This is a genomic window from Streptomyces sp. NPDC047981 (genome assembly GCF_040653315.1).
In the GTDB taxonomy this organism is placed as follows: domain Bacteria; phylum Actinomycetota; class Actinomycetes; order Streptomycetales; family Streptomycetaceae; genus Streptomyces.
This window is the reverse complement of record NZ_JBEZNQ010000021.1, coordinates 1-114,242: the sequence shown is the minus strand read 5'-3', so window position 1 is coordinate 114,242 and position 114,242 is coordinate 1. Positions and strand designations below refer to the sequence as shown.

89 protein-coding genes, 1 tRNA gene and 1 pseudogene are annotated in these 114,242 nt (G+C 72.4%); 46 read left to right on the top strand and 45 right to left on the bottom strand.

Annotated features, from left to right (window positions below; translation table 11 throughout):
* Nucleotides 1–111: 111 nt before the first annotated feature.
* The 6 genes from AB0E14_RS15480 to AB0E14_RS15455 all read left to right on the top strand — a co-directional run bounded on the left by AB0E14_RS15480 (nt 112) and on the right by AB0E14_RS15455 (nt 14,239).
* Nucleotides 112–384, top strand: a complete 273-nt coding sequence (locus tag AB0E14_RS15480) for a YkvA family protein (RefSeq protein ID WP_362416870.1) — start codon at nt 112–114, stop codon at nt 382–384.
* 288 nt (nt 385–672) lie between these two features.
* Entirely contained in the window at nt 673–1,158 is a 486-nt protein-coding gene (locus AB0E14_RS15475; RefSeq protein WP_362416845.1) for an SRPBCC family protein, read from the top strand.
* A gap of 371 nt (nt 1,159–1,529) precedes the next feature.
* Nucleotides 1,530–4,406: a LamG-like jellyroll fold domain-containing protein gene (locus tag AB0E14_RS15470; RefSeq protein ID WP_362416842.1), complete on the top strand. Its 2,877-nt coding sequence runs from the start codon at nt 1,530–1,532 to the stop codon at nt 4,404–4,406.
* Nucleotides 4,407–4,595: 189 nt separating this feature from the next.
* The gene (locus tag AB0E14_RS15465; protein WP_362416839.1) at nt 4,596–11,684 is read left to right on the top strand and encodes a ricin-type beta-trefoil lectin domain protein; all 7,089 of its coding nucleotides are present in this window, start codon (nt 4,596–4,598) and stop codon (nt 11,682–11,684) included.
* A gap of 100 nt (nt 11,685–11,784) precedes the next feature.
* Nucleotides 11,785–12,648, top strand: coding sequence for a hypothetical protein (locus AB0E14_RS15460; protein ID WP_362416836.1), 864 nt, complete (start codon nt 11,785–11,787; stop codon nt 12,646–12,648).
* 685 nt (nt 12,649–13,333) lie between these two features.
* Nucleotides 13,334–14,239 carry a peptidoglycan-binding protein gene (locus AB0E14_RS15455; RefSeq protein WP_362416833.1) on the top strand — a complete coding sequence of 302 codons (906 nt, stop codon included), beginning with the start codon at nt 13,334–13,336 and terminating at the stop codon, nt 14,237–14,239.
* A 47-nt stretch (nt 14,240–14,286) separates the two neighbouring features.
* On the opposite strand, the gene AB0E14_RS15450 is transcribed toward AB0E14_RS15455, so the two are convergent.
* Complete coding sequence (locus tag AB0E14_RS15450; protein WP_362416830.1) at nt 14,287–16,308, bottom strand: calcium-binding protein; 2,022 nt, start codon at nt 16,306–16,308, stop codon at nt 14,287–14,289.
* Between the two features lie 325 nt (nt 16,309–16,633).
* Here AB0E14_RS15450 and AB0E14_RS15445 point away from each other — a divergent pair, with 325 nt between their 5' ends.
* Entirely contained in the window at nt 16,634–17,794 is a 1,161-nt protein-coding gene (locus AB0E14_RS15445; RefSeq protein WP_362416827.1) for a hypothetical protein, read from the top strand.
* 19 nt (nt 17,795–17,813) lie between these two features.
* Here AB0E14_RS15445 and AB0E14_RS15440 read toward each other — a convergent pair whose 3' ends face one another.
* Genes AB0E14_RS15440 through AB0E14_RS15400 form a run of 9 tightly spaced genes read right to left on the bottom strand, consistent with a single transcriptional unit; the run spans nt 17,814 to nt 25,949 of the window.
* The gene (locus AB0E14_RS15440; RefSeq protein WP_362416824.1) at nt 17,814–18,665 is read right to left on the bottom strand and encodes an amidohydrolase family protein; all 852 of its coding nucleotides are present in this window, start codon (nt 18,663–18,665) and stop codon (nt 17,814–17,816) included.
* Nucleotides 18,665–18,976, bottom strand: a complete 312-nt coding sequence (locus AB0E14_RS15435) for an L-rhamnose mutarotase (protein ID WP_362416821.1) — start codon at nt 18,974–18,976, stop codon at nt 18,665–18,667. Before AB0E14_RS15435 ends, AB0E14_RS15440 begins: the two co-directional genes overlap by 1 nt.
* Nucleotides 18,973–19,689, bottom strand: a complete 717-nt coding sequence (locus AB0E14_RS15430; protein ID WP_362416818.1) for an LUD domain-containing protein — start codon at nt 19,687–19,689, stop codon at nt 18,973–18,975. The genes AB0E14_RS15435 and AB0E14_RS15430 overlap by 4 nt, the downstream gene beginning before the upstream one ends.
* Nucleotides 19,686–21,152 (bottom strand): lactate utilization protein B, encoded by a 1,467-nt coding sequence (locus AB0E14_RS15425; protein ID WP_362416815.1) that lies wholly within the window; start codon nt 21,150–21,152, stop codon nt 19,686–19,688. Before AB0E14_RS15425 ends, AB0E14_RS15430 begins: the two co-directional genes overlap by 4 nt.
* Complete coding sequence (locus AB0E14_RS15420; protein WP_362416812.1) at nt 21,149–21,889, bottom strand: (Fe-S)-binding protein; 741 nt, start codon at nt 21,887–21,889, stop codon at nt 21,149–21,151. Before AB0E14_RS15420 ends, AB0E14_RS15425 begins: the two co-directional genes overlap by 4 nt.
* 2 nt (nt 21,890–21,891) lie before the next feature.
* Nucleotides 21,892–22,878, bottom strand: coding sequence for an aldo/keto reductase (locus tag AB0E14_RS15415; protein ID WP_362416810.1), 987 nt, complete (start codon nt 22,876–22,878; stop codon nt 21,892–21,894).
* A 59-nt stretch (nt 22,879–22,937) separates the two neighbouring features.
* A complete protein-coding gene (locus tag AB0E14_RS15410) occupies nt 22,938–23,693 on the bottom strand; it encodes an SDR family oxidoreductase (protein WP_362416808.1) in 756 nt (251 codons plus the stop codon).
* Nucleotides 23,690–25,051 carry an enolase C-terminal domain-like protein gene (locus AB0E14_RS15405; protein WP_362416806.1) on the bottom strand — a complete coding sequence of 454 codons (1,362 nt, stop codon included), beginning with the start codon at nt 25,049–25,051 and terminating at the stop codon, nt 23,690–23,692. Before AB0E14_RS15405 ends, AB0E14_RS15410 begins: the two co-directional genes overlap by 4 nt.
* 46 nt (nt 25,052–25,097) lie before the next feature.
* On the bottom strand, nt 25,098–25,949 hold the full coding sequence (locus AB0E14_RS15400; protein ID WP_362416804.1) for a fumarylacetoacetate hydrolase family protein: 852 nt from the start codon (nt 25,947–25,949) through the stop codon (nt 25,098–25,100).
* A 301-nt stretch (nt 25,950–26,250) separates the two neighbouring features.
* On the opposite strand from AB0E14_RS15400, the gene AB0E14_RS15395 reads away from it, so the two are divergent.
* Nucleotides 26,251–26,952, top strand: coding sequence for a FadR/GntR family transcriptional regulator (locus AB0E14_RS15395; protein ID WP_362416801.1), 702 nt, complete (start codon nt 26,251–26,253; stop codon nt 26,950–26,952).
* A 42-nt stretch (nt 26,953–26,994) separates the two neighbouring features.
* Here AB0E14_RS15395 and AB0E14_RS15390 read toward each other — a convergent pair whose 3' ends face one another.
* The 4 genes from AB0E14_RS15390 to AB0E14_RS15375 form a co-directional block, all read right to left on the bottom strand.
* Nucleotides 26,995–27,789, bottom strand: a complete 795-nt coding sequence (locus tag AB0E14_RS15390; protein WP_362416798.1) for a helix-turn-helix transcriptional regulator — start codon at nt 27,787–27,789, stop codon at nt 26,995–26,997.
* 74 nt (nt 27,790–27,863) lie between these two features.
* Complete coding sequence (locus AB0E14_RS15385; RefSeq protein WP_362416795.1) at nt 27,864–29,543, bottom strand: extracellular solute-binding protein; 1,680 nt, start codon at nt 29,541–29,543, stop codon at nt 27,864–27,866.
* A 70-nt stretch (nt 29,544–29,613) separates the two neighbouring features.
* Nucleotides 29,614–30,480 carry a carbohydrate ABC transporter permease gene (locus tag AB0E14_RS15380; RefSeq protein ID WP_362416867.1) on the bottom strand — a complete coding sequence of 289 codons (867 nt, stop codon included), beginning with the start codon at nt 30,478–30,480 and terminating at the stop codon, nt 29,614–29,616.
* Nucleotides 30,481–30,554: 74 nt separating this feature from the next.
* Entirely contained in the window at nt 30,555–31,412 is an 858-nt protein-coding gene (locus AB0E14_RS15375) for an ABC transporter permease subunit (protein WP_362416864.1), read from the bottom strand.
* A gap of 525 nt (nt 31,413–31,937) precedes the next feature.
* Here AB0E14_RS15375 and AB0E14_RS15370 point away from each other — a divergent pair.
* Nucleotides 31,938–32,918: a hydroxyacid dehydrogenase gene (locus AB0E14_RS15370; RefSeq protein WP_362416860.1), complete on the top strand. Its 981-nt coding sequence runs from the start codon at nt 31,938–31,940 to the stop codon at nt 32,916–32,918.
* Nucleotides 32,915–34,186 (top strand): alpha-L-fucosidase, encoded by a 1,272-nt coding sequence (locus tag AB0E14_RS15365; protein ID WP_362416792.1) that lies wholly within the window; start codon nt 32,915–32,917, stop codon nt 34,184–34,186. The genes AB0E14_RS15370 and AB0E14_RS15365 overlap by 4 nt, the downstream gene beginning before the upstream one ends.
* A gap of 97 nt (nt 34,187–34,283) precedes the next feature.
* On the opposite strand, the gene AB0E14_RS15360 is transcribed toward AB0E14_RS15365, so the two are convergent.
* Nucleotides 34,284–36,677, bottom strand: a complete 2,394-nt coding sequence (locus AB0E14_RS15360; RefSeq protein WP_362416789.1) for a polysaccharide lyase 8 family protein — start codon at nt 36,675–36,677, stop codon at nt 34,284–34,286.
* A gap of 379 nt (nt 36,678–37,056) precedes the next feature.
* On the opposite strand from AB0E14_RS15360, the gene AB0E14_RS15355 reads away from it, so the two are divergent.
* The 4 genes from AB0E14_RS15355 to AB0E14_RS15340 all read left to right on the top strand — a co-directional run bounded on the left by AB0E14_RS15355 (nt 37,057) and on the right by AB0E14_RS15340 (nt 42,767).
* Nucleotides 37,057–39,984 (top strand): hypothetical protein, encoded by a 2,928-nt coding sequence (locus AB0E14_RS15355; protein WP_362416786.1) that lies wholly within the window; start codon nt 37,057–37,059, stop codon nt 39,982–39,984.
* 99 nt (nt 39,985–40,083) lie between these two features.
* Nucleotides 40,084–41,370 carry a Gfo/Idh/MocA family oxidoreductase gene (locus AB0E14_RS15350; protein ID WP_362416783.1) on the top strand — a complete coding sequence of 429 codons (1,287 nt, stop codon included), beginning with the start codon at nt 40,084–40,086 and terminating at the stop codon, nt 41,368–41,370.
* A gap of 198 nt (nt 41,371–41,568) precedes the next feature.
* Complete coding sequence (locus AB0E14_RS15345) at nt 41,569–42,225, top strand: GNAT family protein (protein WP_362416780.1); 657 nt, start codon at nt 41,569–41,571, stop codon at nt 42,223–42,225.
* 35 nt (nt 42,226–42,260) lie between these two features.
* Nucleotides 42,261–42,767 (top strand): barstar family protein, encoded by a 507-nt coding sequence (locus tag AB0E14_RS15340; RefSeq protein ID WP_362416777.1) that lies wholly within the window; start codon nt 42,261–42,263, stop codon nt 42,765–42,767.
* A 73-nt stretch (nt 42,768–42,840) separates the two neighbouring features.
* Here the strand turns inward: AB0E14_RS15340 and AB0E14_RS15335 are convergent, their stop codons facing one another.
* Nucleotides 42,841–43,422, bottom strand: coding sequence for a TetR/AcrR family transcriptional regulator (locus AB0E14_RS15335; protein WP_362416774.1), 582 nt, complete (start codon nt 43,420–43,422; stop codon nt 42,841–42,843).
* 97 nt (nt 43,423–43,519) lie between these two features.
* Here AB0E14_RS15335 and AB0E14_RS15330 point away from each other — a divergent pair, with 97 nt between their 5' ends.
* A complete protein-coding gene (locus AB0E14_RS15330) occupies nt 43,520–43,942 on the top strand; it encodes a VOC family protein (protein ID WP_362416771.1) in 423 nt (140 codons plus the stop codon).
* 81 nt (nt 43,943–44,023) lie between these two features.
* On the opposite strand, the pseudogene AB0E14_RS15325 reads toward AB0E14_RS15330, so the two are convergent.
* From AB0E14_RS15325 to AB0E14_RS15310, 4 genes and pseudogenes are all read right to left on the bottom strand, one after another.
* Nucleotides 44,024–44,164, bottom strand: a pseudogene (locus AB0E14_RS15325) (phosphotransferase); the annotation flags it as partial.
* Nucleotides 44,165–44,372: 208 nt separating this feature from the next.
* Nucleotides 44,373–45,728, bottom strand: coding sequence for a hypothetical protein (locus tag AB0E14_RS15320; RefSeq protein WP_362416768.1), 1,356 nt, complete (start codon nt 45,726–45,728; stop codon nt 44,373–44,375).
* A gap of 49 nt (nt 45,729–45,777) precedes the next feature.
* Nucleotides 45,778–46,737 carry a terpene synthase family protein gene (locus AB0E14_RS15315; RefSeq protein ID WP_362416765.1) on the bottom strand — a complete coding sequence of 320 codons (960 nt, stop codon included), beginning with the start codon at nt 46,735–46,737 and terminating at the stop codon, nt 45,778–45,780.
* On the bottom strand, nt 46,734–47,768 hold the full coding sequence (locus AB0E14_RS15310) for a hypothetical protein (protein ID WP_362416762.1): 1,035 nt from the start codon (nt 47,766–47,768) through the stop codon (nt 46,734–46,736). The genes AB0E14_RS15315 and AB0E14_RS15310 overlap by 4 nt, the downstream gene beginning before the upstream one ends.
* Before the next feature lie 116 nt (nt 47,769–47,884).
* On the opposite strand from AB0E14_RS15310, the gene AB0E14_RS15305 reads away from it, so the two are divergent.
* Entirely contained in the window at nt 47,885–48,157 is a 273-nt protein-coding gene (locus AB0E14_RS15305; protein ID WP_362416759.1) for a hypothetical protein, read from the top strand.
* Nucleotides 48,158–48,181: 24 nt separating this feature from the next.
* Here AB0E14_RS15305 and AB0E14_RS15300 read toward each other — a convergent pair whose 3' ends face one another.
* Nucleotides 48,182–49,021 carry a GntR family transcriptional regulator gene (locus AB0E14_RS15300; protein ID WP_362416756.1) on the bottom strand — a complete coding sequence of 280 codons (840 nt, stop codon included), beginning with the start codon at nt 49,019–49,021 and terminating at the stop codon, nt 48,182–48,184.
* A 283-nt stretch (nt 49,022–49,304) separates the two neighbouring features.
* Here AB0E14_RS15300 and AB0E14_RS15295 point away from each other — a divergent pair, with 283 nt between their 5' ends.
* The 8 genes from AB0E14_RS15295 (at nt 49,305) to AB0E14_RS15260 (ending at nt 61,993) form a co-directional block, all read left to right on the top strand.
* The gene (locus tag AB0E14_RS15295; protein ID WP_362416753.1) at nt 49,305–51,488 is read left to right on the top strand and encodes an alpha-galactosidase; all 2,184 of its coding nucleotides are present in this window, start codon (nt 49,305–49,307) and stop codon (nt 51,486–51,488) included.
* 225 nt (nt 51,489–51,713) lie between these two features.
* Complete coding sequence (locus tag AB0E14_RS15290) at nt 51,714–52,811, top strand: substrate-binding domain-containing protein (protein ID WP_362416750.1); 1,098 nt, start codon at nt 51,714–51,716, stop codon at nt 52,809–52,811.
* A 126-nt stretch (nt 52,812–52,937) separates the two neighbouring features.
* Entirely contained in the window at nt 52,938–54,248 is a 1,311-nt protein-coding gene (locus AB0E14_RS15285; protein WP_362416747.1) for a sugar ABC transporter substrate-binding protein, read from the top strand.
* A gap of 119 nt (nt 54,249–54,367) precedes the next feature.
* Complete coding sequence (locus AB0E14_RS15280) at nt 54,368–55,369, top strand: sugar ABC transporter permease (protein ID WP_362416743.1); 1,002 nt, start codon at nt 54,368–54,370, stop codon at nt 55,367–55,369.
* Complete coding sequence (locus tag AB0E14_RS15275; RefSeq protein WP_362416740.1) at nt 55,366–56,301, top strand: carbohydrate ABC transporter permease; 936 nt, start codon at nt 55,366–55,368, stop codon at nt 56,299–56,301. Before AB0E14_RS15280 ends, AB0E14_RS15275 begins: the two co-directional genes overlap by 4 nt.
* Nucleotides 56,302–56,390: 89 nt before the next feature.
* Nucleotides 56,391–57,368, top strand: coding sequence for a hydroxyacid dehydrogenase (locus AB0E14_RS15270; RefSeq protein ID WP_362416857.1), 978 nt, complete (start codon nt 56,391–56,393; stop codon nt 57,366–57,368).
* A gap of 165 nt (nt 57,369–57,533) precedes the next feature.
* Nucleotides 57,534–60,419, top strand: coding sequence for a glycoside hydrolase family 2 TIM barrel-domain containing protein (locus AB0E14_RS15265; RefSeq protein WP_362416737.1), 2,886 nt, complete (start codon nt 57,534–57,536; stop codon nt 60,417–60,419).
* Between the two features lie 80 nt (nt 60,420–60,499).
* Complete coding sequence (locus AB0E14_RS15260; protein ID WP_362416735.1) at nt 60,500–61,993, top strand: HAD-IA family hydrolase; 1,494 nt, start codon at nt 60,500–60,502, stop codon at nt 61,991–61,993.
* 38 nt (nt 61,994–62,031) lie between these two features.
* Here the strand turns inward: AB0E14_RS15260 and AB0E14_RS15255 are convergent, their stop codons facing one another.
* The gene (locus AB0E14_RS15255) at nt 62,032–64,461 is read right to left on the bottom strand and encodes a polysaccharide lyase 8 family protein (protein WP_362416732.1); all 2,430 of its coding nucleotides are present in this window, start codon (nt 64,459–64,461) and stop codon (nt 62,032–62,034) included.
* A gap of 282 nt (nt 64,462–64,743) precedes the next feature.
* Here AB0E14_RS15255 and AB0E14_RS15250 point away from each other — a divergent pair, with 282 nt between their 5' ends.
* On the top strand, nt 64,744–66,804 hold the full coding sequence (locus AB0E14_RS15250) for a phosphocholine-specific phospholipase C (protein WP_362416729.1): 2,061 nt from the start codon (nt 64,744–64,746) through the stop codon (nt 66,802–66,804).
* Between the two features lie 115 nt (nt 66,805–66,919).
* Nucleotides 66,920–67,777 carry a DUF817 domain-containing protein gene (locus AB0E14_RS15245; RefSeq protein WP_362416726.1) on the top strand — a complete coding sequence of 286 codons (858 nt, stop codon included), beginning with the start codon at nt 66,920–66,922 and terminating at the stop codon, nt 67,775–67,777.
* Here AB0E14_RS15245 and AB0E14_RS15240 read toward each other — a convergent pair.
* The gene (locus tag AB0E14_RS15240) at nt 67,681–70,608 is read right to left on the bottom strand and encodes a hypothetical protein (RefSeq protein WP_362416723.1); all 2,928 of its coding nucleotides are present in this window, start codon (nt 70,606–70,608) and stop codon (nt 67,681–67,683) included. The two genes, AB0E14_RS15245 and AB0E14_RS15240, sit on opposite strands and share 97 nt — an antisense overlap.
* 155 nt (nt 70,609–70,763) lie before the next feature.
* On the opposite strand from AB0E14_RS15240, the gene AB0E14_RS15235 reads away from it, so the two are divergent.
* Nucleotides 70,764–70,837 (top strand) — tRNA-OTHER (locus AB0E14_RS15235).
* A 70-nt stretch (nt 70,838–70,907) separates the two neighbouring features.
* Nucleotides 70,908–71,282: a hypothetical protein gene (locus AB0E14_RS15230; protein WP_362416720.1), complete on the top strand. Its 375-nt coding sequence runs from the start codon at nt 70,908–70,910 to the stop codon at nt 71,280–71,282.
* A gap of 90 nt (nt 71,283–71,372) precedes the next feature.
* On the opposite strand, the gene AB0E14_RS15225 is transcribed toward AB0E14_RS15230, so the two are convergent.
* Nucleotides 71,373–74,075, bottom strand: a complete 2,703-nt coding sequence (locus AB0E14_RS15225; protein ID WP_362416717.1) for a hypothetical protein — start codon at nt 74,073–74,075, stop codon at nt 71,373–71,375.
* 125 nt (nt 74,076–74,200) lie between these two features.
* On the opposite strand from AB0E14_RS15225, the gene bla reads away from it, so the two are divergent.
* Nucleotides 74,201–75,124: a class A beta-lactamase gene (bla, locus tag AB0E14_RS15220; RefSeq protein WP_362416714.1), complete on the top strand. Its 924-nt coding sequence runs from the start codon at nt 74,201–74,203 to the stop codon at nt 75,122–75,124.
* Between the two features lie 54 nt (nt 75,125–75,178).
* Here the strand turns inward: bla and AB0E14_RS15215 are convergent, their stop codons facing one another.
* Nucleotides 75,179–76,813, bottom strand: coding sequence for an amidohydrolase (locus AB0E14_RS15215; RefSeq protein ID WP_362416711.1), 1,635 nt, complete (start codon nt 76,811–76,813; stop codon nt 75,179–75,181).
* A 53-nt stretch (nt 76,814–76,866) separates the two neighbouring features.
* Nucleotides 76,867–77,499 (bottom strand): TetR family transcriptional regulator, encoded by a 633-nt coding sequence (locus tag AB0E14_RS15210; RefSeq protein ID WP_362416707.1) that lies wholly within the window; start codon nt 77,497–77,499, stop codon nt 76,867–76,869.
* 69 nt (nt 77,500–77,568) lie between these two features.
* Here AB0E14_RS15210 and AB0E14_RS15205 point away from each other — a divergent pair, with 69 nt between their 5' ends.
* Nucleotides 77,569–78,996: a cytosine permease gene (locus AB0E14_RS15205; RefSeq protein ID WP_362416704.1), complete on the top strand. Its 1,428-nt coding sequence runs from the start codon at nt 77,569–77,571 to the stop codon at nt 78,994–78,996.
* 73 nt (nt 78,997–79,069) lie between these two features.
* Here AB0E14_RS15205 and AB0E14_RS15200 read toward each other — a convergent pair whose 3' ends face one another.
* Both AB0E14_RS15200 and AB0E14_RS15195 read right to left on the bottom strand, forming a co-directional pair.
* Nucleotides 79,070–80,254, bottom strand: a complete 1,185-nt coding sequence (locus AB0E14_RS15200; RefSeq protein ID WP_362416701.1) for an amidohydrolase — start codon at nt 80,252–80,254, stop codon at nt 79,070–79,072.
* A complete protein-coding gene (locus tag AB0E14_RS15195; RefSeq protein WP_362416698.1) occupies nt 80,251–81,720 on the bottom strand; it encodes an MFS transporter in 1,470 nt (489 codons plus the stop codon). Before AB0E14_RS15195 ends, AB0E14_RS15200 begins: the two co-directional genes overlap by 4 nt.
* A 296-nt stretch (nt 81,721–82,016) precedes the next feature.
* On the opposite strand from AB0E14_RS15195, the gene AB0E14_RS15190 reads away from it, so the two are divergent.
* On the top strand, nt 82,017–83,015 hold the full coding sequence (locus tag AB0E14_RS15190; RefSeq protein ID WP_362416695.1) for an Lrp/AsnC family transcriptional regulator: 999 nt from the start codon (nt 82,017–82,019) through the stop codon (nt 83,013–83,015).
* 73 nt (nt 83,016–83,088) lie between these two features.
* On the opposite strand, the gene AB0E14_RS15185 is transcribed toward AB0E14_RS15190, so the two are convergent.
* Both AB0E14_RS15185 and kdpF read right to left on the bottom strand, forming a co-directional pair.
* The gene (locus AB0E14_RS15185) at nt 83,089–85,896 is read right to left on the bottom strand and encodes an ATP-binding protein (protein WP_362416854.1); all 2,808 of its coding nucleotides are present in this window, start codon (nt 85,894–85,896) and stop codon (nt 83,089–83,091) included.
* A gap of 41 nt (nt 85,897–85,937) precedes the next feature.
* The gene (kdpF, locus tag AB0E14_RS15180) at nt 85,938–86,027 is read right to left on the bottom strand and encodes a K(+)-transporting ATPase subunit F (RefSeq protein WP_362014401.1); all 90 of its coding nucleotides are present in this window, start codon (nt 86,025–86,027) and stop codon (nt 85,938–85,940) included.
* A 202-nt stretch (nt 86,028–86,229) separates the two neighbouring features.
* On the opposite strand from kdpF, the gene AB0E14_RS15175 reads away from it, so the two are divergent.
* Complete coding sequence (locus AB0E14_RS15175) at nt 86,230–86,715, top strand: SRPBCC family protein (protein WP_362416692.1); 486 nt, start codon at nt 86,230–86,232, stop codon at nt 86,713–86,715.
* A 119-nt stretch (nt 86,716–86,834) separates the two neighbouring features.
* Here the strand turns inward: AB0E14_RS15175 and AB0E14_RS15170 are convergent, their stop codons facing one another.
* On the bottom strand, nt 86,835–87,416 hold the full coding sequence (locus AB0E14_RS15170) for a DM13 domain-containing protein (RefSeq protein WP_362416689.1): 582 nt from the start codon (nt 87,414–87,416) through the stop codon (nt 86,835–86,837).
* Complete coding sequence (locus tag AB0E14_RS15165; protein ID WP_362416686.1) at nt 87,406–88,893, bottom strand: glycosyltransferase family 87 protein; 1,488 nt, start codon at nt 88,891–88,893, stop codon at nt 87,406–87,408. Before AB0E14_RS15165 ends, AB0E14_RS15170 begins: the two co-directional genes overlap by 11 nt.
* Nucleotides 88,894–89,007: 114 nt before the next feature.
* Here AB0E14_RS15165 and AB0E14_RS15160 point away from each other — a divergent pair, with 114 nt between their 5' ends.
* Nucleotides 89,008–90,150 carry a molybdopterin-dependent oxidoreductase gene (locus AB0E14_RS15160; RefSeq protein WP_362416683.1) on the top strand — a complete coding sequence of 381 codons (1,143 nt, stop codon included), beginning with the start codon at nt 89,008–89,010 and terminating at the stop codon, nt 90,148–90,150.
* Entirely contained in the window at nt 90,150–90,545 is a 396-nt protein-coding gene (locus AB0E14_RS15155) for a hypothetical protein (protein ID WP_362416680.1), read from the top strand. The genes AB0E14_RS15160 and AB0E14_RS15155 overlap by 1 nt, the downstream gene beginning before the upstream one ends.
* Here AB0E14_RS15155 and AB0E14_RS15150 read toward each other — a convergent pair.
* From AB0E14_RS15150 to AB0E14_RS15140, 3 genes are read right to left on the bottom strand one after another with little or no spacing between them, the layout of a single operon-like run.
* On the bottom strand, nt 90,524–91,210 hold the full coding sequence (locus tag AB0E14_RS15150; RefSeq protein WP_362416677.1) for a methyltransferase domain-containing protein: 687 nt from the start codon (nt 91,208–91,210) through the stop codon (nt 90,524–90,526). The two genes, AB0E14_RS15155 and AB0E14_RS15150, sit on opposite strands and share 22 nt — an antisense overlap.
* Nucleotides 91,207–91,908 carry a DUF2064 domain-containing protein gene (locus AB0E14_RS15145; protein ID WP_362416674.1) on the bottom strand — a complete coding sequence of 234 codons (702 nt, stop codon included), beginning with the start codon at nt 91,906–91,908 and terminating at the stop codon, nt 91,207–91,209. The genes AB0E14_RS15150 and AB0E14_RS15145 overlap by 4 nt, the downstream gene beginning before the upstream one ends.
* Nucleotides 91,905–92,651: a glycosyltransferase family 2 protein gene (locus AB0E14_RS15140; protein ID WP_362416671.1), complete on the bottom strand. Its 747-nt coding sequence runs from the start codon at nt 92,649–92,651 to the stop codon at nt 91,905–91,907. The genes AB0E14_RS15145 and AB0E14_RS15140 overlap by 4 nt, the downstream gene beginning before the upstream one ends.
* A 116-nt stretch (nt 92,652–92,767) precedes the next feature.
* Here AB0E14_RS15140 and AB0E14_RS15135 point away from each other — a divergent pair, with 116 nt between their 5' ends.
* Together AB0E14_RS15135 and AB0E14_RS15130 are read left to right on the top strand one after the other, a co-directional pair.
* Nucleotides 92,768–93,610, top strand: a complete 843-nt coding sequence (locus AB0E14_RS15135) for a response regulator transcription factor (RefSeq protein WP_362416668.1) — start codon at nt 92,768–92,770, stop codon at nt 93,608–93,610.
* Nucleotides 93,611–93,613: 3 nt separating this feature from the next.
* Nucleotides 93,614–94,726, top strand: coding sequence for a HAMP domain-containing sensor histidine kinase (locus tag AB0E14_RS15130; protein ID WP_362416665.1), 1,113 nt, complete (start codon nt 93,614–93,616; stop codon nt 94,724–94,726).
* Here AB0E14_RS15130 and AB0E14_RS15125 read toward each other — a convergent pair.
* From AB0E14_RS15125 to AB0E14_RS15110, 4 genes are all read right to left on the bottom strand, one after another.
* The gene (locus AB0E14_RS15125; RefSeq protein ID WP_362416662.1) at nt 94,701–95,756 is read right to left on the bottom strand and encodes an NAD-dependent epimerase/dehydratase family protein; all 1,056 of its coding nucleotides are present in this window, start codon (nt 95,754–95,756) and stop codon (nt 94,701–94,703) included. The two genes, AB0E14_RS15130 and AB0E14_RS15125, sit on opposite strands and share 26 nt — an antisense overlap.
* A 269-nt stretch (nt 95,757–96,025) precedes the next feature.
* Entirely contained in the window at nt 96,026–96,754 is a 729-nt protein-coding gene (locus tag AB0E14_RS15120; protein WP_362416659.1) for a VOC family protein, read from the bottom strand.
* Between the two features lie 133 nt (nt 96,755–96,887).
* Nucleotides 96,888–97,496, bottom strand: a complete 609-nt coding sequence (locus AB0E14_RS15115) for a TOPRIM nucleotidyl transferase/hydrolase domain-containing protein (RefSeq protein WP_362416656.1) — start codon at nt 97,494–97,496, stop codon at nt 96,888–96,890.
* A gap of 127 nt (nt 97,497–97,623) precedes the next feature.
* Nucleotides 97,624–98,844 carry a cytochrome P450 gene (locus AB0E14_RS15110; protein ID WP_362416850.1) on the bottom strand — a complete coding sequence of 407 codons (1,221 nt, stop codon included), beginning with the start codon at nt 98,842–98,844 and terminating at the stop codon, nt 97,624–97,626.
* A 255-nt stretch (nt 98,845–99,099) separates the two neighbouring features.
* Between AB0E14_RS15110 and AB0E14_RS15105 the strand changes: the two genes are divergently transcribed.
* Both AB0E14_RS15105 and AB0E14_RS15100 read left to right on the top strand, forming a co-directional pair.
* Nucleotides 99,100–101,172 (top strand): discoidin domain-containing protein, encoded by a 2,073-nt coding sequence (locus tag AB0E14_RS15105; protein WP_362416653.1) that lies wholly within the window; start codon nt 99,100–99,102, stop codon nt 101,170–101,172.
* Nucleotides 101,173–101,251: 79 nt separating this feature from the next.
* Complete coding sequence (locus tag AB0E14_RS15100) at nt 101,252–101,854, top strand: TetR/AcrR family transcriptional regulator (RefSeq protein ID WP_362416650.1); 603 nt, start codon at nt 101,252–101,254, stop codon at nt 101,852–101,854.
* Here AB0E14_RS15100 and AB0E14_RS15095 read toward each other — a convergent pair.
* Nucleotides 101,821–102,459 carry a TetR family transcriptional regulator gene (locus AB0E14_RS15095; protein ID WP_362416848.1) on the bottom strand — a complete coding sequence of 213 codons (639 nt, stop codon included), beginning with the start codon at nt 102,457–102,459 and terminating at the stop codon, nt 101,821–101,823. The two genes, AB0E14_RS15100 and AB0E14_RS15095, sit on opposite strands and share 34 nt — an antisense overlap.
* A 112-nt stretch (nt 102,460–102,571) precedes the next feature.
* Between AB0E14_RS15095 and AB0E14_RS15090 the strand changes: the two genes are divergently transcribed.
* A complete protein-coding gene (locus AB0E14_RS15090) occupies nt 102,572–103,513 on the top strand; it encodes an oxidoreductase (protein ID WP_362416647.1) in 942 nt (313 codons plus the stop codon).
* A 78-nt stretch (nt 103,514–103,591) separates the two neighbouring features.
* Nucleotides 103,592–103,810, top strand: coding sequence for a DUF6296 family protein (locus AB0E14_RS15085; RefSeq protein WP_362416644.1), 219 nt, complete (start codon nt 103,592–103,594; stop codon nt 103,808–103,810).
* Between the two features lie 39 nt (nt 103,811–103,849).
* Here AB0E14_RS15085 and AB0E14_RS15080 read toward each other — a convergent pair whose 3' ends face one another.
* Nucleotides 103,850–104,617 (bottom strand): NPP1 family protein, encoded by a 768-nt coding sequence (locus AB0E14_RS15080; protein ID WP_362416641.1) that lies wholly within the window; start codon nt 104,615–104,617, stop codon nt 103,850–103,852.
* Between the two features lie 151 nt (nt 104,618–104,768).
* Entirely contained in the window at nt 104,769–106,259 is a 1,491-nt protein-coding gene (locus tag AB0E14_RS15075; protein WP_362416638.1) for an MFS transporter, read from the bottom strand.
* A gap of 131 nt (nt 106,260–106,390) precedes the next feature.
* Between AB0E14_RS15075 and AB0E14_RS15070 the strand changes: the two genes are divergently transcribed.
* From AB0E14_RS15070 to AB0E14_RS15060, 3 genes are all read left to right on the top strand, one after another.
* Nucleotides 106,391–106,852 carry a MarR family transcriptional regulator gene (locus AB0E14_RS15070; RefSeq protein ID WP_362416635.1) on the top strand — a complete coding sequence of 154 codons (462 nt, stop codon included), beginning with the start codon at nt 106,391–106,393 and terminating at the stop codon, nt 106,850–106,852.
* Nucleotides 106,853–106,874: 22 nt separating this feature from the next.
* Entirely contained in the window at nt 106,875–107,636 is a 762-nt protein-coding gene (locus AB0E14_RS15065) for a transporter substrate-binding domain-containing protein (RefSeq protein ID WP_362416632.1), read from the top strand.
* A gap of 89 nt (nt 107,637–107,725) precedes the next feature.
* Nucleotides 107,726–107,911 carry a DUF1272 domain-containing protein gene (locus AB0E14_RS15060; RefSeq protein ID WP_362416629.1) on the top strand — a complete coding sequence of 62 codons (186 nt, stop codon included), beginning with the start codon at nt 107,726–107,728 and terminating at the stop codon, nt 107,909–107,911.
* A 50-nt stretch (nt 107,912–107,961) separates the two neighbouring features.
* On the opposite strand, the gene yidD is transcribed toward AB0E14_RS15060, so the two are convergent.
* From yidD to AB0E14_RS15045, 3 genes are all read right to left on the bottom strand, one after another.
* The gene (gene yidD / locus AB0E14_RS15055; RefSeq protein ID WP_362416626.1) at nt 107,962–108,399 is read right to left on the bottom strand and encodes a membrane protein insertion efficiency factor YidD; all 438 of its coding nucleotides are present in this window, start codon (nt 108,397–108,399) and stop codon (nt 107,962–107,964) included.
* A 77-nt stretch (nt 108,400–108,476) separates the two neighbouring features.
* Nucleotides 108,477–110,561, bottom strand: coding sequence for an elongation factor G (gene fusA / locus AB0E14_RS15050; RefSeq protein ID WP_362416623.1), 2,085 nt, complete (start codon nt 110,559–110,561; stop codon nt 108,477–108,479).
* Nucleotides 110,562–110,918: 357 nt separating this feature from the next.
* Complete coding sequence (locus AB0E14_RS15045) at nt 110,919–111,989, bottom strand: enoyl-CoA hydratase/isomerase family protein (protein WP_362416620.1); 1,071 nt, start codon at nt 111,987–111,989, stop codon at nt 110,919–110,921.
* A gap of 173 nt (nt 111,990–112,162) precedes the next feature.
* Between AB0E14_RS15045 and AB0E14_RS15040 the strand changes: the two genes are divergently transcribed.
* From AB0E14_RS15040 to AB0E14_RS15030, 3 genes are all read left to right on the top strand, one after another.
* Nucleotides 112,163–113,191, top strand: coding sequence for a ketoacyl-ACP synthase III (locus tag AB0E14_RS15040; protein WP_362416617.1), 1,029 nt, complete (start codon nt 112,163–112,165; stop codon nt 113,189–113,191).
* A complete protein-coding gene (locus tag AB0E14_RS15035) occupies nt 113,188–113,931 on the top strand; it encodes a glycosyltransferase family A protein (protein ID WP_362416614.1) in 744 nt (247 codons plus the stop codon). The genes AB0E14_RS15040 and AB0E14_RS15035 overlap by 4 nt, the downstream gene beginning before the upstream one ends.
* The coding region (locus AB0E14_RS15030) for an AMP-binding protein (RefSeq protein WP_362416611.1) at nt 113,931–114,242 on the top strand (312 nt) is incomplete at its 3' end. The genes AB0E14_RS15035 and AB0E14_RS15030, both read left to right, overlap by 1 nt.

Sequence of the window (114,242 nt, the reverse complement as noted above, 5' to 3'; positions counted from 1 at the left end):
CAACAGGCACCGAACGTCTACGAACAGCAGTCAGCTACTCTGACACTTGCCGCATAACGACACGAACAGGTGTCCACCTTTTGGGGACAAGGCCCCAACACCTTCTGGCTCATTGCCGTGGTTGTTCTCCTGGTCGTGGTGGCAGGGTTCGCGATTTCCCTTCTCGTACGCGTCTTCCAGGCGCGCAAGCTGATCGTGGACGCGGGTGTCCCCTTGCAGTCGAAGGCGCTGTTCTGGGCCGCGGTGGTCTACACGATCTCGCCGATCGACCTGATTCCGGATCCGGTCTATCTGGACGACATCGGCGTCCTTCTGGTGGCCCTGAAGGCGCTGCACGCGGCGGCCGCCAAGGCGGGGGCGGACCGCAAGGGCCTGCCGGGCTGAACGGCGCCCGGACTCGGGCAGAAGCAGGTGGGGCGGGACCGTGCAGGCGTATCCACGACGTCGTCGGGCACGTGGCGGTGGCCTCGCTCCATGAGGTGGCGCGTTCGGGCGCCCGGCAGCTCCCGCTCGGGGCCACGTTCGCATTCCCCGATCGGCCCACGGCCTGCGGACGTCGCCAGAAAGACGAGGGCGACGACGCAGGAGGCCCGCCCCTCCACCGTGCGTAAGCTGATCAATACGTACCGAGAGATTTGTCCCATATCCGGAAGGAAAGGAATAGCGCTCCCCATGAAATACACCGTCTCCATCGAGATCGCCCAGCCGCGGGAGAGGGTGGTCCAGCTGCTCGCCGACCCGGCGCAGCTGCCGAAATGGCTGCGAGGTCTGGTGCTTCACGAGCCGCTCAGTGGGGAGCACGGGCAGCTCGGCACGACATCGCGTGTCGTGCTGCAGATGGGCCGGCGGAAATTCGAGTGCACGGAGACCATCACACGCCGGGAACCTGAAGACCTGCGTGAGATCTCGGCTGTGAGCGTCGTTCATTTCGACCGCGAGATCGTCGGCGAGGGCATGTGGAGTGCCGTGCGCGACCGGCTCACCGAAGGCGGACCGGAAACGACGCTCTGGGAAAGCGAGAACGAATACCGGTTCAGCGGCCTCATGATGAAGCTCGTCGGAGTTCTGATGCCCGGCGCATTCCGCAAGCAGTCGCTGCAGCACATGCAGGACTTCAAGGCGTTCGCCGAGCAGGGCAAGGACGTACGCGGGGCATGACCCGGACAACCCTCACGGCGATTTCCCCGTAATCCCGGCCACCCCCAGCGGCCCCGCGTGCTGCTCGTGTCCACGTACCACCGGCAGGGTCGCCGTGGCGGGGGCGGGCGGTCGAGCCTGGCGCGGCGGCGGAGGCGAAACTTCCGTTTTGGGTACGTCAGTTGAAGGCTGAAGCAGTCTGCGAGGCCTTTGCGGGTTCGAGTGTTTAAGATCACTTCGCGATGATTCAGGTTTATCTGATCTTGAGCGAATTCGACTGATTTCTTACCCCTGGCTGGCTGGATCTTGGCCACGTTAGGTTCCCCTTCACATTGCTTTCACAGCCCGTACACAGGTGGCTCGTGAAGAGCTGCCGGGGGGAAGGACAGCGCGTGACTGCGCAATTCAAGGGGGGCCGGTGGCTGGGCGTACTGCTCGGCTCCGCGCTTGTGATGGGGATGGCGGCACCCGTGGTGTACGCCGAGGAACGGGAGCCTGCGCTTCCCGACGTCAACTCCGTGACCCAGGAGGCCGTTCAGGCGGCGAAGGAGACCGGTCGCCCGGTCGAGGACATCTCGCAGCGCGGCGTCGCCGAGCGGGTCTTCGCGGAACCGGAGGGCGGCTTCACCGCCGAGTTCTCCGCCGCGCCCCGCTGGGTCCCGCGGGGCGACGGGAGCTGGCAGGACCTCGACACCACGCTGGAGGTCAAGCCGGACGGCTCGGTGGGGCCCAGAGCGGCCCTGATCGACGTGGAGTTCTCCGGCGGCGGGGGCGACCCGCTGGTGGAGGTCGCGGACGCCGGCCGCAGCGCAGCCCTGAAGTGGCCGAAGGACCTGCCGGAGCCCGTCCTCGTCGGCGACGTGGCCGAGTACAGGGCGGTCTTCCCCGGCGTCGACCTCCAGATGAAGGCCACCGCCGAGGGCTTCCAGCAGGTCCTCGTCGTGCGCACCGAGGCGGCCGCGGCCGACCCCGCCCTGGCCGGCATCCGCCTGGAGCAGGACAACGACGGCCTGAAGATCGGCGAGAACGCCGAGGGCGGGCTGCTCGTCAGCGACGGCACCACGGGCGAGGTCGTCTTCTCCGGAGGCACCCCGCTGATGTGGGACTCCGGCAGCGAGACAGCCGCGTTGGCCGCCCCGGCGGGCGTCGTGAAGGACGCCCTCCTGGAGGACCCCGCCGCGGCCCCGATGCCCGGCGACGACCAGGCCGAGGTCGCCATGGAGGTCGACACCCGGTCCGTCACCCTGAGGCCGGACCCCGAGCTGCTCGCCTCCGCCGACGCGGCCGACCTCCCGCTGTACATCGATCCGCCGCTGGCCGTGGAGAAGCCCACCGCCCCCGGCAAGCGGTCCTTCTACACCTGGGCGAACAGCGACTCGCCGAGCACCGAGTACGCCAACTTCGACGACGACAAGGGAGTCGGCCGCTGCACCAGCGGCGGCTGCGGCTCCGCCTACGTCGGCCGGATGTACTTCGAGTTCAACCTCGATGGCTGGGAGAACCGGAAGATCTACGACGCCACCTTCAGCGTCTACGAGACCTTCTCCTACTCCTGCAGCCCGAGCTGGGTGAACCTCCACCGCGTCGACGAGACGAAGCTCTCCACCGCCACCAACTGGGGCAACAAGCCCGCCGACGGCGACCTCATGGGCGACCGCCACGTCGCCTACGGCAACGAGCAGTTCGGCTGCGAGAACGGCACCGTCAACTTCAACGACAACCCGGAGGAGACGAACGAGAACCTCACCGCCAGCGTCCGCTCGAAGGCGGCCGCGGGCGGCTCGATCGCCTTCTCCCTGCGGGCCGCCGACGAGGACGCGGCGGGCGGCTGGAAGCGGTTCAAGGGCGACAGCGGCACCCTCCGGATCTACTACAACACCCTCCCCGGCAAGCCCTCCGGCGAGAAGACGACCAGCCCGACCACCGCGTGCGTCACGGGTTCCGGCCGCCCCTGGGTCAACCAGAACGACACGACCCCGGTGCTCACCGTCACGGCCGCCGACGCCGACCCGCACAACATCAAGGTCACCTTCCAGGCCTGGGACATGGTGCCGAACGCGGACGACGTCAAGGTGTACGGCGACCTGGTGACCGGCTACGAGCCGGACGGGGCCTTCGAGAAGGGCATTCCCGGCGGCCAGCTCAAGCACGGCCACACCTACCACTGGCACGCCCAGGCCAGCGACGGCATCGACGCGGGCCCGTGGTCGGACTGGTGCGAGTTCGGTGTCGACACCGAGGACCCCGACAAGCCCGCCGTCGCCCTGCCGCCGACCGAGGACATCAAGGCCGGCCAGTCCATGCCCTTCACCCTCAAGGCGAACGGCAACAAGGACTCCGTGTACGGCAACGACGTCCAGTACTACCTGTGGGGACTGAACGACTCCACCCCGGCCGCCAAGGTCGATCCCGCGGCCCTCGGGGCCGACGGAGCCGCGTCCGTGGCCATCCCCAAGTTCGGGCTGCACACGCTGTACTTCCAGAGCGTCGACCGCGCGGGGAACGCCAGCACGGTCGAGAAGGTGACCTTCCAGGCCGGCCGGAGCTGTGCCGACCCCTCGGCCGAGTCCTGCACGGTCGGCTCGTACCGCTTCGACGAGACGGCCGGCACGGTCGCCGCCGACTCCTCCGGCGTCGGTACGGACGACAAGGCCCCGCTGACGGTCAGCGGCGGCTCCTGGGTGGCGGGCGCGGATCCCGCGGCCGCCACGGACAAGGCCGTCCGGTTCGAGGGAGCCGCCACCGGCCACGCCACCGGTCCCAGCCGGGTCGACACCAGCAAGAGCTTCACCGTCTCGGCCTGGGCGAAGGTCACGGACGCCACCGCGAACCGGGCCGTGGTCAGCCAGTCCGGCTCGGTCGGCAACGGCTTCTCGCTCTACTGGTCCACCACGTACGGCTGGACCCTCGCCCGGCACCGGCTCGACTCCGGCACCGAAGCCGCGCGCGCGTACGCCGGTCTGGCCCAGAGCACGCCGCACGTGGGGAAGTGGACGCACCTGGCCGGTGTCTTCGACCCGACCAGGAACACGATCACCCTCTACGTCAACGGCGAACAGGCCGGCGTCGACCACGTCATCCCGTCCGCCGACGGAGGCACCACGTGGGACCCGACCAAGACCTGGAACGCCACCGGGGGGCTCCAGGTGGGCCGGGCGAAGTGGGCGGGGGCCTTCACCGACCCCTTCAAGGGCGACATCGACGACGTGCGGGTCTACCCCACCGTCCTCGAGCGCAGTGACATCAGCCGCCTCGCGTCGCAGAGCTGAGCTGATCCGCAGTAACGACCACACCGCGCCGCGCACGGTCGCGCGGCGCGGTGGACAAGGACGGGCCGCCCTCATCCGGGGCGGCCCGTCGGGGGAGGCACGACGCCATGCCGTCGTGCCCTGAACCGGCCCCGTGGACCGCGGTGGCCGTTGAGGAGACGCACACAGATGCGCAACGGAGCAAGGGGCTTGCGAGCCCGCAGCGCCTTCCTGAGAAGGAGCGGCAGATCGACGGCCTGGGGGGTGGTGGGGGCGCTCGCCCTGACCCTCCTCCAGGCCCCTGCGGGGCTTGCCGCCGACGCCGTGGACGAGAGCGCGCGGGAGCAGCGCCGTCCGAAGACGGCTGCCATGAAGTCGGTCGACGTCACCGCGCTCGCCTGGGAGAAGGGCGGGGCGAAGGACGCCGCCGCTGTGGCGTCGGCCGTCCCGTACGCGAAGCCGGTGTGGCCGGCCGCCGGGAGGGGTGTGGCCGAACTCCCGGTCGACGGCCTGCGTGCGCAGGCCCTGGCGGGCAAGCTCACCGCGGCCGAGGCCGCCGTCGAGGAACCGGCGGGCAGCCTCCCGGTCCGGATCGTCACCCCGGCGGCCGTGCGGGGCAAGCTCGCCGCGGCCGGCGCCGACGCGCGCGCGGCCGGTGTCCGGGCACTGGACGCCCAGGTACCCGACCGCGTCGCCGTCGAGGTCGTGGACCGGGCCAGGACGAAGAAGGCGGGCGTCGACGGCCTGCTGCTGACCGTCGGTCGCGCCGACGGCGAGACCGCGGCCGGCCGGGTCACCGTCGAGATCGACTACAAGGCGTTCGCGGCGGCCTACGGCGGCGACTGGGCCTCGCGTCTGCGCGTCGTCCAGCACACGCCCTGCCTGGTCACCTCGCCCACGCCGGGCTCGTGCGCCGACGGCACGGTCCTGAGGACGTCCAACGACCGGAAGAACGGCACGCTCACCGCCGAGGTCGCCCTTCCCGAGGCCGTACCCGCCAAGGCCGCGCTCGCCGAAGGCGGCTTCCTCAAGGGCGGGGCCGCCGGGGCTCCGACCGCCCGCTCCGCCGCAGCCGCACCGGCCGGCGGGGTCTCCGTCCTGTCGGTGTCCGCCGGCGCCTCGGGCAGCTCCGGCAGCTATGCGGCGACCTCGCTGACCCCCTCGGGAACCTGGTCCGTGTCGGGCAACTCGGGCGCCTTCACGTGGCAGTACCCGATGCGGGTGCCGCCGTCGATCGCGGGCCCGTCCCCGCAGTTGTCCCTCGCCTACAGCTCCGGCAGCGTCGACGGCCGCACCTCCGCCACCAACTCCCAGACCAGCTGGGTGGGCGAGGGCTTCGAGCTGTCCCAGGGCTACATCGAGCGTTCGTACCGGTCCTGCAAGGACGACGGGCACGACACCGAGGGCGAGGAGAAGTACGACCTCTGCTGGCACTCGGACAACGCCACCATGTCCTTCGGCGGTCGCAACGGCGAGCTGGTGAAGAAGTCGGGCGCCGACGCGAGCCGCACGCTCGACGGCAACCCGGACATGAAGCTCGAAGGCACATGGCGTCTGAAGACCGACGACGGCACCCGCGTGGAGCGTTGGTCGGGCGGCTTCAACACCGGTGAGAGCAAGGAGTTCTGGGTCGTCACCACGACCGACGGCACCCGCTACTACTTCGGCCGCGCCAAGCGATCCGCCGCCGACGCCGAGTCCCAGGAGTCCGCCTGGCAGGTACCGGTGTACGGCGACGACTCCGGCGAGCCCTGCCACGGGTCCACCTTCAAGGACTCGCGCTGCAACCAGACCTGGCGCTGGAACCTCGACTACGTCGTCGACGTCCACGGCAACTCCATGACGCTGTACTGGGACAAGGAGACCAACCGCTACGGCGCCATGCGCGACGACGTCTCGGTCGCGTACGACCGGGGCGGCCACCTCAAGCGCATCGAGTACGGCGAGCGCGAGGGCAGCGACCTCACCACCGACGCCCCGGCGCGGGTGGTCTTCGGCGTCGCCGAGCGCTGCGACGGCGCCGCCGCCGACTGTGAGCCCGGCGACCTGAAGCAGGACACCGCCACCCGCTGGCCCGACGTCCCGTTCGACCAGATCTGCACGGACACCGACTCCTGCAAGGAGCAGTGGTCCCCGGCCTTCTTCTCCCGCAAGCGGCTGACCTCCGTCACCACCCAGGTCCTGAAGTCCGGCAGCTACAGCCCGGTCGACACATGGACGCTCGACCAGTCCTACCCGGCCACCGCCGACACCCAGCCGCGGTCGCTGTGGCTGAAGAGCGTCACGCACACCGGTCAGTCGGGCGGCCAGACCAGCGAGGGCCTGAAGACCGTCTTCTACGGCGTCAAGAACACCAACCGGGTGCACGCCGAGGCCCAGGACCGCGACCCGATGTACAAGTGGCGGATCCGCGCCATCCGCTCCGAGAGCGGCGGCGAGGTGGCGGTCACCTACAAGCCGGTCGAGTGCACCGTCGGCGACCTGCCGACCCCGCACTCCAACACCAAGCGGTGCTTCCCCTCCTTCTGGTCGAAGGAGGGCGCGATCGGCGAGAACGAGGACTGGTTCCACAAGTACGTCATCGACACGGTCGTCGAGGACGACCGCACGGTCGCGGGCCTCAACAAGACCACGTCGTACGAGTACTACGGCGGCGCCGCCTGGCGTTACGACGACAGCGAGCTGGCCAAGAGCAAGAACAAGACCTGGAGCCAGTTCCGGGGATTCCAGACGGTCCGCACCGTCACCGGCGACGCCGGCACCGCGCAGCTCAGCACCGAGGGAACCTACCTCCGGGGCATGGACGGCGACCGGACGAACGGCGACGGCGGCAGCGAGGACATCTGGGTCACCGCCTCCGACGGCACCCGCGTCGAGGACAAGGAGCGCCTCCAGGGCTACCTCCTGGAGTCCCGCACCTACTCCTCCGTGCCCGCCGCCACCGTGGCCGACCGCGCGGCCAAGGAGATCAAGGGCTCGGTCAACACGCCCTGGATCTCGGCGCCGACCGCGACCGAGGGCAAGGACGAGGCCACCCTCGTCGGTACCGACCGGATCGACACGCGCACCGCTGTCACGGGCGGCATCCGCCGTACCGCGATCGATCACTCCTACGACACGTACGGCATGATCTCGTCCTCCTCCGACCTCGGAGACGTCGGCGAGGACAAGGCCAACGGCAACACCGCGGACGACTCCTGCACCCGCTACGAGTACGCCCGCAACACCGACAAGACCCTGCTGACGCTGGTCAAGCGCGTCCACACGGTCGCGGTCGGCTGCGCCACCACCCCGAGCTACCCCGGTGACGCGATCTCCGACGTCCGTACCCTGTACGACGACCTCGCCTACGGCGCGGCCCCGGTCAAGGGGGACGCCTCCTCCAGCCAGCGGGTCACCGGCTACAACGGCTCCACCCCGGTCCTGCAGACCACCGGCACCACCGACTACGACGTCCACGGCCGCGTCACCGCGACCCACGACGCCAAGAACAACCGGACCTCCACCTCCTACACCCCCGCCACCGGTGGTCCGGTCACGGGGATGAAGGTCACCACCCCGCCCGCCGCCACCGGCGGCACCGGGCAGAGCACCACCTCGGTCGTCGACCCGTCCTTCGGGCTCGTCACCGCCACGGTCGACGCCAACAACCAGCGCACCGACCTGGCCTACGACGCGCTCGGCCGGCTGACCAAGGTGTGGCTGCCGGGCCGGGCCAAGGCCACCGACGTCCCCAACACCGAGTACGCGTACGACATCAACGCGGACGCGGCGAGCGTCGTCACCACGAGGACGCTGAAGCCCAACGGGAACGTCGCGGTCGCGCACAAGCTGTACGACGGGCTGCTGCGCGAGCGCCAGACCCAGAGCCCCACCCCCAACACCGGGCGGGTGCTCAACCTCGTCGAGTACGACTCGCGGGGCCTGGCCGTCGTCCAGCACGGCCCGTTCTACAACCTCGACTCCCCCGGCACCACGGTCGTCGAGCCCCAGCACGCGGTCGGCGGGAACCCGCCGGCCACGGAGACCGTCTACGACGGCGCGGGCCGTGCCACGGCCACCGTCTTCAAGGTCGGCGGCGCCGAGAAGTGGCGCACGCGCACCGTCTTCCACGGCGACTGCACGGACAGCGACCCGCCCACCGGAGGCACCCCGACCCGCGTCTGCACCGACGCCCAGGGGCGCCGGGTCTCGCTCACCGAGTACGAGTCCCCCTCCGTCTCCGGCACCGGGCGCACCACCACCTACGCCTACGACAAGGCCGGCCGCCTCGCCTCCGTCAAGGACGCCACGGCCAAGAACGAGTGGAAGTGGACCTACGACGCGCTCGGCCGTCAGCGCACCGCTGACGACCCGGACAAGGGCGTCACCACGCTGGCCTACGACGAACTGGACCGCCTCGCCACCGCGACGGACCCCCTCGGCGTCCCCGTCAGCTACCACTACGACAACATCGGCCGCACCACCAAGATCACCAAGGGTGGCGAGACCCTCAACTCCTGGGTCTACGACACCCTCCCCCACGGCATCGGCCGCGTCACCTCCTCCTCCACCTTCAGCGGAGGCAGCGAGTACAAGTCCGTCGTCAACAGCTACGACATCAACGGACGCCCCACCTCCACCGAGCTGATCGTCCCGGCGGCCGAGGGCAAGCTCGCCGGCACGTACACCACCACCGCGACCTACAAGGCCGACGGCTCGGTGGCCGGCGTGACCCTGCCGGCAGCGGGCCCGCTCCCGTCCGAGAAGATCACCACCGGCTACGACCTCACCGGCCTGCCGGTCTTCACCTACGGCACCACCGACTACGTCCGGGAGACCCGCTACTCGAACTTCGGTGAGACCGAACAGCTCACCCTCGGCGTCTCCAGCGCCGCCAAGCAGACGTGGCTGACCAACTTCCACGAGGACGGCACCCGCCGCCTCACCGGCAGCCGGATCGACCGCGAGTCCATCGCCACCCCCGACGTCGACGCGACCTACGTCTACGACGCGGCCGGCAACATCACGACCATCGCGGACGCGCCCTCGGGCAGGACCGCCGACGTCCAGTGCTTCCAGTACGACTACCTGCGCCGGCTCAAGACGGCGTGGAGCCAGACCGCCACCGGCTGTGCGGCGCCCCCGGCGGCGAACAGCGCCGTCGGCGGCCCGGCGCCGTACTGGCACTCGTACGAGTACGACACCGCGGGCAACCGCACCAAGGAGGTCCGCAACCCCGTCAATCCGGCGGCCGGCGGCGCCTCCGCACTGCGGGTCACCACCACCGCCCAGCCGCCCGCGCCCGGCTCCGACCGCCCGCACGCGCTGCCCACCGCCACGGTCACCACCGAGACGGTGAACAGCGCGGGAGCGGTCACCGCCCGTACGGACACGGCCCAGAGCCACGCCTACGACGCGGCCGGAAAGACCGTCCGCCGCACGAAGGCGGCCACCGCGCTGACCCCGGCCGTGGACCAGTTGCTGCGCTGGGACGCCGTCGGCCGCCTCGCCGGCACGTCCAAGGCCGGGGAGAAGGGCGCGGTCACCGGCAACGGAGGCCTCTGCCTGGACCTCAAGGGCGGGGCCACCGCCTCCGGCACCGCGATCCAGGGCCTGGCCTGCGCCTCCGGGAGCACCGCCCAGGCCTGGGAGCTGACCAAGGACGAGCTGCTCACCGCCCTCGGCGTGTGTGCCGTCCCGAACGGCACCACGAGTGGCAGCGCTGTCCTCGCCCGTCCCTGTTCCGCCGGGGACGCCACGCAGAAGTGGAAGATCCAGGACAACGGCTCCGTCAAGCACACCGCCACCGGCCTGTGCCTGACGCTGACCACGGCCACCGGTGGCACGGCGGCCACCGCGGTCACCTGCTCGGCCTCCGCGACGCAGCGGTGGAGCTTCGCCAAGCACACGACCAACGTCTACGGCTCCGACGGCAACCGTCTGATCCGCAAGGAGTACGGCAAGGCGACGCTGTACCTCGGCACCACCGAGCTCACCGTCGACACCAAGAGCACCGGCGCCGCCACGGACGACACACTCAGCGCCGTCCGTTACTACAGCCACGGCGGCAAGACCGTCGCCGTCCGCACCTCCCCCACGCAGGTGCACTGGCTGGCCGGCGGCCTCAACGGCACGGCCGAGCTCACCATCGACGCGGTGGCCGCCGGCCAGACCGTCGTCCAGCGCCGCACCCTGCCCTTCGGCGAGGTCCGCGGCACCAACCCGTCGGCGTGGCCCGGACAGCACGGCTTCGTCGGGGCGGTCAACGACCCGGGCTCCGGCCTGGTCCATATGGGCGCCCGTCAGTACGACCCGGCCCTGGGCCGGTTCCTCTCGGTCGACCCGGTCCTGGACCTGTCCGATCCGCAGCACCTGAACCCGTACGCGTACGGGCGCAACAACCCGGTCATGTTCCCCGACCCCACGGGCCTGTGGTGGGGCTGGTCGGACTGGGGTCACGCGGCGCTCGACGTCGTCGGCCTGGTTCCGGTCGTGGGCGAGGCGGCCGATGTCGCCAACGGCCTCTGGTACACGGCAGAGGGCAACTACGTCGACGCGGGTCTGTCCTTCTCCTCCGCGATCCCGATCGTCGGATACGGCGCGAGCGCGGCCAAGGGCGCGAAGTACGTCGACGAGGGCGTCGACGCGATCCAGGCGGTCACCAAGACCACCGACAAGGCCGCCGACGCGAAGGGTGCCGCAGGCGCTGCCGACAACGTCACCCCGCCGGCCGCTCCCAAGCCGAAGGAGGCTCCCAAGCCCGACCCGCCGGCCAAGCCGAAGGACGACGCCGGCGACGGCGCGGGCACCAAGGGCGACGGCGCCGGCGGCAAGAAGGACGGTGGCGACGACGGCGCCGGTGGCGGTGGCGGGGACGGCGGGGAGACCCTGTTCCGCGGCACCACCAAGAACTTCGGCGGATCGCCCGGCACGAAGCAGAGCGGTGCCACCCCCTCGACCTGGCACCCCGGAGTCGCCACCGCGTACGCGGTGCACTCCGCCAGTCGGGGCGCCGACGCGGTCGTCCACGTGATTCCCTCGTCGAACCTCCAGCGGGCCGGAATCGAGACCGAACGCTACTGGGGCTCCCTGCCGCAGGACCGTGAGGTGGTCATCAACGCGCTGCCCGGCGATGTGGCGAACGCCGCCTCGCTGTCCATTCCCGTGGACCGGGCACGGGAGATTCTCAGTGGAATCGGAATCGATATCCCGGCACACCTTCCTGATCCGAAGTCGCTCGACGAGTTCTTGAAAATCGAACTGCCGGACATGACACCCGGGCAGATATCCGACTTCGTTCAGCAGGCGTCCCGATGATAGGCTGAACAGCCTGACTCCCCGGCCGTGCGGTCGTCCTGCGAGGACCGCACGGCCGGTCTTTTGTCCACCACCATGTGACGTGAGGGCGTAAGGGTTGATGAAGGAAACGGATGTCCGGGAGGGCGGTTTCCCCGAAGGGGATTTCTCGCACCGCCTGCGGGAACTGTGGACCAGGTCCGGCGTGTCGGTCGAGGGCCTGCTGGCCTTTGGTCGCAGGCCTCGGGTCGGTGGCGCGGACTGGTCCGAGGCGGAGGTCCGTTCCTGGCTGGACGGCACTGCCCTGCCGGTCAAGGACTGGCAGTTCCGACTGCTGGTCGCATACCTGGAGTCGGCAGCGCGATCCCGCGACGAGGGATACGTCAAGAATTCCGTGGAATTCTGGTACATGCTGTACTGGAAAGCCGTGGAAGTGCGCCACGGAGTTCCTCCCAGAAGGCGTTCGGGAACTCCCCCGCGCACACCCCGGGAGCGTGACCTGGGAGGCTCCCTCATGCTCCTCAGGGAGTGGCGCTGGGACAGCGAATGGTTCTCCGCCCTGCGGGACCTCGACAATTTCGAGCGCGTCCCCGAACACGTCGCCACGCCCCTCTGGGGATATCTGCAGCGGCACGCACACGGCCTGCCCGTGGCCTACGCGGACGGAACGGTCGACCCGTCCGGCGCCCTCTTCGGTGACGAGGAGCTGGAGCGGGCGCACGAACGGCTGGACGCCGAGGTCCAGCGGTTCGCGACCCACTCCGACGCCCTCGTGTGGGAGGACCCGGACCGCCCGGAGGTGCTGGTCCTTCCCACCTCCCTCGAGGGGCGCGACGAGGCCGCCCGCGGCATGCGGACAGCGGTCGACGGCATCGTCGCGGCGTACTTCGCCCTGGTGGAACTCATCAGGGCCCGACACCTGGTCGACGACGCCTTCCGCTTCGAGCCGACCGAACACGGCGCTCTCGCCGCGTTTCCCGTCTGACGCTCCAGCAGTCGACCTGGGGACCCGACCGTCACCCCTGCGCTGTCCGCCAGACGGTGCCGGAAGCGTCGTCCCTGTACGCGAGGTGACCGAGCGGTAGGGCAGGCAGACTCGCCAACGACGGATCACGCTCCAGCAAGTGCGCCGCGTGCATCAGGCGCGGGCGCCCGAACCAGCGTGGCTCCACAGCCGAGAACGCCTGCCGGTCGCCGTCCTCATCGAGGTGGACACGCACGACCGGCTGCCCGCGATACACGCGCCCGGACACGAAGACAGGGTCGCCGGGAGACAGAACTCGCCCCGGGCCGCACGCCTCGTGCGCTTCGTCCGCCATCCGCCCTCCCTGACTGAAGGGCCTCATCTCAGCACACGCCTCGGACACGGACACCCTCGGGTCGGCACCCGGAGGGCCACTCTTTCCCCCTGTCGAGGGGGAAGTTCAACTCTCCTTCTCAAAAGTTCTCTTGAGGATTCGACGCCCCGCACCCCCTCAAGAGGTGACGTGCGTCACTTATTAAGGGTTGTTTAAGAATCAACGTCGCGACTGTCCCGTTTCTCGCGATTTCTACGCTGCGGCCACAGTTGACGCCTACCTTGAGTGTCAGTCAAAGTCTCCCCATCTTCCGCCCGAACATCCGCGGATCTGCCACATCACCCACCACTTCTCCGTACCTGGAGCATCCGCATGCGCAACAGGACTGCCCTGACCACAGCAGTCACCTCCAGCGCCCCTGAGCCGGAGTCACATCCCCCGCAGGACGACCTCGTCTTCGGGAAGGTCGCATGGCCCGGCGGTCCCGGTCAGGGGGCCCGCACGCAGGACGTCGAGCTCTTCGACGGGGAGCTGACGCCACCGCGCGGGGCTGCCGACTCCGGGCCGCCGCGCGCACGTCATGGCGCCGGGAAGCCCCGGCACGTAAGGAAGGCGTCCCGGCCGCGGAGGACCGCGTCGGCGGCCGAACGTGACGACAGGGCCGGCCTGTCGCTCCCGCTGCTCCTGTCGGGCGCGCTGGCGGCGGGGATCGGTTTGACCGTGGGCCTGACTTCGGGGCTGGGCCAGGCGCGCCCGGACAGTCTGTCCCTCACGATGCCCGACCTCCCGCCCCCCAGCACGACCCCGGCCGCCGAGCCGCCGACCATCACGCTCGTGTCCCCTCGACCGCCTACGACGACCGTCGCTCCGACGTCCTCGCCGGCGACGGACAGCCCGCGCACTCCGGCGAGGACATCGTCCACTTCCCGCACCCCGCCGCCGGCTTCCCTCACCCATAGGCCCACGCCGAGCCCGACGCGCAGCTCCGCACCGGCCGGACGTACTCCGGACACCGACGTCATCCAACTGGGCAGCTCCGGACCCGAGGTCGACGACCTGCAGCGTCGCCTCCGCCACCTTCATCTGTACCTGGGCTCGGTCGACGGCATCTTCAGCGAGTCGGTGGCAACGGCTCTGAGCCGCTTCCAAACAGCCCGTAACATCCCCGAGGCGCGAGGCGTCTACGGTCCTCTGACGCGCGCTGCCCTGTACGCCGAGACCAGTCACGACGACCGGGACGACTGGGGTGGGGACGACTGGACCGGCTGGGACGACTGACCCGCGCTCGGGGCGTGGGCCTGTTCGTCGACTATGGGCCTATGGGCCTACGGGCAGTTGTAGCGGTAGTCGTTCGCGTCGGTGGTGCAGGTGTCGAGGCCGGAGCCGCCGTCGACGGCGTCGTTGGCGCCCACGCCGTCCTGGGAGTTGAGGTTGTCGTTGCCGCCTTCGCCGGCGAGCCAGTCGTTGCCGGACTGGCCGAACAGCCGGTCCGTGCCGGTGCCGCCGCTGATGTAGTCGTTGCCGGCTCCGCCGTAGATCGTGTCGTTGCCGCCGTGGCCGTAGACGGTGTCGTTGCCACTGAGCGCGCAGATCACGTCGCCCGCGGCGGTGCCGTTGATCGTCTCGGTGGCGCTGGTGCCGACGATGGTGCAGCCACGAGCGTTGTTGACGGTGGTCGAGGCGTTGGCGTGGTTGTTGGCCTGGTTGGGGTCCTCCTGGACCGACCCGGCGACCACCCAGTCCGTCAGGGTGCCGGTCGCGCGCGGCTCGGCGACCACGGCGACGGTGGCCGAGGCGCCGGGGGCGATGTTCCCGAGGCTGCAGTTCATGGTGGTCGGGTTGACGGTGCAGGGACCGCCCTGACTGGGGGTGGCCGACAGCAGAGTGCCCGACCCGCCGGTGAGGGTGTCGGAGACCGATACCCCGGCGGTCGTCGTCGTGCTGTGGTTGGTCACCCGGATCGTGTACGTCACCGTGTCACCGAGACTGACGGTGGCGGGCCCTGTCTTGGTGACGGAGATGTCCACGGTGGGCGGAGGCGGGGTGTCGTCGATCCGATAGCGGACCACGGCCTGGTTGTCACCGTCCTGGCCGGACACGACGATCTTCCCGTCGGACTGCAGCGCCACGGCGTAGGCCTCGTCGAAGAACGTCGAGATGTCGGTGGTCACCAGGCCGTCACCGTGGAAGGTGGTGTCCAGGGATCCGTCCGTGGTGTAGCGGGCGACCGCGAGATCAAGGTTTGCGCCGCCCACCACCACGATCTTGCCGTCCTCCTGCAGGGCCATGTCGTGTCCCACCGCGGAGCTCGCACCGAAGGCGGTGGTCACGGTGCCGGTGCCGCCGCCGAACGCCGGGCTCAGGTACCCGTCCTCGTCGTAGCGGGCCACGGCGAACCGGGATGCCGTCCCGCTGCCGCTGGACCCGGCGGCCACGAACCCTCCGGGTACTTGTTCCACGCTCCGGATCTCGTTCCCGAACGCGGTGGCCACCTTGCCGTTGTCACCGAAGGACGCGTCCGTCCCCCCGAACTCCTGGAAGAAGCGCATGAGTCCGAAGCCGGCCGGGCTCGAGCCGGCCGCGAGATACGCTTCGCCGCCCGCCGGCGTCAGGTCGTAGATCGCCGAGCCGCCGCCGACGTACGTGAAGACGGTCTTCCCCGAGCCGTCGTCGCCCCAGGGGGCCTCGGGGGTACCGGTGGAGCTGAAGGCCGCGACCATCGCGTTGCCGCCCAGCGCGCCGCCGATGATGATGCGGCCGTCGGTTCCGTTGATCACCGTGTTGGCGACGCTCGACGCGGTCGACCCGAGTCCGGTGACGAGCTTGCCGTCGCCGGAGAACGTGGTGTCCAGGGAGCCGTCCATGGTGTAGCGCGCCATCGCCACCTGCGGCACGAAGGTGTCCGCCGGCCCGCTGCTGCCCACGACGAGGAGCCCGCCGGTGCTGTCCTGCATCAGCGCCCGGGCCTCGTCGTGGCTGCCGGCGTCGAAGTCGGTGAAGACGACGCCGTCGCCGCCGCCGAACGTCGTGTCCCGGCTGCCGTCGGCGTTGTGCCGCACGAGGATGAAGTCGTAGGGCTGCTCGAAATCGGAGCCGCTGCCGAGCGTGACGATCTTGCCGTCCGCCTGCACGAGCACATCCGAGTTGAACTCGGCGTTCGCTACGTCGACGGTGACCTTTCCGTCCCCGCTGAAGCCCGGATCCAGGTCGCCCGGGACTGCCGTCGCGACGCCCGGCAGGCTCAGGGCGAGTGACAGGGCGAGGCCCGTGACGAGTGCGGCGCGGGCACCGCCACCGTGCCGGCTTCCTCTCCGCACCGTTCCGACATCGGCCATGGTTGTGGACATCTGAACCTCTCCGCCTCCGGCCGCCCCGCGGCCGGTCACCGCCAGTGACGGCCCTCAGCTTCCGGCCACCGTCGGCGCAGGAACGGAACGGCTCGCGACACTGGGCCCGCTGGGCGAGGGGAGCCCACTCGTGTGGGTGAGAGGGCTTGCCGGACACGGCCGCCCTGCGCGCTGAGGCGCACCACGCAGGGAGCCGACCCACAATCGATCACTACGATCGAAAGTTCTCTACTGAACGGTTGACTTCGATCGCAACGATCGTATTGTTCCTATGACCGTACGAGGCCGGGGAGTTGATACCCCGGATTCCCCTCAGGAGGACACATTGCAACGTCGCAAGGTCCTGACCACATGTGCGGGCGCGGTCGGCGCGCTCGTGCTTGCTGTTCTTCCCGGCACGGTTCCGCTCGCGGCGGCGCAGAGCGCGGCCGCGGGGTTCACCGTGTACACCAACGAGCGGGGCGCTCATCCGACCGGGCAGCCCCAGTACGGCGCCACGAAGGCCACTGTCGTCTACGACGTCTTCGCCTACCGCTGCGACGCGGCCGGCTGTACCTCCAACGGCGGGGCGCTGCCTTCGCAGGCCACGTACGAGGCCAAGGTCAAGGAGTACATGGGCGCGGGGCAGTTCGGGGGTGAGGCGACCGCGCCGGTCGTGCTCGACTTCGAGGACATCGAGCTGACGCAGGTTCCCACGGGGCAGGCGGCGACCCACGCCTACAACCTGTGGCGGCAGTTGCTGACGTGGACCCGCAACGCGGCTCCGCAGGCGCCGATCTGCCACTACGGCTACGACTGGCAGACGCGCAACCAGGAGCTGATCAAGCAGCTGCACGACGACGACCTGCTCGACTGCTTCGCCCCCCGGGCCTACTTCGACGACGGCCAGTCGTTGGCGGCCTGGACGAGCCGGTTCGACGCGTCGATCGCGCGGGACCGCGCGATGGCGCCGGATCACCCCATCTACCCCTACGTCAACCCGGTCTCGTTCCCCTCGGAGACGTACCAGCCGGGCAACAGCTGGGCCCATGTGATCCAGCAGGTCAAGGCGAAGGCCGACGGTGTCGTGGTCTGGGAGGCCGGCGCCGAGAACGCCGACGCCTGCCCCTGGGTGTCGCAGCACTCGTACGAGATGGGCGTCATCACGGGAACCGGCAGCAGCGGCCCCCTCCGGGCCACCGCCACTCCTCCGAGCGGCAACTGCACCGTCTCCCGCGGCGCCCAGGTCCCGATCCCCGTCACGATCACCAACACCTCGGGCTCCACCACGGCCGCCACGCAGATGCAGTCCATCGGAGGGCAGTCGCCGGGGGTCGGCACCTACGGCACCGGCTGGCAGTACTGGAACGTCCCCGCCCTCGCGCCGGGTGCGACCTTCCACACGACGCTGTACCTGAACATCGACGCGTCCCAGGCCACCAGTACGGTGCTGCTCCACCTCAGGACCGGTCTCAGTGACACGCGTCTGGCGCTGATCGTGATGTGACGTGCCCCCGCCGGGCCGCTCACCCCAGGCCGTACACGCGCTTCGCCGTGCCGGAGAGGACCGCCGTCCGCTCCGGCTCGGTGAGGTCCGCCGTCAGCTCGTGTGCCGTCGTCACCACCTCGCCGTACGAGCTCGCCAGGAGGCAGACCGGCCAGTCCGAGCCGAACATCAGGCGGTCCGGGCCGAAGACCTCCAGGGCCGTTTCGGTGTACGGGCGCAGGTCGTCGAGGGTCCAGGAGTCCCAGCGCGCCTCGGTGACCAGGCCCGAGAGCTTGGCCGTCGTGTGGGGCAGGGTGGCGAGGGCGTGGAGGTACTGGGCCCAGCTGTCCCGTTCGCCGGTGGCGACGGGAGGCTTGCCCAGGTGGTCGAGGACGAAGGTGAGGTGCGGCAGAAGGAAGGCCGCCGAGGTCGCCGCGGGCAGCTGGTGGGGCCGGATCACCAGGTCGTAGGCGAGGCCCGCCGAGGCCACGGCTTCCAGGCCGCGCAGGACGTCCCGCCGCAGGATCCACAACGGGTCGGGCTCGCTCTGGATCTGGTGACGGATGCCCACCAGCTTGTTCCCGCCCGGCAGTTCACGGAGGCGGGCGAGTTCCTCGGCCACGTCGGGGGCCGTGAGGTCGGTCCAGCCGACCACACCCCCGACGAGGTCGTGGGCGCCGGCCAGGGCGAGGAGTTCCGGTGTCTCCTCCGCCGTCGTGACCGTCTGGACGAGAACCGTCGATGTCACACCCGTCGCGCCCGCCTCCGGCGCGAGCTCGGCGAGGGTGAAGTTCCGTCGCAGCGGCGTCATGCCGTCGTCCGCGAGCCAGGGTTGGTCCCGCGCGCCGAGGTCCCACACATGGTGGTGGGCGTCCACGATGCCTCCGTGCATCACAGCTCCCAGACGACGGGCAGGCCGGCGTCCGCGCCGTCGGCGCTGTAGTCGTGGGCGACGTCGAGCAGCTCGGCCATGCGGGCCTGCCAGGCGATGTTGACCGGGAGGTGCTCCAGGGCGGCGAGGAGCCTCGTGTAGTCCTCGCACTCCAGGACGTGGAAGAGGTCGGTTCCGCTGCGCCAGATCGTCCAGGACGTGGCTCCGGCCGCGCGGAGGGCCCGGGTCAGTTCCTCGGGGACCGCGCGATGGGCGTCCTCGTACGCGGTGACGCGGTCCGGGCGGACCCTGGTGTGCAGGGCGACTCTCATGACGGCTCCTCGGTGGATCGGGCGGCGACTGACGGCTCCTCGGCAGGCCGGGCCGCGACTGACGGCTCCTCGGCGGATCGCGCGGCGACGACGATGACGTCGAGGGTGCGGGGGCCGTGGACGCCCTCGATCCGGTCGAGTTCGATGTCGCTGGTGGCGGACGGTCCGGAGACGAAGGTGAGCGGGGCGGTGGGGTCGAGGCGGGACAGCGCTTCGGGGACGTCTCCGACGATCTGGTCCTCGCGCACCACGCAGATGTGGTGGTCGGGGAGGAGGGAGAGGGCCCGGCGTCCCTGTCCGGGGCCCGCGTCCAGGATCACCGTGCCCGTGACGGCGATCCCGACGGCCGCGGTGGTGAGCACCGCGGCCGCCGCGTCCAGGGCGACCGGGGAGAGCGGCGGTACGTCCCCGAGGCGGGTGAAGCGGCCCTGGGGCAGGAGCCTTTCGGGGAAGCCGGGCGGTACCACGACGCCGCCTGGGGGTCGCTCGGCCAGGGCCGCCGCGATGGTGCCCGCCACCTGCGCCCGTGTCGTGCGGATGACGGACGCCCCGTGGCCGGCGACGCGTTCCACGAAGAGGGCCACGGGGTCGGGCGCCGTGGAGACGGCGCGGTAGTCGCGGGGAACGTCGTCGCCGTCGGGTGTCTCGCTCGCCGGGACATCCGCCAGGGCCTGCGCGATGCGGGCCAGTACGGCCTCTCTCGTACTGCTCATCCCTCGCCTCCTTCTCTCGCGCGGCGGCGCCACCAGCTCCGGAAGGACTCGGCGGGCGGCACGGGCGTGTCGCGGGTGTCGGACCATCGGGAGAGCGGGCCCGGAAGTCGCCGGATCAGGCCGCGGCGCCCCCACAGCCGGGCCGCGAACCCGGCGGCCCGCCCGAGCCGTCCGAGCCGGGTGGGTGAGCGCAGGACCATCGCCGCCGCCCCCATGGCCAGGGACTCGGCCGTCGGCAGGAGCCGGGCGGCCGCCTTCGCCTCGACGGCCCGGGCCCGCAGATGGACCAGGACCTCGGGGATGTCGATGCGCACCGGGCACGCGTCGTAGCAGGCGCCGCAGAGCGTGGAGGCGAACGGCAGGGTGTCCGCGTGCTCGACCCCGACGAGTTGCGGGGTGAGCACCGCGCCGATCGGGCCCGCGTACACCGAGCCGTACGCGTGGCCGCCGGTGCGCTCGTACACGGGACAGACGTTGAGACAGGCGGAGCAGCGGATGCAGGACAGGGTCTGCCGTCCGACGGTGTCCTTCAGGGTGGCGGTGCGGCCGTTGTCGAGCAGGACGAGGTGGAAGTCCTGCGGCCCGTCCCCCGGTGTCACACCGGTCCACATCGAGGTGTACGGGTTCATCCGCTCGCCGGTCGAGGAGCGGGGCAGCAGCTGGAGGAAGACGTCGAGGTCGGCGAAGGAGGGCAGCACCTTCTCGATGCCCATGACGGTGATCAGGGTCTCCGGCAGGGTCAGGCACATCCGGCCGTTGCCCTCGGACTCCACGACGCACACCGTGCCCGTGTCGGCGGCGGCGAAGTTGGCGCCGGAGACGGCGACCTTCGCGCGCAGGAACTTCTCCCGCAGATGCAGCCGCGCCGCCTCGGCCAGCTCGCGCGGGTCGTCGGTGAGTCCGGCGGGGGCCGGCCTGCCCCACTTCCCCATCTCCCGGCGGAAGATCTCACGGATCTCGGCCCGGCCGCGGTGCAGGGCCGGAACCAGGATGTGCGAGGGCCGGTCGTCGCCGAGCTGTACGACGAGTTCGGCGAGGTCGGTCTCGTACGCACGGATGCCGGCGGCGTCCAGTGCCTCGTTGAGGCCGATCTCCTGCGTGGCCATCGACTTGATCTTGAGGACCTCGGTCTCGCCCGTGGCTCGGACCAGCTCGGTGACGATGCGGCGGGCGTCGGCGGCGTCGGACGCCCAGTGCACCTGGCCGCCCGCCCGGGTCACGGACTCCTCGAGGCGCAGGAGATGGTGGTCGAGGTGGCGGAGCGTGGTCCGTTTGACGGCCTCGCCGGCTTCGCGCAGCCGCTCCCAGTGGCCGAGTTCCGCGGTGGCGGCGAGGCGCCTGTCGCGGATCGTGGTCGTCGCCCGGCGCAGGTTCGCGCGGAGTCGGCCGTCGGCGAGGGCGGAGCGTGCGGCGTCGGGGAAGCCCGGTGCGCCGAGCCATACGACGTTGTCGGCGGCGGTCATCGGGGGTCTCCGTCCGTCGAGGCGAGGATCTCGGCGAGGTGGCGGGTGCCGATGCCGGTCCGCAGCCGGGAGAGTCCGCCCCCGATGTGCAGCAGGCAGGAGTTGTCCCCCGCCGTGAGGACCGCGGCGCCGGTCTCCTGCACGTGCCGCATCTTGTCGGCGAGCAGGGCGTGGGAGGTGTCCGCGTTCTTGAGGGCGAAGGCGCCGCCGAAGCCGCAGCAGGACTCGGCCGCGGGCAGCTCGACGAGGTCGATGCCCCGGACGGCCCTCAGGAGCTGCAGGGGACGGTCGGCGACCTTGACCATGCGGAGCGAGTGGCAGGTGGGGTGGTAGGTGACGCGGTGCGGGAAGTACGCGCCGACGTCGGTGACGCCCAGGACGTCGACGAGCAGCTCGGACAGCTCGTACACGCGCGGGCCGATCCGTTCGGCCTCGGCGGCCAGGCCCGCCTCGCGGTGCTCCCGGGCGACCTTCGTGTGGTGGTGGCGGATCGTTCCGGCGCAGGACGCGGAGGGGGTCACGATGGCGTCGTGGCCGGCGAACACCTCGGTGAAGCGGCGCACCATGGGCAGGGCCCGCGACCGGTACCCGGTGTTGATGTGCAGCTGGCCGCAGCACGCCTGGGCCTGCGGGAAGTCGACGGTGTGGCCGAGCCGTTCGAGGAGGGTGACCACGGCCCTGCCCGTCCGCGGGAACATCGTGTCGTTGAAGCAGGTGACGAAGAGGGCGATGCGCATGGTCAACGCTCCCCCGGCAACGGGACGTCGGCCGGCAGCAGGCCCTCGGCGCGCAGCTCGGCCCACACGTCGGCGGGGAGGGGGCGCGCGAGCTGCTCGGCGGCGTCGCGGACCTCGTGTCCCGAGCGGGCGCCGACGAGGACGCTCGCGACGGCCGGATGGCCGAAGGGGAAGCGCAGGGCGAGGGCGCGCAGGGGCACGCCATGACGTTCGGCGACGGCCTTCAGGCGCAGGGCGCGGGCCAGGACCTCGGGCGGCGCGGTGGTGTAGTCGTAGGTCGCTCCGGGCCGGGGGGCGGCGAGGAGCCCGGAGTTGAAGACGCCGCCGATCACGACGCTCTTGCCGCGGGCCGCGGCCTCCGGCAGGAGGCCGGTGAGGGCGCTCTGGTCGAGGAGGGTGTACCGGCCGGCGCACAGCACCACGTCGACGTCGGTGTCGCGGACGAAGCGGGTCAGCATGGCGGTCTGGTTCATCCCGGCGCCGATCGCGCCGATCACGCCCTCCGCGCGCAGCCTCTCCAGCTCCGGATACGCCTTCTCGAACGCTTCCCGGGCGTGGTCGTCGGGGTCGTGGAGGTAGACGACGTCGACGCGGTCGTGGCCGAGGCGCAGCAGGCTCTCGTGGATGCTGCGGCGTACGCCCTCGGCGGAGAAGTCCCAGACGCGGCGCTGCGTGGCCGGCACGGCGAACCCGTTGGCCAGGTCGTCGCCGCCGCCGGTGGCCGGCCGGAGGAGACGGCCGACCTTGGTGGACAGGACGTACGTGTCCCGGGGTCGGGTGCGCAGGGCGGCGCCGAGGCGTTCCTCGGAGAGGCCGAGGCCGTAGTGCGGGGCGGTGTCGAAGCACCGGATGCCCGCGTCCCAGGCGGCGTCGACGGCTCCGGCGGCCTGTGCCACGTTGACCGGCGCGTACAGGTTGCCGATGCCGGCGGCGCCGAAGGAGAGCGCGGTGACGGTGACCTTGCCGGTGCCGAGGGGGTGGTGTCGCACGGAGGCGGTGCCTTTCGCTCGGTTCGGTGCCGGGTTCCCCGCTCGGCTCATGGGCCCGCTCATTTCTCGGCCGGGCGCATGCGGAGTCCCTGCATGCCGCCGTCGACGGCGAGCGCCGTGCCGGTGACCGACGCGGCGGCGGGGCTCGCCAGGTACGCGATGGCGGCGGCGACTTCGCCGGCCGTGACGAGACGGCCGGTGGGCTGGCGTGCCTCAAGGGCCGCCCGCTCCTGGGCCGGGGCGTCCGCGGCGTCGAGGAGCCTGCCGACCCAGGGGGTGTCGACGGTTCCGGGGTTCACACAGTTGACCCGGATGCCCTCGCGGACGTGGTCGGCGGCCATGGCGAGGGTCAGGGAGAGGACCGCGCCCTTGCTGGCGCTGTACAGGGCCCGCTGCGGCAGTCCGGCGGTGGCCGCGATCGAGCACGTGTTGACGACCGCGGCGGCTCGGGACGCGCGCAGGTACGGCAGGGCGGCGCGGGTCGTCCGGACGATGCCGAGCACATTGACGTCCAGGACCCGGTGCCACTGCGCGTCGTCGTTGTCCTCGACGGTCCCGAGGGCGCCGACGCCGGCGTTGTTCACCAGGATGTCGATGCCGCCGAGGGTTTCGGCGGCCTCGGCGACCGCCGACCGTACGGCGGTGTCGTCGGTGACGTCGGCCCGGTGACCGACGAGGGGTGCGGGCAGGCCTTCGGGCGCGCGGTCGAGTACGGCGACGGTGGCGCCGCGCGCGGCCAGCAGTTCGGCGGTGGCCAGGCCGATGCCGGAGGCGCCGCCGGTGACGACGGCCCGCAGGCCGGTGAACTCGCTCATGCGGGGCTCCCTTCGCGGGTGGGGCGGGTGGGGTCTGCGGTCGCCAGGTCGGCGCTCCAGAAGGTGCCGTCGGGGTACGCGTACTCCTCGATGGAGCGCGGGTGCATCTCGCTGGAGAAGCCGGGGACGAGCGGGGCCCGGTAGTGGCCGGCCCGGATCTCCACGGGGGTGCGGAAGTGTTCGTGGAGGTGGCCCACGTACTCGACGACCCTGTTCTCGGTGGTGCCGGACAGGGCGACGTAGTCGAACATCGACAGGTGCTGGACCAGTTCGCACAGGCCGACGCCGCCGGCGTGCGGGCAGACCGGTACGTCGTGGTGGGCGGCGAGCAGCAGGATGGCCAGGTTCTCGTTGACGCCGCCGACGCGCGCGGCGTCGATCTGCAGGATGTCGATCGCGCCGGCCTGCAGGAGTTGTTTGAAGACGATCCGGTTCTGTACGTGTTCGCCGGTGGCGACCTTGACCGGTGCGACCGCCCCGCGTACGGCCGCGTGGCCGAGGATGTCGTCGGGGCTGGTGGGCTCCTCGATCCAGTAGGGGTCGTACGCGGCGAGCGCCTTGGTCCACTCCACGGCTTCGTGGACGTTCCACCGCTGGTTGGCGTCGATGGCGATACGGATGTCGGGGCCGACGGCGGCGCGGGCGGCGCGCAGGCGGCGGATGTCGTCCGCGAGGTCGGCGCCGACCTTGAGCTTGATCTGGGTGAAGCCCTCGGCGACGGCGGCGCGGGCGAGACGGCTCAGCTTCTCGTCGGAGTAGCCGAGCCAGCCGGGTGAGGTGGTGTAGGCGGGGTATCCGTGGGCGCGGAGCGCGGCGGCGCGTTCGGGGGCGTCGGTTCTGCCGCGTCGGAGCAGGGCGAGGGCGTCCTCGGGGGTGAGGGCGTCGGCGATGTAGCGGAAGTCGATCTGGGAGACGAGCCAGGCGGGTTCGGCGTCCGCGAGGAACTGCCACAGCGGCTTGTCCGCGCGCTTGGCGGCGAGGTCCCAGACGGCGTTGAGGACGGCGCCGATGGCCATGTGCATCACGCCCTTCTCCGGTCCGAGCCAGCGCAGTTGGCTGTCCCCGACCAGGTCGCGGCTGAGCGAGCCGGGGTCGGCACACAGCTCGGCGACGGGGCGCCCGACGACGTGCGGGCGCAGTGCGTCGAGGGCGGCGACCTGGACTTCGTTGCCGCGGCCGATGGTGAAGGTGAAGCCGTGCCCTTCATGGCCGTCGGCCGCGTCGGTGCGCAGGACGACGTAGGCGGCGGAGTAGTCGGGGTCGGGGTTCATGGCGTCGGAGCCGTCGCGCTCCCGCGAGGTGGGGAAGCGGATGTCGTAGGTGTCGACGGCGGTGACGCGGGCGGTGGATGCGGTCATGTGGGGCCTCTCAGGGACCTCGCGGGCCGGCGGGCGCTCGCGGACGTCAGGCTTGGGCGAAGGTCTGGCGCTGGCTGCCGAGTCCGTCGACGGACAGCTCGACGGTGTCTCCGGGGCGGAGGTACGGGGTGCCGGGCAGGCCGAGGGCCACACCGGCGGGTGTACCGGTGTTGATGACGTCACCGGGCTCCAGAACCATGTAGTTGCTCAGGTACGCGACGAGGTGGCCCACCTGGAAGATCATGTCGCGGGTGGTGCCGTGCTGGCGCCGGACTCCGTTGACGGTCAGGCGCAGCCCGAGGTCCTGCGGGTCGCCCACCGCGTCGGAGGTCACCAGCCACGGGCCGAGCGGGTTGAAGGTCTCGCAGGACTTGCCCAGGTCCCACTGGGGCGAGTAGTCGAGCTGGAACTCCCGCTCGGAGACGTCGTTGCTGATGGCGTATCCGGCGATGTGGCGCAGGCCCTCCTCGGCGCTCTCCAGGTAGCGGGCCCGGCTGCCGATGACGACCGCGAGTTCCACTTCCCAGTCCGTCCTGGCCGAGCCGCGCGGGATCAGCACGTCGTCGTAGGGGCCGACGACCGTTCCGGGATCCTTCATGAAGACGACCGGGCGGGTCGGGACGGGCGCGCCCGTCTCCCGTGCGTGGTCGCGGTAGTTGAGGCCGATGCAGACGACCTTCCCGGGCCTGGCGACGGGGGCGCCCACGCGCAGGCCCCTCGGGTCGAGTTCGGTGAGCCCGCGCTCCTCGACGGCCGCCCGGGCGCGGGCAACTCCGCCCGAGGCGAAGAACGTTCCGTCGATCTCTTCGGCGACGGGCGTGAGGTCCCACACCCGGCCGTCGTCGGTGCGTACGGCCGGCCGTTCGGCGCCGGGGGCGCCCAGGCGCATGAGTTTCACTGGCGGGTCTCCTCACAGACGGGGGAAGGGGGTGGGGCCGCTGCCGCCCGAGGGACGGTCGAGCGGTGGGTCACGGCCCCACCCGTGCGCGGGACCCGTGGTCACGGCCGCGCGGAGCGGCGGCTGCCGGACGGGCCGGATCCCGGGCCGGGGCTCAGGCGGAACGCCCTCGGCCACCTAGATTTATCAGACCAATTGACGTCCACGACACCCCTCATGCAGAGAAATTCCCCCTTCACAGGTGGAGTGGTCCGACCACTTGGCTGACTAGACTGCCCGAATCGGACGAGGGAGGGAATCGGTGGAGGAGCGCACCCCGGCGCGGGGAACCGTGACCCAGCGGGCCATCGAGCAGATCAAGGCGATGATCACCGAGGGCGAGCTGAACCCCGGGGACCGGCTACCCACGGAACGGGACCTCGCCGCTCAGTTGGGCCTGTCCCGGAGTTCTATGCGGGAGGCGGTCCGCGCGCTAACGGTCATGGGCGTCCTGGAGGCGCGGCACGGCTCCGGGATCTACGTGCGGGGCCTCGGGGCCGAGGACCTGCTGGAGACCTTCGGTGTCGTCGCCGACCTCTCCCGCGGCGAGCAGCTCGTCGAACTCCTGGAGGTCCGGCGCGTCCTGGAGTCCACGGCCACCGCGCTGGCGGCCGCCCGGATCGACGAGGAGCAACTGGCCGCGGTGACCGCGCACCTGACGGCGATGGAGGAGGCCGAGGACCCCGAGGAGATCCTCGCCCACGACCTGGCCTTCCACCGGGCCGTCAACGCGGCCTCGGGCAACGGGACCATGGCCGCCATCCTCGAAGGTCTGTCGACCCGGACGTTCCGGGCCCGCGCACGGCGAGGCTACGCCGAGGACGGCGCGTTCGAGCGCACCCGCCGTGAGCACGCGGCCATCCACCGCGCCCTCGTCGCACGCGATCCCGAGGCGGCACGCGCGGCCGCGGCGGCTCATGTCGGCGAGGTCGAGGAGTGGCTGCGGTCCCACGTGGAGCGGTGAGTCCCGACGCGGTGAGAACGGACCAGTAGCCCGCACCGGCCCTTATCCGGCCCGCACCCCGCGCGGGGAGGCACCCAGTTCGCGTCGGCAGGCCTTGTTGAAGGCCTGCAGATCGTCGATGCCGACGGCCGCCGCCACCGCGGGGATCGACAGGGTCGATTCCCGCAGCAGGTGCCGTGCCCGCTCCATGCGCCGCTGCCGGATGTACGCCACGACGGTGGTGCCGGTCTCGGCGCGGAAGAGCCGCAGCAGGTGGTTGTGCGACACGCCCGCGGCCCGCGCCACCTCGGGGACGAGGAGCCGCTCCGCGAGATGCGACTCGATGTGGGCGACGGCGGCGGCGAGCGAGGCGTGCGGGCCCTTCTCGCGTCCCGCCGGCTCGGCGAGTTCGGCCAGCTCCCACAGCACGGACCAGACCTCCGCGTCGGCACGGCGCGGACTGCGCGGAGCCAGCGCGATGGCCCGCAGGAGCAGCTCGGAGAGATCCGGGGTCCGCGCACCGGCGTCCTGGACGACGGGCACGTCGGCCCTGTCGCCCGCGCCGGGCAGGCGCAGATGGGCGTACAGGTGCTCGGACCGCCCGCGGTAGCGGTAGCGCACCTCTGCTCCTGGCGGCACGAGGCTCACATGACCGGGCCTCACGACGTGCAGGACGCCGTCGACGACGAGTTCCGCGGTGTACCGGTAGAGGTGCAGCTGCCACAGGTCCGGAAGCCGGAAGACGTCGACCCGATTCGTCGTGCCGTGGACCCCCACACCGAGGCTCGCCACCTGCGGCGGCTCGTCCAGCGGTACGGCGACCGTCCGCCCGGTCCGGATCCAGAATCTCTCAGGCACGGCGAAAATCTACCAGTGGTTGCGGAGACGGGTCCGAGCCACGGGAGGCTCGGACCCCTACCCGTCCGGCGGGGTCAGCTGCCGGCGGCCGCGTACTCCTCCGCGAGGGAATCGGCCGCCTTCGCGCCGCCCTTCGCCTTGAACTCCTTGACCACGGCGTCCCACTCGGAGAGGCTTCGCTTCCCCGTGACGACGGCGTTGATCGCGTCCTCGCGCTGCTTGACCAGACCGCGCTCGCTGTTGGCCCAGGCGTTGGAGCGCAGTCCGTAGTGGACGCTCGGCACGCCGAGCGGGATCATCTCCTGCTGATAGGCGTGGTAGCGCCGGGTCGCCTCGGGCCGGTCGGCGAGGTACAGCGGCTGCGGCGGGCCGGCGATGAAGGTCAGCGGGAGGGTGGCCGGGCCGTCGCCGCCGTCGGCGGCAAGCTTGGTGACCACGGGGCCGCCGTCCTTGCCCCGGGTGAAGTGGGTTCCCTCCACTCCGTGGTTGACGAATTCGTACTCCTTCGTGCCGAACGGGGCGGCCAGGTAGTTCATCACCCGCAACAGCAGCTCGATGCGCTCCTTGGGCGCCTTCTTGAGCACGGTGTAGCCGTAGATGCCGGAGCCCAGCCAGTGCTTCGGGGAGGCCCCGTTGGCCGGCTTGAAAGGCCTGGCCAGATCGACGGTGAAGCCGTCCTTGACAGCGAGCACGGCACCCTTGAATCCGACGAAGGCGTTGGACTGCGCGTAGGTGGTGCCGTTGTAGAACTCCAGGCTGTACGCGCCGCCGTCCACGCTCAGGGCGTCGCGGCGGAACACGCCGGCCTTCTGCCAGGCGACCATCTGCTCCAGACCGGCCTTGAACTCGTCGGTCTCGATGTAGTTGACGAAGGCGCCGTCCTTGACCGACCAGATGTTGGGCGAACCGTGGTTGGCGATGTACGAGTTGAAGCCGAAGGCGCCGATCTGGGAGGCGCCGAGCCCGTACTTGCCCTTGACGCTGAGCTGCTTCAGGCCCTTGGTGAAGGAGTCGACGTCGAGGCCGCCGACCTCGGGCACCCAGATGCCCGCCTCCTTGAACTTGTCCTGGTTGGCGATGAGACCGTGCCCGATCAAGGGGCGTTCCACCGGGACGCCGTAGAGCCTGCCCCCGAACCGGCCGGCGGCCTTCCAGGCGTACGGCGGGATGTTGGCCAGGTTCGGGTACTCCTTGACGGCGTCGCCCGAGAGGTGCTCGGTGAGGTCGGCGCACTTGCTGAGGACGAACTGGGCTTCGTTCGGGGCGGCGACGACCTGGAGGATGTCCGGCATCTCGCCGCTGGCCATCAGGGTGGCGAGCTTGGTCTCGTACTCCATCGCGGGGACGACCGTGAGTTCCAGCTCGACGCCGAGCGCCGCCTCGACCGCCTGCCAGAACCTGTTCTTCTCCCGGGGCACCGGCGTGGAGCTCCACGACAGGAACCAGGCCGTGATCTTCCTGCCGTCGCCGGGCTTCTCCTCGACGGACTGCGCCAGTTCCGACGGGTAGGTGAGGTAGCCGGCCTGTACGCCCTGTTCGGTGCCCGCGAGGTCGGGCTTCGGGCCGGCGAACGGGACGTGCGTCGGGAAGGGCGCCAGGTCCTTGCCGCTGTTGCCGGCGTCGGTGCGGGCCGTGCCGGAGGTGGAACAGCCCGTCAGCGACACGCCGGTGGCGGTCAGGGCGGTGCCGATGCCGATGGTCTGCAGAACTCTTCTGCGCGATACGCCGGTGCTCGTGCGAGTGCTCGTGCTCATGAGGACGTCCCTTACTGAAGACCCCGAAGGCGGGGAGAGAGGTTTCGGGTGGTGCGGAGCCGCGGGGAGGTCAGCTCTTGATGGCGCCGGTGAGGACGCCCTTCGCGAAGTAGCGCTGGATGAAGGGGTAGACGCAGAGGACGGGCACGGTGGCCACCATCACGATCGCCATCTTGATCGTCTGGGGCGCCTGGACGAGCGTCTCGTCCACGGCCTGCGACTCGGCCAGGCCGTTGCCCTGGGTGACGTAGCCGCGCATGACCGTCTGCAGCGGCCACATCGCACTGTCGTCGAGGTAGATCACGCCTCGGAAGAAGTCGTTCCAGTAGCCGACGGCGTAGAAGAGACCGACGACGGCGATGACCGCCTTGGAGAGCGGGAGGACGATCCGGAAGAGCGTGCGGATCTCCCCGGCGCCGTCGAGCCGGGCGGCTTCGTACAGTTCCTCGGGGATCCCCTGGAAGAAGCCGCGCACGACGACGAGGTTGAAGGCGTTGATGAGGACGGGCAGGAAGAGCGCCCAGTAGGTGTTGCGCAGCCCGAGCGTGTGGACGACGAGGAAGCTCGGGATGATGCCGGGCGGGAAGAGGAAGGTGAAGAGGATGAGCAGCATGACCGGCTTGCCGCCGACGACACCGGGCCGGGCGAGCGCGTAGGCGAGGAACACGGTGCAGGCCAGGCTGAGCGCCGTTCCGACGAGCGCGACGCCCGCGGAGACGAGCATGGCGTGGGTGGTGTTCTCGTTGGCGAAGACCTTGGCGTACGCCTTCAGGGTCCACTCGTCGGGCCAGAAGGCCCAGCCCCCGTTGGCGACGATCTGCCGGTCCGGGGCGAAGCTGGTGGCCAGGACCGTCCAGAAGGGGACGAGGACCATGGCCACGGTCAGCGCCAGGGCGAGGATCTTGGCGACCCGGGTGACGGGTCGGGGCTTCTCCATCCAGGCCGGCCGCTGGTCGCCCCTGCCGGAGGTCCGGGCGGGCCGGACGGGCGTGCGGTCGTCGAGGTCCGTGCTCACCGGTACACCCCCTGCTCGCCCATGCGGTGGGCGATCTTGTTCGCGGCGAAGACGAGGACGGCGGCGATCACGCCCTTGAACAGGGCCGCCGCCGCGGCGACGCCCCACATGCCGTCGGTGACCGCGTGGTAGTAGACGTAGGTGTCGATGACCTCGGCCGTCTCCGGGCCGAAGACGTCGCGCTGCAGCAGGATCTGCTCGAAGCCGACGTTCAGGATCTCGCCGAGCCGAAGGATCAGCAGCAGCACGACGATCGGGCGGATCGCCGGAAGCGTGACGTGCCAGAAGCGGCGCCAGGGTCCGGCCCCGTCGATGGCCGCCGCTTCGTAGAGCGCCTCGTCCACGTTGTGCAGCGCGGCGAGGAAGATGATGGTGCCCCAGCCGCAGTCCTTCCAGATCAACTCGACGACCATGAGCGGCTGGAAGGCCGCCGGGTTGCCGAAGACGTCGATCAGATGGTCGCCGTCGTCCTCGCCGAGCAGGCCGTTGAGGAGTCCGTCGCCTCCGAGGACCTGGGTGAACAGCGCGACCACGATGACCCACGAGATGAAGTGGGGCAGGTAGACGACGCTCTGGACGAACCTGCGCACCCGACCGAGGCTGACGCTGTGCAGGAGCATGGCGAGGGCCAGCGGCAGCGGGAAGAAGAAGACGATCTGGAGGAACGACAGGGACAGGGTGTTGAAGGCGGCGGCCCAGAAGGCGCCGTCGCCGAAGAGCGCCTCGAAGTTCGCGAGGCCCACCCAGGGGCTGCCGTCGATGCCGAGGAACGGCACGTAGTCCTTGAAGGCGATGACGTTGCCGAACATCGCCCCGTAGTGGAAGACCAGGAAGTACAGCACGCCCGGAACCATGAGCGCGAGGAGGGCGCGGTCCCTGCGCAGCCGGTGCCGCAGGCCCCGGGGCCGTGGCCCCGCCGCTTTCGGAGGGCCGGCGGCGCGCGGCTGTCGGTGCGCCTCCCGGTCCTTGAGTGTCACGGACATGCAGCTCCCCTCTCCATTCCGCCGTCTCCAGGCCGAGGCGCGTCGGCCCGCAGCGCACACCTCTCCCTGCGAGAGAGGAATGGGCAGGGGTACGGACGCGGTCGAGCGGCGCGCGGCGCGCGCTCGCGTTCGGCTCCGGTGGGACGTGGGTTTCCGCCTGTCCCGGGCGGCTTGTGACGACAGCGCCCGGGCTTCATGACCAGCCCGGTGCGATGAGTCGAATACTGACCACCGAGACGATCGTAGTCAAGGGGGATCGATCCATCGATCACAATGATCGATCTTGACGATCGATTAATCGATCCCTAGGGTCACGCCATGACCGCCATGCTGCCGCACAGCCATCCGGCGCACGAGCGGACGGCGACGCCTCGCCGTCCTCGGCTCCTTCTCGCCATGGCCCCCGACCTGGCTCCCTCGTTGCTCGACGAACAGACCCTGAGCCGGCTCGCGCGGCTCGCCGAGGTCGACACCGGTCTGGTGACCGACGACTTCAGCCGCGCCGATGTCCTCAGCGCGCTGCGCGACACCGAGATCCTCCTCACCTCCTGGGGCTGCCCCGAGCTCGAGAGCTGGGTCCTCGACGCCGCCCCGCGCCTCAAGGCCGTGGTCCACGCCGCCGGTTCGGTCCGCGGACACATCACCGACGCCTGCTGGGACCGCGGCATCGCGGTGTCCTCCGCCGCGGCGGCCAACGCCCTTCCGGTGGCCGAGTTCACGGTGGCCGCCGTCCTCTTCTCCAACAAGCGCGTCCTGGAGGTCCGGGACGAGTACCGCCGGGTGCGCGGCGAGCAGGACTGGCGCGCCCGCTATCCCGACGTGGGCAACTTCCGGCGCACGGTCGGGATCGTGGGGGCCTCGCGGATCGGGCGCCGCGTCGCCGAACTGCTCGCCCCGTACTCCTTCGACCTCCTCGTCCACGACCCGTACCTGCCAGCGGAGGAGGCGGAGCGGCTCGGACTGCGCCCCGTCACCCTCGACGAGCTCTGCGCCGTCTCGGACGTCGTCACCCTGCACGCGCCGGAGAGTCCCGAGACCCGGCACATGATCGACCGGCGCCGGCTGGCTCTGATGCGGGACGGCACCACGTTCGTCAACACCTCGCGCGGTTCGCTCGTCGACCAGGAGGCCCTCACCGAGGAGCTGGCCACCGGCCGCATCAGGGCCGTGCTCGACACCACCGAGCCCGAGCACCTGCCCGCCGACTCCCCTCTCTACGACCTCTCCAACGTGCTGCTCACCCCGCACTTCGCGGGCTCGTTCGGCACGGAACTGCGCAGGATGACCGAACTGGCCCTGGCGGAGGTGGAGCGGTACGCGGCCGGGCTCCCGTTCGCCCATCCCGTACGGCGCGAGGACCTGGAGCGTTCCGCGTGACCATGCAGCCCTGGTTCACCGAGGCCAAACTCGGCGTCTTCGTCCACTGGGGGATCTACGCCGTGGACGGCGTCCCCGAGTCCTGGTCCTTCTTCGGCGGGGACATGTCCCGCGACGCGTACATGAAACAGCTCAAGGGCTTCACCGCCTCCCGCTACCGCCCCGAGGACTGGGCGCGCCTCTTCGTGCGGGCGGGGGCGAGGTACGCGGTGCTCACCACCAAGCACCATGACGGCGTCGCCCTCTGGGACACGGCGCGCACGGACCTGTCCGTCGCCGCCCGCAGTCCCGCGGCGCGCGACCTGGTCGGCCCGTTCACCGAGGCGCTGCGCCATCACGGCCTACGGGTCGGGCTCTACTTCTCCCACTCCGACTGGAGCCACCCGGACTACCCGACCGTCCGGCCGTCCGTCCTCCAGCGCCCCTGGGTGGACAACCGCTTCGCGATGCCCGCGCCCGGCCGGGAGGAACCCGAGCGCTGGGAACGCTTCCTCGAACAGGTGCACAGGGGGCAGATCCGGGAACTCCTCTCGCGCTACCGGCCCGACCTGCTGTGGTTCGACGGCGCCTGGGAACGGGACGAACGCCAGTGGCGGATGAAGGAGCTGCGCGAGGAGATCCTCCGGCTCCGGCCGCGAACCGTGCTCAACGGCCGGATGCTCGGCCACGGGGACTACGCGACCCCGGAGCTCGGCGTGCCGATCGTCCCGCCGGAGGGCCCCTGGGAGCTGTGCTACACGATCGGCGACGCCTGGGGCCACCAGCCCGGGGACACGGCGCACAAGTCGGTGCCCGAACTCGTCCGGGTGTTCGCCGAGACCGTCGGCCACGGCGGCAATCTGCTCCTCAACACCGGTCCCCGGGAGGACGGCACGATCCCGCCCGATCACGCCGAACGCCTCGAGGGCCTGGGGCAGTGGATCCGCCGCAACAGCGAGGCCGTCCACACGACGGACCGCGGTCTGCCCTACGGACACCACTACGGCCCCTCGATGCTCGCCCGCGACCGCCGCACCCTGTTCCTGGTCTGCTTCGACCCGCCGCGCGGCTTCGTCGAGGTGCGGGGCCTGCGGAACGCCGTCCGGCGGATCGCCGTGCTCGGTACGGGGGAAGAGCTGGGCCACCGCGTGGTCGGGGGCTTCCCGTCCCACCGGGTTCCCGGAGTCGTACGCATCGACGCCCCGACCCTCTGCGACCCGCACGCCACGGTCCTCGCCCTCGAACTCGACGGCGAGATCGAGCTCTACCGCGGGCAGGGCGCGGGCTGACCGCCCGAGAGCCGCCCGACTCACCGAGAGCCCGCCCAGGCGGCGATCCGGCGATCCGGCCGGCTCTCGGTGAGTCGGCCGGTCCGGGGCAGCGCGGTCAGCCGAGGGTGACCGTGATCCGTTGGGTCGCGCCCGCCTTCGCCGAGGTGTCCACCCGGAGCCTCAGGGTGGAGCCGGTGGCGAGGACGGTGACGGAGGGGTCCTGGGAGACCACGCCGGTCACCGCGCGGTTCCAGGTGATGTCGAGGCTGCCGACCGTCTGCGTCGGGTTGGCGACGCAGACGGTGGCCGTCGTGCCGCTCTCACGGACCATGACCGAGGCGGCCCCGGTGGCCGTGAGGGTCCCGACGGTGCCGCTGCCGTAGAAGTTGACGCCCGTGAAGCCCAGCGAGGGGACGCGGATGCCTTGGTGGTTGCCGGTGTTGGCGAGCACGCTGAGCCAGCCGGTGTCGGCGGAGCGGGCCGCGGTGGCCGTGCTGTCGGCACCCGGCATCAGGATGTAGGCGTAGCCGGCGCCCGTCGGGTCGGTGCCGTGGTCGAACCAGAGCGTCATATAGCGGCGGGTGAAGGGGGTCGTCGAGCCGGAGAGCCCGTTGATGTCGCTCCAGGCTCCGGTGCGTTCCTGCCGGAGCGCCTTGACGGTGGCGCCGCCGGGGAAGACGTACCCGCCCATGCCGCCGAGCGAGGCCCAGCGGGCGCCCGTCAGGGTGGCCGACCAACCCTGGGTGGCCGGCATGGCGGCACCGTCGACCGTGAGGGTGTGCGTGCCGGTCGCGCCGAGGTTGCGGTTCTCCACGATCGACTCGACGCCCGTGCCGTCGGCGCAGCCGATGCCGGCGCCGAGGCAGACGACCGCGTCGTCGAGGAAGAACCAGGACTTGCGGCCGGCCAGGGTGGACTGGAGGCCGCGGATGTCCATGCCGAGTGCGGCGTACGTTCCGTCGCTCGTGCCGCCGGCCCAGGTCGAGGACGGTCGGGGGGCGCCGAAGTCCCCGCCGGCGCCGTCGGCGAGCGGCTTCTTCGAGACGGTGGTGCCGGGGAGCCGGCACGGGTCGACGGTGGGCCAGAAGGCGTCGCTGAACTGGCCGAGGGTGGAGTCCTTCCACCAGGAGAGCATGCCGGAGCCGGTGTGCCAGCCCCGCTTGTTCTCCAGGTTCCCGAAGGCGTAGAAGGCGACGCGGGTGGACGACATCGACAGGCAGGCGGCCCAGTTCGGGCGGCGGTGGGTGGCCCGGTCCATCGAGCCGAAGACGCGGTGGCCGACGGGTTCGGCGACGGCGGTCAGCGTGGTGTCATCGCGCGCCGACTTCAGCCGGGAGAGCGATGCGATCTCCAGGGACGGGTTCGTCTCCAGGGTGAGGTAGTAGTCGCGCTGGAGCCAGCCCTTGACCATGCCGCGCCAGCGGGTCCGCTCGGTGGCGCTCGCGCCCATGGCGAGCACCAGGAGGGATGCCATGACGCCCTGCCCCCGGGCGTGGTCGCCGCCGGCGAAGCCGTTGGTGGCCCCGGCGGAGAGGCCCCGGCTCACGGCCCGTCCGCTCACCGCGTCCATGAGCAGGCCGTGGTAGACGAAGGGGGCGAAGGAGCGCTCGACGGAGTCGAGCATGAGCTGCTTGTTCGGGTCGGTGATGTCCCAGGAGGAACCGCCGAGCAGGGCGAAGAGCCAGGCGAGGCCGCTGAGCAGGACGGCGCCGTACGAACCCGTGTAGGGCGTGTGACTGTGCTGGATGAACGAGCCGTCACGGTAGAAGCCGTCGCCCGAGGTGACGTACGGGAAGACCGGGGAGAGCCCGTCGCGGGCGCGGGCGATCTTCGCGGAGTTCTTGCCGATGACTCCGCGCACGGCGACGACCTTGCAGAAGTCGACGCGGTTGGCGCTCTCGCTGTGTGGGGCGCCCACGTCGAGCTGGCTGTCGGGCACGAAGTGGTCGACGGCCGCGCAGAAGGCGGTGATCTGCGCGGCGGAGAGGCTGTCGTACATCAGCACGCAGGTGTCGAGGAGCGCGCTCGGGGCGCCGATCTGGGCGTTCCACCACCAGTTGGTGCTGGGCAGGGTGAACGAGGCGTGGTAGACGCCGTCGTGGACGTGCTGCAGCCCGGCGACGACGTCGGCGGCGAGTGAGACGTCGCCGGTCAGTCCGGTGCCTGGCTGCGCGTGGGCGAGTGCCATGGTCCTGAGCCGGTTGTAGGTGGCGGTGACCGGGTCGCCCGCGAAGGAGGCGTAGGGCAGGTCGGGCCAGAGCGAGGAGCTGGACGGAGCCATCGCGTCGCGGAACGAGGCGGCCTTGGTGCCCAGCTCGGTCAACCGGTCGGCGAAGAGCGGGTCGCTCGCGCTGAAGCCCGTACCGAGCAGGAGTTCGCGCGCCCTCAGGCGGAGCGTGTCGTAGGCGTCGGCCGCGAGGGCCGGAGGCGCCCCGATGAAGCCGATCGCGAGACCGGTGCCCATCGCGGCGGACAGAAAGGTACGGCGGGACCATGACGGCGTTGTCATGCGGGGGCCTCCGGCGGTGTGCGGTGCGGCGGACGGGAGGTTTCGGAGCTTCTTCAGCGCGTCTTCAGCGCGTTGAAATGGTGACGACCGCTCCGATCGGAGTCAATGGAAAGGATCGTATTTCCGATCTTTCGATCAGAGTGATCGATATAGACTGCCCGGAGCCGGCCGGCACTCCCGTGCGCGTGACCGCGTAGCCACCAGGAGATTGGTCGGGCCTCTTGTGGTCAACTCCGGGGATCAGCACGCTCAATCAGGGCATTACTCGCCCAACGAGCCTGAATCATCGGACCACTTGCCGTTCGCCGTCTTGACCTGGTTCTCGCGGCGCCCCTAGCCTCGCCGCCACGTAATCGATAGCGCGACGTTCGGAGCAGCGATGTCCCCAGCCCTCCCGTCCCGTCTCGGTCGCGCCGCCGTTGTCGGCGCGGCGGTCGCAGGGACGCTCGCCGTGCCGGTTCCCGCGCCGGCCCACGCCGAGGCCTCCCACGCCGAGACCGCCACGAACCCGGTCGTCAACGGCGACTTCGAGCAGGTCGCGGCCGACGGCACGATCGTCGGCTGGCCGCAGAACGAGACGCGCGCGAGTGGCCGCGCCCAGATCCTCGAGGGCGCGGGCCCCGACGGCAGCCGGGCGCTCGCCCTCGACCTCGGGAACGCGGACGACAAGGCGGCGATCGGCCAGGACGTCCCGATCCCCGACACCGGCACGTTCCGCGCGTACCGCATCACCTTCGACGAGCGTGCGATCGACCTGCGCGGCTACGGCGGTGATCTGTGGGCCCGCGGTTTCGGCCACGACGCCCTCGTCGGCCGTGTCTCCGGCGATACGCGCTGGCGCAGAGCGAGTGCCGTCGTCCTGGCCCGCCCGGGCGCCCCGACCGTCAATCTGCTGCTCGCCCTGGAGCGGAGCACCGGCCGTCTGCTCGTCGACAACGTCCGTGTGGAGCGCGTGGCGGGCGATGTCGTGGGCGCCAACGTCCAGCCCACCGGAGCCGTCCAGCTCACCTGGAACTTCGGCACGCTCGCCCAGCCCCCGGCCTCGTACGAGGTCCACCGCTCCCCCGACCCCCGCTTCACGCCGGGGCCGAAGTCCCTGATCCGCGCGGTGCCGGCAGCGTGGACGGCCGAGGACGGCTCGGGCCGTCCCGGCAAGCGGTACACGTACAAGGTCGTCGCCCTGGCCGCCGACGGCACGCGCCTCGCGACGACCGGCGCCGAGACCGTGACCCTGCCCTCCCGCTTCCTCGACGAGCAGCGGACGGACGTGCTGACCGCGACCGCGACCGGGCCCGCGACCGGCCAGGGAGCCCGCCTGGCATGGCGGTCGAAGGCGGGCGGCGGGACTCCGTTGACGCTGTACGCGGGCGGCCCGGAGGTGGCCGAGGGCAGGCTCACCGGGGCGCGCAAGCTCCGCACGTGCGGCGCGGACTGCGCGACGACCGGCGCGCTCACGCTGTCGGCCGAGGACCTCGGGGGCGCGACCGGGTTCGCTCTCGCCGGGCGCCACGGCGAGGTCCTCGCCACCGCCAGCCTCGGCAGCCTCGCGCACCCGAGGATGGGTGTCACGGCTGAGCGGCTCACGGCGATCCGCGCCGCGATCCAGCGGAGCGGCACGCCCAGGTCGACGTACGACAGTCTGGTGAGCCGGGTCGCCAAGGGGCTCGCCGGCTACAACTACCGTCCGGGCGAGGCGCAGGCGGCGCTGGCGCATGACGCCGCCCTCCTGTACCAGGTCACGCTGGACCCGGCGTACGCGGCGATCGCCCATCAGGCGGTCGTCGAGTCCGGGCGGACCATGCCGTTCGTCAACGGCACCGCCCACGCCGGGGCCGCCGCTCTGGAGACCGCCAACGCCGCCACTCCCCTGGCCACCGCCTACGACTGGGCGTACCAGGCGTGGACGGACGAGCAGCGGGCCGAGGCCCAGCAGGTGCTCCAGCGGGTCGCCGCCTATCTGGAGGTCGCTTACCACCCGAACTTCGCCCTGCCGACCAAGCAGAGCAACTGGACCGCCGTCGTGCGGGGCGCCGAGCTGACGCTCCGTCTCGCGGTGCGCGGCGACGGGCCGTTCGACCTGCAGGAGGAGCGGATCCCCCAGCTGGTCGACGACCTCGGCCGGCACCTGGACACGGCGTACGCGGACAGCGGCTGGGACCAGGAGGGGCTCGACTACTTCGGCTACGGTCTCGGGGTCGGGGCGCCGGGAGTCACCGGCTCGCTCGACGCGGGCATCGGCGCGCTGAAGGAGAGGTGGCAGCGGCCTGCGTTCGCCAACCTGCTGCTGCACGGGGTGTCCGCGCAGCAGGACAGGGCGCGGCTCCAGTGGGGCGTCGCCACGACCACCGGCGCCGTACCGATACCCGGCCTGGTCTTCACCCAGGTGCCGGCCGATCAGCGTGCGGCCTGGCTCTGGCAGTACGAGCGCACGGTCGGCGCCGGGGGCGGTACGTACGGGCTGCTCCACTACCCGTACGGGGTGGCTCCGCAGGACCCCGACGAGGGTCCCGAGGACGTCCGGGCCGCGCTGCTCGACGACCAGGTCGGCTCGTACCTCTTCCGGAGCCGGTACCACGACAAGGACGACGTCCTGGTCGGGGTGCAGAACCGCAACGAACAGCACATCGGCTGGGGCGGTGCGGACACCTTCGCGCTGTCGCTCGTCGGCCAGGACGTGACGTGGGCGCAGCAGCCCGCGAAGAACACCGCGAAGACGGAGCTGTTCTCGAAGCCGCTCGTCGACGGCCGGCCGGAGCCCCTCGCGGGCCTGGGGCGGACGCTGGAGTCGCGGGCGTACGCGGGTCAGGGCGGCGGGTTCGTCTCGCTGGACGGCAGCGGGAACTACGGCCTCGGCACGGCCCGGCGGGACATCGCGGTGGACCTGCGTCCGGTCGGCGGGGCCGACTCCGTCGTCGCGGTCCACGACACCTTCGCCGACACCGCCGCGCACACGTACGCCTGGCAGCTCTCCCCGGAGGCGGGTACGTCGATCACGTTCGGCGAGGTCGAGTCCGGGACGACGACGTTCCTCTTCAGAAAGGGCGACGGCTGGCTCAAGGGGTGGATCCTCGACACCGACGGCGCGGAACTTTCCGTGGACAAGGGCGCGTTCAGAGTGACGCGGAGCGGCACGGAGGTGGACTTCCGTATCGTTCTCGCGGTCGGCAGCGGCACCACGGTGCCCACGGCCTTCGCGGAGGGCGGCAGGCTGGTGCTCGGCGAGGCGGAGTTCGACCTGGACGACCTGAGGGGCCACCTCCCGGCCGCGTCGAGTGCGCGGACGGGTGCAGCCACGCGGGTCCGGTAGCGCGGGGCGCCTCACGCTCTGTCGGAAGGGCTCATGGGGCACTACGATCCCCGACGTGCAGCAAGCGCTTTCTATGGACCCGAGTAGGGAGAACGTCGGATGTCGCCTGTCACTCTTGCCGTCGTCGGCGCCGGAGACCGCGGGACCGGTCACGCGGCCTGGGCCCTCGCCCACCCCGAGCGGGCGAAGGTCGTCGCGGTGGCCGAGCCGCGCCCGACGCGGCGGCAGCGGTTCGCGGACGCGCACAAGCTCGATCCCGCGGCGGCGGTGGACGACTGGCGGGTCCTTGCCGCGCGTGGACGGATCGCCGACGCGGTGCTGATCTGCACCCTCGACCGCGACCATCTCGAACCGGTCCTCGCCTTCGCCGCGCTCGGCTACCACATCATGCTGGAGAAGCCGATGGCGCTGACCGAGGACGAGTGCCGCGGGATCGTCGACGCGGTGGAGAACGCGGGAGTCACCCTGGCCGTGGGCCACGTCCTGCGCTACACCCCCTACACCCGGGCCCTGAAGGACTTGCTCGACTCCGGGAGGATCGGGGACCTGGTCAGCGTCCAGCACCTGGAGCCTGTCGGATTCTGGCACCAGGCCCACTCCTTCGTGCGGGGCAACTGGCGCCGCGAGGACGAGGCGACCTCCATGCTGATGGCCAAGTCCTGCCACGACCTGGACTGGCTCCAGTACGTGCTCGGCGCACCCCCGGTCCGTGTCTCCAGTTTCGGCCGGCTCTCCCACTTCCGCGCCGCGAACCGGCCCGCGGGCGCGGCCGACCGGTGCCTGGACTGCTCGGTGGAGGCCGACTGCCCGTACTCCGCCAAGCGCGACTACGGCGACCGCCTCGCCCAGGGCGGCCACGGCTGGCCGCTGAGCGTGGTGGTCGACGAGTTCACGCCCGAGGCGCTGGAGACGGCCCTGCGGGAGGGCCCGTACGGGCGGTGCGTCTACGGCTGCGACAACGACGTGGTCGACCACCAGGTCGTGGCCATGGAGTTCGCCTCCGGCGCGACGGCCACGTTCACCATGACGGCCTTCACCGAACAGGCGGACCGGCAGACCCGGATCTTCGGCACGCGCGGCGAACTCCACGGCGACGGGAGGACGTTGCGGGTGTACGACTTCCTGACCCGCACCGAGGAGACCATCGACGTGTTCGGTGAGGGGTCGATGGACGCCGGAGGCGGTCACGGCGGCGGTGACGCGGGGCTGATGGACGCCTTCGTCGCGGCCGTCGCGACGGGCGACCCCGCTCTGGTGAAGTCGGGCCCGCAGGAGTCCCTCACCAGCCATCTCACCGTCCTCGCGGCCGAGCGTGCGCGCCTCGGCGGCACCGTCGAGACGGTGCACCGCCCGGCACCCGCCGCCACGGGCCCGGCCGTGCCGTGACCGGTTCGCCGGACGACGCCGACGGGGGCAGGCGGTTCCCGTAGCGCCTGCGCGGGTTCGTCCCACGCAGGCGCGGGCGCAGGCCCGGCGGGGGCGGGTGCGGGGCACGGATGCGGCGCCCGGCACCTGGGCGCCGCCGCCTGCCGCTCGGGCGGAAATGGCTGGTCCGAGGGCCACGGGGGCTCGTAGCATGCGGCCATGGCCGAGGAAGTGGCGGAAGAAGTCGCCGAAGAAGTGGCGGAGCGTGTGGCCGGGGAGCAGTCGGCGGCAGGGGACGCGGAAACGCCCCGTCAGGTGTGCTGGCGGGGCAGGGGTGTCGCCTTCGCGCCGCTCGACGTCGACGACGCGGAGTTGATCCACCTCTGGCGGGCCGACCCCGTGGCCGCGCACGAGATCGGCATGTGGCCGCGTGCCCTCTCCGCCGTACGCGACCGGATCGAGCGCGACCGCGACGAGCACGATCGTGACGACTTCCTCGTCCTGCTCCCCGACGGCACGCCGATCGGCCACATCGCCCTGTTCGACCAGGACCTGGTCGACGGCACCGCCGAGATCCTGCTGATGCTCGACCCCGATCACCGGGGCCGGGGCCTTGGGACGGCCGCCGTGGACGCGCTCGTGGACCTCGCCTTCGGCGAGCTGCCCATGCACCGCGTGCAGGCCGTCACGCACACCACCAACACCGCGGCGCTCGACGTCCTGGCGAGGGCCGGATTCGTCCAGGAGGGAGTACGACGCTCCGCCTGTCTGCACCGGGGCCGACGCTACGACGTCGCGGTCCTCGCCCTGCTCCGGGACGAGTGGCAGGAGTTCACCCGGTCCCGTTCCTGGGACGTACCGCACGCGGGCGGGTGACCGTGTTCGACCTCAGCAGACCCAGGTCCCCCTGGGTGGTGTTCGGCCCGCGGGGCGCCGCCGAGATCGAGGAGCAGGTGGCGGCGCTGGAGGCGGCCGGCGGCAGGTCGTACCACCTCCAGGCCCGGGACTTCACCGACATGGTGAGCACCTGCGACGCCTTCGCGGCCGCCCTCGGCTTCCCCGGCTACTTCGGCCGGAACTGGGACGCGTTGGTCGACTGCCTCGACGACCTGCACGGGCACCACACCGGCGGCGTGGGAATCGTCGTCGTCGTCCACGGCGCCGACCTCCTGCTCGACTCCGCGGACCTGAAGGTCCTGCTGGCCTCGCTCTGCCTGGCGGCGGACCGCGCCAACACGGAGGTCGATCCCGACGGTTGTCCGCGGGACGTTCCCGTGGTGATCGAACACTTCGTCTTCCTGCTGGACCAGGTGGCGGCCGAGCGTTTCGCCGTGCGGATCGAGGATCCGGACCTGGTGGTGGAGACGGGCGCCGGCTTTCTCACCGTGACCCTGAACCTCGCGGTCTGGCGGCCCTGACGGGAGCAGGCCCTGACGGCCCAGGCCCCCACCGGTGTCCGGCCCTTGACCCGCGTCAGGCCGCCGACCCGCGTCAGCCTGGAGTGCGCAGCCCGGCAAGGAGCCGGTCGAGTGCCGCCTCCACGGACCGCGGATCCCCACCCCTCGCGATCCAGAGCGCGCCCTCGTTCATCGCGCCCGAGAGGAGCCGGGCCAGGGCCTCCACCGGCTGATCGGCGATGACCCCGGCCTCGGCGAGCGCTGCGAGGGCTTCGGCGAGGTGTCGGGCGGACGACTCCTCGTCGAGGGCCCGCCACTCGTCCCAGCCCAGCACCGTGGGCGCGTCGACGAGCAGGATCCGCCGGACCGCCGGGTCCGTGCCGGCTGCGAGGAAGGCCCGGCAGCCGGCCCGGAGTTGCTCCCAGAGGTCCTCGTACCGCTCGGCCTCGGTCGCGACCCGCTCTCCCAGTTCCTGCTGGACCTCGGCGACGACGGCCCGGAAGAGGCCCGCCTTGCTGTCGAAGTGGTGGTAGGCGGCGCCCTTGGTGACCCCGGCGGCCCGTGCCACCTCGGCCAGTACCACGTGGTGGTACCCGTCGGCCGCGAACCGCCGCCTGCCTTCGGCCAGCAGCGCCTGCCGCGTGGCCGCGCGTTGCTCCGCCCGGTTGACCGCCATCGTGCGCACCGCCCTTTCGCTTTCGCGTACCGAAGGTATGCTAGTCCACATGGTTCACATACCCTGGGTATGTGAAGGAGATCTGGAGGGTTCTGCCATGACCAAGCTCAGCGGCTTCTACCCGGTGCTCGCGACCCAGGACGTGGGAGCGGCACGCGACTTCTACACCCGTCACTTCGGGTTCGAGGTGACCTTCGAGGCGGACTGGTACGTGAGTCTGCGCCGCCCCGACGCACCTCAGTACGAGTTGGCCCTGCTGCAGCACGCCCACCCGACCGTCCCCGAAGGCCATCGGGTCGCGCTGCGGGGCGGGCTGCTCCTGAACTTCGAGGTGGACGACGTGGACGCCGAGCATCGGCGGCTCGTGACGGAGGCCGGCCTTCCCGAGGTGCTGCCCCTGCGGACCGAGGAGTTCGGCCAGCGGCACTTCATCCTCGCCGCCCCTGACGGCGTGCTGATCGACGTCATCACCGTCGTCCCGCCCAGCGAGGAGTACGCCGCCCAGTACACCGGCTCCTGACGCGCGATGGCCGACGACCGAGCCGGGTCGGGTCGGGTCGGGTCGGGTCGATCAGCTGCCCGTCCTGGCGACGAGGCGCCTGAAGTCGATCACGCCGCAGCAGGTGCCGTCGGCGGTGAGGACGTTGGCCGGATGCAGGTCGCCGTGGAGCCACACCGCCGGGCCCGCCCAGGCGGGCGCGGCGACGGCGTCCTCCCTCACCGCACGGACGCCGTCCGGGTCGGCGGGCCGTCCGAGCTCCGCTTCGTGTTGACCGGGTGGAGTATGGCGGATCGATTCTTCAGGTGGATCTCGCCCGCGCCGTCCGGAGAGGTGCCCGGAGGCGGCGCCGGGCCCGTACACAGGTGCCGTGGATGACCCCTTCTGCCTCGCAGCGCTACTCGCCCTTCCCTCAGGGGACGACCCGCCCGCGCCCCCGCTCCCGCTCCCGTCACCGTCGCCGGAGATCTCGTGCCCGGTCCAGGATCGCGGCGGCGTGCCGTTGCCGCTGGTGGGGCCGCAGGCGGCGGACGAGTTCGGCGAGGGCCTGGTCCACCTGGCGGGAGTGGAGGTGGGGGTAGTGGTCGAGGAAGCTGCTCCAGTGGCCGCAGGCCACGTCCAAGTGACCGATTCTCAGGAAGGATTCGGCGAGCCGGGCCTGGGTGAGGGCGACGGGCCGGTGATCGCCGGGTGGCCGGTGTGCGAGGGCTGACCGCAGGGCCGCTCTGCCTTCGGACTCGTCCCCGAGTGCCTGGAAGACCTCGGCCCGCTGGTAGTGGAGACCTGAGCGCGGATACGCGGTGAAGGGAGCGCCTTCATGGACCGCGCGTTCGTGCAGCCGGGCCGCGTCCGCCAGGTCGGCGAGCGCGTCCCCGCGCTCGCCGCGATGGGCCGAGGTGAGCGCCCGCTGGGCCAGCAGATAGCTGCGGACGGTCGGATCAGCCTCGTCTCCATGGACGGTGAGCGCGGCGTGTGCCAGGACGTCCGCGTGCCGGCGGTGCAGCAGCCTGAGCGCCTGCGAGCTCATGGCCCGCAGTGTGATGGCGTACTGACGGCGGTCCCCCACCTCCCGGGCCAGGGACAGGGCCGACGAGAAGTAGCGCTGCGCCAGCCCGTCGTGTCCCGCGTCCGCGGTCATGACCGCGAGCAGATGCACCAGTTGGGCGACCGCGACCCGTGCTTCGCCGGACAGCCGGTCCGGCCCGGTGGCGCCCAGGACGCGTCCGGCGTCGTCACCGATGTAGGCGGCGAGTGCGCTGCGCGCGTGCGCGCCGCCGTGACCGCGGCTCAGCACCGCGTACACCCGTGCCATCTCCCGCAGCAGCCGCACGTCCTCGGGAAGGACACGGCGGACGACGCCGCTCGCCGCGGACGGTGGTGGCGCGCCGGGCGTGCGGCCGCCCGGAAGGGGCGGAGCCGTCGGGGTGTATCCGGAGCGGGTCAGAGCGGCGCGCTGCTCGGGAAGCGCCTCCGCCCGGCACAGGGCGATGAGACCGAGCGCCGCCGAGGCTGCCCCGGCGCCGGGATCGAGCACCGGTTCCCCCGGACGTGCGTCTGCCGCAAGACCGGTCTCCGCCGAGAGGACCAGGCGGCCGACTCGCCGGCTGAAGGCGGCGGCGACCAGATCGGGAACCGGTGGGCGGGGCCGGGACCCCGTGAGCCAGTGGGCCACCGACGTACGGTCGTAGCGCAGGCGCAGGCCCTGGGCCGCGCCCAGGGCGTTGACGGCTCGTGCCAGCTCTCCCCCGGTCCAGTCGGCCTCACCGAGCAGCGCGGCGAGCAGTCCGTTGGCCTCACGACGTGCCACGCACCCTCCCTCCGGCCGCCGGCGGGTACCCACAGGGCTCTTGCCCGTATCACCCGGCACTGATGTCGGGGATGGCGTACAGCTCACGGAGCCGTTCCCGGCTGCCGGGGTAGCGGTCCGTCAGGTGGCGGACGCTGTCCAGGTTGCCGTTGGTCTGGCGCCGGATCAGTTCGACGCGGTCGCGCAGTCGCGGCTCTGTCCGGCCGTGCTCGGCCAGGAGCCGGGTCGCGCGCGTGGCGAACCGCTCGACGTCCTGGCGGTACTCCTCCACCAGGTGCCGGACGGCCGCGTCGCGCGAGCCGAGGGTCGGTTCGAGGAGCAGCACCGAGTTGATGTCGACGACGTGGGCGTCGTCAGCGCGTCGTGCCGCGTCGCGGTCGAGAGAGCCCAGGTCGTTGGCGAGCACGACCATGTGGGCCGACAGTTCGGGCAGTCCGCTCAGGTCCAGCGCCTCCTCGACGTGGGCGGGGAGGTGGAGGCCGAGGGCGGTGGTCCAGCACTCCAGGAAGAGGGGCACCAGGATCGTGTGCCGCCGGTACGGCCAGTAGGTCGCGAGGGTCAGTTCCTCCGGGTCGAGCGACTGCTCGTCCCGGGCTCGCGACGCCCAGGTGCGGAACGTCTCCTCCAGTCGCCCTGTCGGGATCCCCTTCCGGTGCAGGGTCCCCAGGATGGCGCGGGCGCAGGCGACTCCCTCGTTCGGCTCGTCGGCGGCTCCCGTCGTGAGGAACCGTACGAGTGCCTCGTTCTCGGCCAGCGTCACGTCCTCCACCAGGAACACGAACAGGACGAGGAGGCCGCCGGCGTCCACCTCGTGGCCGTCGAGGCCGGTCGTCGGGCGGGGCGGGGCGCAGTACGCGTCGTACGTGGCGGCCAGATAGGCCCCTCGTTCGTGGTAGCTCCTGCCCCGGGCGCAGGTGCAGTGCCGCAGCGACCAGGCGAGCAGCTTCTGCGCGGTACGGCGGTGGGGTTCGTCGAGGTACTCCGGCCGAGCGGCTGCCGCGGCGGTCATGGTCTCGCCCCTTGCAGGGCGCGTACGGCGAAGACGGTCGTCAGGTGCGGTGAGCCGAACCAGAGCGGTACCCGCCCCATCCGGAAGTAGCCGTGGGCGGGCCACGATCCGTCCTCCCGCTGCCGCGCGGCGAGTTCCTCGCGCCACGCGGGCGGGGAGCCGAGTCCGATGTCGTCCGCGGCGATCGTCAGGAGCGCGAGATCGAGCGCGCTTTCCGGTTCGACGTGGTTCAGGGCGGCGGCGAGCGGGGCCGACAGCGCGTCCGCGCACCGCGCGCACCGTCGGCACACGCGGGCGGCGGCGTGCAGGAAGGCCGCGGGAGACGGGTAGTAGCGGGTGCCCGTCCGGTAGTCGCCGGAGGTCAGATGGTGGCGGAGATACGCGAGGGTGGCGAGGGAGGCATCGGGGTGACCGGTCACGAGGTGAAGGGTGGCCAGCACGTTCGCGCAGGCGACCGCGTCGTGTTTGCGGCCGCGGGGCGGGGCGTCGGGTTCCGTCGTGTCGTCCCAGTACACGAGGAAGACGCCCTCGTGGAGCGGGCCGTTCGGCGTCCCGCTCCCGAGGCCGACGGCGGACCGGAGAAGGTCCTGGACCGTTGCCAGGAAGCGGCTTTCGGGCATGAGTCCGTGCTCGAGGAGGGCGCCTGCCGCGACAGCCGTGCAGTCCGTGTCGGCGGCGAAGGCCGGAACTGCGGGAAAGAACGCGAAGCGGTTCCCCCGGCGCGCCCCCTCCACCTGCCGGGCCACGTCCCCCAGGAACCGTCGCTCGGCCGGGGCCGTCGCGCGCGGGAGCACGGACAGCGCGAGCATCGCGGAGAACGCCTCGTCGCCCAGGGCGAACCCGGGGACCGTGGCGTCCCGCTCGCGCAGCAGCCGGGGCGCGGCGGCGGGCGGCGCGATCTCCGCGAGGAGAGGGTCGAAGGAGGGGTCGCAGGAGCACAGTGCGGCGGGCATGCCGTTCGGGGAGGCGGAGAGGAAGGCCCACCCCCGGGCGGCGGAGGAGAGGATGTCACGGTGGGGGTGTCGCAGCATGAGGGGCCCCGGGTTCGCGGCGGGGGCGGGTGTTGTTCGTTATATGCCGCGCGCTCCCCCGGGTGGAAGGTGCCCGGTGGGGTCTGGTCGTTGAACGTGTTGAATAGGATCCCGCCATGTCGTTGATCTCGACCACCGCCGCCCGGCTCGCCGCAGCCGTCGACGGCCGACGCCGTGACGGAGTCACGCTGGTCGCGGTCGACGGGATGGGCGGATCGGGCAAGTCGTCCTTGGCGGCGGCCCTGGCGGAGTCGTACGGTGCCGCCGTGGTCCACGGCGACGACCACGGTCCGATCGACTGGGAGTCGCGCTGGCGTCTCGCCGAGGAGCACTACCTGGCGGCGACCCGTCCCCGGGAGCGAGCCGATGTGGTGGTCCCCGGGCACTGAACCAGAGCCTGTTGCGCCAGTGGATCAGGAGTCGTGGTCGGCTCGGTCGTCCGGGCCGGTCGGTGGCGCCGGGTGGATGTCGTGGGTGAGCGGGCACGGGCCGGTGTGCGCCAGGGTGATCCGTTGCCAGCCGCTGGGGAACGTGACGTCGGTGAGGGCGAGGAGTCGGCCGCGCTGGTCGTGCAGGTGGCGGCGGATGGCCAGTTCGGGTGAGGACGGAGTGGCGGATTTCGGTTCGGGGCGCGTCACGGTGACCGCTTCCGTGAGGGTCGGGCGGAGCCCGGAGCGAGTGAGCCAGTGGTGGAGCAGTCGCAGGTCGGGGTCGATGACCGGTAACCGCGTGACGTACCGGCCGAGTTCGGGGATCTCCAGGGCGGCCGCCGGCGCGAAGTGGGTGACGGACTCGTGTGTCAGCCGTCCGGACGCGTCGACGCCACGCTGGTGGTAGGTCAGCGCCGGGCGGGTGCGCAGGATGCCCAGGGCGTCGGCCACGGCCGGCGGGACCGGCGCGCTGAAGAGGCGGCCTTCGTGGCCGGTGTCGGCGGTTGCCATGGGAAACGCGGGGCCGGCTCCGTCCGCGCCCGCGGGTCCCGGGCGCTCGACGGGCGGCGCGCCGACGGGCGGGACGCTGCCGTTCACGTAGGTGCCGCGGCGGTCCGTCACCACGATTCCCCGTTGCCGAAGCCACTGGAGGGCGGCCCGAACGGTCTGTCTGTTGACGGCGAACGTCTCGGCGAGCGCGCGCTCGGCGGGGAGTCTGGTGTGGACGGGCATGTGGCCCTGCGCGATCTCCCGCTCAAGGTGCGCGGCGATGCGCAGGTATGCGGGGGTGGGTGCGGGCCGGTGGTGGAGTGGGCGGGACACGACAGCGTCACCTCACGGAATGTGATGGTCCGGGCGCGGTGCGGCATCAAGCTAGCATTGGTCTACACCTTTGAGTCAAACCCTCTGCGCCCCACCCCGAGAGCGCCCTGGGAGTGCCCCGAGAGCTCCCGGGGGGGCACCCGGTGAGCCTCGACGCTCCTTCGCCTGGGTCACCCTAGCGTTGGACATTGTCTGAACCTGCGCGAACCTGATAGAAAATGCGCGCTCCTGATTGTTCGTGGGATTGGCGGGGCCTCTACGCCCCCATCGCCCGGAGGAATACATGAGGCTCGCACCGCTTCCGCTCGCACCGCTTCCGCTCGTGCTCGCGGCCGCAGGCTCCGGCCTGGTCCTGGACGTCGCCGGCCCCGCGCTTCCCCGCGTGCTGCACTGGGGTACCGCCCTGGACCCGGACGCCGACGGTGCCGCCGCCTTCGCCGCGAGCGGCGCGGGTGCGGCGGACGACGCCCGCGCGGCGGGCGGCGGGGTGACGCGCGGAGTGCCCCTCGTACCCCTGCAGTCCCTGGGATGGCCCGGGCGACCCGGCGTCCGCGGAGACCGCGCCGGGCGATGGCCGCACCTGCGCCCCCTGTTGACCGAGCCCGTCACGCACACGTCCGACGGCGGCGGGTCCGTCGTGACCGCGCGCGCCGCGGACACCGCGGCCGGGGTCGGCCTCACCTGCGAACTGCGGCTCACCGCCCAGGGCGTGGTCAGCATCAGGCACACGGTGACCAACACCGGCGACGATCCTTGGGCGGTGGCCGCGGCACGCCCCTCCTTGCCGCTTCCCGAGGAGGCCGTGGAACTCCTCGACCTCACCGGCCGCTGGGGGTTCGAACGCGCGCCGCAGCGCTCCCCGTTCGTCCACGGTCTCCATCTGCGCGAGACACACCAGGGCCGGCCCGGGCACGACTCCGCCACCCTGCTCGTGGCCGGCACCGCCGGATTCGGCTTCCGGCACGGACAGGTGTGGGCCGTGCACGTGGCCTGGAGCGGGGAGAGCGAGCACGGCGCCGAGCGCTCCGCCGGTCACCACGGCCTGCTGTCCGGCGGTGAGCTCCTGGCCCCCGGTGAGGTGCGGCTCGCGCCGGGCGAGTCGTACGTCTCCCCCTGGGTGTACTTCGTTCACTCCGACGAGGGCCTGGACGGCATCGGCGACCGGCTCCATCGGATGCTGCGCGCCCGCCCGCACCATCCGAGAACGCCCAGGCCGGTCGTCCTCAACACCTGGGAGGCGGTCTACTTCGACCACGACCTCGACCGGCTCAAGGCCCTCGCCGACCGGGCCCGCCAGGTCGGTGTCGAGCGGTTCGTGCTCGACGACGGCTGGTTCCGCGGGCGTCGCGACGACAGCGCAGGACTCGGCGACTGGTACGTGGACGAGAAGATCTGGCCGAACGGCCTGCATCCGCTCACCGATCATGTCCGGGCTCTGGGCATGGACTTCGGGCTGTGGTTCGAGCCGGAGATGGTCAGCCCCGACTCCGACCTGGCCCGCGCCCGTCCGGACTGGCTCCTCGCCGCACCCGGCAGGCTGCCCGAGCCGCACCGCAAGCAGCACGTCCTCGACCTCGCCCGCCCCGAGGTGTCCCGGCATCTCGCCGAGCGGATCGACGCCCTGCTCACCGAGTACCCCATCGCCTACGTCAAGTGGGACCACAACCGCCCACTCGTCGAGGCCGTCCACGACGGCGCGGCCGGGGTCCACCGCCACACCCGGGCCGTGTACGCGCTCATCGACCGCATCAGGCGGCTCCACCCCAAGGTGGAGATCGAGTCCTGCGCCTCCGGCGGGGGCCGCGTCGACCTCGGGATCATCGAGCGCACCGACCGGGTGTGGGCCTCGGACACCAACGACCCCGTCGACCGCCAGCACATCCAGCGCTGGACCGGACTGCTGCTCCCACCCGAACTGGTCGGCAGCCACGTCGGCCCGGCCACCGCGCACGTCACCGGCCGCACCACCCGGCTCGGCTTCCGCTGCGCCACGGCCCTCTTCGGCCACGCCGGCATCGAATGGGACCTCACCGGGTGCACCGACGCCGAACTGGGCGAACTCACCTCGTGGATCGCCCTCTACAAGCGCCGGCGCGAGCTGATCCACACCGGCACCACCGTCCGGGCCGACCACCCCGACCCCGCGGCCCTGCTCCACGGCGTCGTCTCCGCCGACGGCGACCGCGCCCTCTTCTGCTACGCCCGGACCGGCACGTCCGTCGCGGACACTCCCGTACGCCTGCGCCTGCCGGGGCTCACCGCCGACGCCGCGTACCGGGTCACGCTCACCCCCGAACTCACCCCGCACACCCCGATTCCCGGCCCTCTCGCGACGACCGGCGTCACGACGACCGGGCGCGTCCTCGGCGTGGTCGGGCTCTCGGTGCCGCGCCTCGCGCCGGGCGACGCGCTGGTGCTGGACGTGGAACGGCTCCGGCAAGGACGGCGGAAAGGAACGAGGACATGACGGCGGAACGGTCGAGTGAGCTGCTGGGGTGTCCCCGCGATGCCCGGCTGCTGATCGTCGACTGCGACGACTTCGGGAGGTATCCGTCGATCACGCCGCCGTGATCCAGGCCGATGGCCGCCAGGGAGTGTGAGCCACCGCATTCTGATCGATTCGATCACAATCGATCGATACGCTGGGTGGAGAGGCGTAGGGTAGCGCCTCCCAAGCGATCCAGGGGGAGCCATGCGGCATCACGTCGACCATCGCCACGATCGGGTACTCGAACTCGTCCGGGCGCGCGGCAGTATCCGGGTCACCGAGCTCGCGTCCGAGCTGGGTGTCTCGCCGGTGACGCTGCGGCGGGACGTGGAGGCGCTGGCCGCGCAGGGCAAGGTGCAGCGCATGCACGGTGCCGTGGTCTGGCCGGGTGAGACCGCCGCGCGGGCGGAGGAGCCGGAGACGGGCGGCGTGGTGATCGGCATGATCGTGCCGACGACCTCGTACATCTTCGGGGACGTCGTCCTCGGTGCGCGCAAGGCCGTCGAGGCCCAGGGGGGCCGGCTGGTGCTCGGTGTGTCCGGTTATGTCGACAGCGAGGATCCTGTGCAGGCGGAGCATCTGCTCGCCAGCGGGGCCGAGGGGCTGCTCGTGGCTCCCAGCTGGTTCGGCGGGGTGCCCTCGGACGGACAGGAGGAGTGGCTGTTCGCCTGCGGGGCGCCGACGGTGCTGGTGGAGCGTACGGCGCCGGCCGTCAATCCGGCGGCCACGCTCGACCGGGTACGCACGGACCGCGCGCACGGCGCCGCGCTCGCCGTGAACCATCTCGCGTCCCTCGGCCACCGTTCGGTCGCGGCGGTGCTGCAGGAGGGTCCGCACGCGACGGGCATCACGGACGGGTACCTCACCTCGGTGCGCTCACTGGACCTGAAGACCGTGCCCGGCTCGCCGTTCGCCCGGGGCTCCGGCACGGAGTACGACGAGGTGACGGAGTACCTCGTCGAGGCCGTCCGGCGGCACGGGGTCACCGCGGCCCTGGTGCACAGCGACGAGGACGCGATCGTGCTGGTCCCGCGGCTGCAGGCGCGCGGCATCAGCGTTCCGGAGGACCTCGCGCTCGTCGCCTACGAGGACGAGGTGGCGGCGCTCGCCGACGTACCGCTCACGGCGATCGCGCCGCCCAAGCAGGCGGTCGGCGAGCTGGCGGCGAAGCTGCTGCTCGAACGCCTTGCCGAGCGGAGCTCGGGGAGCGAGCCCGGCCCGGGCCAACACCTCGACCTGCTGCCGCAGTTGAGGATCCGTGCCTCCTGCGGGGGCGACCGGGGAGCATCGAGCGCAGGCTGAACTTCTTGATCGTAACTCGATCGTTTTGATTGTCTTGTGCGTTTGCTCTTGACGGTGATCGAGTTGGCGAAAAGGATGTGCTCCGTTCGCCTCTCTCCCCGTCGAGGTCTTCGTAGGAGCCGTGCCATGTCGCGCAGTTCACGCTCGTTCCGTATAGCCGCCACCGCCACCCTCGCCGCACTCGGCCTGCTCGCCACCGCGTGCGGTGGCGGCGAGGGCGGCTCGTCCGACGCCGGCTCCGACGGCAAGCCGGTCACCATCACCTACTGGACCTGGACCGGTGGCGCCAAGGCCACCGTCGACGAGTTCAACAGGACCCACAAGAACATCCAGGTCAAGTTCACCGAGATCCCCGGTGGCGCCGACGGCTACAGCAAGCTGTCCAGCGGCGTGAAGGCGGGCAACGCGCCCGACGTGGCGACCGTCGAGTACCAGATGGTCCCCGAGTTCGCGAGCCAGGGAAACCTCGTCGACCTCACCGAGCACGCCGGTGACACCGTCAAGGAGAAGTTCCCCAAGCCCATCCAGGACCTCGTCACCTTCGGCGGCAAGACCTGGACCGTCCCGTTCGACGCGGCGCCGCAGGTCTACTACTACCGGACCGACCTGTTCAAGAAGTACGGCATAGAGGTCCCCAAGACCTGGGACGAGTTCCGGGTCGCGGCCGAGAAGGTCAAGAAGGCCGACAAGAACGTCCGCCTGGCGAACATGCCCAAGTCGGACCCCGCCCTGCTCGCCTCGCTCTCCTGGCAGGCCGGCGGCAAGTGGTTCAGCACCCAGGGCGACGCGTGGAAGCCCGGCGTCGACGACGCCGCCTCGAAGAAGGTCGCCGCGTACTGGGACGGCCTGGTGAAGGACGACCTGGTCCAGAGCTACACCGGTTACAGCCCCGAGGAGACCAAGGCCCGGGTCGAGGGCACGACCCTCTCCTTCCTCGGCGCCTCGTGGTCAGCGGCCGGCATGAAGACCAACCTCCCGGACCTGGCGGGCAAGTGGGCCGCCGCCCCCATGCCGCACTGGGGCACCCCGGCCAGCGGCAACTACGGCGGCAGCTCCTACGGTGTCCTGAAGGGCAGCAAGAACGTCGCGGCCGCGGCCGAGTTCATCACGTGGCTCACCACCAACGGCGACGCGGTCAAGGCCCGTCTCAGCGACCCGAAGAAGCCCAGCAGCGCCCTGCCGGCCAACCCGGAGATGCGGGCGGTGGCCGCCGCGAAGTTCGACACCGCGTACTTCGGCGGCCAGGACCTCTACAAGCTGGCCTCCGAGCAGGTCGACACGATCGTGCCCGGCTGGACCTGGGGCCCGAACCAGATGGACGTCTACACCGCCATCCAGGACGAGAGCGCCAAGACCGGCTTCGCCGGTGGCGTCACGGCCGGCCAGGCGAAGGCCAAGTCGGGCATCCAGGAGCGCGGGCTGAAGCTCGCCGAGTGAACCCGGTGGGGCCCGGCCGGTCCCTGACCCCGGCCGGGCCCCACCGACCCAACTCGTCCGAGCCAGAGCCCCAGACCTCCTCCCCCGGACCCGCAGCGCCCACCCGCCAAGGAGCACCCGTGGCAGCACCCCTCGCGAAGGCCGCGCCCCCGCCCGCGACCGGCAGCACCAGAGCCGACGGCAGCGGCAAGCGCGCCGGCCGCACCGGCCGTGCCCGTAACGCCAGTTCACCGATCAGGCGCAACCAGCGCGCCGCGGCGGCCCTGTTCATCGTCCCGTTCTTCGTCCTCTTCGCGGCCATGACCGCGGCGCCCATCGCGTACGCCGTGTGGATGAGCCTCTTCAGCGAGAAGTCGTCCGGACTCGGCTTCGGCGGCACCGAGCGGGCGTTCGCCGGCATCGACAACTACCTCACGGCGTTCTCCGACGCGGGATTCCGCGAGTCGTTCCTGCACATCGCCGCGTACTGCACGCTGTACATCCCGGTGATGATCGGCGGGGCGCTCGCCCTCGCGCTGCTGATCGACTCGGCCGTGGCCCGCGCCCGGCGCTTCTTCCAGCTGGCGCTCTTCCTGCCGCACGCCATCCCCGGCCTGATCGCCTCGATCCTGTGGATCTACCTCTACACCCCGGGGCTCAGCCCGGTCCTCGACTGGATCGAGGCCGCCGGCGGCACCTGGGACTTCTTCAGCAACGACCACGTGTACTCGTCCATCGTGAACCTCACGGCGTGGCAGTGGATGGGCTACAACATGATCATCTTCTACGCCGCCCTGCAGGCCGTCCCCCGCGAACTCATCGAGGCCGCCGACATCGACGGTGCCGGGCCCGTCCGCACCGCGCTGCAGATCAAGGTGCCCATGATCGCCTCCGCGGTCGTGATGGCGGTCCTGTTCACCTGCGTCGGCGCGATCCAGCTGTTCACCGAGCCGAAGTTGCTCAACCAGCGCGGCACCGCCGCGGTCGACACCGAGTGGTCGCCCACGATGTACATCTGGAAGACGGCCTTCGTCCAGCACGACTACGGGCTCGCGGCCGCCGCGTCCCTGCTGCTCGCCGCGCTCGGCGTCGTCCTGTCGTTCATCGTCACCAAGATCGGAAACCGGTGGAAGGCGGCATGAGTACACACACGGTCACCCAGGAACCCGCGGCCGCCGCAACCCGCACGGGCGGTGCCGGCACCGCGGTGAAGCGCCGCGACCCGCGCCGCAAGCGCCCGGGGAGCCTGCTCTCCAAGGGCGTCGTCAACGGCGTGCTGCTCCTCGCCTCGTTCTACATGCTGATGCCCGTCAGCTGGCTGCTCTTCGCCGCCACCAAGGACCACGGCGACCTCTTCTCCACCGGCGGCTTCACCTTCGCCGACTTCAACCTCTTCTCCAACCTCGCCGACGTCTTCACCTTCAACGACGGCATCTACCTGCGCTGGCTCGGCAACAGCGTGCTCTACTCGGTGGTCGGCTCGGCCGCCTCGACGCTGCTCTGCGTCGCCACCGGCTACGCCTTCGACAAGTACGAGTTCCGTGGCAAGGAGAAGCTGTTCGGGGTCGTCCTCGGCGGGCTCCTCGTCCCCGCCACCGTGATCCAGCTGCCGATGTACCTGCTGGCCTCCGAGGTCGGCCTGGTCAACACGTACTGGGCGCTGCTGCTGCCCGCCCTGGTGAACCCGTTCGGCGTCTACCTCGCCCGGGTCTTCTCCGAGGGGTACGTGCCGAACGAGGTCCTCGAGGCCGCGCGGGTGGACGGCGCCGGTGAGGTGAGCATGTTCGCCCGGATCGCGCTGCCGATGCTCTCCCCCGGCTTCATGACCATCTTCCTGTTCTCCTTCACCGGAAGCTGGAACAACTTCTTCGGTGCGCTGGTCATGCTCAACGACGACAAGCTGTACCCGGTCAACCTCGGCCTGTTCATGTGGAACAGCACCACGCAGCTGCAGCCCGAGTTCTACTCGCTCGTGATCACCGGCTCGCTCGTCGCCGTCGTCCCGCTCATCATCGCCTTCATCTGCCTGCAGCGCTTCTGGCGCTCGGGCCTCACCGCCGGCGCGGTCAAGTGACCGTGCCCGTAACGGAAGGCTCCGTCCTGAACGAGGACCACACCCCCCACGGTGTCGCCGCCCCGCAACGCCCGCGCACCCTGCTCGCCATGGGGGCCGGCATCCACGCCCAGCTCCTCGCCGAGGGCGCGCTCGACCGGCTGGCGCAGGTCGCGGCCGTGGACACCGGCCGCTTCGTCCCGGACTTCGCCGACGTCGAACCGGCCGCGCTCGCCGAGACCGAGGTGCTGTTCACCCACTGGGGCGCCCCGCTGCTCACCGCGGACGCGCTGCGCGCCATGCCGCGGCTGCGGGCCGTCATCCACGCCGCCGGGTCCGTCAAGCACCATGTCACCGAGGCGGTCTGGGAACGCGGCATCGCCGTCTCCACGGCCGCCGGGGCCAACGCCCTGCCGGTCGCCGAGTTCACCCTCGCCACGATCCTCGCCACCGGCAAGCGGATCCTCGACAGCGCCCGGGCCTACCGCGAAGCCCGCGGCCAGGTGCACCTGCTCGAGTACTTCACCGGTCACGGCAACCACCGCCGGACCGTCGGCATCGTCGGCGCCTCGCGGATCGGCCGTCGCGTCCTGGAACTGCTGCGACCGTTCGACTTCGAGGTCCTGCTGTACGACCCGTACGTCGACGCCTCGGAGGCCGAGGGGCTCGGCGCGCGGTCGGTGGAGCTCGACGAACTGGTGCGGCGCAGCAGCGTGGTCTCCATCCACGCCCCCCAGCTCCCGGAGACGCGGCACATGTTCGACCGGCGGCGGCTCGCGCTGCTGCGGGACGGCGCGACGCTCGTCAACACCGCGCGCGGCTCCCTCGTCGACACCGCCGCCCTCACCGAGGAGCTGTCGAGCGGCCGCATCCACGCCGTGCTCGACGTCACCGAGCCCGAGGTGCTGCCCGCCGACTCCCCGCTCTACACGCTGCCCAACGTGCTGCTCACCCCGCACATCGCGGGTTCCCTGGGCAACGAGCTGGTGCGCATGACCCATTGGGCGACCGACGAGGTGGAGCGTATCGCCCAGGGCCTGCCCCTCGCGCACGGTGTCGGCCCCGACGAACTCTCCCACTCGGCCTGACCCCCGCGGGCCCGAGGCACGCGGCTTGACCCCTCGGGCCCGAGGAACTCGGCCTGATCCCCGCGGGCCCGGGGCCGGCGGCCTGCCCCCTCGGGCCCGCGTCCCGCCGTCCCGCCTCCCTCCTTCCCGAGCCCTTCCGTCCCGCAGACCACACAGGACACAGCGATGCACCAGCCTCCGGACACCCGTTACGTCGAGGACCGCAGCCCCGGCAGCGGCCGGCTGACACCGCGGGCCGCGTTCCGCTCGGACGCCCCGGCCGTCCCCCTGGACGGCGAGTGGCGCTTCCGGGCCGCCGCCGGGCTCGGGGACCTCACCGCCGGCTTCGAGGACCCCGCCTTCGACGACGGCGCCTGGGACACGCTGCCCGTGCCGTCCTGCTGGCAGCTCCAGGGCGTCGGGTCCCCCGCGTACACCAACGTCACCTACCCGTTCCCTGTCGACCCGCCGCGGGTGCCCGAGGAGAACCCGACGGGCGAGTACCGCAGGGAGTTCACGCTCCCGGACGAGTGGCCGGCCGGCCGGGGCGTGCTGCGCTTCGACGGCGTCGACTCCTGCTTCGCGGTCTGGCTCAACGGCGTCCGGCTCGGCGACGGCAAGGGCAGCCGGGTCCCCACCGAGTTCGACGCGACGGACGCCCTGCGGCCGGGCCGCAACGTCCTCGCCGTCCGCGTCCACCAGTGGTCGGCGGGCAGCTATCTGGAGGACCAGGACATGTGGTGGCTGTCCGGGATCTTCCGTCCCGTGCGGCTGCTGTCCCGTCCCGAGGGCTGCGTCGAGGACTACTTCGTCCACGCCGACTACGACCACACCACCGGCATCGGCACCCTGTCCGTCGAGACCTCGGCGCCGGCCCGGCTCTCCGTGCCGGAACTCGGCCTCGTCGACGCCGACCCGGCGGGCCCGCACACCTTCGCGGAGGTCGAGCCGTGGAACGCCGAGCAGCCGAGGCTCTACGAGGGCGAGCTGACCGCGGCCGGCGAGCGCATCCCGCTGCGAATCGGCTTCCGGCGGATCGTCGTCGAGGACGGCCTGCTCAAGGCCAACGGTCGGGCCCTGCTGCTGCGCGGCGTCAACCGGCACGAGTGGGACCCGGAGACCGGGCGGACGCTGTCGCACGAGACGATGCTGCGGGACGTGCTGCTCATGAAGCGGCACAACATCAACGCGGTGCGCACCAGCCACTATCCGCCGTCCAGCGAGTTCCTCGACCTGTGCGACGCGTACGGGCTGTGGGTGGTCGACGAGTGCGACCTGGAGACCCACGGCTTCGAGCTGGTCGGCTGGCGCGGCAACCCGAGCGACGACGCGCGGTGGCGGGACGCGCTGCTCGACCGGATGCGGCGGGTGGTGGAGCGCGACAAGAACCATCCGAGCATCCTCATGTGGTCCCTCGGCAACGAGAGCGGCACGGGGGAGAACCTGGCCGCGATGGCGGAGTGGACGCGTACGCGCGACGCGTCGCGCCCCGTCCACTACGAGGGTGAGTGGGACAGCGGCTACGTCGACGTCTACAGCCGGATGTACGCCGACCACGCCGAGACCGAGCTGATCGGCCGGGGCGAGGAGCCGCCGACGCGGGATCCGGCGCTCGACGCGCACCGGCGCGGGCTGCCGTTCATCCTGTGCGAGTACGCGCACGCCATGGGCAACGGGCCGGGCGGCCTGAGCGAGTACCAGCGCCTGTTCGAGACCTATCCGCGGCTGCAGGGCGGCTTCGTCTGGGAGTGGATCGACCACGGCATCGCGCGCCGCACGGCGGACGGCCGGGTGTTCCACGCGTACGGGGGCGACTTCGGCGAACCCGTGCACGACGGGAACTTCGTCGCCGACGGCCTGGTCTTCCCCGACCGCACGCCTTCACCGGGGCTGGTCGAGTACAAGAAGGTGATCGAGCCGGTCACCATCGGGTTCGGCGCCGACGGACGGAGCGTCACCGTCCGCAACGGCCATGACTTCCGGGACACGGCACATCTGCGCTTCCGCTGGCGGGCCGAGGACGAGGGCGAGATCGTCGCGGAGGGCGTGCTCGACGTCCCCGTGCTGCCGCCCGGCGTAGCCGTGAGTCTGCCGGTGCCGGCGCTGCCGCCGGTCAAGGACGCCGAGCGGGCCCTGACGGTGGTCGCGGAGCTCGCCGCCGACGAGCCCTGGGCAGGGGCGGGCCACGAGATCGCGTTGGGCCAGACCGTCCTCGCCCCGGCAGCTCCGGAACCGGTCCCGGAGCGCCTGCTTCCGGCGGTCGCGGGGCGGGGTGGCCGGCTCGTCCTCGGGCCCGCCGCCTTCGACGCCCACAGCGGGCGGCTGCTCGCCGTCGGCGCTGTCGATGTCGGAGGGCTCGGGCTCGATCTGTGGCGGGCACCGACCGACAACGACCGGCTGGGTGACCGGATCGCCGACCGCTGGCGCGCCGCCGGTCTGCACCGGCTCACCACCAGAACCCTCGGTGTGGAGTCGACGGCCGAAGGGCTGACGGTCCGCACCCGGACGGCGCCCGCGGGGGCCGACCACGCGGTGAACGCGACGTACCGCTGGCGTTCGGACGGCCGCTCGCTGTGGCTGGACGTCGTCGCGGTTCCAAAGGGCGAGTGGCCCTGTCCGCTGCCCCGGTTCGGCCTCGGTCTCTCCCTGCCCGGCCGGCTCGACACGGTGGACTGGTACGGCCTGGGCCCGGGCGAGGCGTACCGGGACAGTACGGCGGCGGCGCGGCTCGGCCGCTTCCGGCACAGCGTCGACGCGCTCCAGACCCCTTATGTGCGCCCGCAGGAGAACGGCAACCGGCGTGCGGTCCGCCGGGCCCTGCTGACCGGCGCGGGCGGCGGCCTGGAGATCGTCGGCCTGCCCTCGTACGACCTCACGGTCCGCCGCTGGACCAGCGCGGAGCTGGACGCCGCCCGGCACACCACCGACCTGGTGCCCGGTGACCGGCTGCACGTCAATGTGGACGTGGCGCACCACGGCATCGGCACCGCGTCCTGCGGTCCCGGCCCGTTGCCGCAGCACGCGCTCGACGCGGGACCGGTCGCGTTGCGGCTGGTCCTCCGCTCTGTCTGAACCTCACCCGGTGGGCCCCGTTCCTCGCCGGAGCGGGGCCCACGCTCTGTCGCCTCACGCCGTACGAACCGGAGGAACCCATGTCCGTCGCCGCCCGCCGCCGCGTCCTCGTGGTCGGCATCGACGGGGTGCGTCTCGACACGCTCAGCCGCCTCGACACCCCTCACCTGGATGCCCTCGCCGCGTCCGGGTTCCTCGCGCCGGTCCTCGTCGAACCCGGTACGCCCACCATGTCGGGGCCGTGCTGGGCGACGATCGTGACCGGCGTGAGCGTGGACAAGCACGCCGTCTGGAGCAACGACTTCAGCGGCAACCGCCTCTCCGTCTTCCCCGACTTCACCACGCGGCTGCGGGAGGCCGGCCGGCGCACCTACGTGGCAGCCGCCTGGGAGCCGCTCGTGACGGTGGCGAACGGCGGTCCGCTGTTCCGCGGTCCCGGGAGGCTGAGTCATGTCGCCCCCGCCGCGGACGACTGCCCGGGCTGGGAGGAGGCCGACGAGCTGGTGACCGCCGACGCCGTGCGGGTGCTCGCGGAGCAGGATCCCGAGGCGTCCTTCGTCTATCTGGGCGCGGTCGACGAGACGGCCCACATCCTCGGCTGCGGCCCGGAGTACGAGCGGGCGGTCGTCCGCGCCGACGAGCGACTCGGCCGCCTTCTCGCCGCGGTCCGAGGGCGCGCCGGATACGCCGAGGAGGCCTGGACGATCCTTGTGGTCACGGACCACGGCCACCGTGACGAGGGGGGCCACGGCGGGCGTTCGGAGCTGGAGCGCACCGCCTGGATCGCCTGTGCGGGACCCGACGTCCCGGCCGGCGCGCCGGTCGGGGAGCTGCGTCACCAGGACGTCGCCGCCCAGGTTTTCGCGTCGCTCGACTGTTCCCCGGACTCGCACTGGACCCTGGACGGCCGGCCGTTCGCCGTCGAGCCGCGGGCCGTCCTGCTGGACATGGACGGCACGCTCGTCGACACCGAGGCGCTGTGGTGGCGCACCGCGCGGGAGGTGGCGGAAGGTCTCGGCCACCCCTTGACCGACGCGGACACCGCCGCGGTGGTGGGCCGCTGCGTGGAGGACACCGCGGTCCACCTGTGGCGGGCCTCGGGCACCGGGCGTCCGCTGGGCGCCGTCGTGGCCGAGCTGGACGCCGGGTTCCTCGCGGCGGTCCAGGAGGAGGCGACCGCCCTCCCGGGCGCTCTGGAACTCCTCGGCACGTTGCGGGACATGGGCATCCGGGCGGCGCTGGTCACCGCCTCGCCGCGGCCCGTGGTGGAGTCCGTGCTCAAGCTGCTCGGGGCCGAGTCGTTCCAGGTGACGGTGACGGCGGACGACACGGACCGCACGAAGCCGCACCCCGAGCCGTATCTGGCCGCGGCGCGGGCCCTGGGCGTCGATCCCGCGAGCTGCCTCGCGGTGGAGGACAGCCCGGTGGGCATCGCCGCCGCGGAGGCCGCGGGCTGCCGGGTCGTCGCCGTTCCCTCGCTCGTCCCGGTCGAGGCGGCCCCTGGCCGGCGGGTCCTGACCGGCCTGCAGGAGCTGGTGGAGCTGCTGCGGGCCGGTCGGGCGCCTCGCCCGTAGGTGGGGCCCGGGCGCCACCGCGCCCCGGCCCTACCCGCTCAGCCGAGCCTGACGGTGACCTTCTGGGTGGCGCCGGAGGTGCCGCTCAGGTCGCCGAAGGTGAGGGTGAGGGAGGAGCCGGTGGACGATCCGGTGACCGTCGACGGCTGGGAGGTCACGGCGGTGACGGCCCGGTTCCAGGTGAGGGTGAGGGCGGTCTGCATGCGCATCGGGTCGCTGACGCAGATGACCGCGGTGCCGTCGCTCTTCTCGGTGATCATCACGCAGCAGGGTGCGCTCGCGGTGAGCGTCCCGACGGTTCCGCCGAACCAGAAGTTGACCCCGGTGAAGCCCAGCGAGGGCACCCGTACGCCCTGCTGGTTGTCGGTGTTGGCGAGGATCTGCACCCAGCCGGTGTCGGCGGCGCGGGCGGCGGTCTGGGTGGTGCTCGCGCCGGGCATGAGGACGTAGGCGTAGGTGCCGTTGGTCGGGTTGGTGCCGTGGTCGGCCCAGAGGGTCAGATAGCGGCGGGTGAGCGCGGTGGTGGCCATCCCCCGGTTGATGTCGCTCCACCGGCCGGTGCGCTCCTCGCGCAGCGCCTTGACGGTCGCGCCGCCGGGGAAGACGTAGCCGCCCATGCCGCCGATGTGCGCCCATGTCGCGCCGGTCAGGGTCTCGGACCACGGGTGGCTGACGGGCTTCACGGTGCCGTTGACGGTGAGGGCGTGGGTGCCGGTGGGGCCGAGGTTGCGGTTCTCGACGACGGATTCGACGGCGGTGCCGTCGGTGCATTTGATGCCGGCGCCGAGGCAGACGATCGAGTCGTCCAGACAGAACCAGGACTTCTTGGCCAACAGGGTGCTCTGGAGGCCCTTCAGGTACTGGCCGATCGCGGCGCGCGTGCCGTCGGTGGCGCCGCCGACCCAGTTGACGTCCGGCTTGGACGCGCCCCAGTCGCCGCCCGCCGCATCGGCCAGGACCTTGCGCGAGGTGGTGGTCCCGGGCAGGCGGTAGGGGTCGACGGTGGGCCAGAAGGCGTCGCTGTACTGGCCGTTGGCGTAGGTGTCGCCCCACCAGTAGAGCATTCCGGAGCCGGTGTGCCAGCCCCGCAGGTTCTCGCCGTTGCCCGTCTCGTAGTACGTGATCCGCTTGTCGGCCATGCTGATCGAGGCGGCCCAGCCGGGGCGGCGGTGGGTGGCCCGAGCCATGGAGGGGAAGAGCCGGTGCCCGGTGGGTTCGGCGAGAGCCGTGACGGAAGTGTCGTCGGCCACGGACTTCAGGCGGGCGAGGCTCACCAGGCCGAGGGAGGGGTTGCTCAGCGGCGGGCTGTAGTAGTCGCGCTGGATCCAGCCCTTGACCAGACCGCGCCAGCGGGCGTTCTCGGCGGCGCTCGCGCCCTGCCCGAGCAGCACGATGGAGGAGAGGATGCCGTGGCCGCGCAGGTGGTCGTCGGCCTGGATCTGGTTCGGGTCGCCGGCCGAGATCCCGCGGCTCATGCCGCGCCCGGAGACGTTGTCGATGATGAGCCCGTTGTAGAGGAACGGCGCCCAGGCGTTCTCGACGGCGTCGAGGACGATCTGCCGGTTGGGGTCGGTGACCGCCCAGCTGGAGCCCGCGAGGAGGGCGAAGAGCATGCCGAGGCCGCCGATGTAGGCGGCGCCGTAGGTGCCGGTGTAGGGAACCGAGGTGTGCTGGACGAAGGACCCGTCGGTGTAGAGGCCGTCGCCGGAGGTGACGTACGGGAAGACGGGCGAGAGGGCGTTCCGGGCCAGGGTGATCTTGGCGGAGTTGTCGCCGACGACTCCGCGCAGGGCGACGACCCGGCAGAGGTCGACGCGGTTGGCGCCGGTGCTGGTGCCGGTGTAGCTGCCGATGGCCGAGTCGGGCACGAAGTGGTCGACGGCACGGCAGTAGTTCGCGATCTGGGTCGCCGTCAGCTGGTCGTGCAGGAGCACGAGGATGTCGAGGAGGGCCTGGGGGGCGCCTATCTGCCAGTTCCACCAGTTGCCGTAGCGCGTCTGGCCCTCGTTGTAGATCCGGGCGTACATGTGGTCGAGGCCGGTGACGATCTCGGCCGCCAGGGAGGCGTTGCCGGTCAGGCCGGTGCCCGGTTGGCTGTAGGCCTGGGCCAGGGTGAGGAGCCGGGAGTAGTTCTCGTTCATCTTCGCCGAGTAGCCGAACGACTCCTGGTCGGTGTCGGGCTCGGGGTCGGTCCACACCGCGTCTGGCCACAGGGATCCGGTGGCCGGCGCCATCGTCGCCCGGAGTTCGGCCGCGCGGCTGCCGAGTTCGGTCAGCTTCGTCCTGAACGGTTCGGCGGTGGGGCTGAAGCCCTCACCGAGTATCAGCGTGCGCCATTTCGCGCGCAGGGTGCCGAACTCGTCGGCGGCCAGCGCCACTCCCGTGAACGGCGGGCTCGCGGTGAGTCCGAGGGCGAGGGCGGCACCGGTGGCGGTGAGGAAGCCGCGGCGGGACCAGACAGCTGTCATGGGGGCTCCAGGGGGGCGCTGGAAACGAGTCATGGCTGGCCGGTTTTAGCATGCAGGCGCTCAATCGATCCATAGCGGTGACGAAGTTGAGCGTTACGATCGCTCTTCCGCTCACCGCGCGCCGCCGCTAGGGTCGTCCGCGCCCGGGTTTTCGCGAGTTGTACAGCCAAGTTTTGGGCAAGCATCGCCATGCGGTCCCCGGAGAGCGCTGTCCTTGGTGCGCTCTTCAGCTTCTCGTCACCCACCCATCGGCTCCACCTCACCCGCAGAGGTCATCACTCCATGACGGAACTCAACCGCCGCAGGTTCCTCCAGATCGCCGGCGGAACCGCCGCGGCCGGCATGCTCAACGAGAGCATCGCGCGCGCCGCCGCCATCCCGGCACAGGTCACCACGGGCACGATCCAGGACATCGAGCACGTCGTCGTCCTCATGCAGGAGAACCGGTCCTTCGACCAGTACTTCGGCACGATGAAGGGCGTACGCGGCTTCGGTGACCCGCGGCCCGTCCTCCAGGACAATGGCAAGTCGGTCTTCCACCAGTCCAACGGGACGAAGGACATCCTCCCGTTCAACCCCCAGGTCAGCGACCTGGGCATGCAGTTCGTGACGGGCCTCAACCACGACTGGGCCGGCGGCCAGGCGGCGTACAACAAGGGCAAGTACGACAAGTGGGTGCCGGCGAAGACCGACGTCACCATGTCGTACATGAACCGGAGCAACATCCCGTTCCACTACGCCCTCGCCGACGCGTTCACCGTCTGCGACGCGTACCACTGCTCCTTCATCGGCGCCACGGACCCGAACCGCTACTACCTGTGGTCCGGTCACACCGGCAACGACGGCACGGGCGGCGGACCGGTCCTGGACAACGCCGAGGCCGGGTACGGGTGGAAGACCTACCCGGAGCGCCTGGAGGCCGCGGGGGTCTCGTGGAAGGTCTACCAGGACATAGGCGACGGCCTGAACGCCGCCGGCTACTGGGGCTGGATCAACGACGCCTTCCGCGGCAACTACGGTGACAACTCCCTGCTGTACTTCAACACCTACCGCAACGCCCAGCCCGGCAGCGCCCTGTACGAGAAGGCCCGCACCGGTACGAACGTCAAGGCGGGCGACGGGTACTTCGACCGGCTGCGCGCCGACGTCGCGAACGGCACGCTGCCGCAGGTGTCGTGGATCGCGGCGCCCGAGGCGTTCAGCGAGCACCCGAACTGGCCGGTGAACTTCGGCGCCTGGTACATCTCCCAGGTGCTCGACGCGCTGACCTCCAACCCGGCGGTGTGGGCGAAGACCGCGCTGTTCATCACCTACGACGAGAACGACGGTTTCTTCGACCACGTCGTCCCGCCGTACCCGCCCGCCTCCTCCGCGTGGGGCCTGTCCACGGCCGACGTCTCGAAGGACCTGTACCCCGGCAGCAGCAAGTTCACGGCGGGTCCGTACGGCCTCGGCCCGCGGGTCCCGATGATCGTGGTCTCGCCCTGGAGCAAGGGCGGTTACGTCTGCTCCGAGACCTTCGACCACACGTCGGTGATCCGCTTCATGGAGAAGCGTTTCGGCGTGCAGGAGCCGAACATCTCCCCCTGGCGCCGCGCGGTCTGCGGCGACCTCACCTCCGCCTTCGACTTCACCCGCGCGGACGCCACCCCCGCCACCCTGCCGTCGACGGCCGGCTACGTCCCGCCGGACAAGAACCGCCACCCGGACTACCGTCCGGTGGCTCCGGCCACGGGCACGCTCCCGAAGCAGGAGGCAGGCTCCAAGCCGACCCGCCCGCTCGGCTACAGCCCGTACGTGGACGGCGCGCGCACCGTCTCCACGGGCAAGTTCACGCTGACCTTCGCCAGCGGCCCCAGCCTCGGCGCCCACTTCCACAGCACCTCGGGCAACCGCACCGACGGCCCCTGGCCCTACACGGTCGAGGCCGGCAAGACCCTCGCCGACACCTGGAGCACCAGCGCCTCCACCGGCAACCAGATCAACCTCACCGTATGGGGCCCGAACGGCTTCCTGCGGACCTGGAAGGGCCCCACGAAGCAGGCCGGCCCCGAGGTCACGGCCCGCCATGTCGCCTCCACCGGCAACCTGACCCTCACCCTGACCAACTCCGGCACGGCGGCCGTCACCCTCACGGTCAGGAACGCCTACGGGAACACCGCCCAGACCGTCACGGTCAACGCCGGTGCCACCGCCTCCCGCACCATCGACCTGAGCACCACGGGCCGCTGGTACGACGTGACGGTCACCTCCGCCACGGACGCCACCTTCCTCCGCCGCTTCGCCGGCCACGTGGAAACGGGAGCCCCGGGCGTCTCCGACCCGGCGATCAGGACCGTCTGACGGCCCCAGAGCCGGCCGCGGCGGGGGAGGCTCTCGACCGGCGCTCCCCCGCTGCGGCCTCCGGTGTGGCAAGTCCCACGGAACCGGGCGTCGCCCGTCCGCAGTCTGGTCGGGCATGACGTTTCAAGGGATCGCCCACGGCTGCGCCCAGTTCTGGCGCTTCGGGCTCAACCAGGTGCGGGCCGTCGCCTTCGCCGTGGTGCTCGTCGGCGGGATCGGGGCCTCGCGGCTGCTGCCCGCCGACCTGCCGGTCGCCCGCTACGACCTGCTCCTGGTGTACGGCGTGGCCCTGACCGTCCTGGCCCGCAAGGTGGGCTGGGACGGCCCCAGGGACACCGCCGTGATCCTGGGCTGCCACCTCGTGGGCCTGCTCTTCGAGCTCGTCAAGGTGCAGATGGGATCGTGGACCTATCCGGAGGACGCCGTCTTCAAGGTCGCCGGCGTCCCTCTCTACGGCGGGTTCCTCTACAGCGCCGTGGGCAGCTACTGCTGCCGGTCGTGGAAGATCATGGACCTGTCGCTGTCCGGGTACCGGCCCCGGGTGATGGCCGTGCTCGCGGCCGCCGTGTACCTGAACTTCTTCACCCACCACTGGCTGCCGGACGCGCGCGTGCCGCTGGCCGTGCTGCTCCTCGGCGCGACGGCCGGCACCTGGGTCCACTTCACGGTGGGCCTCTCCCGCTACCGCATGCCCTTGGCCCTGGCCTTCACCTTGATCGGCTTCTTCCTCTGGGTCGCGGAGAACGCGGCCACGTACGTCGGCGCCTGGGCCTACCCCCACCAGCTCGACGGCTGGCAGCCCGTCCCCCTCTCCAAGTTCGGCGCCTGGGCCCTCCTGATCAGTGTCACCTTCGTCCTGGTCGCGCGTACCCGGGGTCAGTCGGCCGCCGAGAGCTCCGCGTCGATCTCCGTGGCGGACCGCAGCCGGACCGCGCGGGCGAAGAGGTCCCGTGTCTCGCCGCACTCCCCGTAGGGAAAGCGGATGTTCCAGTGCGTGACGACGTACTCCAGCAGGTCGAAACGGCCCGCGTGCGCGATCGTCGACGCGGCCAGCAGGCTCTGGCGGACGCCGATCAACGTCTCCGGCGGGTCCACGCGGTTGGGCTTCCGCACGGTCATCATGGCCTGCAGCGCCAGCACCGGCTCGTCGGAGGTGTAGAAGTGCGGGTTCCTGGTCCAGCCCGGCAGCTCGGTGCCGGAGCCGGGGGTCCAGTCGGCGAAATCGGCCCGTAGCCCGGGCAGGACCGGTACGGGCAGCTCGCGCGGGCCGAAGGGGCGCCCGGCCAGGACGGCGCTGATCAGGGGGGCGTTCTCCCTGATCGGCGAGGCGAGCGTCTCCCGGACCAGGCGGGCGTTGAGCCAGGGGTCGTCCTGGGCGAGCATCGCCGGCACGAGGACGTCGGCGCGCCGGTTGCTGAACGCCTCGGTGCCCGGCTTCGCGATCGGAGGCCGTACGAAGGGGGCGGTCAGCAGCACGTCCCACACCTCTCGGTCACCGACCGCGACCAGGGCGCGCAGCGTGCCCGTGCTCGCGCTCGTCCGGGCGAGCACGACTCGGGTGGGTCGGTCGAGTCCGGCGACGACGGCGTCGACGACGTCAGCGGGAGCGAGGCCGAGCAGCGCGGCCGGCCCCACGAGGAGACGTGTGGCCGCGTCCGGCTCGACGTGCGGCTCCGCCGCGAGCGCGGAGTCGAGGAGTGCGGGCAGCGTTCCGTCGAATCCTGTGGCGAGCAGGCGTACGGCGTCGATCCACGGTCCGGGGGACGGGCCCAGCCTCTCGCGGACCAGGTCGGCCGCGGTGTCCCGGTCCGGGCCCGCGAGGAAGTCGGCGGCGGGCACGACGTCGAGCGGCTCGCCGCCCCCGCGCAGCCGGACGGCGGTGCGCAGGAGCGCGGGCAGTGGACCGGAGAAGTACGGGGTGAGACGCCTCAGGGCGAGCCAGAGCCCGGCCTCGGCCGCCGGATCCTCGGCGACGATCGGTGCGAGGTGTTCCTGGACGAACCGGTCGACAGCCTCGGCCGGCGCGGAACCGACGGCGACCTGAACGGGGCGGGCGTACCGAAGGACGTCTTCGGGGCTCACCGCGGGCGTCCGGCCCCCGGAGTGCGGGGAGGTCCGGCGCAGGGGCTCCCAGAGCGCGGCGCCCTCGCGGTTGTATGCGGCGAGGTGTCCCCGGGTCAGCGTCGCGAGGGCGGTGTCCCGGTCGGCGTACAGGCGCAGCAGGTCGAACTCGTTGAGATCGGGATCGGTCAGGGCGGTCACGACGTCCGGCGGGCAGTCGGCGTGCGCGAGCAGGACCCCGTACCGTTCACGTGCGCGCTTGCGGTGGTGGCGCATCCCCGGGTCGGCGAGTCGGCTGCGGACGAGGTCCCAGTCCACGCGGTACGCACGGTCTTCTGTGATGGCCCGGCTCGCCCCGGCGAGCTCGGCGAGGTGCATCAGGTTCATGCTGGAGGGCCGCAACCCGTGCGGAAACCGCAGGGCCCAGAGGCTCAGGGCCTCGTCGAGGTGGTCGTCCCGCTCCCGGAGTACCGCTGCGGCATCCTCCAGCGGTCGCGGGGAGTCCTGGTCCAGCGCGAGCGCGAACGTCTCGCGCGCGTCAGGGTCCTGGATGCCAGGGAGTCGTTCGGCCAGCAGCGCGCGGAGCTCGTCGGCGCGGCCGGACTTCCACATCCGTATGCCGGCTGACAGCTGCTGGTACGGGGTGAGCAGGGCGTCCTCGCGCTCGACGGACGCTCGCAAGGCCTGGGCGACCAGGCCGGGTTCGCGGGAGTCGAAGCACAGACGCAGCAGGTCGGCGTCGCGAGGGTGCGACGACGCGGGGCGCGGGGCGGCGACGAGGGCGAGTACGGCGGACGTCCGGGGCAGCGGATCCAGGGCGCCGGGTCCGAAGGCACGGCCCTCGAGCAGGGCCAGCCGGATGGCGGGAGCGAGTGCGTACCCCTTGTCCCGCGCCTGGTCGAGCACGCCGGTGAGCAACCACTCGTTGATCTCGGGATCGTCCCGCAGCAGGAAGGCGCGCTCGATCGTGGCTTCCTGGCTACTGGTGCGGTGCTTCAGCCTGTAGTCGCCGCCGAACATGCTCTGCCAGACGTCGCGGTCACCGGTGTCGATCAGAGGCTGGGCGAGCGCCACCCGGTGGTAGCTGTCGGCGATCCGGTCGAGGGGGCGCGGGGCGAGGCGGGCGAGGAGACGCCGGGGCAGGTCACCTGGCGCGATCCGGATCAGCCAGACGACTTCCTTCTTCGGGTCGACGGGGACATTGTGCTCACCGGAGCCGCTTTCGTGGCTGACTGCGGCGTCGAGGAAGGCCGGGAAATCGCCGGTGAAGTCGGTCGCGAGCAGCTCCAACGCCCGCTCCCAGGCCCGCTCGTCGGTGCCGAGCCGGGCTCGGACGCGTCGTACGACCTCCGGCCGCAACGCACTGTTCGGGCCGTAGCCCTCGAACCGTACGACGGGCCCCGCCTGCCACTGCTTCTCGACCAGTCCGGATGCCACCTCCGCCTGCCCGGAGCCCGCCGCCTCGACGAGCGCCGGGTCGAGGTCGTCGCGGCTGGCGACGAGCGCGGCCTGATGCCGGGTCAGGCCCGAGTTTTCGAGAAGCGCCGCCACTTCTCCGCTGTCCCCGTGCTCGGCGACCCAGTCCCGCAGCCCCTCCGGCGGCACCCGCCACCACTGGCCCAGGACCGCGGCCCGTCCCCCAGCCCCGATCGCCTCGGCGACCTGCGCCGCGGCGTCCCGCCCAGCGTTGCGGAACAGCTGCAGAAAGGTGCTGTCGAACTCTTCGACCTCTGATGCGCTCACAACAAGACACGCTACCGGCCGCGGCTACGGTGTGGATCATGGGTGTCGACGGAACCGGTGGGACGCGACGAGTTGCGATCGGAGTGCCCCCGTCGCCGTCCGGGGATAGTCGGGTGCGCCGGAGGACGACCGGCTCGTATGATCACCTCCGGGACGGGGCTCGTAGCGCAGCGGTCGTCGCGCCTTCACCGCGTGTGGGAGGACGTCGGTTCGAATCCGGCCGGCCCCGTCCCGCCTTCCCGTCCGGGTGTGGTCAGGATTCCACGGTCCCGAAGGCTGTTCGCCACCGCCCGGAACAAGTGGCCCTCATCGTCCCGCAGCAGAACCTCCAGTTGTCGGCCGTCGACGTCGCACACCAGCATCGCGCGTTCGGGCACGAGCTCCACAACAGTGGCCGCTGTGCCGAGCCGGAGTTGCTGGAGTGTGCCGTCGGCGGTGGACAGGAAGGCGCCTTCGGCCCGCAAGGCCAGCGTCGCGCGGTGCCGGGCTCCACCGGAGTTGCGGAACCGTGCGGCGCACCTGATGTCGACCGTTTCCCCGCCTCGCAGGGCGGAGATCATCTGGGCGTGACGCCTTCGGCGCCATCGCGGCTGTATCCAGTCGACGGCCCGAACGGCCGCGGGCACGCGTTCGATGACGTGGCCGAGGATGTCCCACATCGGTGTCTCCCGTGACTCGTCGCTTCGGTGATCACGCCTGCGCGGGGACGGCGGGGTCGCTGTCCTCACCCGGGGATCCTCCCACGGTCCCCGCGTGCCCCGCCGTCAGATCTCTTCGGGTGAGGTGATGCGCTGGTGAAGTGCGCGGCGGCGGCTGTCCGTTCGGGCCGCTCGGGTCGCGAGCGCCGCTACCGCCGCGGTCAGGACCGGGTCCGTGAGCATGGGGAACTCGCTGGAAAGGGTCGCCCTCAGGGCTTCGGGGGATTCCAGGGCGGCGGCGAGGAGGGTGTCGGCGGTCTGTCGGGTGGTCGCGCGGAGCGCCTTTGAGGCGGTCCTGTCACGGGTCCGGAGGAGGTACCAGAACGCCGGAGGGAGGGCCACTCCCCCGGAGACGGTGACGTGCCGGGCGGGAGCGACTCGGGGGTGGTGGGGTGAGCGGTGGCCGTCCTGTTCCCAGAGCAGGGTGCCGTCGGCGGTGTAGGCGCGTACGCCCGTCGGGGTCCGGGCCTCCGCGAGGACGACGGCCTGCGTCGGGGCCTCGGGTGGGGCCCACAGGGCCCAGGCTTGCTGCCCCTGACGGTCGCTCGTGAAGCGGGCCGTGCGCCCGTCCACGCTCTGCAGGAGGTAGTGGCCGGGGCGGCTGTGGATCCTCGTTCCGACCAGGCCGTCACGGGTGCCCAGAGGGGAGTCCGCCAGGCCTGCGGGGAGCGGGGCCAGTTGGAGGGCTTCCGTGGCCAGGGGCAGGTCCGTGTCGGGCGCGGTCGCGGGTGAGGCGCCGAGGAAGTCCGGGAGGGGGGTCGCGCCCTCGCGTTCTCCCGTGAGGGGATGGACCTGCCGCCACGGCTGCCGGCCGAAGACCGCGTTGGTCCAGATCGTGGAGCCGTCGCCGAGCTGGAGTTCGTCCCTGTCGATGCCCTGCTTGCCGCCGGGGCGGAGGATGCCCGTTCCGCCGTGGCGACCGCTGCCGTCCTGGGTTTCGAACTGGAAGCCGTACGCGCCGTCCAGGCTGCCGCCGAAGGGGACCAGGCCGCCGACCTCGTCGGGGGTGAACGGGTCGTCGGGGTGGTCGGCCCAGAACGCGGTGTCGCAGTGGTTCGGGTTCGGCTTGGCCGTCCAGCTCACCAGGAACGAGCCGCCCGCGTAGTGCGCCGCGAACATCGTCGCGTCGTCCGGGATCGTGTAACGGCAGGAGGCCCTGACGCCGTCGGGGGCCACGGCGACCGCGCGGTGGCGGCCGAAGACCGTCAGGACCGGCCAGGTGGACGTCACGCCCGAGACGCCAGGGAGAGGACCTTCGCCCTCTGTCACGGAGGCCTCGGCCGCTTCCTTCGCGAAGTCCTCGTAGACCCGTTCCAGCGCGGGCCAGGCCAGTTCCTCCGGGAGGCCGGCCGCCAGGGAGCGGTGCAGCGTGCCGGCCGGGCCGGCTCCGGCGAGGGCGTCGGCGACGCCGTCCAGGGCATCCACCGTCGGTCCGTCCAGGAGGAGTTCCAGTTCGGCCAGGGCCTCCTCCGCGCCCGCCATCCCGCCGGCCGCGACCGTGGCGAGGAGCTTGTCCACTCGGGCGGACACCAGGCGGGCGATGCCCTCGTTGCCCGGCAGCAGCGTGACCGCCGTTCCCGGCTTACGGCGCCGGTGGAGGGACCCTTCCGGGAGCAGAGTGGCGTGGACCGTCCTCTCCAGTCGCGGGCCGAACACCGGGTCGGCGGCGAGCGCGCGGAGGTCGCGTCGGGACCGCTCGCCCCAGAAGCGCAGCCGGACCGCGGGGCCGGGGTCCAGAACCTCGGCCCCGGTGGCCAGGCAGGCGTCCAGTACGTCCGCGTCGAAGCCCTCGTAGTGGTGGCGGGTGTTGTGCAGGGTCAGCGGGGCGCCGCCCTCCGCGTGCAGGCGGGGGCCCAACCGGTCGATCAGGTCACAGAGTTCGGGCGGGAGCGGCTGCCGGGCCACGCCTCCGCCGCTCTGGGCCGCGTACTGGTACATGCGCATGAAGGTCCCGACCCAGTGCCGCAGACCGCCCTGCGGAACCACCCGACCGGACTCCATCGCCTCCGTCGCACCCGAGGCGATCAGCATCCGCAGCCACGCCCCGCCGTCGGTGACGCCGTCGGGGAAGACGCCGAGGAGCCCGGTCGCGACCGCGTCCGTCGGCGGGTGGGCGCGCAGGAGGGGCGTCGCGCCTTTGAGCACGGCGTCCGGGACGGCCTTGTCCCGCGTAACGGCGAGGAGTTCGCCCACGAGCCTCGCGGCCTCCTCGTCCCCCTGGCCCGCCGCCTTCGCCGAGGCCTTCACGCGGCGCACCAGGTCGGCCGGAAGGTCGGCCGGTGACGCCGTCCAGGCGGTCAGGAAGTCGTCCAGGGCCGCGTGGGCGGCGGCGGGCTCCGAGGTCTCGGCGAGGAAGCGCTGGTGGGCGGCGAACTCCTTCGCGGGCATGGCGCCGCCGCGGGCGAACAGCAGGGCGTTGGCCCGGCGGTAGCCGGCGTCCACCGGAAGACCGTGCTCGGCCTCGGCCGCCCGCGCGGCCGCGTAGGCCCTGCCGCCAGGACGGCCGCCCTGGCCGATGAGGCGGTGGCCGACGGTGTCCCAGAACCACGGCAGGTGCTCCGCGGGCAGGAGGCGGGCACGCGCGGCCATGGCGTCCACGAACCGGCCCGGCTTGCTCCGGAACCGGCTCAGTTCCGTCCCCATCTCGGCGACCAGGTCACGCGCCGTACCGGCGCTGTCCGGGTCGTGCACGTCGGCCCAGTCGGCGTACGTGGTCGAGACGTGCGCTCCGGTGGCGGTCGGCAGCAGGGCATCCAGCGAGACGGTCATGACCCCGATCGTCCCACGCCCCACGGACACCGAAGTCGGCGACGGCGGAGCGGGTCGCGGTGCCAACACGCCGACACCGTCCGAAGTGCCCGCGGCTCGACGCGTCCTGGGAGAACCTCTTCAGCATGCCGATTCGCCTTCGTCGTCCCGTGCTCCCGCTCCTCGCCGTCCTGGGTGCGCTGGTGCTCCTGCCGCTCGCCGGGTGCGCCGGCGGCGAGCCCGCCCGCGCACCCGCGCCCGCCGGTTCCCCCGCCTCCGTGGCGGCCGATGTGCGGGAGCGGCTGCGGGAGTTGGAGGGTGCGTACGGTGCGCGGTTGGGGGTGTACGCGGTCGACACCGGCAGCGGGCGGGAGATCGCGTACAACGACGCGGTGCGTTTTCCCTACGCCTCCACCTTCAAGGCGCTGGCCGCCGGGGCGGTGTTGCGTGGGCGCGGCGACGCGGACATGGAGCGGGTCGTCAGGTACTCGCGGAGCGATCTGGTCGCGCCCTCCCCCGTCACCGAGCGGCACGTCGACACCGGGATGACCTTGGAGGAGCTGTGCGACGCCGCCGTGCGCAGCGGGGACAACACGGCCGCCAACCTCCTCCTCGACGAACTCGGCGGGCCCGCCGCGCTCGACGCCGTCCTTGAGGAACTCGGTGACACCGTCACCCGTGTGGTGCGCCGCGAGCCGGAGCTCAACCGGTGGGCTCCCGGGGACACTCGGGACACCAGCACACCCCGGGCCCTGGCGCAGGACCTGCGCGCCTTCGTGCTCGGTGACGCGCTCAGGCCGCCGCAGCGCGCGCAGTTGACGCGGTGGCTGCGCACCAGCACCACCGGCGCGGAACTCACCCGCGCCGGGGTGCCCTCCGGGTGGGTCGTCGGCGACAAGTCCGGGGCGGGCAGCACGTACGGTGCCCGCAACGACATCGCCGTCCTGTGGCCGCCCGGGCGGGCACCGATCGTGCTGGCCGTCCTGTCGCACCGTCACCGTCCCGACGCCGACTACGACAACCGGCTGATCGCCGACACCGCGCGGGCCGTCACCCGGGCCCTGTCGTGACCAGAGGGACCAGAGGGGTCAGAGGGGTCAGAGGGGTCAGAAGGGTCAGAGGGATCAGAGCGCCTCGGCGCGGTGCGTGATCCGGCCGTCGAGGACCGTGAGGAGGACCGGCAGGTCCGCGAGGGCCGTGGCGGGGGTCGTGAGCGGGTTGTCGGCGAGGACCGTGAGGTCGGCCCGGTAGCCGACGGCGAGCCGGCCCTCCTGGTGTTCCTGGCCCGCGGCGAACGCCGGTCCCGTGGTCAGGCCCTGGAGCGCGTCCAGCGCTTCGAGTGCCTGGTCGGGGCCGTGCGGGGGCTGGGTCAGGTCACGCGTCGGGCGGCGGTGGCGGGCGCCCGCCATCACCCCGAGGGGCGGGAAGGAGGCGATCGGCCAGTCCGAGCCGAGGACGACCGTGGCGCCGGAGTCGCGCAGGTCCCGGCAGCGCCACGCGCGCGAGGCGCGTTCCTCGCCGAGCCGGCGGGACCAGTTGTCGGTGTGGTCGGCGCGGGTGAAGTCGCAGCAGTGGGTGGGCTGCATCGAGGCCACCACGCCGAGGGCGGCGAAGCGGCGGAGCGTGTCGTCGGGCACGCTCTCGATGTGCTCGACGCGGTGCCTGACATGGTCCCCGGCGGCGCCCCCACCCTCGGCGCGGGCCTTCTCCACGGCGTCCAGGACGTGCCGCACGGCGGCGTCCCCGATCGCGTGCGTAGCCGTCGGCACCCCCGCGCCGTGCAGCCGGGCCACCACGCGCGTGTACGCCTCGGGGTCGGGCCAGAAGGCCTGGACGGACTCGCCCAGCCGGTCCGGGTGTTCCAGCCAGGCCGTGCCGTTGTCGATCGTGCCGTCCATGAACAGCTTCACGCCCCGGACGCTCCACAGGTCTCCGCCCGTGCCCTGCTGCGCGATCAGGGCGGCCACGCCTGCCTCGTCCGTACCCGGCTGGCACCACGGCGCGACGCGCAGCCGCAGCGGCAGGTCGCCGGCCGCCTCGAGTTCCGCGTACAGCGCGAGGCTGTCGCCGTTGGCGTCCATGGCGTGGCCGCCGGTGAGGCCGGACGCCGCCATCTCCCGCAGCACCGCGGCCAGCCGGTCGCGGCGCTCGGCGCGCGAGGGCTGCGGCGCGACGCGTTCCACCAGCTCGCAGGCCGCGTCCTCCAGGAGCAGACCCGTCGGCCTGCCCTGCTCGTCGCAGACGATCTCGGCGGCCTGCTCGAAGGTCCGCGGGCCGTCGATGCCGGCGAGCTCCAGCGCGCGGGCGCTGGCCAGCGACGAGTGGGCGTCGAAGAGCTGGAGCAGGGCCGGTACGCCGTCCAGGACCGGAGCGAGCGCCGCGGCCTCGACGGGACGGTCACCGAAGACGTTCGGGTCCAGGCCCCAGCCGAAGAGCCATTCCTCCCGGTCGAGCCGCCCGACCGCACGGGCGAGCAGTTCGCGCAGGGACGCGAGGTCCGTGCAGGCGGAGAGGTCGAGGCCCTGGGTGAGTTCGGCGCCCGACACGGGGTGGATGTGGCCGTCGACCAGGCCGGGGACGATCACCCCGCCCTTGACGTCCACGACCGTGGTGGAACGGTCCGCCAGGTCACGGATCTCGCGGTCGTCGCCCAGCGCGACGATCCGGCCGGCGGACACCGCCAGAGCCGTCTGCGGCAGGAGGGCGCCCGTGGCCGGGTCCAGCAGCCGCGCCGACACGATGATCAGGGAACAACCCACGACAACAACTCCAAGGTGATGGGAAAAGGGAGGGAGGGGGCCGGGAAGCCGCGTCAACTCGTCGGCGTCAAGGCGCCGTCGGGGAGGCCCAGGACGCGTTCGGCGGTGGTGAGGGCCATGCGGGTCACGGCCTCCGGGCGGTCGCTCCGGTCGGTGTTGGCGTGGGCGCCGAGGCCGTCGAGAACCACCAGGATCTGGATGGCCGCCGTCCGGGGGGCGTCCGTACGGAACTCCCCCGCCCGCACGCCGTCGCGGATCAGGCCCTCCAGGCGGTCGTCGGAGGCGCGCTCCATCTCCGCCACGCGCTCGCGCAGCAGCGGGCGGTAGCGGCTCAGATGGCGCGCGTTGATCCACAGGCGGCTGATGTCGTCGTACGCCTCTCCCGTCGACAGCGCGAAGTAGCGCGCGAGGTGCTCCGTGGGGGTGCCCTCGGGGCGGTCGGCGGGCAGCAGCGCGTCCAGTTCGCCCATGGCGGCGATCGCGAAGGCCTCGGCCACGAGTTCCTCGGCCGAGGGGAAGTAGTGGCTGATCAGACCGGGTCTGACGTCGAGTTCCTCCGCGATCCGCCGGAGGGTGACGCATTCGAGGCCTTCGAGCAGGGCGACCCGGGCCGCGGTCTCGACGATCTCCGCCCGGCGGGCCTCGGGAGTCTTGCGGATTCGTTTGCGCTGGACGCTTGACGACATACCGGCGATGCTATTGAGTGTGCGACCAATAAGCAAGCAGGTCGGCACGACACGCATCCGGAGGGCCTCATGGCGTCCACCATCCCCGACCCCCGCCCCGGCGCCGAGGGCGCGCACACCGCGCCGCCCGACACCGAGCGGGCGGGCCGGGTCGAGGTCCACGGCATCGACCACATCCCCGACGCCGAGCGCCACGGGCGGCCCCGTGAGCTCTTCTCCGTCTGGGCCGCGGCGAACGTCAACTACCTGAGCCTGGTCATCGGCGGCGCCCTCGTGCTCATGGGCCTCAGCCTCTGGCAGGCCCTCGGGGTGATCGTCGTGGGCAACCTGTTCTGGCTGCTCACGGGGGTGCTCGCGATCTCAGGACCTGCGGCGGGCGCGCCGAGCGAGGTGATCACCCGGGCCATGTACGGGGTCCGGGGCAACCGGGTGAACAACGCGGTCACCGGCTGGACCATCTCGGTCTGCTACTTCGCCCTCAATCTGGCGGCCGCCGCCTCCGCCGCCTTCGCCCTGGTCGCGAAGACCGGTCTGCCGACGAACACGGTCGTCAAGACCGCCGTCGTCCTGCTCATCGCCGCGGTCACCCTGACCATCAGCGTCTACGGGCACGCCCTGATCGTGAAGCTGTACCTGCCGATCACCCTCGCCCTCACCGCCGCCTTCGGCGTCGTGGCGTACGTGGTGCTGCTGCACGCCGACTTCGGCTACGCACCGCCGCAGGGCCGGCTCTCCGGGGCGGACCTCTGGGCGACCCTCCTGGCGGGCGTCACGCTGATCGCCGCGGGCCCGCTGTCGTACACCACCAGCGCCGACTTCTCGCGCTATCTGCCGCGTACGGCCTCGTCCCGTGCGGTCATGGGCTGGACCGCGCTCGGCGGGTTCCTGCCGAGCGTCGCCGTCTGCTCCCTGGGGGCGCTTGCGGCCACGACCGTCGACATGAGCGATCCGCAGACCGCGCTGGAGGCGCTCCTGCCCGGCTGGTTCACCCCGGTGTTCCTGCTCGCGCTCGTCCTCGGCACGATCGCGATCAACGCCCTGACCGCGTACAGCGCCGGACTCGCGCTGCAGGCCGTCGGCATCCGCATCCGCCGCTCCCTCAGCGTCGTCGTCGACGGGGTGGTCGCCTCGAGCCTGACGCTGTACGCGCTGCTCGTGTCCAACTTCCTCGACACCGTCAGCAACGTCCTCCAGTTGACCGTGGTCCTCCTCGGCCCCGCCACCGCCCTCTACGCCACCGACATCGCGCTCCGCCGCAACCGCTACGACGGTCAGGCGCTGATGGACGAGAGCCGCACCAGCCCCTTCTGGTACTCCGCGGGGTTCGGCGTGCCGGGCGCGCTCGCGCTCGGGGCGGGCGTCACCGCGGCGGCGCTGTGCGTCAACACGCTGTACACCGGGCCGATCGCCGCGGCCCTCGGCGGGATCGACCTCTCCCTGCCCGTCGGCATCGCCGTCACCGCCGCCTGCTACGCGCTGCTGCGGCCACGGGTGTAGGGCCGGCCGAGCGGCGCGAGGGCCGGTTGGGAGCGCCGTCCTCGCTTCCACCCGGCCCGGTTCTTGGGGGTGTTCAGCCGGCGACGAGCGGCTCGCGGGTCGCGAGGCGGGTGAGCAGGGCCTCGCGGTGGGCCGGGTCGGTGGCCAGGTCGACGGCCGTCCACGCCATGGCGAGTCCGCCGTCCAGGACCGCGCGGTCGGCCTGCGGGGTGGTGCCGTAGCGGGTGAACTCCGGGTTGTGCATGATCGTGTCGCCGCAGTCGTAGCCGATCATCGGATGGATCGTGGGGACGACGTGCGAGACATTGCCCATGTCCGTCGAGCCGGCCCGCAGGTTCGGGTCGGTGTCGGGGACGGTGCGGCCGAGCGCGCGGGCGGCGGCGAGGTAGCTGCGGCCCATCGCGAGGTCCTGGCGGAGGTCGGCGTAGTCGTTCCCCACGGTCTCCAGGGCGAGTTCGGCGCCCGTGGCGAGGGCGCCCGCCTGGAAGCAGGCGCGGATACGGGCCTGGAGCTCGCGCAGTTCCTCGGCCGTGTCGGCGCGGCAGTCGTAGTCGGCGGTCGTGTGGGCGGGGATCACGTTCGCCGCCTCGCCGCCGGAGGTGACGACCCCGGAGACGACCGAACCGGGCCGCATCTGCTGCCGGTACGCGGCGATCGCGACCTGGGCGATCATCATCGCGTCGGCCGCGTTGACACCCCGCTCGGGCATGGCCGCGGCATGGGCGGCACGGCCGGTGTAACCGACCTTCCAGCTGCTGATGGCCAGGGAGGCCAGCCCGACGGAGTCCTGCGGCGCGGCGTGCACCATCATCGCGGCGGCGACGTCGTCGAAGGCGCCGCCGCGCAGCATGTCGACCTTGCCGCCGCCGAACTCCTCGGCGGGAGTGCCGAGAAGCTTCACGGTGATGCCGAGATCGTCGGCGAGCGGGGCGAGCGCCAGGGCGGCGGCGACCGACGCGGCGCCGTTGACGTTGTGGCCGCAGGCGTGGCCGATGCCGGGCAGGGCGTCGTACTCCGCGCAGATGCCGATGACGAGGTCGCCCGTGCCGGCGGTCGCGGTGAACGCGGTGGGCAGGTCGCACACGCCCCGGTCCACCGCGAAGCCCGCGGCCTCCACGAGGTCGGTGATGCGGCGGGCCGCGCGGTGCTCCTCGTAGGCGAGTTCCGGGTCCGCGTGCAGCTGGTGGCTGAGGGCGAGGACCTCGTCCTGGCGCCGCGTCAGGACCGCGCGGGCGTGCTCCGTCGGGGTGGTCGTCACTTCGTGCCCTCCACGTTCTTGGGGGTGCGGTACAGCAGGGCGATCGCGGCACCCGCGAGCGAGACGGCGACGCAGATGGTCCAGGACGTGGTGTACGCGCCGAGTTCCGGCAGGACAGCGCCGGCCGGGGTGCGCGCCGCGAAGACGGTGAGGACCGCCGCCGCGCCGAGCGAGCCACCGACGTTGATGAGGAGTTCGTTGATGCCGGAGCCGACCGAGGTGCGGTCGTGCGGCACGCTCTCGACGGCGAGCGTCCGGGTGGAGTGCTGGAGGAACCCGGTGCCGACGCCCGCCACCGCCGTGCCCAGCAGGAACGGGAGCATCGAGGTGTGCCAGGTGAGGGAGACGAGGTAGCCGACGGCCATCAGGAGCGAGCCGGCGACCAGGGTCAGCCGGTCGGAGAGGGCGGCCGCGACGGCGGGCGCGGCGAGCGCGGCGAGGGCCAGGGCGAGCAGGTTGGGGAGCATCGCGAGGGCGATCGCGAAGGGGTCGAGCCCGAGGCCGTAGCCGTGCTCGGCCGGGCCGGTGCCCATGAAGACGGGGTTGGCGACCTGGAGCCCCAGCATGCAGAAGGTGAAGGTGAGGGTCACCAGGGAGACGGTGACGACGTTGCGGTGCCGGAACATCCTGACGTCGATCATCGGCTCGTCCGTCCGCAGTTCCACCAGGACCCACAGGGCCGTGACGAGGGCGCCGCCGACGAGGCAGCCGAGCGTGCGGGCCGAGTCCCACTCCCAGCCGGGCAGGCCGCCCATGCCGAGGCCGAGCATGATCGCGACGAGGCCGAGGCAGAGCAGGATCCCGCCCGCCCAGTCGATGCGACCGCCGGGCCGGTGGGCGGATTCCGGCAGCAGGCGCCAGGTGGCGGCGAGGGCGAGGCCCACGGCGGCGGTGGGGACCCAGAGGGCGGCGGTCGGGCTGTCGACCGTACGCGCCACGAAACCGCTGGCCACCAGGCCGAGCGCGAGACCGCCGACGAGGGCGGCGACCATGAAGCTGATGCCCCGGCGGCTCTCGCCGCCTTCGCCCGCGCCGTCCGGAGAGCCGGTCGCCCGGTTGCGGAGGACGCCGACGAGCAGCGGGAAGAAGCCCGCGAAGGCGCCCTGGAGGATCTGGCCGGTCAGCAGCACGCCGAAGGAGCGGCTCAGGCCGACGAGCACGGAGCCGAGCAGCACGATGGCGAGGTTCCAGCGCAGGACGCGCCGGTGGCCGTACAGGTCGCCCATCCGGGAGAGGACGGGGGTGAAGGCCACGCTGGAGAGCAGGTTGGCGATGCTGATCCAGTTCAGGTCGGCCGCGGTCACCCGGAGGGTCTCGGTGAGCCCCTTGAGCAGCGGGGACAGGAAGCCCTGGGTGATGCCGCTGGACAGCTCGACCAGTACGACGGAGGCGATCACGGCGGCGGCGGGCGTCGCCCGGACGGCGTGGCGCGCGGGTGGTCTGCGCAGGGTGCCGGTGTCCGTCATACGTATCACCTGTTCGGGAAGGGGCCCTGGGGCCGAGGCGGGAGGGAGCGGGGGCGGAGGCGCTCTGGGGGCCGGTCGTCGTCGGCCTGCCACGTGGCTGAATCCGCACCACAATGTGGCGAGTGGGCCGGTACTCGGGCAAGAGTGGGCCCGATATTCGGGTGAAGGCGGCATGCGGGCGGGGGCGTCCGGCGGATTCGGGCACGGCGAGGGTGTCGAGGGCGCTTCTCGGTCACGCCGAAGACGGCGCTCGGGCGATGCCGTACGGTCCCGTGACGCGTGGAAGGAGGTGCCCGATGGCCACGGAATCCGGCACGCCGGCGGAGGGCTCCGGGCTCGACGCCCTGGACCACGCGGTGCTGCGGGCGCTGCACCGCGATCCGCGGGCGCCGTTCGCCGCCGTCGCGGCGGCGGCCGGGGTGCACGAGCGGACGGTCGCGCGCCGGCTGGACCGGATGACGGCCGGCGGGGACGTGGGCTTCACGGCGGCGCTGATCCCCGAGTACCTGGGTGAGGGCGTCACGGCGGAACTGGCCGTGCGCTGCGCGCCCGGGCGGGTGCACGAGACGGCGCTGGCGCTGGCGCGGCGGCCGGAGACGCGGTCCGTGGAGGTCGCGACCGGCGCCCTGGAGGTGTTCGTCGAGCTGAACGTGCCCGACCACGAGACGCTGCTGACCGTCGTCGATTCGGTGGTGGGACGGATGGACGGGGTCGTCGACCTCCACTCGTCCGTCGTGCTGCGGCTGCTGCTCACGGCGAGCGACTGGGCGCCGTACGACGAGGAGCCCACCGACGTGCGGCGCCACGCCATGGAGGGGCGGCCGCTGCCGGAGCCGCTCGCCGTGGACGAACTGGACCGGCGCCTGGTGGCGCTGCTGCACCGGGACGCCCGGATGTCGACGACGCGCCTCGCGCGTGAGCTGCGGGTCGGCGAGACGACGGCCCGGCGCCGCCTCGCGCGGCTGATGACCTCGCACATCCTGCATCTGCGGCTGCACGCGGATCCGGCGGTGCTCGGCTATCCCGTCGAGGCACGGTTCCGGCTGGCCGTGGGGCACGACCGGCTCGACGGCGCGATCCGCGCGCTGGCGCGCGAGGCGGCGGTGCGGCACCTGGTCGTGACGACCGGGACGACCACCCTGCTCGGCTACTCCAGCCACCGCTCCGCCCGCGATCTGCACGCGTTCACGTCCCGGGTCTTCGGGCGTCTCGACGGGGTGACGTCGACGGATGTCGCCCTGCTGATGCGGACGTACAAACGGGCGGGGTTCGCGGAGCGGGCCCCAGCGCCCTGATCGGGCCCCAGCACGCCGACCGGCTCCGCGGCGCGGCCATGTGCCCGGGGCGCTGCCCTGCGTACCGACCTGGTCAGGTGGCGTCCGCGCAGGGCAGCGACACGACCATGGTCAGCCCTCCCCCGGGCGTGTCCTCCGAGGTGAGGGCGCCGCCCATGGCCTCGGTGAGGCCCCGGGAGAGGGCGAGGCCGAGGCCGACGCCCGTGGTGTTGTCGGTGTCGCCCAGCCGCTGGAAGGGTTCGAAGATCCGTTCCCGGTCGGCGGGCGGGAGACCGGGGCCGCGGTCGACGACGCGTACCTCGATGCGGCCGCCGAGGGCGCTCGCGGTGACGAGCACGGGGTGACCGGCCGGGGCGTGGCGCACGGCGTTGGCGAGCAGGTTGGCGAGGACGCGTTCGAGCAGCGGCGGGTCGGCCAGGACGGGCGGCAGGTCCTCGGGGGTACGGATGTCGGGCGGCGGGCTGTCGGGCGGCAGGGAGTCGAGGGCGGCGGGCAGCACCTCCTCCAGGGTGGTGGCGCGCAGATGGAGGGTGAGCGCGCCGGCCTGGAGCCGGCTCATGTCGAGCAGGTTGTCGACGAGACGGCTGAGGCGGGCCATGGACTCGTCGGCGGTGGCGAGGAGTTCGTCCTGTTCCTCGGGGGTGAACTCCACGTCCGGGCTGCGCAGGGAGCCCACGGCGGCCCAGCCGGCGGCGAGCGGCGTCCGCAGGTCGTGGCTGACTGCGGCGAGCAGGGCCGTGCGCATCCGGTCGGCGGCCTTGACCGGCTCCACCTCGGCGGCGGCCTCGGCGAGACGGGAGCGTTCGACGGCGGCTGCCACATGGGCGGCGAAGGCGGAGAGGACCCGGCGTTCGGAGGACGGCAGGGTACGGCCCCGCAGAAGCAGGAACAGGTCGGACCCGACGGGGACGTGGACCGCGTCAGGGTCGTCCACCGGCTGCTCGACGAGTTCGGCAGAGTCCATCGCGAAGGTCTCGCGGGTACGGGCCAGCAGCGCCGGGATCGCCTGGTCGCCGCGGACGATGTCGCCGGCGAGCGAGGACAGGGTCTCCGCCTCGGCCGTGGCACGCGCGGCGCGTCGGGACAACCGCAGGGAGCGGTCGGCGGCGGCGGCCGTCGTACCGGCGACGACGGCGAAGACACCGAGGGCGAGCACGTTGTCGGCGTCGCTGAGGCCGAACGCGCCGATGGGCGGCACGAACCAGTAGGTGAGCAGCAAGGACGCGGTCAGCGCGGCGATCAGCGCGGAGGCGACCCCGCCGATGCAGGCCACGCCGACGACGACCAGCAGGAAGAGGAGGGCCTCGCTGGTCAGGTCGAGCCGGCCGCGCGCGCCGTCGAGCAGGAAGGTGAGCAGGACGGGCAGGAGCAGTCCGGCGACCGGCCCGGCGACGCGGCGCGAGACGGGCAGGGTCCGGCGCCGGTAGGGCAGCAGACGGCCGTGTCCGGCGCGCTCGTGCGTGACCATGTGGACGTCGATGTCGGCGGAGAGCGCGACGGTCGTCTCGCCGATGCCGCGACCGGTGAGGAAGCGTTCGAGGCGGCGGCGCCTGCTGGTGCCGAGGACGAGCTGGGTGGCGTTCTCGGCGGCGGCGAACTCCACCAGGGCGGTGGGCACGTCGTCGCCGACGACCGAGTGGTAGCTGCCGCCGACGCTCTCGACGAGGCGCCGTTGCCGGGCGAGCGCGGCGTGCGAGGCGCCGGCCGCGAGGCCGTCGCTGCGGACGACGTGCACGGCGAGCAGGGCGCCGCCGCGGGCCGAGCGGGCGGCGATCCGGGCGGCGCGCCGGATCAGGGTCTCCCCCTCCGGGCCGCCGGTCAGCGCGACGACGATCCGCTCGCGGGTCTCCCAGACCCCGTCTATGCCCTCCTCCGAGCGGTACCGGCGCAGGGCTTCGTCGACCCGGTCGGCGGTCCAGAAGAGGGCGAGCTCGCGGAGCGCGGTGAGGTTGCCGGGGCGGAAGTAGTTGGCGAAGGCGGCGTCGATCTTCTCGGGCGGGTGGATGTCTCCGTGGGCCATGCGCCGGCGCAGCGACTCCGGCGGGACGTCCACGAGCTCGATCTGCCCGGCGCGGCGGACGACGTCGTCGGGCACCGTGTCGTGCCGGGGCACGCCGGTGATCTTCACGACGACGTCGGTGAGGGACTCCAGGTGCTGGATGTTGAGGGTGGCGACGACGTCGATGCCCGCGGCCAGCAGCTCCTGGACGTCCTGCCAACGCTGGGCGTGGCGGGAGCCGGGCGGGTTGGCGTGAGCGAGCTCGTCGACGAGGACGACCTCGGGGCGGCGGCGGAGGACGGCGTCGAGGTCGAGTCCGGTGTCGGGGGCGGGGCCGTGGCGGAGACCGGAGTCGGGGCCGTCGCGGAGTCCGGTGTCGGGAGCAGGTCCGCGACGAAGTCCGGCGTCGGGAGTGCGGCTCGGACGGGAGCCGGCTCCCGTGGTGGTGCCTTCGGTGGTCGTGCCGGCGGTGGTCGCGGTGCCCGCGGTGGCGGGGCGCGTACGGTCCGGGGCCCTCAGGATCTCCAGGCCGCCCAGCATCTCCTCGGTGTGCGGACGGCCGTGGCACTCCACGGCGCCGACGACGACATCGGTGCCGCGCGCGGCTCGGCGCCTGCCCTCGTCGAGCATCCGGTACGTCTTGCCGACACCTGGGGCTGCGCCCAGGAAGACCTTGAGGCTTCCGGGTCGGGGGTCCGTCGGGGTCCGGACCGGGGGGTCGCTCGGGGCCGGCCCCGAACGGGCGACGGGGTGGAGCCCCTGGCGCGGTTCCGGGTCGGAACGCGGGTCCGGATCCGGGCCAGGGGGCGTGGCGACGGCGGCGGGGCCGTGGCGGGGGGCGACAGCGGCCGGTCCGGCGACCGTGGCCGTGTGCGGGGCGATTGCCGCGCGCGGAGCGGAAGCCGCGGGCGGGGCGTCGTGCTTCAGAACTTCTCCGGCTTGATCAGGGCGGCCACCAGGTAACCGACCAGGCTGACGGCCACCAGCAGCCCGACGATGTTCTCCACACCCATGCGTGACCGACTCCCTTGATCCGGAGGTTCCTTGGCGTTGCGCACATCCAGACACAAGGAACCGCGTCGACCTCGGGGCGCACAGGCGGCTTGACGCCTCCCTGCCGCGTGCGCCCTGGATCCTGACGCCGCCCTGACGCGCGGGGTCCGCTACCCTACCGGCCGGTAGGGACGGAGTGGGGCGACGACAGGGAGGCCGTCGATGGGGCGTCAGTGGAGTCTTGAGGAGTCCGTCGTGGTGGATGCCGCGCCGGAGGTCGTCTACCGCCTGGTGGCGAACCTGCCCGACATGGGCCGGTGGAGCCCCGAGTGCCGCCGGGTCTGGGTGCCGCGGACTCCCGTAAGGACCGGGAGCCGCTTCGTCGGCCTCAACCGGCGCGGACCGTTCCTCTGGTTCACGACGGGGCGCGTGTCGGCGGCGCGCGAGGGCGAGGAGTTCACCTTCGACGTCGGCGTCTTCGGGCTGCCGATCGCCCGCTGGGGCTACCGCTTCGAGGCCGAGGGGACGGGCACCCGCGTGACGGAGACCTGGCAGGACCTGCGCACCGGGCGGGGCGCGCGTCTCGCCGAAGTGCTCGGCACCGTCTTCGCGGGGACGAACACGGAGCGCCGTATCGCCGTCAACCGGCACGGCATGCGCACGACCCTCGCCCGGATCGCGACGGCGGCGACGGCCCCGTCCGCGTGAATCCGCACGACTCCGCGTGAGTCCACGTAAGTCCGCGTGAATCCACGTGAGTTCTGGAGGTGGGACGGTCGAGGGGCCCCGCGCCGTCGCGCGAGGCCCCTCGATCGTCGGCCAGGTGCTCAGGCCTTCAGGGCCGCCGCCCCGAAGGAGACGTCGAACCGCTCGCACCAGATGGTGACGCTCGTGAAGGCGGACGGGTCCGTGCCGGGCGGCAGCGGGTAGTTCTGGTCGCCCTTGTTGCCCTTCAGCTTCCCGAGGCTGAGGTACTTGCCGTCGTCGAAGACACGCCATCCGGCGATGCCCTCCTTGACCGGCGCGTCGGTCAACCAGACCCGCAGATCGGGCCCGTTGCTGGTGTCGAGGTCCTCCAGACGCAGGGTCAGGCTGCCGTCGGCGAGCCGGATGAGCTTCACCGTGCCGGTGGTGGCGTGCTCGTGGGTGATGAGGGACCCCTGCGCGACGGTCTTCGGCGCGGCGGCCGGGTCCGCGCCCGCGTCCGCGCCGGGGTTCGCGGCGCCGGAGGACGATGCCCCGGGCGCCACCGTCGGGAGCGCCTCGTCGATCGTCTCGTTCTGCCACAGCTTCCAGGGCTGGAACCAGTAGAGCCCCACGGCCCCCAGCGCCACCGCGACCACCATCGCGCCCCACAGCAGCGACTTCCTGCCCCCACGTGCCACGATCGTCCCTTTCCTACGTTCCATCGGTCTTCCTTCCCCCGCATTCCACCCCGGGCTGCGCGGGGCGCGCCACCTCCCGGCCGATGACGAAAGTCTTACGCCGCAGCACGGCGCCGACCAGGACGGACACCGCCGCGACGGCGTAGGCGACCGTGCCCACCGCGTTGCCGTCGGAGAAGGCCGCACCCGTCACGTACTTCGCCGCCCCCGCCACGGCGACCGGCAGCCACTCCCAGCGCCCGTCGAGCGCGACGAGGGCGACCAGGAGCAGGGCGTACCAGGAGTACCCCGGGGTCAGCAGCAGAAAGGCCGTCCCGGTGACCAGCAGCGCGCCGCTCCAGGGGCGTTCGGGGTCGCCGCGCAGGACGACATGGGCGCAGACGGCGAGCAGGACCGCCACCAGGGCGGGCAGGGCCCAGGAGGGTGGCAGGACGAGCCGGAGCAGGGCGTAGCGGTTGCGGGACGCGGCGTCGTCGTACCCCTCCTCCTCGACGTAGCCGCCCAGGTAGCCGAGGACGGAGCCGTCGGAGAGGAGCACGTACGGGAGGTACGACAGGGCGGTCACGGCCGCCGCCGGGACGAGGACCGCCGCAGCGTCCCTCGCGCGCCGTACGCCGGCCAGCGCTCCGGGCAGCACGATCGCCGGCATCAGCTTCACGGCGACGGCGGCGCCCAGGAGCGTCCCGCCCGCCACGCGCCGGCGCTGCGCCACGAGACCGAGTCCCGCCACGGCGAACAGGACGCCGAGGACGTCGACATGGGCGTTGTTCACGGCCTCGACGGGGACGGCGGGACACCAGGCCCAATAGGCGGCGGTACGGGGATCGCCGCGGCGGCGCAGGATGAGCAGCAGCGCTCCGGTGACGGCGACGGAGAGGAGCGCGCCGCCGGCCTGGAGGGGCTTCAGCCGGCCGCCGTCGGGCGCGAGGAGGTGGACGCCGAGGAAGTACGACTCGGCGACCGGGGGGTAGATGGTGTGCACGGTGGGGCGGTTGATGCGCGTGCAGTGGGGTGTGCCGTCCGCCGGTCCGGTCGTGAGCGGGGCGAGAGCCGGAAGCGGGGCCAGGGCAGGGAGCGGGGCCAGGGCAGGGAGCGGGGCGAGGGTCGGCCCCTGGCAGGCGGGTCCGGTCGGGAAGAGCCAGTCGTCGCGCAGTGGCGCCAGCGCGCCGTCGGCGGGGGCGTGATCGTACGGCGAGACGCCCGCCGCCTGGACCCGGCCGTCCCACGCGTAGCGGTACGCGTCGGTGCTCGTGCGCGCCGGGGCGACCAGGCCCGTGGCGGCGACGAGGGCCGACCCGGCCAGGACCAGGACGACGGCACGGCGGGCCGGCACCTTCCGCAGGGCGAGGACGCAGGCGGCGAAGAGCGCCCAGGAGGCGGCGTACCACCAGGAAAGACCGCCGGGGTCGGTGTAGTAGCCGTCGTACCGGACGGTGGCCACCAGCACCGTGGTGAGCGCGGTCAGGAGCCCGCCGGCGAGGGCGGTACGGAAGTCGATCACACCCGGCAGCGTGGCAGCCACCGGCGCGGCCAGGGGGCCGCCGCCCCGGCCGTCCGTGTTTCGTAAGGTGTCGGTTCCGCCTCCGGAGGCCTGCGGGGCGGTGAGATGGAGCGCATGACACCGCGCATCGCGCCTCCCCCGCTGCCCACGTTCCGCGCCCGCCTCCATGACGCGAGGACGGCCACCGCGATCGGCCGCTGGCTCGGTCTCGCCCTGATGGTCTGTTTCGTCACCGGCGTCACGAGTCACTACCTCCAGCGGCCGCCGGACTGGCTCGCGGACGTCCTGCCGAGCCGGCCGACCTGGGGCTACCGGTTCAGTCAGGGGCTGCACGTGGCGAGCGGCATCGCCGCGATCCCGCTGCTGATGGCGAAGCTGTGGGCGGTCTACCCGAGGCTGTTCGTCTGGCCGCCCGTACGGTCCGTACGGCACGCGCTCGAGCGTCTCTCGGTGGCCGTCCTCGTCGCGGCCGGTGTCTTCCAGCTGCTGACCGGCCTGCTGAACATCGTCGAGTGGTACCCGTGGCCGTTCTCCTTCGTCCCCGTGCACTTCGCCGTGGCCTGGCTCCTCATCGGCGCGCTGTTGCTGCATGTAGCCGTCAAATGGCCCGACATCCGGGCCCATTGGGGTCGGCGCTCGGAGGGGACGCTGACGCTGCCGGCCGAGGACGAGGTCGACCGCCGGTCGCTCCTGACCGGCGTCGCGGCGGGTGTCGCGGCGGTCACGCTGACGACGGTGGGCCAGTCGTTCACTCCGCTGAAGCGTCTCGACCTGCTCGCGCCGCGCCATCCGGACCACGGGACGCAGGGGCTTCCGATCAACCGTACGGCCGCGGCCGCAGGGGTGGGTGCGGCGACGGTGGACGACTGGCGGCTGACGGTGGCCGGCCCTCGCCCGTACACGCTGAGCCTGGCGGAACTCCGGGCCCTGCCTCAGGTCGAGGTCCGGCTGCCGATCGCCTGTGTGGAGGGGTGGAGCATGGAGGCCGGCTGGACGGGCGTACGGATCCGGGATCTGCTGGAGCGGGCGGGAGCGCCGCCGTCGTCCCGGGTACGGGTGGTGTCGCTGGAGCGCCGGGGCGCGTACCGCGTGATGGAGATGGGCGCGGAGTACGCGGAGGATCCGCTGACCCTGCTCGCGCTCCGGCTCAACGGGCAGGTGCTCTCGCTCGACCACGGCTTCCCGGCGCGGATCATCGCACCGAACCGGCCGGGTGTGCTGCAGACCAAGTGGGTCGCCGGACTGGAGGTGCTGTGATGGTCGGCCGGTACGCGCTCGGCGCGCTGGGGGTCGGGCTGATGGGGCTCGGCGCCGTTCTGGTGGTGCGCACGGGGACGGTCGGTGAGGTGCTGCTGTGGCTGGCGGGGGCGATCGTGCTGCACGACGGGCTGATCGCGCCGCTCGTGCTCGGTGTCGGACTGCTGCTCGCCGCACTGCCGGCCCGGGGCGTGGTGCGCGGCGGTCTGATCGTCGCCGGGTCGCTGACGCTGATCGCGCTGCCCCTGCTGCTGCGGCCGGGCAGCGCGCCCAACCCGACGGCCCTCCCCCTGGACTACCTGCGCAACTGGCTGGTCCTGATGGGGGTGGTGGCCGTCGGCACGGGCGCGCTGCTCGGCGTGCGGCGGCTGGCTCAGCGGCGGCGCCGGAGCTGAAGGAAGCTGCGGTCCTCTGCCCGCCAAGTGCGCTCGACACGCCACCCCGCGGCGTCGGCGTACGCGGGCAGGGCCCGGGCTCCGACGCGGGCCCAGGGGAAGTCGACACCGCGCGCGCCGCGTCCGTCGACGACCCGGACCTCGACCCGCTCGTCGACGTCGGGGGCGGCGGCCTCCACGAGCGCCTGCCCGCCGGGCGCCACCAGGGCGGCGGCGCGGGCGAGGAGGGCGGCTGGGTCGCCGCCGATGCCGATGTTGCCGTCCATCAACAGGACGGTTCCCCAGCGGCCCTCGCCCGGCAGCGGATCGAAGACGGACCGGCACAGGGCGGTGCCGCCGCCGTCGACCGTGCGGGCGACGGCCGCCTGGCACACGTCGATGCCGAGCACGGGCCGACCGGCGGCGGCCAGCGCGTGCACGAGGCGCCCGGGACCGCAGCCGACGTCGAGGACGGCGCCCTCGCAGCGGGCGAGCACGGTGGCGTCGGCCGGGTCGGCCGCGGCGCACCAGCGCTCGACCTCGAGAGGCAGCAGCCAGCCGTCCGCACGCCGGAGGAAGAGCGGCCCGCGGCCCGACCGCAGGGCGTCGCCCCAGGGATCGGCCCGCCAGGCGCGGCGAGGGGTCGGGGGGCGTACGGGTGTCGTCTCCGACTCCAGCGCGCTCATACGGCCCCGATCCCGGTTCCGGCTCCGGCTCCGGTCCCGATCCCTGTCCCCGTCACGATCCCGGTCCGGCTGTCCGCGGTGACGGCGGTCGCGGTCGACTCCGCGTGGCAGGCGGCGAAGCGGCCCTGCGGGGCGAGTGCGGCGACCGCACGGGCGTCGGCGGCCGTGTCGACGTCCCGGAGCCGCGGAAGGTCCCGTACCCGCAGGCCGGCGGCGGTGAGGCGGGCGCGCTGCGCCGCTCCGGTCTCCGGTACGGACATGGGCACGCCACGGGGCAGGGCGGGGTCGGGGACGGCGAGGCCGAGCGCCCAGAAGCCGCCGTCCTCGGCCGGCCCGAGCCACGCGTCGCAGGCGCCGAAGTCGAGCCCCGTGACGAGGAGTTCCGGGGTGACCTGGGGGGTGTCCATGCCGATCAGCAGCGTGGGTCCCGTACAGCGGGCGAAGGCGGCGGCGAGACGTTCGTCCAGGCCGCCCGGGCCCTGGGCGACGACCTCGATGCCGGACGGGAGCCAGTCGCCGGGCGCCCCGTCGAGGACGAGGACGCGTCGGTCGGCGGGCGTGTCCCGCACGGCCGCCAGGGTGTCGGCGAGGGCGGCCTCGGCGAGGCGGGCGGCCTGTCGGGGCGTGAACGGCGGGGTGAGCCGGGTCTTGACCCGGCCCGGTACGGGTTCCTTGGCGATGACGAGGAGCGTGCTCACCGGTGCGCCTCCGCGGGGCCGGTGGTGGTCGGGGCGGGCGGGGCGGGCGTCCGTGGCGTCTCACGGAGCACCGCGCGCATGTCGCGGACGGCGTGCCAGGTGCCCCGCCAGGTTCCGGTGACCTTGGACTTCCCCGTACGGGACAGGTAGGGGACGTCCCGTTCGCGCACCCGCCAGCCGGCGTCGGCGGCGCGGACCACCATCTGAAGGGGGTAGCCGCTGCGCCGGTCAGTGAGGTCGAGGGCGAGCAGGGCCTCGCGGCGGGCGGCCCGCATCGGGCCGAGGTCGTGCAGGCGGAGGCCGGTGCGGCGGCGCAGCATCCGGGCGAGCGCGAAGTTGCCGGCCCGGGCGTGCGGCGGCCAGGCGTCGCGCGATCGGGGGCGGCGTCGGCCGAGCACCAGGTCCGCCTCGTCCGCCGCCACCTGGGCGGCGAACGGCACGAGGAGCGCGGGGTCGAGGGAGCCGTCGCAGTCGCAGAAGCAGACGATGTCCGCGTCGGCGGCGAGCAGGCCGGCGTGGCAGGCCGCCCCGAAGCCGCGGCGGGGTTCCGTGACGACGGTCGCGCCGAGGGCGCGGGCGAGGGCAGGGGAACCGTCGGTCGACCCGTTGTCGACGACGATCGCCCGCCAGCCGGGCGGCACCCTCTCCAGAACCCAGGGCAGCGCCTCGGCCTCGTCGAGGCAGGGCAGGACAACGTTCACCGCGTACGTGGTCGCGGAAGGCGAGTCGGTCACGGGCTTCACCGTACGAATCCCCAACGGGCAAAAGGGACGTGTGAACCTTACGAAACACGGACATCGCCCACCCTGCGCAGGCCCGGGGGCGACCTGGGCGCTCGTCGGGTGCGAGGCTGACCCCCATGGAGCAGCCTGAACAGCCCTCGCGGACCGCACCGCGCGTCCTGGTCGTGGACGACGATCCGACCGTCGCCGAAGTGGTCACCGGCTATCTGGAACGGGCCGGTTTCGCCGTGGACCGGGCGGACGACGGGCCGTCGGCGCTGACGGCCGCCGCGGCACGATGGCCGGACCTGGTCGTCCTCGACCTGATGCTGCCGGGCATGGACGGCCTGGAGGTCTGCCGTGAGCTGCGCCGGCGCGGGCCGGTTCCGGTGATCATGCTGACGGCGCGGAGCGAGGAGGAGGACCGGATCCTCGGCCTGGAGATCGGGGCCGACGACTACGTCACCAAGCCCTTCAGCCCGCGTGAACTGGTGCTGCGGGTGGAGGCGGTGCTCCGCCGTCACACCGAGGTCCGGCGGCCGGGCGCGCTGCTGCGCGCGGGTGACCTGGAGGTCGACCCCGCGGCCCGGCAGGCGGTCAAGGGCGGGCGCCACCTCGCGCTCACCCTGCGGGAGTTCGACCTGCTCAGCTACTTCATGCAGCACCCGGGCGAGGTGTGCGACCGCGAGCGGCTGATGCGGGAGGTGTGGGGCTGGGACTTCGGCGACCTGTCGACGGTCACGGTCCACATCCGGCGGCTGCGCGGGAAGGTCGAGGACGACGCGGCCAACCCGCTCCTGATCCGGACGGTGTGGGGCGCCGGGTACCGCTTCGACGCGACCGCGCGGCCCGACCCGCCACCGGACCCGGCCACCGGCACGGGAACCGAGACCGGGAGCGAGAGCGAGAGCGAGACCGGCACCGGCACCGGCTCCTCCCCCGGCTTCGATTCCGGCTCCCCCGCGACGACGGAGGGCTGAGCCGTGCGCGACATACTCCTCATCGCCGTCTACGCCTTCGTCGGCGCGGCGGCCGCCGGTCTGATCGGCGCCGGTCTGCTGCGCGCGGCCCGGCACAGGTCGGTGGCGGTGTCGCTGGCCGTCGTCGTGTCGGTCGCTGTGACGGCGATGCTCGCCGGGACGCTCGCGGTGGCCTGGGCGATGTTCCTGTCACCGCACGACCTCTGGGTGGTGACGACGGTCGTCGCGATGGCGGCGGTCGTCTCGCTCGGCACCTCGCTGCTGCTCGGCCGCCGTGTGGTGGTCAGCGCCCGGGAACTGGCCGTGGCCGCACGGGACTTCGGCGAGGGCGGGGTGTTCACCGCCCCCCGCGTGCTCGCCCCGGCCGAGTTCGCCGCCCTGAGCCGGGAGTTGTCGGTCACCAGCGAGCGGCTCACCGCGTCACGGGAGCGCGAGCGCAATCTGGAGGCGTCCCGCAGGGAGCTGGTCGCCTGGATCTCGCACGACCTGCGGACGCCGCTGGCCGGTCTGCGGGCCATGTCCGAGGCTCTGGAGGACGGTGTGGTGGCCGATCCGGCGCGCTATCACCGGCAGATCCGGACCGAGGTGGACCGGCTCAACAGCATGGTGGGCGATCTGTTCGAGCTCTCCCGCATCCACGCGGGCGCGTTGACGCTCAACCCGGCCCGGATGTCCGTGCACGACCTCGTGGGCGACGCGCTGGCGGGCGCGGTGCCGCTCGCACGGGAGCAGGGCGTACGGCTGGTGGGCGACCGGGTCGCGGCGGTGCCGGTGGAGGTGGACGGGCGCGAGATGACGCGGGTCCTCTCGAACCTGCTGGTGAACGCCATCCGTCACACGCCGGAGGACGGCACGGTCGCCGTCGCGGCGGAGCGCCGTGACGCGTCCGTGGTCCTGTCGGTCACGGACGGCTGCGGCGGGATCCCCGAGGACGCGCTGCCGCGGGTCTTCGACACCGGGTGGCGGGGTACGGAGGCCCGTACCCCGCCCGGCGGCGCGGGGCTCGGTCTGGCGATCGTGCAGGGCATCGTGGAGGCCCACATGGGCCGTGCCGACGTGCGGAACGTGGACGGCGGCTGCCGCTTCGAGGTCACACTCCCCGCAGCCCGCTCGTAGCGAACTCGGCCATGCCGTCGGCGAAGCCGACCTCGGGCTTCCAGCCCAGGTCGGCGCGGAGCCGGGCGGAGTCGGCGGTGATGTGGCGTACGTCGCCGAGGCGGTACTCCCCCGTCACCACCGGGGCCGGTCCGCCGTGCGCGGCGGCGAGCGCCTCGGCCATCTCGCCGACGGTACGGGGGTCGCCGCTGCCGGTGTTGTACGCGGTGAGGGCGGCGGGCGCCCGGTCGTCGACGGCTTCCAGGGCGAGGACGTTGGCGGCTGCCACGTCCCGCACATGGACGAAGTCCCGGCGCTGGCCGCCGTCCTCGAAGACGCGGGGTCTCTCCCCGCGGGCGAGGGCGGATCGGAAGAGGGAGGCGACGCCGGCGTAGGGGGTGTCGCGGGGCATGCGGGGTCCGTAGACGTTGTGGTAGCGCAGGGAGACCGCGCGGCCGCCGGTGGTGCGGGCCCAGGCGGCGGCGAGGTGTTCCTGGGCGAGTTTGGTGGTGGCGTACACGTTCCGCGGATCGGCGGGGGCGTCCTCGGCGACGAGGCCGGGCGCGAGGTCGGCGCCGCAGCGGGGGCAGCGGGGTTCGAAGCGGCCCGCCGCGAGGTCGGGTTCCGCGCGCGGGCCGGGGCGGACCGGGCCGTGGGCGGGGCAGGCGTAGGCGCCCTCGCCGTAGACGACCATGGAGCCGGCGAGCAGGAACCTGTCGATGCCGGCCTCGGCCATGGCGGCGAGGAGGACGGCGGTGCCGAGGTCGTTGCAGGAGACGTAGTCGGGGGCGTCGGCGAAGTCCTTCCCGAGGCCGACCATGGCGGCCTGATGGCACACGGCGCCGACGCCCCGGAGGGCGTGGGTGACGGTCGCGGGGTCCCGCACGTCGCCGCGCAGCCACGTGGCCCCGGCCGGAAGCGACGGCTCGGGCCCCTGGTGGGCGGTGGGCAGGAGGGCGTCGAGGACGACGGGGTGGTGGCCCCGGGCCGTGAGGGCCTCGACGATGTGGGAGCCGATGAAACCGGCGCCGCCGGTGACGAGTACGCGCATGAGGCTCACCGTACGGACCGGAGCGGCCTCTCTCGGCGGGCGGAGCGCGGGCGTCCGCGATTCGTAAGGTCGGACGCGTCCGGCGAGGCGGCGGTGCTCACCGGCGCGCGCCCGGGGAGGCGGTGGCTCTCGCCGGGGCGCGCCCGAGGAGGCACCGGTCCTCACCGGGGCACGCCCGGAGAGGCACCGGTCCTCACCCGGGCGCGCCCGAGGAGGCACCGGTCCTCACCGGGGCGCCTCCGGCGAGGCGGTGGTCCTCAAGGGCGCGACTACCGCGAACGGGGCGGCAGGAGACGGAACTCCTGGCCGTCGGGGTCGGCGAGGACGACCCGGCCGTGTCCGTCGTCCTCCGTGGTGACGCGGGTGGCGCCGAGGGCGAGGAGGCGGTCGACCTCCGCCTGCTGGTCGCCGCCGGCGGGGAGGGCGAGGTCGTAGCGGATCCGGTCCCGGGGCGCCCGCTCCATCATGGGCGGGCCGCCCCAGGTGACCTTCGGGCCGCCGTGCGGCGAGCGGATGGCGGTCTCCTGGTCCTGGTCCCAGACCAGCGGCCAGCCCAGCGCCCGGCTCCAGAAGTACCCGACCGCCTGGGAGCCGTCGCACGCGAGGGCTCCGATGAACCCGCAGTCGGCGAGGAACGCGTTGCCGGGTTCGATCACGCAGAACTCGTTGCCCTCGGGGTCGGCGAGGACGACGTGCCCGTCCTCGGCGGTCTGGCCGACGTCGATGTGCCGGCCCCCGAGCGCGAGCGCCTTGTCCACGACCGCCCGCTGGTCGTCGAGTGAGGCGCTCGTCAGGTCGAAGTGCATCGGGTTCTGGACCGACTTGTGCGCGTCGGTCGGGAGGAAGCGGAGCCGGAATCCGGTGTCGTCGCCGGGCGCGAGGACGATGCCGTCGTCGGGGTCGTCGGCCGTCTCCCAGCCGAGGAGCCCGGCCCAGAAGCGGGAGACGAGGAGCGGGTCGTTCGCGTCGACGCAGAGGGCGTGGAGGTGGGACGTCATGCCTGGGTGTCCGTTCCGCCGAAGCGCCGCTCCGGCTGACAGGTGGTCGTACAGGGTGCGAGGGGGCACTGCTCGGCCGAGCCTCGCCGGTCGCCGCCCGAACGGTCAACCGGAATAAGGTCGGAGGAAGCCCTCACAGGCTCGCGAAGAGGTCGTCCAGCGGGGCCGGCACCCGCTCGGGGGCGAGGGCCTCGACGAGGAGGCGGCCGTAGCGGATCTTGCGGCCCTTCTTCGTCCCGAGGAAGCGGCGCAACTGCCGCTCCCGGGGGCGGCCGTGCTGGGCGGGCTGGTGCAGGAAGGTCTGCCAGGGGCGCAGGTCGCCCTCGGCCGCGACGACGTCCTCCACCGTGGCCATGCCGAGCGCGCGGATCAGCTCGTCCTCGAGGTCGGCGGCGCAGACGAACAGGGGCGCCCCGGTCCCCTCCAGGGCGCGGTCGTAGAACGGCCGCTCCTGGACGTCGCAGAGTCCTGTCAGCCGGAGGCCGAGGCCGGCCGGGCCGAGGATCGCGGCGTACCGGCGGACGTTCATGGCCCCGCCCATGGAGAGCGCGCACACGCCCTCGGCGGCCAGGTCCCGGCCGCGCCGCTCGGCGAGCGCCTCGACGGCGGCGAGATCGCTCAGGCCTTCGAGCAGCACCACCGTCCCCACGCCCGCCCGTTCCGCCCACTGGCGGGCCGGTCCGGCGGGTCCGCCGCCGGTCCACGCCTCGACGGCCGCGCGGAACTCCCGTATCTCGATCATGGGGCGAGTCTGCCCGCCCGGCGGCGGGACGGCACGGGGTTTTCGGCGGCAGCACGCGTCGGCCCGGCCGGGGAGCCGCGCACGCGGCGCGTTGCAGGGCGGGCCACGCGGCGCGTCGGGCCGGGTGTCAGGCGGGGTGGAGCCGGACCGGGAGGCGCTGGTGACCGTTGCTGATGAGGGACGGCAGCGGCTGGAGTTCCTCCGGGGCGACCGCCAGGCTCAGCCGGGGGAACCGGGTGAAGAGATGTTCGAGGGCGGTCGCCACCTCGAGACGGGCCAGCGGGGCGCCGAGGCAGTAGTGGACGCCGTGGCCGAACGCCAGGTGGTCCTTGGTGGCGCGGGTGATCTCGAAGGCGTCGGCCGTCGGGCCGTGCCAGTCGGGGTGGCGGTTGGCCGCCGCGTAGGAGGCGAGGATCGCGTCGCCGCGGGCGATGGTCCGGCCGTCGGGGAGCGGGATGTCGGTGACCGCGTAGCGGAGCGGCAGGTGCTTGACGGCCGGTTCGTGGCGGAGGGTCTCCTCCACGACGTCGCCCCAGCCGGCCCGGCCGGCGCGGAGGTGGGCGAGCTGCCCCGGCCGGGTGAGAAGGGCGGTGATCGCCTGGTCGATGACGTTCACCGTCGTCTCGTACCCGGCGCTGATGACGAGCAGGAGCGTGTCGCGCAGTTCGGACTCGGTGAGCGTGGAGCCGTCCTCGTCGCGGGTGGCGATGAGGAGCGAGGTCATGTCCTCGCCCGGCTCGGCGCGTCGCGCGGCGACGAGTTCGTCGAGGAGGCCGTAAAGGCGCCCCGCGTTGGCCATGGCCTCTTCCGCGGTGCGGGTGGTGTCGAAGACGCCGTCCACGAGCGCGCGGAAGTCCTCGCGGCGGCTCTCGGGGACGCCCGTCAGGTGGCCGATGAGGGCGATCGGCAGCGGGTACGCGAGCCGCTCGCGCAGGTCGACGACCGCGCCGCGCGGTTCGGCTTCCAGGTCGTCGAGGAGCCCGGTGACCAGGGCCTCGACGACCGGGCGGAGGGCGGCGACGCGGCGGGCGGTGAAGGCGGGGGCGACCAGGCGGCGGAGCCGGGCGTGGTCGGAGCCGTAGGCGGTGAACATGTTGGAGACCGCGACCCACAGGGCGAGCGGCCAGTCCCGCACGGTCTCCTCGAACGCCGGCCAGTGCCTGCGGCCGTCCTTGGACACGTCGGGACCGGTCAGGAGCTTCCTGAGCAGGAGCGGGTCGGTGATCGACCACGCCCGCACGCCGAGGACGTCGACGAGGGCGGCCGGACCGTGGGCGCGCAACCGCCGGTGTTCGGCGTGCCGGTCGGCGCCGGTGGGGTCGAGCACGATCGGGGGGTTCGGCCTGATCACGGCGGTTCCTTTCGCGAGCGTACGGAGCGCGGGCCCCCTCCAGCCTGGCGGTCCCACTCCTCTGACGAAAGATCAGAATGCGGACGGTGTGGCCTGTTTATATCGGCGCCCCGTCCTTCAGGTCATCTGTCCCGGACTCTTGACTCCTCTCGTGGCAGTCGGGATCCTCGACCACGCCTTTCGCATGGAACATGACAATCCTCCGCTCCGCCGCCCGCACACCCCCCTCGACCGAAGACGTGAGTGATGCCCATGAGACCCCCCACGCGCAGCCGTGCGTCCGGCAGGCGCGGGCCGCTGGCCGTGCTGGCGCTGCTGCTCGCCACCGTGACCATGCTGCTCGCCCCCGCGTCCGGCTCGGCCGCCGACGCCTCCTGGTGGAACCCCACCGCCCGTCCCGCGCCCGACTCGCAGATCAACGTCACCGGCGAGCCGTTCAAGGGCACGAACGAACGCGGCGAGGTGCGCGGGTTCGTCGACGCGCACAACCACCTGATGTCCAACGAGGCCTTCGGCGGGCGCCTCATCTGCGGCCAGACCTTCTCGGTGAAGGGTGCGGCCGACGCGCTCAAGGACTGCCCCGAGCACTACCCGGACGGTTCGCTCGCGATCTTCGACTTCATCACCAAGGGCGGCGACGGCAAGCACGACCCGAACGGCTGGCCGACGTTCAAGGACTGGCCGGCCCACGACTCGCTCACCCACCAGCAGAACTACTACGCCTGGGTGGAGCGGGCCTGGCGCGGCGGCCAGCGCGTCCTCGTCAACGACCTCGTCACCAACGGGGTCATCTGCTCCGTCTACTTCTTCAAGGACCGCAGCTGCGACGAGATGACCTCGATCCGACTGCAGGCCCGCAAGACGTACGAGATGCAGGAGTACATCGACACGATGTTCGGCGGCCCGGGCAAGGGCTGGTTCCGGATCGTCACCGACTCCGCGCAGGCCCGTCAGGTCATCGAGCAGGGCAAGCTGGCGGTCGTCCTCGGCGTCGAGACGTCCGAGCCGTTCGGCTGCAAGCAGATCCTGGACGTCGCGCAGTGCAGCAAGGCGGACATCGACCGCGGGCTCGACGAGCTGCACGGGCTCGGCGTGCGCAGCATGTTCCTGTGCCACAAGTTCGACAACGCGCTCTGCGGGGTCCGCTTCGACTCGGGGGCGCTCGGCACGGCGATCAACGTGGGCCAGTTCCTGTCCACCGGGACCTTCTGGAAGACCGAGCAGTGCGCGGGCCCGCAGCAGGACAACCCGATCGGGCTCGCCGCGGCGCCGAACGCGCAGAAGGAGCTGCCGGCCGGCGTGAGCGTGCCCGCGTACAGCCAGGACGCCCGCTGCAACACCCGCGGGCTGACCGACCTCGGCGAGTACGCGGTGCGCGGGATGATGAAACGCAAGATGATGCTGGAGCTGGACCACATGAGCGTGAAGGCCGCCGGCCGGGCCTTCGACATCATGGAGTCGGTGTCCTACCCCGGCGCGATCTCCTCGCACAGCTGGATGGACAGCTCCTGGACCGAACGGCTGTACAAGCTCGGCGGGTTCGCCGCCCAGTACATGAACGGGTCCGAGGCGTTCAGCGCGGAGGCCAAGGCCAAGGACGCCCTGCGCGAGAAGTACGACGTGGGCTACGGCTACGGCACCGACATGAACGGCGTCGGCGGCTGGCCCGGTCCCCGGGGCGCCGACGCCCCCAACGCCGTGACGTACCCGTTCCGCTCCACCGACGGCGGCTCGGTCATCGACCGGCAGACCACCGGGCAGCGGACCTGGGACCTGAACACCGACGGCGCCGCGCACCACGGCATGGTGCCGGACTGGATCGAGGACATCCGGAAGGTCGGCGGCCAGGGCGTGGTGGACGACCTGTTCCGGGGCGCCGAGTCCTACCTCGACACCTGGGGCGCCTCCGAGCGGCACCGCGCCGGTGTGAACCTGGCCGCGCGCGCACCCGCCTCGGCGTCCACCACGGAGTGGTGGAACCCGTTCACCACCTTCTCGGCCGACCGGGCCGTCGACGGGGACCCGGGGACGCGGTGGGCGAGCGAGTGGAAGGACGACCAGTGGCTCCGCATCGACCTCGGGGAGCCGCAGCTGGTCAAGCGGGTGACGCTCGACTGGGAGCGGGCGTACGGCAGGGCGTACCGCGTCGAAGTCTCCGACGACGGCACGACCTGGCGTACGGCGTGGTCGACCACGAGCGGTGACGGCGGTCTGGACACCGTGCAGTTCTCCGCCACGACCGCGCGGCACGTGCGGATCTTCGGCGTGCAGCGCGGCACCCAGTGGGGGTACTCGCTCAAGGAGGTCGGCGTCTACAGCGGCTGACGGAGATCCACGGGGGGGGTGGGGCGGCCGGACCGGCCGCCCCACCCTCGTCGTACGCGTACGAGAGAGGAACCACCCCATGTCCCGAATGCCGCTCGCCGAACGGCGTCGGCAGTTGACCGAGGCGGCGATCCGGGCGATGACCCGGGACGGCGTGCCGAGGACGACGACCCGGTCGATCGCCGCGGAGGCGGGCGTGTCGCTGAGCGTCTTCCACTACTGCTTCGACTCCAAGCAGGCCCTGCTCGAGTCCGTGATCACGGCCATCACGGACCACTACGTGGGGACGGTGAAGAAGGCGCTCCGGCCGCGCGGCTCCTTCCGGGAGACCATCAGGGCGGGCTTCGGGGCGTACTGGGAGCATGTGCGCGCCCATCCGGGCGAGCACATGCTGACGTACGAACTCACCCAGTACGCGCTGCGCACGCCGGGGTTCGAACCGCTGGCGCGCCGTCAGCACGAGCGGTACGCGGAGATCTACCACGAGCTCATCGAGGAGCTCGACGCGAGCATGACGCTCGACCTCCGGGTCCCCGTGCCGGTCCTGGCCCGCTATCTCGCGGCGGTCACGGACGGTCTGACGCTCAACCTGCTCGTCGTGGGCCACGACGAGGAGTCCTCGGCCGCGCTCCTGGATCTGGTCACGGATCAGGTCGCGGTGCTCGTCGCCGACGGGACCTGAGCGTCCAGGGCCGGGGCGTCCAGGGCCGGGGCGAGGGTGGCGAAGACACGTGCGATCAGCTCGGCGGGGTCGACGGCGTCGCCGCCCGCGCCCCACCGTTCCAGCGTGACGTCGAAGGCGGTGAGCGCCATGCCGGCCGCGAGCCGCGGGTACAGATCGTCGGCCGCGGTCAGGCCCGGACGGCGTGTCAGTTCCGCGGCGAGGTCCTCGCTCCAGCGCAGTCGGCGCTCCAGGAAGCGCGCGTGCAGCGCGGGGGTGCCGAGGATGAGCCGCACCACGCGCAGGGCCCGCTCGGCGTGGTCCGGGTGGTCCGTGCACGCGTGGATGGGGACCGTCATGGCGTGGCGCAGCGCCACGGAGGGCGGTTCGTCCGCGGGCCGGGCGGCCAGTTCGGCCCGGATGCCGGCGCCCATGTCGGCCAGGAACTGGACGACGACGTCCTCCTTGGACGCGAAGTAGCGGAAGAACGTCCGCTTGGACACCCCGGCGGCCGCGACGATCTCGTCGACGGTGACCGCGTCGAAGCCCTTCACGGCGAGGAGTTGGAGCGCGGCCTCGGTCAACTCGTCGGAGACGAGCTGCCGTTTGCGCTGGGCCAGGGTCATGTCGGGGCTCACGCGAGCAAGCATATACCGCATGCCCTCCACGACACTCAGACGCAGAGTGACACTTGGGCGCAGCTTGACACTTGGTGCCACAAGGAGCAGCCTATGCCACATGACGGAGACTCAGCAGTGGACCGCGGAGCACATCCCCGACCAGACCGGGCGGGTGTACGTCGTCACGGGCGCCAGCAGCGGCCTGGGCCTGGCCACGGCCCGGGCGGTCGCGCACCGCGGCGGCCACGTGATCCTGGCGGTGCGTGACGAGACCAAGGGGCGCGCGGCGGCCGCGGAGATCGCCACCGGACACCCCGGAGCCCGGCTCGACGTGCGCCGGATCGACCTGGCCGACCTCGACTCGGTGCGCGCGTTCGCCGAGGGGGTGCGCGCGGAGCACGAGAGGCTCGACGTGCTGGTCAACAACGCGGGTGTGATGGCGCCCCCACGCACACTGAGCGCGCAGGGCCACGAACTGCAGTTCGCCGCCAACCATCTCGGACACTTCGCGCTGACCGGCCTGCTGCTCGACCGGCTGGCGACCGGGGACGATCCGCGCGTGGTCACGGTGAGTTCGCTCAAGCACCGCAAGGGCCGGCTGCGGTTCGACGACCTCACCGGGGAACGGGGTTACGCCCCCATGCCCTTCTACGACCAGTCGAAACTGGCCAACGCCGTCTTCGGGCACGAACTGCACCGGCGGCTGACCGCGGCCGGCAGCCCGGTCCGCAGCCTCCTCGCCCACCCCGGCTACGCCGCCACCAACCTACCGACGGAGGCACCGGTCCCCCTGGTACGCCTGATGTTCGGCCGTGTGCTCAAGCCGCTCGCCCAGTCCCCGGAGCGCGGCGCGCTCCCGCAGCTCTACGCGGCGACGGCTCCCGGCGTCGAGGGCGGGCAGTTCTTCGGGCCGGGCGGGCCGGGCGAGCTGCGCGGCGCACCGGCCCTCGTCCGCCTGTCCCCCGGGGCGACGGACGCCGGAACGGGACGCAGGCTGTGGGAGGTCTCGGAGCGGCTGACCGACGTCCGGTACGACGTGGAGGTCGGCGCCGCCGAATGACCGGTTTCCGGGGGCCGTACGGGTGCGGGGGCCCGGCGCGGCCCCTGTTCGGCGGCGTGGCTCGGTATAAACGGGCGCATGCACCGTGCCGAACGCTATGAACTGACTTTTCCGGTGTCGGGTGACTCGATCGTGGTCACCCGGACGGACCGTGCGGGGGCCGGCGGGCATCCCGTGTACTCCGACGAGACGGGCATCGTGCAGGCCGAGATCGACGAGCACGGGAACGTACGGATGCTCGCGAGCGGCGGGCACCAGAGCCACGACGTGCCCGCACGCGCCGTCCCCGTGGACTGAGGCGTCCGGGGCGACGGCGCGTGCGGGGAGGGGCGCCTGTCAGGCGTACGGGTCGAACGGGATTCCGGCGGGCTTGGCCTTCTCGAGGTGCGGGCCGAAGCTGCCGTCCTTCAGACCGAAGTGGGCGCTTCCGAAGTCCGCCTGGACCAGCTTGTCGCGAACCCCGGCGGGGTAACCGTTCCAGCCGACGAGGGCCGGGAGCTGCCACTGGCCCTCGTGGTTCTCCGGCGGCTCGTCGTTGCCGTTGGCGGGGCGGAAGCAGTGCGTGCTCACGCCGTCCTTGTGGTAGACGACCTTGGGATGCGTCCCGTCCCAGCGGATCTGATCGCGGCCGTAGGTGTTGAACTCACCGTGGGCGGATGTCGAGACGTACTTCGCCTGGTTGTCCTGGATCCAGACGACGACGTGCTCCCAGTCGTGGCGGTGGCCGCCGAGGCTGATGCCCGGTATCGCCTGGTCCTTCTCGAAGTAGAGGCCGTAGAGGACCGCGCACCAGCCGTTGTTGCACTTGGCGCGGGAGTACCCGTTGGTGTTGTCGAGGTCCCAGGCGTCCCGGCACGAGCCGTTGAGGGCGCCGGTGGGCTTGAGGCCGGGGTTGAGCGTGCCGTCGGGTCCGATGGCCGCCGTGGAGTAGCAGCCGTCCGTGTCGTAGTCGAAGGCGGGCTGGAACGTCTGCTCGAGCGCGTCGGCGTTGGCCGGCAGCGGCGGGGGCGGCGCCGCGAACGCGCTGCCCGAGACCGCGACGACCAGCGCGATGCTGCTGCCGAGGGTGACCGAGACCCTGCGGAACCACGAACTCGTCTTCAACTGCGTCCTCCTGAGGGACCGCCGTGCGGGGCGCGAGGGGTGTGATGGGGGTGTGCGTGCTTGGCATGCCCAGATCAGTTCTCTCGAACCCCGCTGTCGCGAGGAGGTCCGACCGATGACGGCGCGGTGAAGGGCGGCGGTCGCCGGTCCGTCAGGCCTTCGCCGCCGAGGGCACGTGCGCCGAGGCGGCCCCGTCGGCCCCCTCGGCCCCCTCGACCCCCTCGACTCCTTCGACCCCTTCGGCACCGGCCGACGGACCGGCCGGGATGAGGAAGGCGACGACCGCCGCCGCGAGCCCCACCCCGCTGCCGATGAGCAGCGCGACCCGGAAGGCGTCCTCTGAGGGCAGGAGATGACCGGCGAAGTCCGTGGTCATCTGGGCGAGGACCACACCCATCACGGCGGCGGAGACGGAGCTGCCGATCGAACGCATCAGGGTGTTGAAGCTGTTGGCCGACGCGGTCTCGGAGCGGGGCACGGCGCCCATGATGAGGGCGGGCATCGCGCCGTACGCGAGACCCACGCCGGTGTTGCAGATGAGGGTCACGACGAGCAGCCCGACGGTCGAGCCCATGAGCGGCAGGGCGCACCCGTAGCCGACGGCGATGACCAGGCTGCCGACGCCGAGGGTGATCCTGGGGCCGCGCGCGGCCGTGAGCTTGGCGCCGAGCGGGGCGAGGGCCATCATCATCAGCCCGGCCGGGGCCATCCAGAGCCCCATGGCGAGCATCGACTGACCCCGGCCGTAGCCGGTGGCCTCGGGCAGCTGGAGCAACTGGGGCACCACCAGCGACTGGGCGTACATCGCGAATCCGACGAGGATCGAGGCCAGGTTGGTCATCAGCACGAGCGGCCGGGCGGTGACGCGGAGGTCCACCAGGGGCTCGGCGGTCCGCAGTTCCCACCAGCCCCACACGAGGAGCGCGACGACCGAGGCGGCGAGCAGGCCGAGGGTCGTCCCGCTCGTCCAGCCCCAGTCGGAGCCCTTGGAGACGCCGAGCAGCAGACAGACGAGGGCGCCGCCCAGACCGATCGCGCCGGGCACGTCGAAGCGGCCGGCGTCGGCCGCGGTACGGCCCGCGGGCACGAGCAGCCGCACGAGCACGCCGACCGCCGCTGCCAGGGCGGCGACGACCCAGAACAGCACACGCCAGCTCGCGTTCTCGGCGACAGCGGCGGAGAACGGGAGGCCGAGCGCACCGCCCACGCCCATGGAGGCGCTGATCAGGGCGATGGAGGCGCCCATACGCTCCGGCGGCAGGACGTCGCGCAGCAGGCTGATGCCGAGCGGCACCACGCCCATGCCGAGCCCCTGAAGACCGCGGCCGACGATCATCGGGACGACGGACGAGGAGAGCGCGCAGACGACCGAGCCCACGACGAGGGGCGCGATCGAGGCGAGCAGCATGCGCCGCTTGCCGTACATGTCACCCAGGCGCCCGGCGACGGGGGTGGCCACCGCCGCCGACAGCAGGGTCGCGGTGACCACCCAGGACGCGTTCGACGCGGTGGTGCCGAAGAGCCTGGGCAGGTCACCGAGGAGCGGCACCACCAGGGTCTGGGTGAGCGCGGCCACGATGCCCGCGAAGGCGAGGACGCCGACGACGCCGCGTGGGCGGGGGTCGGTCTTGGAGCTGGTCACGGGGTTCTCCCTGGGGCGACGCGTGGACGACACGACGAATCGACATGCATGATGCACATTGAGTGCAGGATACACAGTCCATGTACCATGCATAGGCGCGGGGAAGCAGCCGGGACAGGGAGGATGGATCCATGGACAAGCCCACGCACCTGATCGAGTTCGAGACCATGCTCGTCGGGCGGCACTCGCATCTGTTTGACCCCCGTGCGCGCGGCGCGAGCGGACGGCTCGACCGGAGCGCCTACGTGCTGCTCAGCCGCATCGAGATCGACGGGCCGCTCTCCATCGGGCAGCTGAGCGAGGCCTTCGGCCTGGACGCGTCGACGCTCAACCGGCAGACCGCGGCGATGCTGAAGGCCGGGGTCGTCGAACGGATCCCGGACCCCGACGGCGGGATCGCCAGGAAGTTCAGCATCACGGCGGAGGGCAGGCGGAGGCTGGACGCGGACCGCGCCGCCAATGTCCACGGCCTGGAACGGGTCCTGGAGAAGTGGACGCCCGAGGAGGTGGCCGACTTCGCCGCGTACCTGCGCCGCTTCAACAGCGACATCGAGCGCCTGGAGGGCCGCCCCTGGCCCCGCCCCCGGCCGTGACCAGGTCAGTAGACTCCGGCGTATGACCAGCGCCACCCCCGACGACGCGGACATCGTCGACATCGCCCGGGACCTCGCGCCGACTGGCGTCCTGCGGGCGTCGATCAACCTGGGCAACCCGGTCCTCGCGCGGGGCACGGCGGACTCGCCCGGCGGGGTCACCGTGGACCTCGCCGGGGAGATCGGCGCACGCCTCGGCCTGCCGGTCGAGTACGTCTGCTTCGACGCCGCTCGCAAGTCCTACGAGGCGATGGCCACGGGCCGCGCGGACCTCTGCTTCCTCGCCGTCGAACCGGCGCGCGAGGCCGAGGTCGCCTTCACCGCGCCGTACGTCGTGATCGAAGGGGTCTACGCGGTCCCGGCCGCCTCGGACCTCACCACGCCCGGCGACGTCGACCGGGACGGGGTGCGGATCGGCGTGAAGGCCGGCTCCGCGTACGACCTCTACCTCACGCGCACGCTGCGGCACGCGACCCTGGTGCGCGGCGAGGAGGGCGTGGACGTCTTCCGCGCCGAGGGCCTGGAGGTCGCGGCGGGGATCAGGCAGCCGATGACCGCGTTCGTCACGGCGCACCCGGAACTCCGGCTGATCGAGGAGCGGTTCATGGAGATCCGGCAGGCCGTCGGCACGACGAGGGCGCGGCGCCCGTCGACCGTGCGGTTCCTCACGGAGCTGGTCGAGGAGCTGAAGGCCGACGGTTCCGTCGCCGCGTCGCTGCGGCGCTCGCACCAGTCCCCCGGCCTGGTGGCGCCGCCCCGCGCCGACGACGCGACCCGATCGTAGTGATCTCTGGCCCTCGACGCCCTTTCGGACTCCCGGCCGCCGCCGGGAGAGTGGGGTGACCCCACCGGCTCAGCGAGGACGGACGAACGATGGCCCTGGAGATGCGTGAGACCTGCGAGCGCTGCGAGACGGCGACGCTGCCGCAGGACGCGCCCGCACTCATCTGCTCGTACGAGTGCACCTTCTGCGTGCCCTGCGGCGACACCATGGACGGCGTCTGCCCCAACTGCGGCGGCGAGCTGCTCCCCAGGCCCCGCCGGGCGCTCGCGGTCTGACGGACACCGGCCTCGGTCCGACCCACGGCGGCCGGGGACGCTCGGTCGGGTCAGTCCGGGACCGGGTCGGTGTAGCCCCTGCGGCGGGCCGCCGCCGGGCGGCAGCGCAGCAGGCGAGCCACTGTCAGAAGGCCGCCGCGCAGGGCGCCGTGCCGGCTCAGGGCCTTCACGGCGTAGGTGGAACAGCTGGGCGTGTACGGACAGCAGGGCGGCCGGGTCGGGCTGATCTCCTCCCGGTAGAGCGTCACGGCCCCGTGGAGCGCCCCGGCTGCTCGGCCCGCCGGTCGGACGGCGGCCGTGCGCGCGGCGCGGGACGAGCCGCGCGGCTTCCCCAGGAGCAGGGTGGTCAGCGCCACCAACGCGAACTGCGGGCAGTACATGCCACAGGCCGAGCACTGGTCCGCCGCTCCCGCGCAGCAGCCCTCCTCGCCGTCCTCGCGGCGCTTGCGCCGCCGCGCCGCACGCGCGGACTCCCTCGATGACGTCACGCCGCCCCCTCCACGATCCGTTCGATCATACGTGTGGGACGGGCCCGCCCTCCTGGGGGCGGCCCCGTCCCCGGCCGTCACCGGGTCGCCGTACCGGCCGCCGCACCGGCCGGCACCGGCGCGTAGCCGACGGGCCGGGCGGTGAACGTGCCCCGGCCCTGGGTGCGGCCGCGCAGCCGGGACGCGTAGCCGAACAGCTCCGCCAGCGGAACGGTCGCGGTGAGCACGGCCGTTCCGGCCCGCGCGGTCGAACCGGAGACCCGGCCGCGCCGGGCCGCCAGGTCACCGAGCACACCGCCCACGGCGCTGTCCGGGACCGTGACGGTGACCTCGACGACGGGCTCGAGGAGCGTCATCGAACAGGCCCGCAGCGCCTCACGGAGCGCGAAGCGGCCCGCCGTGCGGAACGCCATCTCCGAGGAGTCCTTGGAGTGGGTCGCTCCGTCGGTGAGCGTCACCCGCACACCGGTGACCGGGTGGCCACCGAGGGGGCCCTCCGCGAGCGCGTCCCGGCAGCCGGCCTCGACCGCGCGGACGTACTCCTGGGGCACGCGGCCGCCCGTGACGGTGGAGGCGAAGACGAACTCCCCCTCCTCCGCCGCGCCGACCGGCTCGACGTCCACCACGACATGCGCGAACTGGCCCGCGCCACCGTCCTGTTTGACGTGCCGGTACACCAGGCCCGTCACCCCGCGCACGACCGTCTCCCGGTAGGCCACCTGCGGTCGGCCGACCGCGATCTCCAGGCCCTGGGCCCGGCGGATCTTCTCCACGGCCACCTCCAGGTGCAGTTCGCCCAGGCCCGAGAGCACGGTCTGGCCCGTCTCCGCGTCGGTCCTGACCGTCAGCGAGGGGTCCTCCTCGACGAGTCGGGCCAGCGCGGTCGCCAGCCGGTCGGTGTCCAGGCTCCGCCGCGCCTCGACCGCCACGGAGACGACCGGGTCGGCCGACGTGGGCGGTTCGAGGAGCAGCGGGGCGGAGGGCGCGCACAGCGTGGCACCGGCGCGGGCCTCCTTCACGCCGACGACCGCGACGATGTCGCCGGCCCGAGCGGAGTCCACCTCGGTGTTCCGGTCGGCCTGGACACGCAGGATCCTGCCGACGCGCTCGGTGCGCCGGGCGGCGACGTCGAGCACGGTGTCCCCCTTTCCGACGGTTCCCGCGTACACGCGGAGGTAGGTGAGCCGCCCGGTGGCGGTGGAGTTGACCTTGAAGACGAGCGCCGCGAACGGCTCCGCCGGATCGGCGGTCCGCTCCTGCTCCGCGCCGTCCAGGGTGCCGCGCACGGGCGGCACGTCCAGGGGCGAGGGCAGGTAGGCGACGGCGGCGTCGAGCAGCGGCTCCGTACCCCGGTTGCGGTAGGCGGAGCCGCAGAGCACGACGACGCCCTCGCCGGTCCGGGTCAGGTCGCGCAGCGCCGCGGTGAGGGTGTCCGCGGTGAGCGCGGACGTGGCGCAGAACTCCTCCAGTGCGTCCGGGTGGAGCTCGGCGACCGCTTCCTCCAGGGCGCGGCGCCTGAGCCGTGCCTCCGCCACGAGCTCCTCGGGGACGGGCCCCTCGGTGTACGTGTCGGAGCCCGTCGCCCAGACCAGGGCGCGCATGCGCACCAGGTCCACGACGCCGGTGAACGCGTCCTCGCGGCCGATGGGCAGCTGGACGACGAGCGGCACCGTGTGCAGCCGGTCCCGGATCGACGCGACGGCCGTGTCCAGGTCGGCGCCCGCGCGGTCCAGCTTGTTGACGAAGGCGATCCTGGGGACGCCGTGCCGGTCGGCCTGGCGCCACACGGTCTCGCTCTGCGGTTCGACCCCGGCGACGGCGTCGAACACGGCGATCGCGCCGTCGAGGACGCGCAGCGAGCGCTCCACCTCGTCGGAGAAGTCGACGTGTCCCGGCGTGTCGATGAGGTTGATCCGGTGCCCGTCCCAGTCGCAGCTGACGGCCGCGGCGAAGATGGTGATGCCGCGGTCGCGTTCCTGCGAGTCGAAGTCGGTGACGGTGGTGCCCTCGTGGACCTCGCCGCGTTTGTGGACGGCGCCCGTGAGATAGAGCATCCGCTCGGTCACGGTGGTCTTGCCGGCGTCGACGTGGGCGAGGATGCCCAGGTTGCGGACGCGGTCGAGGGGGTTGGCGGTGAGCTGACGGGAGAGCGGGGTACGCACGGCCCGGCCTTTCGGTGGAGGCGAGAAAGGGTCGGCGCGATTCCCGGACGAAGCGGCCCGGCGACGGGCGGAGCAGGAGACCCTCGGGCGTCGCGGCGGACGGCGCGCGTGAGGCTCACGGCGCGCCGGGCGGCAGGGGCGCCCGGGCGGGGGTCTCAGAGGTTCGTCACGGGGTCCGGTGGCGGCCGCGCAGCCGGCACCGGGGAGACCGGGACGTCAGGATCACGTCGTACCGGGACCGGGGAACGACGACGGTGGTGTGGCAACACACGGTCGGGCTCCCCTCGTTCGGTCGTCGGCGCGCGCCGTGATCTCGGCGGTGCGTGCTGCGAGTGTAGGGAGGGGAGCCCCGCCGGGTCACCGGATTTTCGGGAGGTCCCGTTCGGCGAAGTAGGCGGCGACGTGGCCCGGCGTGACCTCGGCGAGCGTGGCGGGCGTCCAGCGCGGGGAGCGGTCCTTGTCGATCACCTGGGCGCGGATGCCCTCGACCAGGTCGGCGGAGCCGAGGGCGGTGTGGGAGAGCCGGAACTCCATGGCGAGAACGGCTTCGAGGGAGTCGAGGCGGCGCGCGCGGCGGAGGGCCTCGAGGGTGACCTTGAGGGCGGTGGGCGACCGGGTCAGGAGGGTGGCGGCGGTCTCCTTGGCCTCGGTGACGCCCGAGTCGAGGAGCCGGTCGACGATCTCCTCCACGGTGGGCGCGGCGTAGGCCGTGTCGATCCAGTCGCGGGCGGCGGCGAGGCGCCCGGGAGGGGCGGTCCTGGCGAACCTGGGCAGCACCTTGTGCGCGGGGGCGCGGGTGAGCTCCTCGACCAGCCGGGGAAGCTCGTCGGACGGTACGAAGTGGTCGGCGAGGCCGGTCAGGAGGGCGTCGGCGGCGTCCGCCTGGGCACCGGTCAGGGCGAGATGGGTGCCCAGCTCGCCGGGCGCCCGGCCCAGCAGATACGTACCGCCGACGTCGGGGGCGAAGCCGATGCCCGTCTCCGGCATGGCGACGCGTGAGCGTTCGGTGACGACGCGGACGGAGCCGTGGGCGGAGACACCGACGCCGCCGCCCATCACGATTCCGTCCATGAGGGCCACGTAGGGCTTGGGATAGCGGGCGATGCGGGCGTTGAGCCGGTATTCGTCGCGCCAGAAGTCGACGGTGGCGCCGCCCGCGCCGCCGCCCGCGCGGGCGTCCTCGTGGATGGCCCGGATGTCGCCCCCGGCGCACAAGCCGCGTTCGCCCGCGCCTCTGATGACGACGGTCTCGACGGTCGGATCGGCCTCCCACGCGGTGAGCGCCTCGTCGATCCGGAGCACCATGGCGTGGGTGAGCGCGTTGAGGGCGCGGGGCCGGTTGAGGGTGAGGAGGCCGGCCCGCCCCTCGGTGCGGACGAGGACGTGGGGGCCGTCCGCGTCCGGCGGGGTGTCCTGGTTGAGTCGCATGGTCGCGTCGCCTTCCTCCGAACGATCTTCCGGCCACCGTATCGGCACCGCCGCGCACGGCCCGGCACGGCCCCGGGACCGTCCGGGACCGTCCGGGACCGGGGATTTCTCCTAGGGAGGTTGAGTACGCGCACTCAGGTCCCGGCCCCCGTGGCGTTCGTAGCCTCCGTCGTATGAACAGTCATCAGGCCGTCGCGGACGGCCCCCTCCGTGTCGGGATCACCGGGGTCGGCTCCTGCCTGCCCGAGCAGGTCGTGGATTCGGAGGAGCTGCGGCTGCGGGTCGTCGCCGGCAGCGGGATGGCGCTGCCCGCCGGGGTGTTCGAGCGGGCCACGGGGATCCTGACGCGCCGGGCCGTGCGGCCGGGCGAGTACGCCTCCACCCTGGCGGTGGGGGCCGCCCGGCGGGCGCTCCACCGGGCGGGGCTGGAGCCTGCCGACATCGACCTGCTGGTGTTCGCCTCCGCCACCCGCGACATGGTGGAGCCGGCCACCGCCCACATCGTGCAGGCCGAACTGGGCTCCCGGGCCCACGCGTTGGACGTCACCAACGCCTGCAACAGCTTCGTCAACGGCGTCGACCTCGCCCGTACGATGATCCTCGCCGGGCGCGCCCGGCGGGCCCTCGTCGTCACCGGGGAGACCCCGAGCCGGGCCGTGCGCCACGACCCCGCCGATCCGGCCCAGTTCCGGGACGGTTTCGCCGGCTACACCTTCGGCGACGCGGGCGCCGCGGTGGTCCTGGAGACGGTGGAGCGGGGCGGGATCCTCGACGTGGACAGCGAGACGCACTCCGAACACTGGCCGGTCGGCGGGATATTCGGCGGCGGTTCACGCCATCCGCGCGGTGACGAGCACACGTACTTCCAGGGCGACGGCAGCGAGCTGCGCGAGGTGTTCGAGAAGGTGGGCACCTCGGTGATCGACCGGATGCGGCACCGCACGGGCCTCGACTGGCGCCACTTCCGGTACGTCCTGGTCCATCAGGTCACCGTGCCGTATCTGCGGCGGTTCGTGGAGATCACGGGCGTGCCCGAGGACCGTCTCGTCGTCACCGTCCCCGAGCTGGGCAACATCGCGAGCGCGACGCTCGGCGTCCAACTGGACCGGGTGCAAGGGGACTTGCGGTCAGGGGACCGGGTGCTGTTCGTGGGGCTCGGCGGTGGCGTGAGCCTGATGACGATGGTGTGGGAGAAGGCATGAGCGACGCGTTGTGGGTGGTGGTGCCCGCGCATCAGGAGGCCGCGCGCATCGGGGACACCCTGGAGGCGCTGGCCGCCCAGGCGGACCGGGACTTCGAGCTGGTCGTCGTCGACAACGCCTCCGACGACGACACCGCCGCGATCGCCCGCGCGTTCGCCCGGCGGGCGCCGTTCCCCGTGCATGTCCTGGACGAGCGCGACAAGGGCGTGGGCTGCGCGGTGGACACCGGCTTCCGGTACGCGATCGGGCGCGGGGCCGTGCTCCTGGCCCGGACGGACGCCGACTGTCTGCCGCGTCCCGGCTGGACGGCCGCCGCGCGGACCGCGCTGAGCGACGGAGCGGGTCTGGTGTGCGGGCGGATCGACGCCCGGCGCGACGAGCACGGGCCGGTCGGACGCGCCGCCTTCCGGACGCTCGTCCGCGTGGCCGCGTTCTTCGGCCGGGTGCGCCCGGCGCACCGGCGGCGGCACGGCTATCTGGCGCCGTACCGCATGCACGCGGGCAACAACATGGCCATCACCGCCCGTCTGTACGAGGCCGTCGGCGGAATGCCCCGCCGCCCCTCCCCCACCGACCGGCTCTTCCTCAACCGGGTGCGCCGCTCCACCACGGCGATCGTGCACGCCCGCGGCATGGTCGTGGAGAACTCCACCCGGCGGCTGCGCGCGTACGGGATCGTCGGCACCGCCCGCTGGTACCTGGACCGGGGACCGGGGCGACACGGAGAGGACCCGCGCTGATGCTGGACGCTCTCGCCCACACCCTGCGGTCACGTCCCGACCTCCCGGCCGTCCTCGGCACGACCCGCTCCGGCTCCGTCCGGACGAAGGCCACGTGCGGGGAGTTGGCCGACCTCGCCGAGGGGTACGCCCGCGCGCTGCACGCGCGCGGGCTGCGGCGCGGAGACACGGTCGGGGTCGCGGTGCGGCCGGGGCCGCGCGCGCTCGCCGTGCTGCTCGCGGTGCACCGGCTCGGCCTGCGGGCTGCCGTGCTCGACCCCGGCGCCGGTCCCGACGTCCTGCGGGCGCGCCTGGCGCTTGCCCGCCCCGAC

Coding starts and splice junctions, on each gene's coding strand:
- AB0E14_RS15475 (WP_362416845.1), top strand. CDS start 673: ATGAAATACACCGTCTCCATCGAGATCGCCCAGCCGCGGGAGAGGGTG.
- AB0E14_RS15305 (WP_362416759.1), top strand. CDS start 47,885: ATGTCGTTGATCTCGACCACCGCCGCCCGGCTCGCCGCAGCCGTCGAC.
- AB0E14_RS15250 (WP_362416729.1), top strand. CDS start 64,744: ATGACGGAACTCAACCGCCGCAGGTTCCTCCAGATCGCCGGCGGAACC.
- AB0E14_RS15170 (WP_362416689.1), bottom strand. CDS start 87,416: ATGGAACGTAGGAAAGGGACGATCGTGGCACGTGGGGGCAGGAAGTCG.
- AB0E14_RS15355 (WP_362416786.1), top strand. CDS start 37,057: ATGTCCCCAGCCCTCCCGTCCCGTCTCGGTCGCGCCGCCGTTGTCGGC.
- AB0E14_RS15245 (WP_362416726.1), top strand. CDS start 66,920: ATGACGTTTCAAGGGATCGCCCACGGCTGCGCCCAGTTCTGGCGCTTC.
- AB0E14_RS15255 (WP_362416732.1), bottom strand. CDS start 64,461: ATGACAGCTGTCTGGTCCCGCCGCGGCTTCCTCACCGCCACCGGTGCC.
- AB0E14_RS15085 (WP_362416644.1), top strand. CDS start 103,592: ATGCACCGTGCCGAACGCTATGAACTGACTTTTCCGGTGTCGGGTGAC.
- AB0E14_RS15285 (WP_362416747.1), top strand. CDS start 52,938: ATGTCGCGCAGTTCACGCTCGTTCCGTATAGCCGCCACCGCCACCCTC.
- AB0E14_RS15135 (WP_362416668.1), top strand. CDS start 92,768: ATGGAGCAGCCTGAACAGCCCTCGCGGACCGCACCGCGCGTCCTGGTC.
- AB0E14_RS15460 (WP_362416836.1), top strand. CDS start 11,785: ATGAAGGAAACGGATGTCCGGGAGGGCGGTTTCCCCGAAGGGGATTTC.
- AB0E14_RS15380 (WP_362416867.1), bottom strand. CDS start 30,480: ATGGAGAAGCCCCGACCCGTCACCCGGGTCGCCAAGATCCTCGCCCTG.
- AB0E14_RS15195 (WP_362416698.1), bottom strand. CDS start 81,720: ATGACGGACACCGGCACCCTGCGCAGACCACCCGCGCGCCACGCCGTC.
- AB0E14_RS15385 (WP_362416795.1), bottom strand. CDS start 29,543: ATGAGCACGAGCACTCGCACGAGCACCGGCGTATCGCGCAGAAGAGTT.
- AB0E14_RS15275 (WP_362416740.1), top strand. CDS start 55,366: ATGAGTACACACACGGTCACCCAGGAACCCGCGGCCGCCGCAACCCGC.
- AB0E14_RS15260 (WP_362416735.1), top strand. CDS start 60,500: ATGTCCGTCGCCGCCCGCCGCCGCGTCCTCGTGGTCGGCATCGACGGG.
- AB0E14_RS15270 (WP_362416857.1), top strand. CDS start 56,391: ATGGGGGCCGGCATCCACGCCCAGCTCCTCGCCGAGGGCGCGCTCGAC.
- AB0E14_RS15120 (WP_362416659.1), bottom strand. CDS start 96,754: ATGACGTCCCACCTCCACGCCCTCTGCGTCGACGCGAACGACCCGCTC.
- AB0E14_RS15105 (WP_362416653.1), top strand. CDS start 99,100: ATGAGACCCCCCACGCGCAGCCGTGCGTCCGGCAGGCGCGGGCCGCTG.
- AB0E14_RS15155 (WP_362416680.1), top strand. CDS start 90,150: ATGGTCGGCCGGTACGCGCTCGGCGCGCTGGGGGTCGGGCTGATGGGG.
- AB0E14_RS15410 (WP_362416808.1), bottom strand. CDS start 23,693: ATGAGCGAGTTCACCGGCCTGCGGGCCGTCGTCACCGGCGGCGCCTCC.
- AB0E14_RS15430 (WP_362416818.1), bottom strand. CDS start 19,689: ATGAGCAGTACGAGAGAGGCCGTACTGGCCCGCATCGCGCAGGCCCTG.
- AB0E14_RS15370 (WP_362416860.1), top strand. CDS start 31,938: ATGGCCCCCGACCTGGCTCCCTCGTTGCTCGACGAACAGACCCTGAGC.
- AB0E14_RS15160 (WP_362416683.1), top strand. CDS start 89,008: ATGACACCGCGCATCGCGCCTCCCCCGCTGCCCACGTTCCGCGCCCGC.
- AB0E14_RS15405 (WP_362416806.1), bottom strand. CDS start 25,051: ATGACCGCATCCACCGCCCGCGTCACCGCCGTCGACACCTACGACATC.
- AB0E14_RS15455 (WP_362416833.1), top strand. CDS start 13,334: ATGCGCAACAGGACTGCCCTGACCACAGCAGTCACCTCCAGCGCCCCT.
- AB0E14_RS15290 (WP_362416750.1), top strand. CDS start 51,714: ATGCGGCATCACGTCGACCATCGCCACGATCGGGTACTCGAACTCGTC.
- AB0E14_RS15035 (WP_362416614.1), top strand. CDS start 113,188: ATGAGCGACGCGTTGTGGGTGGTGGTGCCCGCGCATCAGGAGGCCGCG.
- AB0E14_RS15335 (WP_362416774.1), bottom strand. CDS start 43,422: ATGGCGGTCAACCGGGCGGAGCAACGCGCGGCCACGCGGCAGGCGCTG.
- AB0E14_RS15350 (WP_362416783.1), top strand. CDS start 40,084: ATGTCGCCTGTCACTCTTGCCGTCGTCGGCGCCGGAGACCGCGGGACC.
- AB0E14_RS15115 (WP_362416656.1), bottom strand. CDS start 97,496: ATGATCGAGATACGGGAGTTCCGCGCGGCCGTCGAGGCGTGGACCGGC.
- AB0E14_RS15435 (WP_362416821.1), bottom strand. CDS start 18,976: ATGAGAGTCGCCCTGCACACCAGGGTCCGCCCGGACCGCGTCACCGCG.
- AB0E14_RS15125 (WP_362416662.1), bottom strand. CDS start 95,756: ATGCGCGTACTCGTCACCGGCGGCGCCGGTTTCATCGGCTCCCACATC.
- AB0E14_RS15100 (WP_362416650.1), top strand. CDS start 101,252: ATGTCCCGAATGCCGCTCGCCGAACGGCGTCGGCAGTTGACCGAGGCG.
- bla (WP_362416714.1), top strand. CDS start 74,201: ATGCCGATTCGCCTTCGTCGTCCCGTGCTCCCGCTCCTCGCCGTCCTG.
- AB0E14_RS15095 (WP_362416848.1), bottom strand. CDS start 102,459: ATGACCCTGGCCCAGCGCAAACGGCAGCTCGTCTCCGACGAGTTGACC.
- AB0E14_RS15420 (WP_362416812.1), bottom strand. CDS start 21,889: ATGCGCATCGCCCTCTTCGTCACCTGCTTCAACGACACGATGTTCCCG.
- AB0E14_RS15210 (WP_362416707.1), bottom strand. CDS start 77,499: ATGTCGTCAAGCGTCCAGCGCAAACGAATCCGCAAGACTCCCGAGGCC.
- AB0E14_RS15345 (WP_362416780.1), top strand. CDS start 41,569: ATGGCCGAGGAAGTGGCGGAAGAAGTCGCCGAAGAAGTGGCGGAGCGT.
- kdpF (WP_362014401.1), bottom strand. CDS start 86,027: ATGGGTGTGGAGAACATCGTCGGGCTGCTGGTGGCCGTCAGCCTGGTC.
- AB0E14_RS15425 (WP_362416815.1), bottom strand. CDS start 21,152: ATGACCGCCGCCGACAACGTCGTATGGCTCGGCGCACCGGGCTTCCCC.
- AB0E14_RS15295 (WP_362416753.1), top strand. CDS start 49,305: ATGAGGCTCGCACCGCTTCCGCTCGCACCGCTTCCGCTCGTGCTCGCG.
- AB0E14_RS15450 (WP_362416830.1), bottom strand. CDS start 16,308: ATGTCCACAACCATGGCCGATGTCGGAACGGTGCGGAGAGGAAGCCGG.
- AB0E14_RS15065 (WP_362416632.1), top strand. CDS start 106,875: ATGACCAGCGCCACCCCCGACGACGCGGACATCGTCGACATCGCCCGG.
- AB0E14_RS15175 (WP_362416692.1), top strand. CDS start 86,230: ATGGGGCGTCAGTGGAGTCTTGAGGAGTCCGTCGTGGTGGATGCCGCG.
- AB0E14_RS15205 (WP_362416704.1), top strand. CDS start 77,569: ATGGCGTCCACCATCCCCGACCCCCGCCCCGGCGCCGAGGGCGCGCAC.
- AB0E14_RS15150 (WP_362416677.1), bottom strand. CDS start 91,210: ATGAGCGCGCTGGAGTCGGAGACGACACCCGTACGCCCCCCGACCCCT.
- AB0E14_RS15360 (WP_362416789.1), bottom strand. CDS start 36,677: ATGACAACGCCGTCATGGTCCCGCCGTACCTTTCTGTCCGCCGCGATG.
- AB0E14_RS15315 (WP_362416765.1), bottom strand. CDS start 46,737: ATGACCGCCGCGGCAGCCGCTCGGCCGGAGTACCTCGACGAACCCCAC.
- AB0E14_RS15090 (WP_362416647.1), top strand. CDS start 102,572: ATGACGGAGACTCAGCAGTGGACCGCGGAGCACATCCCCGACCAGACC.
- AB0E14_RS15070 (WP_362416635.1), top strand. CDS start 106,391: ATGGACAAGCCCACGCACCTGATCGAGTTCGAGACCATGCTCGTCGGG.
- AB0E14_RS15440 (WP_362416824.1), bottom strand. CDS start 18,665: ATGCACGGAGGCATCGTGGACGCCCACCACCATGTGTGGGACCTCGGC.
- AB0E14_RS15375 (WP_362416864.1), bottom strand. CDS start 31,412: ATGGTTCCGGGCGTGCTGTACTTCCTGGTCTTCCACTACGGGGCGATG.
- AB0E14_RS15310 (WP_362416762.1), bottom strand. CDS start 47,768: ATGCTGCGACACCCCCACCGTGACATCCTCTCCTCCGCCGCCCGGGGG.
- AB0E14_RS15330 (WP_362416771.1), top strand. CDS start 43,520: ATGACCAAGCTCAGCGGCTTCTACCCGGTGCTCGCGACCCAGGACGTG.
- AB0E14_RS15190 (WP_362416695.1), top strand. CDS start 82,017: ATGGCCACGGAATCCGGCACGCCGGCGGAGGGCTCCGGGCTCGACGCC.
- AB0E14_RS15040 (WP_362416617.1), top strand. CDS start 112,163: ATGAACAGTCATCAGGCCGTCGCGGACGGCCCCCTCCGTGTCGGGATC.
- AB0E14_RS15045 (WP_362416620.1), bottom strand. CDS start 111,989: ATGCGACTCAACCAGGACACCCCGCCGGACGCGGACGGCCCCCACGTC.
- AB0E14_RS15265 (WP_362416737.1), top strand. CDS start 57,534: ATGCACCAGCCTCCGGACACCCGTTACGTCGAGGACCGCAGCCCCGGC.
- AB0E14_RS15060 (WP_362416629.1), top strand. CDS start 107,726: ATGGCCCTGGAGATGCGTGAGACCTGCGAGCGCTGCGAGACGGCGACG.
- AB0E14_RS15225 (WP_362416717.1), bottom strand. CDS start 74,075: ATGACCGTCTCGCTGGATGCCCTGCTGCCGACCGCCACCGGAGCGCAC.